The organism is Bradyrhizobium sp. SZCCHNS1050 (assembly GCF_032484785.1).
Lineage (GTDB): Bacteria > Pseudomonadota > Alphaproteobacteria > Rhizobiales > Xanthobacteraceae > Bradyrhizobium.
The window spans coordinates 1,790,016-1,905,358 of the sequence record NZ_JAUETR010000001.1; the positions used below are offsets into that span (position 1 = coordinate 1,790,016).

86 protein-coding genes and 4 pseudogenes (2 of these 90 cut by a window edge) are annotated in these 115,343 nt (G+C 61.9%); 31 read left to right on the forward strand and 59 right to left on the reverse strand.

What is annotated here, in order from left to right:
• Together QX094_RS08240 and QX094_RS08245 are read left to right on the forward strand one after the other, a co-directional pair.
• A protein-coding gene (locus QX094_RS08240) for a mannose-1-phosphate guanylyltransferase/mannose-6-phosphate isomerase (RefSeq protein WP_316187770.1) crosses the window boundary here: on the forward strand, positions 1 to 800 show its 3' portion. 613 nt of this gene lie to the left of the window's left edge; 800 of the gene's 1,413 nt are visible here — the last part of the coding sequence; the start codon falls outside the window, past its left edge; the stop codon is at positions 798 to 800.
• Positions 801 to 1,129: 329 nt separating this feature from the next.
• Positions 1,130 to 1,612 carry an A24 family peptidase gene (locus QX094_RS08245; RefSeq protein WP_316187771.1) on the forward strand — a complete coding sequence of 161 codons (483 nt, stop codon included), beginning with the start codon at positions 1,130 to 1,132 and terminating at the stop codon, positions 1,610 to 1,612.
• Positions 1,613 to 1,908: 296 nt separating this feature from the next.
• Here the strand turns inward: QX094_RS08245 and QX094_RS08250 are convergent, their stop codons facing one another.
• Together QX094_RS08250 and QX094_RS08255 are read right to left on the reverse strand one after the other, a co-directional pair.
• Complete coding sequence (locus QX094_RS08250) at positions 1,909 to 2,355, reverse strand: hypothetical protein (protein ID WP_316176303.1); 447 nt, start codon at positions 2,353 to 2,355, stop codon at positions 1,909 to 1,911.
• A gap of 519 nt (positions 2,356 to 2,874) precedes the next feature.
• Positions 2,875 to 2,997: a hypothetical protein gene (locus QX094_RS08255; protein ID WP_316187772.1), complete on the reverse strand. Its 123-nt coding sequence runs from the start codon at positions 2,995 to 2,997 to the stop codon at positions 2,875 to 2,877.
• Between the two features lie 594 nt (positions 2,998 to 3,591).
• Here QX094_RS08255 and QX094_RS08260 point away from each other — a divergent pair.
• Together QX094_RS08260 and QX094_RS08265 are read left to right on the forward strand one after the other, a co-directional pair.
• Positions 3,592 to 8,067 (forward strand): RHS repeat-associated core domain-containing protein, encoded by a 4,476-nt coding sequence (locus QX094_RS08260; RefSeq protein WP_316187773.1) that lies wholly within the window; start codon positions 3,592 to 3,594, stop codon positions 8,065 to 8,067.
• Positions 8,054 to 8,536 carry a hypothetical protein gene (locus QX094_RS08265; protein ID WP_315716353.1) on the forward strand — a complete coding sequence of 161 codons (483 nt, stop codon included), beginning with the start codon at positions 8,054 to 8,056 and terminating at the stop codon, positions 8,534 to 8,536. The genes QX094_RS08260 and QX094_RS08265 overlap by 14 nt, the downstream gene beginning before the upstream one ends.
• Before the next feature lie 100 nt (positions 8,537 to 8,636).
• Here QX094_RS08265 and QX094_RS08270 read toward each other — a convergent pair whose 3' ends face one another.
• Positions 8,637 to 8,900, reverse strand: a complete 264-nt coding sequence (locus QX094_RS08270; RefSeq protein ID WP_315716354.1) for a hypothetical protein — start codon at positions 8,898 to 8,900, stop codon at positions 8,637 to 8,639.
• A 750-nt stretch (positions 8,901 to 9,650) separates the two neighbouring features.
• Here QX094_RS08270 and QX094_RS08275 point away from each other — a divergent pair.
• Positions 9,651 to 10,043: pseudogene (locus QX094_RS08275) on the forward strand (NAD-dependent epimerase/dehydratase family protein); the annotation flags it as partial.
• Here QX094_RS08275 and QX094_RS08280 read toward each other — a convergent pair.
• From QX094_RS08280 to QX094_RS08355, 16 genes are all read right to left on the reverse strand, one after another.
• A complete protein-coding gene (locus tag QX094_RS08280; protein WP_315783586.1) occupies positions 10,040 to 10,195 on the reverse strand; it encodes a hypothetical protein in 156 nt (51 codons plus the stop codon). The pseudogene QX094_RS08275 and the gene QX094_RS08280 sit on opposite strands and share 4 nt — an antisense overlap.
• 481 nt (positions 10,196 to 10,676) lie before the next feature.
• On the reverse strand, positions 10,677 to 11,456 hold the full coding sequence (locus QX094_RS08285) for a type II secretion system protein GspK (protein ID WP_316187774.1): 780 nt from the start codon (positions 11,454 to 11,456) through the stop codon (positions 10,677 to 10,679).
• Between the two features lie 279 nt (positions 11,457 to 11,735).
• Positions 11,736 to 12,104 (reverse strand): hypothetical protein, encoded by a 369-nt coding sequence (locus tag QX094_RS08290; protein ID WP_316187775.1) that lies wholly within the window; start codon positions 12,102 to 12,104, stop codon positions 11,736 to 11,738.
• A gap of 146 nt (positions 12,105 to 12,250) precedes the next feature.
• Positions 12,251 to 12,820: a type II secretion system protein GspM gene (gene gspM / locus QX094_RS08295; protein ID WP_316187776.1), complete on the reverse strand. Its 570-nt coding sequence runs from the start codon at positions 12,818 to 12,820 to the stop codon at positions 12,251 to 12,253.
• A complete protein-coding gene (locus tag QX094_RS08300; RefSeq protein WP_316187777.1) occupies positions 12,817 to 13,833 on the reverse strand; it encodes a PilN domain-containing protein in 1,017 nt (338 codons plus the stop codon). The genes gspM and QX094_RS08300 overlap by 4 nt, the downstream gene beginning before the upstream one ends.
• A 142-nt stretch (positions 13,834 to 13,975) precedes the next feature.
• Positions 13,976 to 15,766, reverse strand: a complete 1,791-nt coding sequence (locus QX094_RS08305) for a GspE/PulE family protein (protein WP_410052898.1) — start codon at positions 15,764 to 15,766, stop codon at positions 13,976 to 13,978.
• On the reverse strand, positions 15,763 to 16,590 hold the full coding sequence (locus QX094_RS08310) for a type II secretion system protein GspK (RefSeq protein WP_316187778.1): 828 nt from the start codon (positions 16,588 to 16,590) through the stop codon (positions 15,763 to 15,765). The genes QX094_RS08305 and QX094_RS08310 overlap by 4 nt, the downstream gene beginning before the upstream one ends.
• Positions 16,591 to 16,598: 8 nt before the next feature.
• The gene (locus tag QX094_RS08315; protein WP_316187779.1) at positions 16,599 to 17,249 is read right to left on the reverse strand and encodes a prepilin-type N-terminal cleavage/methylation domain-containing protein; all 651 of its coding nucleotides are present in this window, start codon (positions 17,247 to 17,249) and stop codon (positions 16,599 to 16,601) included.
• A gap of 33 nt (positions 17,250 to 17,282) precedes the next feature.
• Entirely contained in the window at positions 17,283 to 17,711 is a 429-nt protein-coding gene (locus QX094_RS08320) for a type II secretion system protein (protein WP_316187780.1), read from the reverse strand.
• Positions 17,708 to 18,211: a type II secretion system major pseudopilin GspG gene (gene gspG, locus QX094_RS08325; RefSeq protein ID WP_172184652.1), complete on the reverse strand. Its 504-nt coding sequence runs from the start codon at positions 18,209 to 18,211 to the stop codon at positions 17,708 to 17,710. The genes QX094_RS08320 and gspG overlap by 4 nt, the downstream gene beginning before the upstream one ends.
• Before the next feature lie 15 nt (positions 18,212 to 18,226).
• On the reverse strand, positions 18,227 to 18,697 hold the full coding sequence (locus QX094_RS08330) for a GspH/FimT family pseudopilin (RefSeq protein WP_316187781.1): 471 nt from the start codon (positions 18,695 to 18,697) through the stop codon (positions 18,227 to 18,229).
• Positions 18,694 to 19,914, reverse strand: coding sequence for a type II secretion system F family protein (locus QX094_RS08335; protein WP_316187782.1), 1,221 nt, complete (start codon positions 19,912 to 19,914; stop codon positions 18,694 to 18,696). Before QX094_RS08335 ends, QX094_RS08330 begins: the two co-directional genes overlap by 4 nt.
• Entirely contained in the window at positions 19,914 to 22,163 is a 2,250-nt protein-coding gene (gene gspD, locus QX094_RS08340; protein ID WP_316187783.1) for a type II secretion system secretin GspD, read from the reverse strand. Before gspD ends, QX094_RS08335 begins: the two co-directional genes overlap by 1 nt.
• A 276-nt stretch (positions 22,164 to 22,439) precedes the next feature.
• Entirely contained in the window at positions 22,440 to 22,856 is a 417-nt protein-coding gene (locus tag QX094_RS08345) for a hypothetical protein (protein ID WP_316187784.1), read from the reverse strand.
• 34 nt (positions 22,857 to 22,890) lie between these two features.
• A complete protein-coding gene (locus tag QX094_RS08350) occupies positions 22,891 to 27,339 on the reverse strand; it encodes an RHS repeat-associated core domain-containing protein (protein WP_316187785.1) in 4,449 nt (1,482 codons plus the stop codon).
• A gap of 125 nt (positions 27,340 to 27,464) precedes the next feature.
• A complete protein-coding gene (locus QX094_RS08355) occupies positions 27,465 to 30,182 on the reverse strand; it encodes an FG-GAP-like repeat-containing protein (protein ID WP_316187786.1) in 2,718 nt (905 codons plus the stop codon).
• 478 nt (positions 30,183 to 30,660) lie between these two features.
• Here QX094_RS08355 and QX094_RS08360 point away from each other — a divergent pair, with 478 nt between their 5' ends.
• The 5 genes from QX094_RS08360 to QX094_RS08380 all read left to right on the forward strand — a co-directional run bounded on the left by QX094_RS08360 (position 30,661) and on the right by QX094_RS08380 (position 35,738).
• A complete protein-coding gene (locus QX094_RS08360; RefSeq protein WP_316187787.1) occupies positions 30,661 to 31,641 on the forward strand; it encodes a GDP-L-fucose synthase family protein in 981 nt (326 codons plus the stop codon).
• Positions 31,642 to 32,184, forward strand: a complete 543-nt coding sequence (locus QX094_RS08365) for a hypothetical protein (protein ID WP_316187788.1) — start codon at positions 31,642 to 31,644, stop codon at positions 32,182 to 32,184.
• 763 nt (positions 32,185 to 32,947) lie between these two features.
• Entirely contained in the window at positions 32,948 to 33,880 is a 933-nt protein-coding gene (locus tag QX094_RS08370) for an ABC transporter substrate-binding protein (RefSeq protein ID WP_316171847.1), read from the forward strand.
• Between the two features lie 213 nt (positions 33,881 to 34,093).
• Positions 34,094 to 34,783, forward strand: coding sequence for a GntR family transcriptional regulator (locus QX094_RS08375; protein ID WP_316188201.1), 690 nt, complete (start codon positions 34,094 to 34,096; stop codon positions 34,781 to 34,783).
• Between the two features lie 169 nt (positions 34,784 to 34,952).
• The gene (locus QX094_RS08380) at positions 34,953 to 35,738 is read left to right on the forward strand and encodes a class I SAM-dependent methyltransferase (RefSeq protein WP_316187789.1); all 786 of its coding nucleotides are present in this window, start codon (positions 34,953 to 34,955) and stop codon (positions 35,736 to 35,738) included.
• A 124-nt stretch (positions 35,739 to 35,862) separates the two neighbouring features.
• On the opposite strand, the gene QX094_RS08385 is transcribed toward QX094_RS08380, so the two are convergent.
• Complete coding sequence (locus QX094_RS08385) at positions 35,863 to 36,312, reverse strand: hypothetical protein (protein WP_316171849.1); 450 nt, start codon at positions 36,310 to 36,312, stop codon at positions 35,863 to 35,865.
• A 747-nt stretch (positions 36,313 to 37,059) separates the two neighbouring features.
• Complete coding sequence (locus QX094_RS08390) at positions 37,060 to 37,992, reverse strand: hypothetical protein (RefSeq protein ID WP_316171850.1); 933 nt, start codon at positions 37,990 to 37,992, stop codon at positions 37,060 to 37,062.
• A 406-nt stretch (positions 37,993 to 38,398) separates the two neighbouring features.
• Between QX094_RS08390 and aepX the strand changes: the two genes are divergently transcribed.
• The 5 genes from aepX to phnY all read left to right on the forward strand — a co-directional run bounded on the left by aepX (position 38,399) and on the right by phnY (position 44,066).
• Positions 38,399 to 39,277, forward strand: a complete 879-nt coding sequence (aepX, locus tag QX094_RS08395; RefSeq protein ID WP_316171877.1) for a phosphoenolpyruvate mutase — start codon at positions 38,399 to 38,401, stop codon at positions 39,275 to 39,277.
• Positions 39,278 to 39,315: 38 nt separating this feature from the next.
• Complete coding sequence (locus QX094_RS08400; protein WP_316187790.1) at positions 39,316 to 40,395, forward strand: methyltransferase; 1,080 nt, start codon at positions 39,316 to 39,318, stop codon at positions 40,393 to 40,395.
• Positions 40,396 to 40,463: 68 nt separating this feature from the next.
• The gene (gene aepY / locus QX094_RS08405; protein WP_316171852.1) at positions 40,464 to 41,606 is read left to right on the forward strand and encodes a phosphonopyruvate decarboxylase; all 1,143 of its coding nucleotides are present in this window, start codon (positions 40,464 to 40,466) and stop codon (positions 41,604 to 41,606) included.
• Positions 41,607 to 41,621: 15 nt separating this feature from the next.
• A complete protein-coding gene (locus tag QX094_RS08410) occupies positions 41,622 to 42,608 on the forward strand; it encodes a DMT family transporter (RefSeq protein WP_316187791.1) in 987 nt (328 codons plus the stop codon).
• A gap of 15 nt (positions 42,609 to 42,623) precedes the next feature.
• Positions 42,624 to 44,066: a phosphonoacetaldehyde dehydrogenase gene (gene phnY / locus QX094_RS08415; protein ID WP_316187792.1), complete on the forward strand. Its 1,443-nt coding sequence runs from the start codon at positions 42,624 to 42,626 to the stop codon at positions 44,064 to 44,066.
• A gap of 95 nt (positions 44,067 to 44,161) precedes the next feature.
• Here the strand turns inward: phnY and QX094_RS08420 are convergent, their stop codons facing one another.
• The gene (locus QX094_RS08420) at positions 44,162 to 45,148 is read right to left on the reverse strand and encodes a sugar-binding transcriptional regulator (RefSeq protein WP_315801421.1); all 987 of its coding nucleotides are present in this window, start codon (positions 45,146 to 45,148) and stop codon (positions 44,162 to 44,164) included.
• A 159-nt stretch (positions 45,149 to 45,307) separates the two neighbouring features.
• On the opposite strand from QX094_RS08420, the gene QX094_RS08425 reads away from it, so the two are divergent.
• The 8 genes and pseudogenes from QX094_RS08425 (at position 45,308) to QX094_RS08460 (ending at position 53,878) form a co-directional block, all read left to right on the forward strand.
• The gene (locus tag QX094_RS08425) at positions 45,308 to 46,516 is read left to right on the forward strand and encodes an ABC transporter substrate-binding protein (protein WP_315769764.1); all 1,209 of its coding nucleotides are present in this window, start codon (positions 45,308 to 45,310) and stop codon (positions 46,514 to 46,516) included.
• A 2-nt stretch (positions 46,517 to 46,518) separates the two neighbouring features.
• Positions 46,519 to 47,328, forward strand: a complete 810-nt coding sequence (locus QX094_RS08430; RefSeq protein ID WP_315716406.1) for an ABC transporter ATP-binding protein — start codon at positions 46,519 to 46,521, stop codon at positions 47,326 to 47,328.
• Entirely contained in the window at positions 47,321 to 48,037 is a 717-nt protein-coding gene (locus QX094_RS08435) for an ABC transporter ATP-binding protein (RefSeq protein WP_410052904.1), read from the forward strand. Before QX094_RS08430 ends, QX094_RS08435 begins: the two co-directional genes overlap by 8 nt.
• Positions 48,038 to 48,043: 6 nt before the next feature.
• A pseudogene (locus QX094_RS08440) lies at positions 48,044 to 48,898 on the forward strand (branched-chain amino acid ABC transporter permease); the annotation flags it as partial.
• A 6-nt stretch (positions 48,899 to 48,904) separates the two neighbouring features.
• Positions 48,905 to 49,957 carry a branched-chain amino acid ABC transporter permease gene (locus QX094_RS08445; protein WP_315716465.1) on the forward strand — a complete coding sequence of 351 codons (1,053 nt, stop codon included), beginning with the start codon at positions 48,905 to 48,907 and terminating at the stop codon, positions 49,955 to 49,957.
• Positions 49,954 to 51,300, forward strand: a complete 1,347-nt coding sequence (locus QX094_RS08450; protein ID WP_316187794.1) for an amidase — start codon at positions 49,954 to 49,956, stop codon at positions 51,298 to 51,300. The genes QX094_RS08445 and QX094_RS08450 overlap by 4 nt, the downstream gene beginning before the upstream one ends.
• A complete protein-coding gene (gene phnA / locus QX094_RS08455) occupies positions 51,300 to 52,577 on the forward strand; it encodes a phosphonoacetate hydrolase (protein WP_315769762.1) in 1,278 nt (425 codons plus the stop codon). Before QX094_RS08450 ends, phnA begins: the two co-directional genes overlap by 1 nt.
• A gap of 2 nt (positions 52,578 to 52,579) precedes the next feature.
• Complete coding sequence (locus tag QX094_RS08460; protein ID WP_316187795.1) at positions 52,580 to 53,878, forward strand: alkaline phosphatase family protein; 1,299 nt, start codon at positions 52,580 to 52,582, stop codon at positions 53,876 to 53,878.
• 152 nt (positions 53,879 to 54,030) lie between these two features.
• Here QX094_RS08460 and QX094_RS08465 read toward each other — a convergent pair whose 3' ends face one another.
• Both QX094_RS08465 and QX094_RS08470 read right to left on the reverse strand, forming a co-directional pair.
• The gene (locus tag QX094_RS08465) at positions 54,031 to 54,402 is read right to left on the reverse strand and encodes a nuclear transport factor 2 family protein (protein WP_315716411.1); all 372 of its coding nucleotides are present in this window, start codon (positions 54,400 to 54,402) and stop codon (positions 54,031 to 54,033) included.
• A gap of 31 nt (positions 54,403 to 54,433) precedes the next feature.
• Positions 54,434 to 55,213 carry a hypothetical protein gene (locus QX094_RS08470; protein WP_316187373.1) on the reverse strand — a complete coding sequence of 260 codons (780 nt, stop codon included), beginning with the start codon at positions 55,211 to 55,213 and terminating at the stop codon, positions 54,434 to 54,436.
• Positions 55,214 to 55,380: 167 nt separating this feature from the next.
• Between QX094_RS08470 and QX094_RS08475 the strand changes: the two genes are divergently transcribed.
• Positions 55,381 to 55,857 carry a helix-turn-helix domain-containing protein gene (locus tag QX094_RS08475; protein WP_316187372.1) on the forward strand — a complete coding sequence of 159 codons (477 nt, stop codon included), beginning with the start codon at positions 55,381 to 55,383 and terminating at the stop codon, positions 55,855 to 55,857.
• A gap of 117 nt (positions 55,858 to 55,974) precedes the next feature.
• Here QX094_RS08475 and QX094_RS08480 read toward each other — a convergent pair whose 3' ends face one another.
• The 6 genes from QX094_RS08480 to QX094_RS08505 form a co-directional block, all read right to left on the reverse strand.
• Positions 55,975 to 56,550, reverse strand: a complete 576-nt coding sequence (locus QX094_RS08480) for a DUF2285 domain-containing protein (RefSeq protein WP_315754305.1) — start codon at positions 56,548 to 56,550, stop codon at positions 55,975 to 55,977.
• A gap of 4 nt (positions 56,551 to 56,554) precedes the next feature.
• Positions 56,555 to 56,749, reverse strand: coding sequence for a transcriptional regulator domain-containing protein (locus tag QX094_RS08485; protein ID WP_316187796.1), 195 nt, complete (start codon positions 56,747 to 56,749; stop codon positions 56,555 to 56,557).
• A 1,237-nt stretch (positions 56,750 to 57,986) separates the two neighbouring features.
• Positions 57,987 to 59,366, reverse strand: coding sequence for an MmgE/PrpD family protein (locus QX094_RS08490; protein WP_316187797.1), 1,380 nt, complete (start codon positions 59,364 to 59,366; stop codon positions 57,987 to 57,989).
• Between the two features lie 215 nt (positions 59,367 to 59,581).
• Complete coding sequence (locus QX094_RS08495) at positions 59,582 to 60,544, reverse strand: DMT family transporter (RefSeq protein WP_316159739.1); 963 nt, start codon at positions 60,542 to 60,544, stop codon at positions 59,582 to 59,584.
• A 31-nt stretch (positions 60,545 to 60,575) separates the two neighbouring features.
• On the reverse strand, positions 60,576 to 61,679 hold the full coding sequence (locus tag QX094_RS08500; RefSeq protein ID WP_316172236.1) for an NAD/NADP-dependent octopine/nopaline dehydrogenase family protein: 1,104 nt from the start codon (positions 61,677 to 61,679) through the stop codon (positions 60,576 to 60,578).
• Between the two features lie 366 nt (positions 61,680 to 62,045).
• Positions 62,046 to 62,948: a sugar phosphate isomerase/epimerase gene (locus tag QX094_RS08505; RefSeq protein ID WP_316187798.1), complete on the reverse strand. Its 903-nt coding sequence runs from the start codon at positions 62,946 to 62,948 to the stop codon at positions 62,046 to 62,048.
• Positions 62,949 to 63,298: 350 nt separating this feature from the next.
• Here QX094_RS08505 and QX094_RS08510 point away from each other — a divergent pair, with 350 nt between their 5' ends.
• The gene (locus tag QX094_RS08510; protein WP_316187799.1) at positions 63,299 to 64,303 is read left to right on the forward strand and encodes a response regulator transcription factor; all 1,005 of its coding nucleotides are present in this window, start codon (positions 63,299 to 63,301) and stop codon (positions 64,301 to 64,303) included.
• Positions 64,304 to 64,407: 104 nt separating this feature from the next.
• Here the strand turns inward: QX094_RS08510 and QX094_RS08515 are convergent, their stop codons facing one another.
• From QX094_RS08515 to QX094_RS08545, 7 genes are all read right to left on the reverse strand, one after another.
• Positions 64,408 to 65,421 (reverse strand): oligopeptide/dipeptide ABC transporter ATP-binding protein, encoded by a 1,014-nt coding sequence (locus tag QX094_RS08515; protein WP_316187800.1) that lies wholly within the window; start codon positions 65,419 to 65,421, stop codon positions 64,408 to 64,410.
• A complete protein-coding gene (locus QX094_RS08520; protein WP_315716419.1) occupies positions 65,421 to 66,416 on the reverse strand; it encodes an ABC transporter ATP-binding protein in 996 nt (331 codons plus the stop codon). The genes QX094_RS08515 and QX094_RS08520 overlap by 1 nt, the downstream gene beginning before the upstream one ends.
• 5 nt (positions 66,417 to 66,421) lie before the next feature.
• Positions 66,422 to 67,291: an ABC transporter permease gene (locus QX094_RS08525; protein WP_315773510.1), complete on the reverse strand. Its 870-nt coding sequence runs from the start codon at positions 67,289 to 67,291 to the stop codon at positions 66,422 to 66,424.
• A complete protein-coding gene (locus tag QX094_RS08530) occupies positions 67,288 to 68,226 on the reverse strand; it encodes an ABC transporter permease (protein ID WP_316187801.1) in 939 nt (312 codons plus the stop codon). The genes QX094_RS08525 and QX094_RS08530 overlap by 4 nt, the downstream gene beginning before the upstream one ends.
• 76 nt (positions 68,227 to 68,302) lie before the next feature.
• Positions 68,303 to 69,700, reverse strand: coding sequence for an FAD-dependent oxidoreductase (locus QX094_RS08535; RefSeq protein WP_316187802.1), 1,398 nt, complete (start codon positions 69,698 to 69,700; stop codon positions 68,303 to 68,305).
• Entirely contained in the window at positions 69,697 to 69,990 is a 294-nt protein-coding gene (locus QX094_RS08540; protein ID WP_316187803.1) for a (2Fe-2S)-binding protein, read from the reverse strand. The genes QX094_RS08535 and QX094_RS08540 overlap by 4 nt, the downstream gene beginning before the upstream one ends.
• Entirely contained in the window at positions 69,971 to 71,089 is a 1,119-nt protein-coding gene (locus tag QX094_RS08545) for an FAD-dependent oxidoreductase (RefSeq protein WP_316187804.1), read from the reverse strand. Before QX094_RS08545 ends, QX094_RS08540 begins: the two co-directional genes overlap by 20 nt.
• A gap of 20 nt (positions 71,090 to 71,109) precedes the next feature.
• Between QX094_RS08545 and QX094_RS08550 the strand changes: the two genes are divergently transcribed.
• The gene (locus QX094_RS08550) at positions 71,110 to 72,093 is read left to right on the forward strand and encodes a LysR substrate-binding domain-containing protein (protein ID WP_315754364.1); all 984 of its coding nucleotides are present in this window, start codon (positions 71,110 to 71,112) and stop codon (positions 72,091 to 72,093) included.
• Here QX094_RS08550 and QX094_RS08555 read toward each other — a convergent pair.
• Together QX094_RS08555 and QX094_RS08560 are read right to left on the reverse strand one after the other, a co-directional pair.
• Positions 72,080 to 73,657, reverse strand: a complete 1,578-nt coding sequence (locus QX094_RS08555) for an ABC transporter substrate-binding protein (protein WP_316187805.1) — start codon at positions 73,655 to 73,657, stop codon at positions 72,080 to 72,082. The genes QX094_RS08550 and QX094_RS08555 overlap by 14 nt on opposite strands.
• A 407-nt stretch (positions 73,658 to 74,064) precedes the next feature.
• A complete protein-coding gene (locus QX094_RS08560; protein WP_316166681.1) occupies positions 74,065 to 74,871 on the reverse strand; it encodes a LuxR family transcriptional regulator in 807 nt (268 codons plus the stop codon).
• 703 nt (positions 74,872 to 75,574) lie between these two features.
• On the opposite strand from QX094_RS08560, the gene QX094_RS08565 reads away from it, so the two are divergent.
• The gene (locus QX094_RS08565; protein WP_316166679.1) at positions 75,575 to 76,291 is read left to right on the forward strand and encodes an acyl-homoserine-lactone synthase; all 717 of its coding nucleotides are present in this window, start codon (positions 75,575 to 75,577) and stop codon (positions 76,289 to 76,291) included.
• Between the two features lie 299 nt (positions 76,292 to 76,590).
• On the opposite strand, the gene QX094_RS08570 is transcribed toward QX094_RS08565, so the two are convergent.
• The 8 genes and pseudogenes from QX094_RS08570 to QX094_RS08605 all read right to left on the reverse strand — a co-directional run bounded on the left by QX094_RS08570 (position 76,591) and on the right by QX094_RS08605 (position 89,753).
• Positions 76,591 to 76,824 (reverse strand): DUF2274 domain-containing protein, encoded by a 234-nt coding sequence (locus tag QX094_RS08570; protein WP_316166678.1) that lies wholly within the window; start codon positions 76,822 to 76,824, stop codon positions 76,591 to 76,593.
• Positions 76,825 to 76,829: 5 nt separating this feature from the next.
• A pseudogene (locus tag QX094_RS08575) lies at positions 76,830 to 77,324 on the reverse strand (TrbI/VirB10 family protein); the annotation flags it as partial.
• A pseudogene (locus QX094_RS08580) lies at positions 77,299 to 77,739 on the reverse strand (ArdC-like ssDNA-binding domain-containing protein); the annotation flags it as partial. The pseudogenes QX094_RS08575 and QX094_RS08580, both read right to left, overlap by 26 nt.
• 221 nt (positions 77,740 to 77,960) lie before the next feature.
• Positions 77,961 to 80,120: an exonuclease domain-containing protein gene (locus QX094_RS08585; protein WP_316187806.1), complete on the reverse strand. Its 2,160-nt coding sequence runs from the start codon at positions 80,118 to 80,120 to the stop codon at positions 77,961 to 77,963.
• Between the two features lie 385 nt (positions 80,121 to 80,505).
• Positions 80,506 to 83,856: an autotransporter domain-containing protein gene (locus QX094_RS08590; protein ID WP_316187807.1), complete on the reverse strand. Its 3,351-nt coding sequence runs from the start codon at positions 83,854 to 83,856 to the stop codon at positions 80,506 to 80,508.
• A gap of 410 nt (positions 83,857 to 84,266) precedes the next feature.
• The gene (locus QX094_RS08595) at positions 84,267 to 85,952 is read right to left on the reverse strand and encodes a recombinase family protein (protein ID WP_316175747.1); all 1,686 of its coding nucleotides are present in this window, start codon (positions 85,950 to 85,952) and stop codon (positions 84,267 to 84,269) included.
• A gap of 380 nt (positions 85,953 to 86,332) precedes the next feature.
• Positions 86,333 to 89,383 carry a DEAD/DEAH box helicase gene (locus QX094_RS08600; RefSeq protein ID WP_316187808.1) on the reverse strand — a complete coding sequence of 1,017 codons (3,051 nt, stop codon included), beginning with the start codon at positions 89,381 to 89,383 and terminating at the stop codon, positions 86,333 to 86,335.
• 103 nt (positions 89,384 to 89,486) lie between these two features.
• On the reverse strand, positions 89,487 to 89,753 hold the full coding sequence (locus QX094_RS08605; protein ID WP_316187809.1) for a hypothetical protein: 267 nt from the start codon (positions 89,751 to 89,753) through the stop codon (positions 89,487 to 89,489).
• Between the two features lie 1,027 nt (positions 89,754 to 90,780).
• Here QX094_RS08605 and QX094_RS08610 point away from each other — a divergent pair.
• Complete coding sequence (locus QX094_RS08610) at positions 90,781 to 91,014, forward strand: helix-turn-helix domain-containing protein (protein ID WP_316165483.1); 234 nt, start codon at positions 90,781 to 90,783, stop codon at positions 91,012 to 91,014.
• Positions 91,015 to 91,177: 163 nt separating this feature from the next.
• Here the strand turns inward: QX094_RS08610 and QX094_RS08615 are convergent, their stop codons facing one another.
• Both QX094_RS08615 and QX094_RS08620 read right to left on the reverse strand, forming a co-directional pair.
• On the reverse strand, positions 91,178 to 91,378 hold the full coding sequence (locus QX094_RS08615; RefSeq protein ID WP_316175744.1) for a hypothetical protein: 201 nt from the start codon (positions 91,376 to 91,378) through the stop codon (positions 91,178 to 91,180).
• Positions 91,379 to 91,579: 201 nt separating this feature from the next.
• Entirely contained in the window at positions 91,580 to 91,774 is a 195-nt protein-coding gene (locus QX094_RS08620) for a hypothetical protein (RefSeq protein ID WP_316175743.1), read from the reverse strand.
• Between the two features lie 357 nt (positions 91,775 to 92,131).
• On the opposite strand from QX094_RS08620, the gene QX094_RS08625 reads away from it, so the two are divergent.
• The gene (locus QX094_RS08625) at positions 92,132 to 92,407 is read left to right on the forward strand and encodes a hypothetical protein (RefSeq protein ID WP_316187810.1); all 276 of its coding nucleotides are present in this window, start codon (positions 92,132 to 92,134) and stop codon (positions 92,405 to 92,407) included.
• Positions 92,408 to 93,157: 750 nt separating this feature from the next.
• On the opposite strand, the gene QX094_RS08630 is transcribed toward QX094_RS08625, so the two are convergent.
• The 3 genes from QX094_RS08630 to QX094_RS08640 all read right to left on the reverse strand — a co-directional run bounded on the left by QX094_RS08630 (position 93,158) and on the right by QX094_RS08640 (position 106,672).
• Complete coding sequence (locus tag QX094_RS08630; protein WP_316187811.1) at positions 93,158 to 102,745, reverse strand: choice-of-anchor tandem repeat GloVer-containing protein; 9,588 nt, start codon at positions 102,743 to 102,745, stop codon at positions 93,158 to 93,160.
• Between the two features lie 359 nt (positions 102,746 to 103,104).
• On the reverse strand, positions 103,105 to 104,559 hold the full coding sequence (locus QX094_RS08635) for an HlyD family type I secretion periplasmic adaptor subunit (protein WP_316187812.1): 1,455 nt from the start codon (positions 104,557 to 104,559) through the stop codon (positions 103,105 to 103,107).
• The gene (locus tag QX094_RS08640; protein ID WP_316175739.1) at positions 104,546 to 106,672 is read right to left on the reverse strand and encodes a type I secretion system permease/ATPase; all 2,127 of its coding nucleotides are present in this window, start codon (positions 106,670 to 106,672) and stop codon (positions 104,546 to 104,548) included. Before QX094_RS08640 ends, QX094_RS08635 begins: the two co-directional genes overlap by 14 nt.
• Positions 106,673 to 107,279: 607 nt before the next feature.
• On the opposite strand from QX094_RS08640, the gene QX094_RS08645 reads away from it, so the two are divergent.
• A complete protein-coding gene (locus QX094_RS08645; RefSeq protein WP_316175738.1) occupies positions 107,280 to 107,672 on the forward strand; it encodes a helix-turn-helix domain-containing protein in 393 nt (130 codons plus the stop codon).
• A gap of 492 nt (positions 107,673 to 108,164) precedes the next feature.
• Entirely contained in the window at positions 108,165 to 108,590 is a 426-nt protein-coding gene (locus QX094_RS08650) for a hypothetical protein (RefSeq protein ID WP_316187813.1), read from the forward strand.
• Positions 108,591 to 108,677: 87 nt separating this feature from the next.
• Here the strand turns inward: QX094_RS08650 and QX094_RS08655 are convergent, their stop codons facing one another.
• From QX094_RS08655 to QX094_RS08685, 7 genes are all read right to left on the reverse strand, one after another.
• A complete protein-coding gene (locus tag QX094_RS08655; protein WP_315751500.1) occupies positions 108,678 to 109,748 on the reverse strand; it encodes a hypothetical protein in 1,071 nt (356 codons plus the stop codon).
• A gap of 10 nt (positions 109,749 to 109,758) precedes the next feature.
• A complete protein-coding gene (locus tag QX094_RS08660; protein WP_315751498.1) occupies positions 109,759 to 110,916 on the reverse strand; it encodes a hypothetical protein in 1,158 nt (385 codons plus the stop codon).
• 46 nt (positions 110,917 to 110,962) lie between these two features.
• Entirely contained in the window at positions 110,963 to 111,211 is a 249-nt protein-coding gene (locus QX094_RS08665; protein ID WP_315716235.1) for a hypothetical protein, read from the reverse strand.
• Positions 111,212 to 111,302: 91 nt separating this feature from the next.
• Positions 111,303 to 112,319, reverse strand: a complete 1,017-nt coding sequence (locus QX094_RS08670) for a hypothetical protein (RefSeq protein ID WP_315751496.1) — start codon at positions 112,317 to 112,319, stop codon at positions 111,303 to 111,305.
• 100 nt (positions 112,320 to 112,419) lie between these two features.
• A complete protein-coding gene (locus QX094_RS08675) occupies positions 112,420 to 112,725 on the reverse strand; it encodes a hypothetical protein (RefSeq protein WP_315736163.1) in 306 nt (101 codons plus the stop codon).
• Between the two features lie 260 nt (positions 112,726 to 112,985).
• Positions 112,986 to 115,103 (reverse strand): S8 family serine peptidase, encoded by a 2,118-nt coding sequence (locus QX094_RS08680; protein ID WP_315716238.1) that lies wholly within the window; start codon positions 115,101 to 115,103, stop codon positions 112,986 to 112,988.
• A gap of 17 nt (positions 115,104 to 115,120) precedes the next feature.
• A protein-coding gene (locus QX094_RS08685) for a phosphatase PAP2 family protein (protein ID WP_316187814.1) crosses the window boundary here: on the reverse strand, positions 115,121 to 115,343 show its final stretch. It continues 911 nt past the right edge of the window; 223 of the gene's 1,134 nt are visible here — the last part of the coding sequence; the start codon falls outside the window, past its right edge; it ends in the stop codon at positions 115,121 to 115,123.

Below are 115,343 nucleotides of genomic sequence, written 5' to 3' on the forward strand. Positions count from 1 at the left end.
TGCTCGACGAATACCGCAAATACGATGCCGCCAGCGTGCAGACGGTGACCGACGCGGTTGCCAAGGCCGGCCGCGACCTCAGCTTCATCATCCTCGACTCCGACGCCTTCGCCGCGGCCAAGCCGATCTCGATCGACTATGCCGTGATGGAGAAGACCGAGCGGGCGGCCGTGGCCCCAGTGTCGTGCGGCTGGTCCGACGTCGGCTCCTGGCATGCGGTCTGGGAACTGTCCGACAAGGACGGGCAGGGCAATGCCGCGCGCGGCACCGCCGTGTTCGAGGATTCCCGCAACTGCAATGTGGTCACCGACAAGGCCCTGGTCGCGCTCGAGGGCGTCGATGATCTCGTCGTGGTGGCGGCGCAGGATGCCGTGCTGGTCTCGCGCCAGCGCGATGCCAACGGATTGAAGCGGCTGGTCGCCAAGCTCAAGACCGTCGCGCCCGAAGTGACCGAGGCGCACATCAAGGTGCATCGGCCCTGGGGCAGCTATCAGTCGGTCGACAATGGCGAGCGTCACCAGGTCAAGCGCATAATCGTCAAGCCCGGCCAGCGGCTGTCGCTGCAGAAACACTATCATCGCTCCGAGCACTGGATCGTGGTGCGCGGCGCGGCGCGGGTCACGGTGAACGAAACCGTTCAGACCGTGCACGAGAACGAATCGATCTACATTCCGATGGGCGCGGTGCACCGGCTGGAGAACCCGGGCAAGATCCTCTTGGAGCTGATCGAGGTCCAGACCGGGTCCTATCTCGGCGAGGACGACATCATCCGAATCGAGGACGATTACCGCCGCGAGTAGGGTGGGGTCTCGCCGCGAATCACGCGAGCCGAGCTAGGGGCGATGTTCGGCAAGCCGCTGGCCTGCCTCCTGACTTTGATGCAGAACACGACCAAAACATCGGCCAGAAGCGAAGTCGTGACTTCCCGCATTGACACTTGAAATGAGGTAATAGCTTGAGTGTTTACTCAGGGTAATAGAGCACTCGGACGCGGAGATTTTGTGGGCAATATCAATCGCCTGCTTCACGCGCGGGGCGAGAAGGTGATTTTCGCAATCAAATGTGCACTGTGGGGATTCGGATTCGACTGCATCCAGCACTATCCCCGCGCGCAGCTCATTAGTACGCGATGACCGGACTTGGGGTAGCTACGGCTTGTCTGATCTTCCTACCAGGCCTTTTGGTTTTGCTGGCTTGGATCGATTTCAAGCGCAGAACAATACCCAACGCGCTGAATGCGACGATCGCCCTAATTGGGGCGTTTCGGGCAGCTGCCCTGGGCGGATTGCCTGCCATCGTCGAAACAATTCTCCAGGCAATGATCGTCGCTGCTGCCGTCTGGCTCCTACGCTGGCTCTATTTCGTCATCCGAAGGCAGCAGGGCCTGGGACTAGGCGACGTGAAGCTACTGACTGCGTCGACTTTTTGGGTTGGTATGGTCGGCATCCCTCTCCAGTTGTTGTCCGCCTCACTATCGGCGCTCGCGGTAGTCGCCACCCTACATGCTGCTGGCTACTCCGTCACACGGAGGAGCGCGGTCCCGTTTGGACCATTTCTGGCTTTTGGGCTGCTCGTCACCCTTGCTGCGCAGGAAAGTCGATGGCTCGTTTGATTCGTATACATCTGGGCACCCGCAGGGGGGATTCTGCCAGCCCTGGGCGTCTGAACCATCAAGCTTAGAACGTCGTCAGTCTCGGGAATAGAGCTGAAGGTCGATCGTGCACCCGCCACTGGAGCAGTGGAGTGCTTGCTGCATGGCGCTTTGGTCATCCTCAGTGGCGCCGATGCGCAGCTGCCGTTCTCGGTCACAACATCGACCATTCGGTCAGCGTATCCGTCAACACTGTTGGCTACTCAACGGCTCGTATAACAATCGCACTCCGATGATGACATCCTGCCTGACACTCTTCAGGCAGCTAACAGATCGGCAGTCAAACCACAGCTGATCCTGAACCCAGGCAGGGGGTCCATACCGGCGGCTGCTTCCTCAAAGTCACCAACGCTTCCCTTATACTCGATCGAGAACATGAACCCATTGACGGACCAGACTGTTGCATCCAACGTCCCCAGGCCGTTCATCTCGATGCTTACCGTAGCCAAAGCCACCTCTCTCTTGTTGGGGAATGCGATACTCCCGTCGAAGCTCGGTCGTCCGTTTGACATCCTGTAGAAGTCCACCTCAACGCCGTTTGGCAGCCGTTGGACCTTGTTGATAGTCTGAACCTGACGATCCCACAAATATCGAATTCGATCATCCAGCCGCGCTCGCACACAATCGAGAACCTGCTTCTCAAGCCACGATAGGCGCGAATTGGCCCCAGATAGCCAGGCGAGAAAAGCTCTGATTACCTGCATGAGCAATCGCCCCCGCCACTTCCCGACTCAGCGGTTCCCACGCCGGCGCCTATGCCCTTGTAGACCTTTGGAATGCGATCCCACTGCTGCTTGAAGACGTTCGGCATAGGGTTCCGAGCCTTCCAATCTGCTAGAAATCGAGACATTTCCTCATTCGGACGTCCTGCAAAGTTTCGGTGCCACCGCGGCCCGTCGCGCCTCGCGTCCAAGCGAAGCATTAGCGTACGAGACGGTGATATCCGTCGGGAACCCTCGATAATTCTTGTCCTGAAACTGAAACATGCCACGTCTCCGATTTAGCGAGCGCCTCAGGCCGTGCAGGGAAATCCCGGGCTGACGGCATTCGATATCGACGCATATGACAACGATCTGCCGCGCCTGGGCGAACTAACCAGGGAGCTCATTGCGTCGCTGATGGACGGCACGAAGCTGATACAGAGCGTCCGGGGCATCGTATCAGAACGTCGGCCGGACCTCACTCACACGGCGATCGAGGTACGTCGGCAGGCCGGCCTGCTTTCAACCGCGTGCCTCGGCGACGGCTTGGGCCATGCGGTGAACCGATTTGACCCTGCGAACCTGCTCCCCCAAGCGATCTGCGTCCTCCTGATCCATCGACGACTCTTTGATCGACTTGATCACGAGGGCCTTGCCTCCTCAAGGGTTAGGACCCGCGAATTGAACAACTGTAGCCGCACAACCAAAAGAATCGATAGGGTCAGCCACCCCAGCACCAGAACCAGGACATAAGAGAATATGGGAGTGCCGAGAGTTCGTGGCCCGGCGATTCCAATAGGTACCACCTCTTCGATCTCCGATAGCTCCGACGATGAACTCAGAAGCCGAGCGCCCCCGCAGCCTGCGCACCACCAACTTCCCCAGCGAAATCACACCTTGCCTCGGCCTGGTCTCAATGATCCGCTCAAGCCTTTGGCCCCGCAGCCTTCCGATGCCGCCTTCGAACTCCCGCCGTCACCAACTTTCGGCGATAGCTCCTGCAATCATTCAGACCAATTCCAGCGGCTCACCCTAACGTTGTTGATAAAGCCGCACAATCGTTGAAGGTATAATGCGACTTCTATCTTATGTCCCCCGTAAATCTACGGGGAAGCAGGCGAGGGGCATGGGATGTCGTCAGCGATCGGAGCGGCGGGACAAAGAGCGATCGAGCACTCTACAATCCAATATTTCGTATCCTCTTGGATTAGAAATACTGAATCTGGCTGTACTTTTGGCTTGAAGGTTCTTGCTCCAATTTTCCAGATGTTTCTCGGGGCGGCGCGTCAGTTTCGTTGCCTGGGACGAACCTGTTTCATTCTCGCGTGCGCCGCAACCGCAGCCGATGCAAACCCGCAATTGGGATATCCGATCGTCGTCAACAATATCCCTCTGACTACCCAGTACGTCACCGAGCCAGCTGCCGCTTGTCAGCTCGCAGCTTTGTACCCGCAATATATCATCATCGGCTTCTACGATTATGACGTTCATTTGCCGTTGAAATTCAACGGCGTCGAAGTTCGCCCGAACGGCAGCCTTATATGCTATGTTGCCGACGCCACCCGAGTGGCGTACGAGATCAACATCACATCGCCCGACTGCGTCTCCGGCTACGCGCTGCAGAGAGGGGTGTGCACAAAGGATCCGAGCCGCGGCCCCCCGAACAGCCACGCACCTGCGCCGCAGAACAACCCCGATCCGTGCACAACTGATCCGAGCGTTGGCAATCCGATCTCACTCTCGGGATCTTCGAAGTCTGAGGACGCCGTCGACTTCGTGTCGGGAGGAGCGCGCCCGCTCGGGCTTGTACGCCACTATCGAAGCCGCGGAACGCCGGGACAACGGCTAGGCACGGCACGGTGGCACTTCGACTTCGAGTACGAGATACTCGTTGGCAACACCGTTGCCGTGTTCTCGCCAGACGGCATCGAATACGATTTCAACCAGCCGACGCCGGGGGTCTACGCGAGCGCCTATAGCGACTCGAAAGTATCGCTGACGAGCTTCGATAATGGCGGCACGAAGCTCTTCTCGTTCAAGGACGAGAATGATCGAACGGTCATTTTCATACAGAGCGGGAATACCTATTGGCCCCAATCGATCACGGAAAGGAACGGCGTCAGCAAGGGTATCATCGCCAACACAGCCGTACATCCCACGCGAATCGACTCCATAGGATTCGCCGATTCGAGGCATATCGATTTTCGCTACGAGACGAGCGCCTCGGGAACCCCTCTCCATGTCTCGACCGCAACATTTTACACCTATGCGCAGAGCACAGGCCCCACTGAATACTTCAAGATCGACTACGGATATACGAACGGCAACCTGACGACTGTCACGAGGTCGGAAAAGAACGACGGAGTATGGCAGCAGATCGATGTGACGACGTATCACTACGAGAACACGACCTTTCCGGACCTTCTCACCGGAGTGACTGACGCTCGAGGCGTACGTTACGCAACTTGGACATACGATCCGGATGGGCGACCGATCTCCAGCTCGCACGCGGGTGGCGCGGACCTGACCACGGTTGTTTATGACGATGCTGCCGTGACCCGTACGGTCACCAATGCTCTTGGAAAGCAGGCTACCTACTCGTTTGCAAAGCGAGAGGGAACGATGAAGTCAGCAGGAGTGGCCGGCCAGGCGACCACCAATTGCCCCGCTTCGGCCCGATCCGTCAGCTACAATACGCTTGGGCAGGTCAGTCAGGTCGCCGATGACGAGGGACGCGTCACAGCCTATACGAGGGATTCTTACGGACGCCCGACCTCGATCGTACGCGGAAGCGGCACCGCAGCGGCGACTACCACGAGTTTCGTGTACGACAACACCTTCAATGTGGTCGCGCAACAGGTCGAACCTGGCCTGACCACGACATACACCTGGAGCGCGGCCGGTCAGCTGTCGCAAGTGACCCAGACCGACACGACGTCGCAGACGGCGCCGTATTCGACCAATGGACAGACGCGGACCTGGACGTTCAACTATACCGGGACGCTGCTGTCGAGCGTTGACGGCCCCCTCCCCGGCCCAGGCGATACGGTCTCTTTCTCGTACGATGCCAACGGCTATCCTGCCTTCTACACAAACGAGATCGGACAGGTCACGATCATCAACTCGGTCAATTACCGCGGACAGCCGACGCTCGTCACCGATCCCAACGGCGTCACCACCAGCCTTACCTACGACGCGCTCGGCCGACTACTGACTGTCACCGTCGACCCATCGGGATTGGCCGCGACGATGTCGCTGACATACAATGCAGTTGGCGATGTCACCAGAGTGACGCGCGCGAACGGCGCCTATCTGTCTTATACCTATGATGATGCGCGGCGGGTGGTTCAGATCCAGGATAATACTGGCGCATCCATCTCACTGACGCGCGATGCGATGGGCAACGTCACAGCGCGGCAGATCAAGGGATCTGACGGAACCATCCAGTTGGCGCAGACGGCCGTATTCGACGAACTCGGCCGACTGTTGAAGTTCATCGGGGCTTCAAAGCAGACTTGGGTTCACGGCTACGACAAGACCAATAATCGCGTCTCGATCACCGACCCGCGCTCGAATGTCTTCGGCTGGTCATTCGATTCGCTGAACAGGTTGATCAATTCGAAAGACGAGGAGGGCAACAGCGAGACGGTCACCCTCGATGGCAGAGATGAAGTAACCAGCTATAGCGATCCCCGCTCTCTCAACACCACTTTCGTGCGGAACGGCTTCGGCGACGTAATCCAGCGAACGAGCCCCGATACGGGCACGACCACCTATGTCTACGATGCCGCCGGCCGACCGACGCAAATGACTGACGGGCGTGGCGTCGTTACCAATCTGACCTATGACGCGGCAGGGCGCGTGTTGAGCAAGCAATATCCGGCTGCTCCGGGGGAGAACGTCACATTTTCCTGGGATGGGACATCTGGCGGAAACAAGGGCGTTGGGCGCCTGACACGGATCGACGACGCCTCCGGGAGCATCGAGTGGACCTTCAATTCGCTGGGACAGGCCATTCAGGAGAAGAAGACAACAGCCGGGATCGTCTACCTCGTTGGCTATGCCTATGATCTCGACGGCAATCTGACCCGCATCACCTATCCATCCGGCCGGATCGTCAACTATTACCGCGGTGCAACGGGGCTCGTGAACACCGTGACGCAGCAGCCGGGCGCCGCAACTGCCGAAATGCTGCTCGCTAAGTGGGTGACTTACCAACCCTTCGGTCCATTGCAGTCGCTCTCGTACGGCAATGACCTAATCCTGTGGAAGACATTCACGCAGGACTACAATTTGAGCACCTTCGTGGTCGAGCAGGGATCGAATTCGGTCATCAACCGTGCCTATACCTACTGGTACGATGATTTCGACATCACCAATGTCTGGGACAACAATGTCGCCGGTCGGACCGACAACTATGTCTTCACTCCGGGTCATCGGCTGCAGAATGTCTACGGGGACTGGGGGACGCAGACCTATTGGCAGGACTCGGTCGGCAATCGGACCGGCGACGTCTTTACAAATGGCACAACCACCACGACAAGAGTTTTAGGCTATCCGTACAACAGCAATCTCTACGTCGGCACCACTGAGGGCACGAATACGCTGCGGAGCGTCACGAATGACGGAGTCGGCAATATCGTCACTGATGTCAGGGGCACTACGACCTACAACTACCGCTATAATAATCGTAATCGGCTCGATCAGCTCACAATCGGCACGACGGTGACCGCGAGCTACGTCTATGACGGGCTCGAGCGGATGGCCGTTCGGACCACCCAAAATATGACGCCATCGACTACGACCCACTATATCTATGACAGCTCTGGGCGGCTATTGGCCGAGGCAGGCGCGAACGGCACGACGCAGCGGGAATACGTCTGGCTGGATGATACACCCCTTGCGCTTTTTGCCGATCTGGACACGGCAACGCCTAAACAATGGTACGTGCATCCTGATCATCTCGATCGCCCGAGCAAGATGACCGACGCAAACCAGACCGTGGTTTGGGACGCATGGTACTGGCCTTACGGTGAGGTCCGCTCGATCACCGGAACCGCAAGCAACAACCTGCGATATCCGGGTCAGTATTTTCTCGTCGAGTCAGGGCTTCACTACAACTGGCATCGGCATTACGATGCATCGATTGGGAGATACACGCAGGCAGATCCGCTTGGGCTCGTCGCAGGGCCGAGCCTCTATGTTTACGCTGGCGGGAATCCTGTCTCTTTTACAGATCCGACGGGAGAATTCGCGTGGGGCCTCGCTTTTGCCGCAGCAGATATTGGACTTCAGCTCTACGAGAACGGCGGAAACTGGCGGTGCATTAACCTCGGAGAGGTTGGACTCAGCCTCGTCGGGGGGGGCCTCGCTGGCGCCTTGGAGAAGGGAGCGTTCCGATTTAAGGATTTTGGGAGTCATACTTGGAACGCGACACGCAAATGGATGAACAGGGAAGGCATTCAGCTGCTCGGGGAAGGGCAGGTAAGACATCATTGGCTATTGGAGCGGAACCAAGGCATAGGACGGATGGTACCGGATTGGATTAAGAACCAGCCCTGGAACACCAATCCCATCTCCGCGTCCCTCAATTCGACGCTCGCGCAGTATCCCGAGCTGGCTTGGGTGGCTGGCCCCGGATGGTCTAAGAGCCTAACGATCGGCGCAATTTTAGCGGGCACTTCACCCCGGGGAGGCGGATGTGACTGCAGATAGTGGGCCACGTACCTTGCTGTTCTTTGATGAGAGAAGAGAAACGATCCTGCCATATAGCAGCGATGCGTTCAAAGTCTCGACGGGTCCGAGAGAACGGGTCCTTGAGCGCTATCTCGGGGTAACTGTTTTGGATCGTGACGGGACAATCTGGCGGATTGATGAGATTCGCTTCGAGCATCTTTGGGGTGAAAGCCGTTGGCGAAGAATATTCAGCTTTTTGAATGGTGGGACCAGGAAGATATCGGTAACTCTGCGCCAGGCGCCTGAAGTTCGCTTTAGTGAGATGCGGCAGCGCGCCGTCAACTATATAACAAAACGTCCCGCACTCGTTGAGCAGTACTTTGACAAGACGGATCCTGAACAGGCTGTAAGTCAAGCGGCCCGGTCGTCAACGGCGTCAGAGCTCTTTGACGCCCTGGGAGCACCGGCGCCGTTAGACTGCCTCGACGCGCTCATTGCTGGGTCCTGATTCCTCGAAAAAACCAGCATGACTTCACCACTACATTGCAGTGATACGGCGGTTAACGGATGGACCGGCTCATACCAATGATGTTGATACTTGTCGATGGCTAATGACGGAAAAGGTTAGGCATGCGCTGAGACGGGTCGTTCAATTGAGAATCGTCCCAGCGCTTGAGCAGCGAGGATTCCGGACGATCCCGCTTACGGGCAGTGATGCGCGGAGCCGGGAGATTCGTTCCGCATTCCCATTTGGGAGACTGCGGCGCGAAGGCATTCAAGGATTTCAGATCGTCGAAATCCAGCTCGACAAGTGCGGCCGCCCCGCGTTTCGCCTCAACCTTGGCATCGTCCCTCGAGAGGGGATTGTCCATGCGTCAGGGCGCATTCCTGCAGAGGACGTATGGGTCCAGTATCTCGAACAATACTTCCAGGTGTATCGTCGCCCATTCTTCAGGCGCTGGTTCGATGCGCGGGGGTGGCTGGGTTCGGCGCCAACAGAGGCGGATATCGAAGCGACCGTCGATGAGGCCGTTACCTTGATGCCTGAAATCGAGGAGGTGTTCGTCAGTGGAACTTGTGGTCCGCACGTAAGATGCGTGGGAGGCTAGCCGCGACCATGGTCCAATGCCTCCATCAACGCGCCGTCCAGCGAGCCGAGCACCTTTGGCAATGCCGCAGGATCTAATCAGGACGGATCAGTGTGAGATCGCCTCGAGATTTACACAAAGTACGCGGCAGAGCGAACGCCGTCAAAGCATCGGGCGGCAAGGTTGTGCAATCCGAGACGATGGCTGGCGAACCAACAGTGGGTTATCAGATACCGGCAAAGTTGAACTAGACGCCCGCGTAAAGGTCGAGACGGCCGTCGGCAACACGACGAGACTCGTCGCCAGCTCCCCCGTTGCGCGTCTTTGGTCTTGAGCATTGCCGCGAAAAGGCCGAGCAAATCCGTAGAGCGTCAAGGATGGTCGGTGTTGAGCGACGTCCGCAGGCGCTTCGCCTCGTACGTGTCGAGCAGCGCCATCGATCTAATGTCACTGACAACGCCCGGGAGCTTCCAGCCGAGATTTACGGCGATCGCAGATCATGGGATTTAGCCGACCCCATCCATCGGCGCAAACGCGGCGCTGATCCGCCGCTTCCATGAGGCCAAGCTCGCGGATGCGCCGGAGGTCGTGGTCTGGGGCACCGGCACGCCGCGGCGCGAGTTCCTCTATGTCGACGACATGGCGGATGCCTGCGTGCACCTGATGAAGACCTATTCCGACACCGCGTTGGTCAACATCGGCACTGGCGAGGATATCACCATTGCCGACTTCGCCCGCGTGGTTGCCGCCGGGGTAGACTTCAAGGGCAGCATCAGCTTTGACCGGTCACGGCCGGATGGCACACCACGCAAGCTTCTCGACGTCTCCCGCCTGACGGAGCTTGGCTGGCGCGCGACGACTTCCCTGGAAGTGGGAGTCGGGCTCGCCTATCAGGCATTCTGCGCGAAGCGGCGACGCAGTCGTTAGTCATTGTTCGCAAGGGCGAGACCACCAAAGGCCATTCGGCGCTGGATCTCGTTGAAGCTGCCGTAAGCCTCGATCTCAGCAACGATGTCAAGACCCCGATAGTGCCGCGAATAATCCGGATTCTGGGCCCTGATGAAGTGCTCGGCTGCCATGAGAGCCTCACACTCCTCCGTCCGACGGTTGTTGTTGATAGCGGCGAGCCCCCCGTTCTGCGACAAGACGCGGCGCACCTCACGAGAAAGCGTGGCCTATCAGTGAAGTGCCTGCGCCACCGCGACTAGCTAGCCTCCCGGTTGCCAGCCGCATCTCTCGATTGCCGGTGCGGATCAAACATTTGCTGCGGCAGCAATACGTAGCACCTTGCCACCGCGCGGACTGAGCCGCCCCATGTTTCCGTGACATTGCGGGCCTCGTCTTCGTCGCTTCAACGTAAGCGTAGCTCTGCGGCCCTACTGACTGGCGCTTGACGCCTATTTGGTCCGCGGGGTACGACGCCGCGGCGTCCCGCTTTCGCACAAGGCATTGACAGCTGCGTCGAGCGTCTTCCGGTCGATAGTCGACGTCCTCGCCAAGCTCGCGGCCAGGAAGGTGTTCCACAGACACTACGTCTCTGACAGAGCGCTGGTCGCGAGCTTACGTCATCTTCCAGCTGAGAAGGAAATAGGGATGTACCGGATTGTCCGTCATTCGAATAACAGCTCGATATCGAGAAACCTGGCCTGACTTTGCGACTTCGATACAGATCATGAAGGCGCGACCGCGCAAGGATGACGTTGGTTCTTCGTTTGCGCCGATCGGAAATGGAGGCGGGCGATCGGAGGCTGTCCCTTGCGTACTGATCATCTCGGGCATCGCCGCCAGAGCTTCAGGTGTGGCACGTCGTGGGTCAACGAACTGGCTTCCGGAATACACGGTCACGGCAGGTTCGATCCGCTGGAAGAGAGCAGGCGTCATGTCCATTACGAGAAGAAGCTCGTCGACGCTCTGAAACGGACCGTTGCGCGGCCGGTGGGGACTATTCGCCGCGCGATAGTCGAACTCCTTGGCGCCATTAAGATGCTTCAATTCGCTCGCGGTTCGCCAGTCCACGATCTTGTCTGCAAGCCCACTTGCCGCATCGGCGTTTAGCCCCACCGACCGCAGCAAACTGGCAAGCAAGGCAGGGTCGGCCTGGTTGATGTCGATCTTGCCGAGCTCGTCCTGGATCACGATCCGGATCTCGGCTTCGCCAAAGTGGAGCAGGTGAACCTCGCCTACACCTGGACGCAAGAGGCGATCAGATTTTTGATCAAACAATCCCGACACGGCGTAGTCCAGCGCCCCGTCTGCAGTCGCGCTCAGAATCGCAAGTTCACAATCGTTGCGGGCGAGGCGGTACGACACCTCGCTGCCCCAGAGCAGCGACAGTGACAACGTTGTCAATAATCCTAGGATCCACAGGATCGCTATGACTGGCATTTCTGATCTCTGGGACTACCATGATCCGAAGATCGCTTGGCGGACGACGGTTTCGAGAAGACATGTAAGAGACATGGCTCATATGAGAGCATCGAGAAGCCGAGCCAAGCAGGAACGAACAATTCGCGCTCCTCCTCTACGAAAGGCTGTCTGCGGATTGGCGCTTGATCTTTCGTCTGTGCAAACAAGGCTATTCAACTCTGGTTCGAGGGGCTGCAGCGCGGCCTGTATTCTTCAATTCTTGGGGTAGAGCTGCAATTCGATCGCGCGCCCCGCCTGCTCGATCCGAACACCTGACGCGTCGATCGACGTCACCCGCCAGCCCTGAAATGTCTCGTTCTCGTTGACCCAGGAGCCTGCGCCACCTCCCACCTTGGAGAGCAGATAGGCCTTGCTCGTGCCGCTGTTGATCATGACGCCGCCGACCTGGAGGCCCTGGTCAGTGGCCACCGGGGGCGGAGCGGCCACCGGCATCGGCGGTGGCGGCGCGGGTGGGGGCGGAACGAACGGCTCGCGCGACTTCTGGAACACCGGATGGGCCAGGATCTCGGCATATGTCTGCAGCGGCTGCCGTCCAGCCACGCCCGCCATGGTCCGGGGCACCGGCGCTTCCCACGCCGCGCGGCGGGCGCCGGGCGCTTCTCCGCCTCCGACCGACGTCGCGAGCCAGGCGCCGAGCATTAGATCAAGACCCGCCAGGAGCGCCAGAACTCCGGCAAGCGGCCTCACCCGCCATCGCACAAAGCTCCTCATTGCACCGCACCGTAGATATCGAGCTGCGCCTGAAGCACTGGCTCCTCGGCCGTTCCCGGGCGCATCGCAGGCGCGCTCTTCAGCACCGCATTGGCAATGAACAAATATGGCCTTGCGCTCTCGACCGCGTGGACCGCACGCATGACGGCGGGCAACGGCCCGGACAGATCGATGCGCGCGCCGCTGTACTTGATCTGATCGACGGTCCGGCCCGGCAGCGATTGAATCGCGCGGGACTGGGCACCGGCATTGCCCATGATCATCTTCAGCTTCGTCTGCAGGTCGGCGGCGATCACGTTCTCATTCGCACCCGTCAGAAACTCCCCGTTCTGGAGCTGCGACTCGGTTTCGGAGGCAAGGCCCTCGATGGCCGATGCCTGGGCTGCGATCGCGCTCAACCGTGCCAGCAGCGCCTGCTGTTGCTGGATCCGCGCCTCCCGCTCGGCGAACATCGCCGCGATCGGCGCCACGAAGCCCCAGAACAACAGCGCAAGAAGCGCGAGGTTGACGACGATGAAAAGGCCGCGGCGTCCGAGCGCGTACCTGCGCTTCGTACATTCGCTCATGGCGCCACCTCCTTGATGGCATCGGGCACACGAATCCTGGCCTGCAATGAAAAGCGTTCCCGGTTCTCGATCGGATCCATCGCGACCGGCGACGTCAGGGCAGCGTCCACGAACAGTCTCGATCCACCGAGCGTGTTGATCAGGCTCGGCGCCGCGGCCGAGAATCCGGTCATCGTGACCGTTGCGCTCCGCGGGTTCGCTCCCTCCACGAGCCGCAATTCGGTCAGCCAGGAATGCTTCGGCAGAATGCGCGAGGCTTCATCCCAGACGTCGATCAATCCCGGCACTTCGCTGCGCTGCAGACGAAGGCGCGACAGCGCCGTCCGCCGCTCCCGCAATTGATCCACCAGGACGCGAACGCGCTCGGCGCCCTTGCGGGCCACAACGATCTCGGCATCGAGCCGGTCCAGCGTGGACTGTTGCCGGGCAAAGGTCAGGACCGCGATGCCGGACCCTAGAAGCACGGCGAGCGCGCCGAGCCCTGCGATCGCAACGGTGGAGGTCTTGCGGGCAGCCGCAGGACGCGCCAGTCGGATCGACGGCGAGGTTTGATCGTCGCCGAACACGACAAAGTCGATGTGCGCGACGGCAAGCCCGAGCTGATCTGCGGCCTGCTGCACGTGATGGCGCCGCGTCACCCATTGCCGAACCGCGATCCGACCGTCAGGCGATGTGGCGGTCAAGTGGTCGCAATAGATGTCCTCCGCCTTGAACGGCGTCCGGCGCAACAGGTCCTGCGGCACGATCGTATCGATCGCGCCCTTCGCCTCGGGTGGAAGCATGAGCTCGCGGCGGAAAACACTCTCTTCCGGCAGACGCAAGCCCAGATCCACGTCGCGCCGATCCAGACCATGACGCTGCAGGATGGATGCGATCGCCGCCGTCACCTCACCTGCATGGGTCGTTTCACCAGCCTGCACTCCTGATCGGGGATCGTTCAACTGAAGCCGGATCCCCGTGTCGTCGCGATCGACCAGAAGTCTCGGCCGGCCGGCCGGCGCCAGCGCGGCCACGAACCGTTGCGGCAGCAGATCGACCGCTTCCCTGCACCACCAGGCGGCCGCCGATTGCGCCCAGTCGCGCGGACGCGCCGTACGAACCGTGGCCAGCAACGCGCCTCTATCCTTGCTCTCATGCATCGCCCGTCCCGCCGCCCTATCCCATGCGCGTCGCGCGCAGAACTTCGTCGATCGTGGTCTCGCCGCGCCAGACCTTCCGGACTCCGGTCTCGTACATGCTCTGCATGCCCTGCTCGCGGGCGGCGCGCTCGATCGCAGTGTCCGACGCCTTCGCCAGGATCAGACTCTGACATGCCTCATCGATGACCAGCATCTCCGCGATGGTCGAACGTCCGGAGAAGCCGGCATTGCCGCAATCGGAGCAGCCTTGCGGCTGGCGAATGTCTGGCTGCCCCAACGCACGGAGTCCGGACACGGACCGCTCGAAGCTCTCCGCCCAATAGCTCGCCTGCGGATGACCATGGGAACAACGGGAACAGAGCCTGCGTACCAGACGCTGCGCAATCACGCCTTTCAGCGTCGAGGCCAGCAGATAGTTCTCGACGCCGATGTCGATCAGCCGCGTGATCGCAGACGCCGCATCGTTGGTGTGGAGCGTCGAGAGCACGAGGTGACCGGTCAGCGAGGCCTGGATGGCGATGCGCGCCGTCTCGAGATCGCGGATTTCACCGATCATGATGATATCCGGATCCTGCCGGAGCATCGAGCGCAGCGCGTGAGGAAACGTCAGCCCGATCTCCGACTGGACCTGCACCTGATTGATCCCCGGCATCTGATATTCGATCGGGTCCTCCACCGAGAAGATCTTGCGCTCGGTGCTGTTGAGCGTCTTCAGCGCCGTATACAGCGTCGTGGTCTTGCCACTGCCGGTCGGTCCGGTGACCAGGATGATGCCATTGGGCTGCCGCAGCAGCGCCTGCAGCGTCGCGATATGCTCCGCGGAGAAGCCGAGCTCGACAAAATCGAGGCTGATGCGATTGCGGTCGAGCACGCGCAGCACGACGCTTTCGCCGAAGGCCGTGGGGATCGTGGAGACGCGGAAGTCGATGTCGATGCCACGGACCGCGATCTTGATGCGCCCGTCCTGCGGCAGGCGCCGCTCCGCAATGTCGAGCTTCGACATGATCTTCACGCGGGACGTGATCGCGGCACGCAGGTCCGCCGCAAGCACCTGGACCGAGCGCAAGGCGCCGTCGATGCGATAGCGGACGAGCACCTGGTCCACATTGGGCTCGATATGGATGTCCGACGCCCTCGCCTCCACGGCACTGGTGATGATCTGGTTGACGAGACGGATGATCGGCGCCTCGCTCGCAAGATCGCGCAGCCGCTGCACGTCGGCTTCGTTGGCCTCGGCGCCGCCGGTGGCGCGGGTCTCGTCGCTACGCGACATGGCGGGATAGAGCCCCGCGCAGGCCTTGTCGAAATCGGCCGCCGTAAACAGCCGCATGTCGACCGACAGGCCCGTGAGGAAGGCAAGGGCCCGGATCGGATCGTGGTTGAACGGATCGGTCACGCCGACGGCAAGCCGGCCATCGCTGCAGCCGAGCGGCAGCACATGATTGTGACGCACGAACTCCGCTTCGACCAGTTCGGGCAACACGGGGTCGATCGGAATCTGATCCGGACGCACCAGATCGAGTGCCAGGAATTTCGCCAACGCCGCGACCAGACCGGCCTCCGACACCAGACCGAGCTTGGTCAGCACGGTGTCGAGCCTGTCTCGGGTGGTTTGCGCCGCGCGTCCGGCACGGTCGAGGCTCATACGATCGACGATGCCTTCGGCCCGCAGGAAGTCGCCGAAGCCCTGCAACAGCGCTGTCCTGCCCACGTCTTGCATGGACCGGTGCAGCTGCGCGTGCGGCTGCTCGATGTCTGCGGCGAAGGCGTCGGCCTGCTGCATCGCTGGCCCTGGGCGTCCGGTCATCGCGTCCCCCAGCTCAGAACCCAATAGGGCTGCTGCGGATTTTCCGTCAGGCGCACCGCGACCTCGCCTGCGACGACGCGTGACGCCTGGGAAAATTCGGTCCGGATCGTGAAGGCGCGGCCACGCAGCACCGTCATCGGGTTGCCTTCGGCGAGGCCAGATCTGGCACCGTCACGCGCGGCCAGCGTCGCTTCGGCACTCTGCGCGGTCATGCCGGGCAGCGCGCGCAGCACCTCGCGCGGCGCCAATTGCGGATCAACGAACTGCCGTCCCGAATGGACCGTGAGCGCCGGCGCGATCCGCGCAAAGATCACCGGAGTCATGTCCATCACCAGGAGCAGCTCATCGACGCTCTGGAACGGACCGTTGCGGGGATGATAGGCGGCGTTGCGCGACGCGTAGTCCCGGTCCTTGGCGCCGTTCAGATGCTTCAGGGACGTTACGGTTCGCCAGTCCACGATCTTGTCGGTCAGGTCAGCGGCGGCCCGCGCGTCCAGCCCTGCTGATAGCAGCAGGCTGTTCAGCATGGCCTCATCGGTCTGGTTGAGGTCGACCCGTCCGAGCTCGTCCTGAATCCTGATGCCGATCCGCGTGCCGTTGAAATCGAGTGTGTAGAGGCGGCCGTCGGCGCGCCAGCGGCGGTCCGCCCTTGCATCGAGCAGACCGTCGATGGCTGCATTGACGCCGGCCTCGACGAGCGCACCGAGAGCGGCCTGATCGACGCCGTTACGGGCAAGGCCATAGGACACGCTGCTCGACCATGACAGCGACAGCGCAATCGCCGTCAGCAGCCCGAGCCCCCAGAGAACCGACAGCACCGGCATGTCGCCCCCTATCGCCCGCGACAGCGCATCGTGAGCGCGTCGTAGACGCAGGCCACATCGGCCTGCACCCGCGGCGCGATCACGAGCTCCGGCCAGTGATGGGCATCGCCGGGACGCATCAGGACCCGCAGCCGGATCAGGCCGGGAGCCTCGCTCTGATCCTTCCAGCTTGTGGTCCAGGCCGCATTGGCGTCTCCCGTTGCTCTTGCCGCATAACTGAGCTCGATCCGATCGATGTCGGACACCAGCAGCGTCCGCTCGGTGTCCTGCTTCACCGCCAGTTCGGGCCGGGACTGCAGAACGAGATCGACCCCGTCACGCCTGCGGTCGGCGAACAGCTTGAAGCGGAAGCGGCCGGCCCCACCGGACACGGCCGGCGCGTCGCTGAGGAACTCGAGGCTCTCGGCCTGGCCGTCGATATCGATGCGCCGCTGCGCCGCGCCTTCGCCCAGCATCATCGGATAGAGATTGCCGATCAGGCGCCGCAGCACGTCCTGCGCTGCGAGCTCGCGCTGGAACGACTCCGCGCGGGCGCTGCCGCTGCGCCAAGCCTGCACGCCGAATTTGAGATTGTCGAACAGCAGAACGGCGAGCAGGCTGAACAGCGCCAGCGCAACGAGGACCTCGACCAGGGTGAAGCCTGCGTCGCGATCATCCATCCCGCTTGCTTTCGGCGAAGTCATCGGTCTGGCTCACTGCGACTTGGAGACTCTAGGCCCGAGGCGAAGCGTCGAGAGCGCATAGGAGCGCGGGTCCTGCCCTTCCAGCCAGCCGATCTCGACCGAGACCTGATACAGCTCGACCGGGCGTGCATCGCTGTTTGGCGCCGGCCGATAAGGCTGCATCGCAAGGCGCCACCGGTAGCCGTTCGCCTCGGCGCCATCGCGCGTCTCGGTGCGCAGCGGAATCGAATTGCCGACCTGAGCCATGAGCGACTGCGCCAGCGCAACGGCACCAGCCACGCGTTCGGCCATGCCCGTTCGTGACAGTCCGGTCGAGAACATGCTCATCACCAAAGCGAGGCCGACCGACAGCATGGCCAGCGCAACGAGGACCTCCACCAGCGTGAAGCCGGCGTCCCCGTCGTCCGCGTGCTTCGTCTCTGCCGTGGCGGGAGTCACGGCTGCCAGCTCGTCACATTGGCCGTGGCCGAGGTCTCGTCCTCACGTCCCTCGGGCCCGAGCGAGACGATGTCGTAGGTGCCGTGCTGTCCCGGGAATCTGTAGACATAGGGCCGTCCCCACGGATCGTTCGGGACCAGGGTGCCGCTGAGATAGGGCCCGTTCCAGGTGGTCGCGGTGGCCGGCTTCTGCACCAGCGCACCGAGCCCTTCGGCTGCGGTCGGGTAGCGGCCGTTGTCGAGGTGATAGAGGTCGAGCGCCGAGGACAGGCTGCGGATCTGGATCCGCGCCGTCTTGAGTTTGGAGTCGGAGAGATAGCTCAGCACGCGCGGGCCGACGAGACCCATGATCAGGCCGATGATGGTGATGACGACAAGCATCTCGACCAAGGTGAAGCCGGCCTCGCCATCGCGGCCTCTGCGTAAACGAAGCCGGAATTGCCCGCGCCACGCGGCCACGCGCAGCTTCACGACATCACGACATTCCATCCATCCCAGCATGATCGTCCCCTCCCCTCAACACGTCGCGGCGGTCCGCACCGTCCCTGTCAGCCATTCGACACAGAGCCTGATATGATGCCCGTTCAACTCCAGGCTCAGATCGCCGCCGGTCGACGAGCCGTCCGGAAAGAACCGGAAGCCGCCCACGGCGGCGCCCACGCGCGTCGCGGCGGCATAGGTCAGCTTCGCCTGGATGTCCGGCGCAAAGGTACGCGGCCGGACGACATCCGAGCTGAAGGCCCGGCGGTCGACGTCGATGCTCAGGGTCATCACGCGGTTCTGCACGATCGCAGCCGAGCGCGTCGCGCGCAGCGCCGACGCAATCTCGCCTGTCGCCGCATCGAGGCTCACCGTGCCGGCGCCGCGTGACAGCAGCGGGACGGCGGCGGATACCGTCAGCGCCAGGATGACGAGCACGGCAAGCATCTCGACCAGCGTAAAGCCGGCGCTCGCCTCGTCCCGTCCCAGTTCCGCCCGCGCGCTCATCGCCCCGCCAAATCATTGATACTGAGGACGGCGTTCATCACCGGCATGATCAGCGCGCCGATGATCAATGCGATGCCGACCGTCATCGCCGGCGTCAACGCCGCCATGAAGCGATCGACGCTGGTCTGCAGCTGCTTCTCCAGCATCTGCGCCACGCGCAGCAGCATGCGGTCGAGCTTGCCCGCCTCCTCGCCGACCGCGATCATCTGCAGCGCCACGGCCGGCAAGGCCACCTCGTTGCGCAGCGCGCGGTGCAACGCTGTGCCCTGCTGGATCCGCTCGATCGCCTGTTCCATGCCGGCGCGGAGATGACGGTTGTCGACGACGTCGCTCGCCGATTTCGTCGCCGCGATCAACGGCACGCCGGCCATCAGCATCGTACCGAGCGTGCGGGCGAAGCGCGCGGTGTCCTGCTGCAGAAGGAAGCCGCCGAGCAGCGGCAGCTGCAGCGCGAGCCGGTCGAGACGCCGGCGGCGGCCGGGATCGGCCATGGTGAATGCCACGATGGCGCCGAGCAGCGCGACGGCGGCAAGGCCAGCGATCACGATCTCGAGCCAATGCGCCTTCAGCGCGAGCATCAGCTGGATGGTCAGCGGCACCGGCTTGCCGCTCTGGGTGAAGATCGGCGCCATCGACGGGATCACGCCGCCAACGATGATCGCGAGCGTTGCGAGGCTCAGCACGATCAGCATCGCGGGATAGATCAGGGCCGACTGGATGCGCGCACGGATCTCCGCCCGCCGCTCCAGGAGCTCGGCAAGCTCGGTCAGCACCTGCGCCAGCCGCCCGCCGCTCTCGCCGGCGCGCACGACAGCGACATAGTCAGCCGGGAAGATGCGCGGCTGCGCCTGCATCGCCTCCGACAACGGGCGGCCATTGAGGACATCGGCGAGCAGCGCCTCGACCAGGGTGCGCAGCCGCGCTGCCGAGGCCTGCGTCTGCACGATGCGCAAGGCGTCGTCCATTGGAATGTCGGCCGCGCAGAGCGTGGCGAACTCGCGCGTGAAGGCCAAGAGGTCCGCGCGCGCCGCGCCGTTGCCGAGCGTGATCTCGCGGTTCCACCATGCCGTGCCGGCGCTATCGGCGGCCTGCATCTGGAACGGCGACAACCCCTGCGCCCACAGCGTCGCGCTCGCCGCATCCGCGGACGCAGCCTCGATCGTCCCCTCCGCGAAGGAGCCGTCGGTGCCGTAGGCGCGGTAGCGGAAGCGCGGCATCAATCGAGAATCCTGCGTCCGGTGTCCTCGACTCGCCGCCGCGCCGGCTGCCGGCGATGCGGGCCCTCGATCGCCATGAAGTGGCGGTACTCCTCGGTCACGCTGCGCGCCTCGTCGAGGCTGCGCATCACGTGCGGCCGGATCAGGATGATCAGCTCGGTCTTGCCGATGACGTTGTCGCGGCTGCCGGCGAAATTGCCGATGAACGGGATGTCGCCAATGATCGGCAGCTGGCTCCGGCCGGTCGTGCGGCCCTCCTGGATCAGCCCGCCCAGCACCAGCGCGTCATTGTCGTTCACGACCACCGATGTCCTGATCTTGCGCTGCCGGATGGTCGGCGAATCGATGTTCGACGACGTGGTCGGCGCCACGCTCGACACCTCCTGCTCGATGTCGAGCAGCACCCGCCCGCTCTCATTGATGCGCGGGATAATCGACAGGATCACGCCCGTATCCTTGTAGCTCACCGAATTGACGATCGGCGCGCCGGGCGTCAGGGTGCCGGTCGCAGACTGCGTCGTGATCGGCACCTGATCGCCGATCTGCAGCACCGCCGGCTTGTTGTCCATGACCGCCAGCGACGGCGAGGACACGATGTTGACGTTGGTGATCTGGTTCAGTGTGTCGATCGTGGCAGCGATGTTGGCCGCTGTCAGCGCGTAGGAAAAGCCGGGAAACACCGAGCTCACGGCGCCGGAGGCCGCCTCCGTCAGGGTGAATTTCGAGCTGTTCTTGCGCATGTACCATTGCACGCCGAAGCGCAGATCGTCATTTAGCGTGACCTCGGCGATGGTCGCCTCGATCAACACCTGGTTCGGCATCTGGTCGAGCCGCTCGATCGCCTGCAGCACGCGCTTGTAGTCCGCATTCGCCGCCTCGATCAGGATCGCGTTCTTGGCCTCGTCGGCGACGATGCGCAGCCGCGGCCCATCCGTATCGCCGTCGCGGCCGGAGGGCGCAGGCGCTGCCGCCGCCGGCGTGACGCTGGGGGCGGACGTGGTCGGCGCCGGGGCCCGCAATCCCCCCATGCCGCCGCTGGAGGAGCCGAGGCCGCCGGTGAACCCCGATGACGATGCCCCGGAGAACCCGCCGCCGGCCGATGCCGGCTGCGACTGCACGCTCGCCTCCTGATAGTTCGGCGCCACCGTACGCCGCCCGGCCGCCGCGGTCTGGGTGTCCGTCGGGAACATCGACTGCAGCACGTCGACCAGCTCCTGCGCGCGTCGGTTCTGCACGGCGTAGGTGAAGAGCTGCTTCTCGCTGCCTTGTGCCTGCGCGTCGAGCTTGCGAATCCAGCTCTCGGCGCGGCGCAGATAGGCAAGCTGCGGCGAGATCACCAGGATCGAGCGCAGCCGCTTGTTGGGCACGAACTGCACCATGCCGGCCATCGGCCCGTCGCCGCGGTCGGAGGCGAACACGCTTTTCAGCTCGGTGGCGATCGCGTCGGGCGCCGAGGTCTTGACCGGGATCAACGCGAACGACATGCCCTTCATGGTGTCGACGTCGAACAGCGCGATCGCCTCCATCATCGCCGCGATCTCCTGGCGATTGCCGGACAGCGTGATCAGGTTGCGCGCATCATCGACCCGCACCACCCCGCCGCGCGGCGCGATCGGCTCGACCACGCGCCGGATCTCGGAGGCCGAGACATATTTCAGCTGCACCACCTGCAGCCCGTTGCCGACCATCTCGCCGCCATCGGCCGGATCATCAGTGCGATACGCCGACGACACCGCCGTCTGGTCCGCCGCCACGATGCGATAGATGCCGCGGTTGTTGACGACAGCCGCATTGTTGGCCCGCAACGCCGCCTGGAACAGATCGATGACTGCCGCCCGCGCCACCGGCTTCGGCGTCTGGATCGTGATCCGCCCCTCGATCCCCGGATCGACCGTGTATTTGACGCCGAGAATGTCGCCGAGCACCGTCTTCGCCGCCTGCGGCGCCGGCACCCCCACGAGATTGATGGTGACGCCGTCGGTCACGTCCTCGGTGCCGCGCGACACCGCTCCCGTCGGCGGCTCGCCGACGAAGCGCCCGGTGCCCTCGACCAAGGTCGCGGGCCCGCCTTTGTTGTCATCCAGCAGCGGTGAGCCCGAGATGCTGCCCGCGCGCGCGCTCCCGGTCGCCCGCGCCCCCGCCTGCGCTGCCGACCCTGCGTCGGCAGCATTCGTGCTCCAGGCGAACGACGACGTCCCCTCCTCCATCGTCTGGCACGCCGACACCGCCAACGCGACGGGGAGCGCCATCAAGCCAATTCTGCGAACCCCGCCCCGCACGCAATCACCCCGACTTAGAGCAGCCTAGCCGCTCAGCGGCTAACCATTGCAGTTTAGGAGGTTTCGATCGCGGGAGATATCGAATGCTGAATGTACGGCCGATTCATACACAGCCCTTTGCCGAACACGCCTCCAAGGTCTTGATGCCGCTGAATTCGACCTAATTATTTGCACTATCACCGCGATCTTCTGCCTGAGGGAGTCCTGCAGGCCTAAAAAGGCGTCGAGCCACGACTTATCCAATGCTCAACGCCGACTATGTAGATTCTCTGCGTGACGCAATAGATTAGCTGCGTCATCCCGACTGGCCTCAGGTGCCACCCAGACCAACGCATCTCCCGAAAGGTTCAGGAAGTCCAAGGCTTCGTTTAGCAAGGGGCGGACACCCAGTGCTGCAACATCTCCAACGTCAAAAAACAACTCCAACGGAGAATGCGCTAGTCCATGCGCTTCGTTGTAAGCTTTGTAATCAATCAGCATGAAGACGCGCTTCGACGGAAGCTTCAGAACGATGCCTAATACTTCCCCCAGGCCATCTTCATTCCACGCTTCCACCGTTAGACAAAATCTATCCGCGATTTCGGAAATATTGTCTCGCACTTTGGCGATAGGCCAACTCTCGTTGGGAAAGCGATATCCGAAAAGCTGTTCTACACCGATCATGGGACTGGTCTCCTCGACATGCAGCCAGAATAACTCATGGCAGAGTTTGAGTGTTCTTTGTTACTGTCACAGGCAACACCGCATATCCTTTATCATTAACGAAGACTCCTGGCTGTCGGCCTGGATACCACCGCGCCCACGGAATTTGGCCAGCTTCAGGCGGGATGGGGGTCGTGAATTCAATACCCCTCGCATCCTCCGGCAACGCTCCACGAAAGGCTCGAACCTGCGCCATCGACCCCAATCGTCCCTCCTGCCCCCAGATTTCGCCGGACGCCTGCTGCATCGCAGCCACTTCCGGCGTTTGGTTAGGATACGCTTCTAGACGATGGTAGAGTAAGTTATCATCCCTTCTAGTGGTTGAATTTAGCTCCACAGACAAGCCTAAACCCATTACGATTGCATCGATTAGTAGTTGACCAGCGGCAACTCCCACCGGGGCAAGGAACGCGTTCGCGTTTCGGAACTTCTCGACTGGAGTTTGCCGCGCAGTTTCCAAACTCCTCGTGGCCAGATACTGAAATGCGCTGGTCACAGCACCATTGCCGAACTTTCCACCGCCGGCAACGGACGCCAGTCCGCCGACTGTGGCACGCGCGATGGTACCGCCAATGAGATCATTCGGCAGTACTGGCGACAGTGCCGAGCTCACCGCTGCGGATGCAGCCCCTGATCCGCAGGATCCGCCGGAAGCGACAGACGAGACGCAGCCCACGGCAGCATTGGCGCCGATTCTTCCAATCACACCGATATCCAGGCCAGGAATCTGGCTGTAGGCAAAGGTTGTGAGCCCAGCGATCACCCCGGCCTTTAATGCTTGTCCTAGATTTCCGCCAAACATTCCAGTCGTGACGGCTGCCCCCACGAACGCAGCGATCGGCGCAAACACTCCCGTAGCAACCAGAGCAGCCGTAACGGCGATCTGAACCAGCGACTGCAGATTATTAGTGATGAAATTGCCGATAGCCCTCCCGATGCCGCTAAAGAAGTGCCCGACACTGCCGAAGAAGTTCGAGAGCCAGCTGAACCCGTTCGGATCGGTGAAGGTCAACGGGTCGTTGCCGACATAGGAGTACCTGTTCCAGCCCTGCGGATTGAGCGGCTCCGTCACCGTTGGATCGGCGCTGGTGAACCGCGCCAGCAAGGGATCGTAGACACGGCCGTTCAGGTGCACGAGGCCGGCGACCGAGAGCTCCTCCTGGCCGGTGAAGCCACGCGTCGTCTGGCTGGCGGTGCTGCCGGCGACGTCGTCGGTGCCGTCGACGTTGCGGCGCTTGCCCCAGGCGTCATAGGAGAGGCGCTGCTGCAGCAGACCGTTCTCGTCGGTGAGCGCCACGATCGAACCGAGATGGTCGGTGTGGAAGTAGCGCATCGTCAGCGTGATGCCGCTGGCGGCCGTCTGGGTGACGCGCATGCCGACCTTGGCATTGCCGACCGAGAGATAGTCGGTCCATTTCTGCGTCGTCGTGCCGGGGTTCTGCACCTCGGCCATCACGCCGAAGCCGGCGATGTACAGGGTCGTGCCTTCCGGCGTCACCTGCTTGAAGCGCTGGTGCTCGGTGTCGTCGACGAAGGAGATCGTCCGCGACCCTTGCGTGATGCTCGCCGGCTTATTGTAGGACGTATAGACGATGCTGCGGCCGAGACCGGAGGTCTGGTTGCCGTTGGCGTCATAGGTGAAGGTCGCATTGATGCTGCCGCCGGCGACGCTCATGACGGCATGCGGCAGCGGCGCCCCGGCCGCCGGATAGACGTAGGTGCCGACGTCCGACTTCGAGAGGATGTTGCCGATCGCGCTGTAGGAATAGGTCTTCACCAGCGGCGTCGGGTTGAGGCTGGTCGTCGACGTCGTCAGCCGGTTCAGCCCGTCGTAATTGAAGCTTTCGCTGACACTGGTGTTGGCGTCGCTGCGCGAGGTCAGGTTGCCGAGCCGGTCGTAGCCGAAGCTCAGATTCTGCACGGCGCTGCCGGTGCCGGTGGCGACGCTGGTCAACCGCCCCGTCAGCGGATCGAAGCCGCGGGTGGTGACCAGGCCATTGCCGGCGGTCTGCTGCGTCAGATGACCGTCGGCATCCATCGCGTTCGCCGTCCAGAAGCCCTGGCTGGTGGCGTCGTCCTGCAGCTGGTTGGCAAAGCCGAGGCTGTTATAGCCGTAGCGCGCGGTGAAGCCGGAGGGATAGCTGACCTTGATCAGCCGGCTGTTGGCGTCATAGGTCGCGCCCATCGTGTAGGTGGCGCCATCGATCGTGGTCGCCACCTGCAGCGGACGGCCGAGGCTGTCATAGCTGAAGCTGCGGGCAAAGCCGTTGCCCGAGCCGGAGGTGATGCCGCTCGAGGCCAGCTTGCCGACGCCGTTGGCCGCGGTGTCATAGGCCCAGACCGAGGTCATGTCCGGCTCGACCCGCTGCACCATGCGGCCGAGCCGGTCGTAGCTCAGGCTGACCGTCTGCCCCTTGGCGTCGGTCTGGGTGACCAGCTGGCCCAGCGCGTTGTAGCTGTAGGTCCAGTCGCCGAGATCGGGATCGCTGCTAGCGGTCTTGCGTCCCCTGAGGTCATAGGTCGCGCTGACGACGTTGCCGAGCGCATCCGTGGTCTGCACCAGGTTGCCGACCGCGTCATAGGCATAGGTCATGGTCTTGCCGAGCGTGTCGGTGACCGAGACCACCTGGCCCTGGCTGTTCTTGGTGACGGTGCGCGTCTGGTTCAGCGCGTTGGTCTCGACGACGGTCAGGCCGTGATAGGCGGTCTGCGCCACGCTGCCGTCCGGCTGGGTCGACGAGACCACGCGTCCGAGCACGTCGTAGCTGAGCGTCGTGTATTGCGGCGTGCCGCCGTTCAGGAAATACGGACGGCTGGTCTGCGCGACGCGCCCGAGCGCGTCATAACTCTTGGTCGCCTGCACCGTGCTGCCGTCGAACCCCTGGGTGCGGCGGCCGATCTCGCGCTCCAGCGTGTCGAAGAACACGGTCGTGACGGGGCCGTTCACGGTGGCGCCGTCGGCGGCGTAGGGCGTCTCCTGCACGAGATAGCTCGCGCCCGATAGACAGCTCGTGCTGCCGCCGTTCACGCCGCTGCAGAACTGGTAGGCCCAGCGCGTCTGCGTGCCGTCCGAGCGCGTCTCCTGCGTCTTGCGGCCGAACTCGTCATAGCTCCAGGTCGTGGTCAGGCCGTTGGGGCCGGTGTGGCTAGTCGGCTGGCCGAAGCGGCCGTCATATTGCAGCGTCTCGCTTTGCCCCAGCGCATTGGTGTTGGAGGTCGCAAACTGCCCGCGCGCGTCATAGCTGGTCGTGCTCGAACGCGAGACGACGTCGGCGCCGCTGACGGTGACCGACTGCTTCTGCCCGAACGCATTGTAGACATAGTCGGTCTGAAGGCGGAGCGCCGGAGTATCCGGCTCGACGACGTCCTGGGTCAGCAGGCCCGAGGCGGAATCGTAGGCAAACGAGGACGACCGTGTGATGCTGGTGGCCGAGTTGATAGGGGGCGTCGAGACCGACACCGGCGTGTAAGTGATGACGACAATGCCAGGCGCACCGGCGCCGCCGACATTTCCTGCAAATGTCGATGAACCTGCACCACCGCCACCACCGCCATATGAACCGCCGGCACCGCCCGCGCCAGACACCGTCGTGTAGGCCGCACCGCCGCCGCCACCGCCACCGCCGGCGCCCACGCCGCTCCACTCGACGCCGGCGCCGCCCGCGCCGCCGGAGCCGGTCACCGAATTGGCGAGACCGCCACCGCCGCCGCCACCACCACCGCTCGATCCGGCTGCGCCTCCGCCATTCACGCCCGTCGCGCTAAGAACGCCGACCGTGCCGCCGGCGCCGCCGCCCGTTCCGGACGAGTTGTTACCGCCGGTCGCACCCGTGCCGCTCGACGGTACGTTACCGCCCGGAGCGCCCCCATTGGCCGCGCCGCCGCCGGCCGCACCAGGGCCTGCGCCCGCGCTGCTGCCACCCGCTGCACCCGCGCCGTTGCGACCGCCAGCGCCGCCGCCCCCAGCACCGGCACCAGCCGTCAGGCTCGAACGCGCGCCGCCAGCGCCGCCGTTGAAACTGGTCGTGCCGCCGATCCCACCTGTTCCGCCCGCTGCGGCCCCTGCCGTCGCAGTACCGGACGCCGCTCCGCCCTGCCCAGGATTCGCCACCAGGGTCGAGCCGTTCAATCGCGTCGCGGTGCCTGCCGTGCCGACCGATGGCGCCGTTGTGCCGCCAGCGCCGCCCGCTCCGATCACAACCGGAATCGACGCGCCGGGCGTCAGCGTCAGGTTCAGGAGCTTGCGGTACTCGCCCCCGCCTCCTCCACCTGCACCCTGCTGCCCAGCTACCGAACCGCCTCCACCGCCACCACCTCCGATCGCCTCGATCGAGTTGTCAGCGTTGTTCCAATCGTTTGGAACCACCCATGTCGCGCTGCTTGTAATCACGATCTGCGCGGCATCGGCAGCCGCGGGAAGACCGCAGCCAATCAGGAGAGACAACGCCGCGATCTTGAATCGGGCCAACCCATTCGGACGCAAGGCATGCGAAGTCACGGCATTGAACATGGTCAATTCCTCAACCAACCAAAGCAGCAAAATGTGTGAAATTTGATGAAAGCGGCCGGCTACTGCGGCCGCTGGCTCGTCACGGTCGCGCGCGTCAAACGACCGAGGTACCAATACGAGGTGTCGTTGGCGTAGACGTTGGACGTGATCTTGCTGAAGCCATCGGAGGTCGACACCACGACCTGGGTGGCGTTGCCAAACAAGTCATACTGATTCGACGTTGTCACGGTTGGCGCCGGGGACCCATCAAGATCTACGCTGCTCGACACGCTTTGCGCCAGCGACACGCGATAGGGAGCACTGGACGGCGAGATCGTCGTCGAACCACTCGCATTGATGAACTGATAAACGTTCGTCAATTGTCCAAGAGTCTGCGTACCGAGGGTACGCGTCGTCGACGCCACCATGCCTATATAGGGAAAATCCTGCCGGAAGGTTGTGGTCTCGGCGATACCAGTTTGAATGTCCCTGACGGTCACTTGGCGGAACCCGAGCATTCCTCTGCCCGTCAAATCAATCTTTGCGCCAGCATAGGTACGGCTCGAGCTGTAGGTTCCGCCGACGCCATTTGAGGAGTCAACCTGGGAGGCCACAAGAAATGGAGTCTGCAGATCCTGAATCGGGTAGCCACTGCTGGAGTCGCGGGTGTAGACGGATGAGTTCGTCAAAGGAGCGTAGCTGACAGTGATAGTCGCTCCGAGACCAGAAACGATCGTTCCGATAACGTCTCCGACTGCCGCATCGGCCAGGCACGTGTAGATGTACGTGCCAGACAGCATCGCAAACTCGACTTTTCCGTCGCCGTTGAAGTCCCCCAACTGCATCCAGTAGTCCTTCGTCGGCGGCGCCCCGAAATTCCATCCGTTCGGCATGCCAAGCGTACGATACGTGAACGAACCATCTCCACTGCTAACGAATTGATACATGTAAGGACTATTCCCGCCGATAATGGTAAAGTCGGTTCTTCCATCGGCATTGATGTCACTTGAGAACGAAGTGAAGCTCGCCCCGGGCTGGGCTCCGAAATTCCAACCGTTTGAAATTTGAATTGGAAGATAATCGAAGCTGCCATCGCCCCGGCTCTGCATCTCATAGAGTTGCGGCCCCTGAAGCATGATCAGATCCGTCCTTCCATCGCCGTTGAAATCGCCCGTGATGGGAAGAAAGCTCGTCGTGCTTGTTGATGCAAAATTCCAGCCGCTCGGCAACTGCCACGAGTTAAACGCGAATGTGCCGTCGCCATTACCGAGGAACGAATAAGCGACTTTGCCGACGGTACTAGATCCTGAGCCGGGACCGGTCACCGCCGAACCTCCGACGATCAAGAAGTCTGTCTTTCCGTCTCCGTTGAAATCACCTGAAACTGGGGTGTAGCCAGCAGTTGTCGGAACGCCAAAATCCCAGCCAGGGGTCTGGATCGCGCGTCCACTAAAAGTGCCATCACCATTGCTCAAGAACACGTAGAGGTATTGGCCGCTGATCAGCAGAAAATCCGCCCGGCCATCAGAATTGAAATCACCGGCGATCGGGATAAAATAATCGCCCGGCGTTGTCCCGAAATTCCAACCATTCGGGAATGGGAACGTCACTCCGGTGAATTGACCACTTCCGTTGCTCAGAAACACATACAGATTGGTCCCATTCAACATGGCAAAATCGCTCTTGCCGTCCCCGTTGAAATCGCCAGGAATGTTCAGATAGCCCGACGACGCACCGAAGCTCCAGCCATTTGGCGCTGCGGAATTAATCGCCTGGAACGTCCCATCCGACTTGCCGAAGAACCCATACACCGTGGAGCCGACCAGCATTATGAAATCATTCCGGCCATCGCCGTTGAAATCACTTGAGACCGGCGTAGTCAGCCTGCTCAAAGCAGCTCCCGGGCCCGCACTGCTCGGCGTATTGAAATTCTCGCCGTTCGGGAGCACGCTGACGGACCCAGAAAACGCCCCACCTCCGCCGTTCTGCCACTGGAACGTCGTGGGAGGCAGACAAGCACCAGACCCACCACAAACCTTGACCGATGAGATTTCGGACACATTGCTCGTGGGACTCTGCTGATATGAGAGCTGATAATCGGAAACCAACGTATTTCCCGAAAAGGTCCTGATGTTTGTCAGCCGCACGGCTGTCCGCACCAAAGAGCCCGCCTGGTAATGCTGAATGACATCGGGACGCGAGGCGTAGACAAATCCAACCGAATTGTATGGAGTAACGTTTTCCGCCGCGTTGCCCGTATAAGTGATCGAGCTTGGAACTGACTGCCCCGCAGCCGCATCGGTAGCATAAGCGACCGAGAAGTAATTGCCCTTCGTGTCGCTCACCTTGTTCACACCCCAAGCACGCACGCTCGGCTTGCCTTGCGCGAGCACCTGAGAATCCGCGGCACGACCGAACTCCATGATCTGACCGGCCTTCGTGCGCACCTCGAACCACGCCGGCCCACTGCCCGCCACGCCGTGTGAAACGATCTTGGAATAGGCATCGATTTCGGTACGATATTCGGCATTGTCAGCACCATAGGACCCACCCACCAGGATCAGACGCTGCCCTTCGAGGCAGAACCGATCATTGCCGTCAAAATTAACGGCACCGAGCACACCATCCTGCGCCACCGTTCGTTGGCAACGGCCGATCGACGGCAAGCCCCCCAAGGACCACCCCATACCCACCACGCCATTGCCGCCCTGACTGCTGTATTCGAGCGTTAGCGCCGGGACGACGCCGGCGGCCCCCGGAGGAACCGCGACTGGAATCGAGTAGGTCGCAGCGCCCATCTGACCAACGGAGAACTGACCAGGAAGCGACATTGTGCCGGCGCTACTTAAAGTAGAAATCGAGATACAAAAAAAAGCGGTACTCAGTCCGACGCGCGCTGCTCGCCCCATCAACGCACGCGCGCAATTTTCTCGACCGACCCGAGTCGAATTCCCAAACATCCCTGCCCCCGCAGCATCTGCACAACTCGAAACGTAGCAGATGCCATTCGAGTCTGACGATCAACCGGCATCGGAACTTATTCACAACATAAGGTGATGAGGTTCGACAAATACAACCAACTCCGGCGGTTCCACCAAACTTCTCCTGCCGCGTGCATTGAGCGGTTAACTCGGGTGCGAGAGGAATTTCGGCTGCTTTCCGTCGTTCGTTGGTTTCTGTAGAGAGGCTGTGTGACAGTTTGGCTTGAGATTCTGCGGAGGTCATTTCACACTTCCCAGGTCAAAGATGGGAATGCCGCTGCGCGCGCAGCAATTGATGCAATTGATCGTAACCGCCGATCATCTTGCCCAGATGATCGGCGTCGCCAACCCGCCATTGATGTTGATGGAGGTCGCAGGACTGACCAGAGCCATTTATGGCGAGAAGAGCGCCGTGCGGCTGGCACACCAGAACGGCTGTCGCGACCGGACTTGGGAGACGCGAGCCGGTGCGGTCGAACTGCATATCTCCAAGTTCGCACGCGCGAAGCCCCAAGTCGTGGTCCTGGCGGCCGCCAAGGTCGGCGGCATTGTCGCCAACAACACGCTGCGCGCGGAGTTCATCTACGACAACATCGCCATCGCCACCAATGTCATTCACGCTGCCCACGTGAACGGCGCCGAGAAGCTGATCTTTCTGGGCTCATCCCGCATCTATCCGAAGCTTGCTCCTCAGCCGCTGCACGAGAACGCGATGCTGACAGGGCCACTGGAGCCGACCAACGAGCCTTATGCGATCGCCAAGATCGCCGGCATCAAGATGGTCGAGGCCTATCGCAGTCAATATGGCGCCGACTTCATCACCGTCATGCCGACCAATCTCTATGGTCCGGGCGACAACTATCATCCCGAATACAGCCACGTCGTCGCGGCGCTGATCCGCCGCTTCCATGAGGCCAAGCTCGCAGATGCGCCGGAGGTCGTGGTCTGGGGCACCGGCACGCCGCGGCACGAGTTCCTCTATGTCGACGACATGGCGGATGCCTGCGTGCACCTGATGAAGACCTATTCCGACACCGCGCTGGTCAACATCGGCACTGGCAAGGATATCGTCATTGCCGACTTCGCCCGCGTGGTTGCCGCCGTAGTAGGCTTCAAGGGCAGCATCAGCTTTGACCGGTCACGGCCGGATGGCACCCCACGCAAGCTTCTCGACGTCTCCCGCCTGACGGAGCTTGGCTGGCGCGCGACGACTTCCCAGGACGTGGGAGTCGGGCTCGCCTATCAGGCATTTCTGCGCGAAGCGGCGACGCAGTAGTTGATCATCATTGGCAAGGGCGAGTCCACCAAAGGCCATTCGGCGCTGGATCTCGTCGAAGCCGCCGGAAGCCTCGATCTCAGCGACGATCTCAAGATCCCAATAGTGCCGCGAATAATCCGGATTCTGGGCCCTGATGAAGTGCTCGGCTGCCATGAGAGCCTCACACTCCTCCGTCCGACGGTTGTTGTTGATAACGGCGAGCACCCCGTTCTGCGACAAGACGCCGCGCGCTTTACGAGAAACCGCGGCCCATCAGTGAAATGCCTGCGCCACCGCGGCCAGGCCTACGGAGTTTGGCTCGATCGGCAGAGCCTCAGCGGGCGCGATTGTGACTTCGAGTCCCGCCGCACCCGCACGTGCAGCTATGTGGGGGTTGGGCTCCGCGGTCTGCACGGTCCAGTCAGACAGGGCATCAATGAGTGCACGCATCGAAATTCTGTTACTTGCGCCGACATCGAAACAGCGATGCCGGACCATTACCTGCGGCGACAGCATAGGCGACGGCAACGAGAACGTCAGGCGGATAAGTCGTTCGGCTAGCGTCGTAAAGGTCGGCGAGACCGTTAAACTTTCGCGTATGGTTCTGCATTGCGGACGAAGCTCCTCGAATTTGCCTGTGGCAGGACCAACACACGGCGCTTTCAACAACCTTGTTTCAGGCAGACTCCAGGCTTCCCCTCCGTTGGCGGTCCGCGAACATGATCTTGCAATTCAATCTATGGTTGACAATCGAGCGGCGGCCGCAAGGCTCGTGGTCGTGAATGCACCGCGGAGACCCGGCCGCTATCGACACGCCCAGCACAGAAGGCGGTAGCCTTCCAGAACTGCCCCGTCGACTGTCGCAGCGACCGCGCTGTCTGATGACACTTCCTCCGCGCTCTGCGCATTTGCGCGACATGCATATCTGACACGTGTGCTTTGCAAATCGCGAGCGTCGCCAGCTCATTCTCAGCGGGTCGAACTGATTCAGCGCAATCGCGCGGCCGACTCGCCGGCCATAATTGATACTGATCAACTACTTTCGACAATTTTTGGTCGCAGTTTATGATGATTATCGCCTCGCGTGCATTCGACTTGTGCAACCTCGGCGAGCTTTTGCCTTGCTCGTCCGGATGATCGTTCGTATGATTCGAATGTGATCGGATCGTGAGAAAAGTTCACTGCCGGCACGCATTCCTTCAACGCTCGCGAGACCCGGCCAGTGTTACAGCGACGTAGTTTTCTCGGGCTTCCGCTATTGGCGTTGTGTGGCTCGGCGAATTCGGCCTGGGCGGGCAACTCCGTCGAGACGTCCAGAGTCAGAATGACGATCGGCGGAAAGGCATTCCTACAATACGCACCGGTCACACTTGCCGAGCGCCTTGGCTTTTTCAGGGACGCGGGCCTCGACCCGGAGCTTCTTGACGTGAGCGGCGGATCCAAGGCGCTCCAGGCTCTCGTGGCAGGAAGTGCTGAACTCACCGCTGGCGCTTTCGACCACACGATTCAGATGCATGCCAAGGGACAAAAAATCGTCGGGGTTGTGCTGTTTGGCAGGCATCCGACGTTCGCATTGGCCCTGCGAAAAGAGAAGGCTGCGGACTATCGCGACCCAAGCAGCCTGAGAGGCATGAAGATCGGGGTCACGGCATTGGGATCCCAAACGCAGTTCATGGTGGAGTACATCGCTTTGCGAGCTGGTGTCTCTCCGGCCGACATTTCCTTCGTCAGTGTCGGAGGTGGCACAGGTGCCGTAGCAGCGATCCGCAACGGCGCTGTGGATGGGGTCGTCACGGGTGAGCCGGCGCTTACGGCGCTGACCGCCGCAGGTGACGTCAAACTGGTCGCGGACACTCGCACCAACGAGGGGACCATCGGCATTTTTGGCGGTCTCTATCCGTCAGGGACGATCTACGCGCGGTCAGACTTCATCGAACGCAATCCCGATACGCTCCAGGCCCTTGTTCTCGCGATGGTGCGCGCCCTGCAGTGGATTGATCGCGCGTCCGTCGACGAGATCGCCGATGCGCTCCCGGAGGACTGGGCCAAACCTGATCGAAACATCTTCCTCGCCTCCATCCGGGGCACCCGAGACATGTTTTCGCCCGATGGCCGGTTCAGCGCCGAGGGCGCGGGGATCGCATTTCAGGTGTTGTCGACCGTCGACCCGCAATTGCGTGGCGTGAAGGTCGATCTCGCGGAGACATTTACGAACAGGTTCGTCGAAAAGGCTCTCCAGACGCTAGCATCGAAATAGCATCGTGGAGAGTTCGAGCCGATGAACATGCCCGCGGCACTGTGGGATCGAGGCTAGGTGGTGGCGCCGCGAGCTCCGCAGCATTCGAACGCTTCTGCTTCGGCCGCCAAGAAAACGGCGCGGAAGACGCGTCCGACAGATAAGCCCAAGCGCCCAAAAGGACGGCCCGCGATCCTTGCAAGACGGCGGCGCGACATACCGCTTCATCATCAGGTGTTCTTGGTCCTGCAGGACGAAATTGCAGAACGCCGCTATGCACCAGGAGAAGTCTTGCCGGCGGAGGCGGATCTGGCTGTGCTCTTCGGCGTCTCGCGCGTGACGATCCGGGCAGCTTTGGACACTCTCGATGAGCTCGGACTGATCGAACGCCGCCAGGGTATCGGCACGTTCGTACGGGAGCTCTCGAAGCCGGAGCCTCTCACCGTGCCGATGATGGACCTCGCTGCTCGAAACAGGGAGATCGTGCGCACAACGCGAGCTCACGTGGTCGAGTTCGAGTTCAAGGTGGCCCCTCGTCACGTTCGCGAGCACTTTCAAGCCCAGCCAGGCGACCTTTTCCAGCGCACAGTTCGCATCCGTTACATGAATGACTGGCCAATCATGCAGGTCACGACCTACATTCCGGAAGCGATCGGACGGCAATTTGGTCCTGAAGACATGGAAGGAGGGTCGCTCTATGCGATTCTGCAGCGCTTCGGCATCACATTCACATCTGGCGAGCAGATTGTGACGGCAGCTGCAGCCGACCCCGTTGTCGCAGCACGCCTCAATGTCGCGATAGGCGCACCGCTTTTGAAGGTGGTGCGCATTCATTTCGACAGCGCCGGACGTCCGATTCAGCACTTTGAGCTGCTGGCTCCACCTGCAACCTACGAGCTTCGCATGCCATTGAAAGACTTCTAGCCTGCTGTAAGCGCGCCAAGTCCCGAGCACGGCCCGTCCAAACTGACATTTCGGTACGCGTGCGAAGGAGAAGCGCTCACGATCTCATGGGGCCGCGCCGTGGGCGGACCGGCCCACACCGGGAGGCGTCACAAGACATGAGCCTCTGCACGGCGGCCGAACGATACAGATGACGTCCGAACCAGTTTCCCCTTCATTCCCTCGCTTTCAATCGACGGTCCCTCACTACGTGGCCGGGCGACCGAATTACGCACCCGCGCTCATCCAAGTCGTGGCGGATCACCTTCGTCTGACCAAGGACCACCGATTGATGGATCTCGGCTGTGGGCCAGGGTGGCTCGGCATCGCATTTGCGCCCCTGGTCGGAAAGGTCATCGGAATAGATCCGGAGCCTGCCATGCTGGAGGCTGCTCAGGCGATCGCCAACGCGGCGGCCGTTGAGATCGAACTGATCGAAGGCAGCTCGTTCGACCTCAGCCCGAAGCTCGGCCGCTTTCGCGCCGTGGCGATTGGACGTGCCTTTCATTGGATGGATCGCGCCGATACGCTGCGAAAGCTCGACCCATTGATCGAGGAGGACGGCGCAGTCCTGCTGTTCAATGACGTACGTCCCGATGTCCCACAGAACGCCTGGTACAAGCGTTACTCGGACGTCGTCGATCGCTTCACCAACAAGAGTGTCGGTTTCGCACCCGAGCGCTTACGTCACGAATCGATCCTGCTGGAGTCGCGCTTCGGTCAGCTCACCAGAATTGGTGTCATTGAGCAGCGTCTCGTGCCTGTCGCTCGCCTGATCGACCGCGCACTATCGATGTCGACCTCCTCCCCTGAACAGCTGGGCGTTCTCGAAGGTCAGCTCGCGCAGGAATTGACGATGGAGATATCGCCATTCGCAACCGCCGGCGGCGTCGTAGAAGTCATTGAATCGCAGGTCCTCATTGCGCAGCGCCGCTGAGGCTCACAAGCTTCGCTGCCCAATCGACCTACTTGGCCGCCCCATAGGGGCGAAAGCGCCGGCACACGCCAGTCGCCACGGCCATCGCACCGCTCCATGACGAAGACGGCCCGCAGCAAAGACCTTAGGTCAGCTCTACACCGGCGACTGAACAAGCGGATTCGATCAGATGCCGCACGGTCCGGGCATCCCAGTCGAGCCTCTCGGGGACGTCCGCCCAGTAATTTGAGAGCACATGTGCAGCATGTCGCGCCTTTACCCCCAGACCGACGACCGTTCTGGCCGGAATCGCCATGATGGCGCGTTCAATCGGGTCAAGCGAGCTCAAGACCGCTTCGATGCGCTCTACACCGGGCACCACCACGGCGGAGATCTGCGATTTTGCATCCCAGGTGGCCGCAGCTGATTGCGTATCTTGCTGCTGGAGAGTTGCGAGTTCTGCGGAGAGCGCTTCAAAGCTGCGTCCGAGGGCAACGAGCACGGCGTCGGGATTGCTTTCGATGGCTTGCTCATCGAGCGTCAGACCACCTGGCTCGACGGTTGCCAAAATCCGCAGGGTTTCATCAAGAGACATCACCGAACTCCAGGCCGAAAACGGTCGGTGGAAGGTCGCCGACAGCCGATCGGTTGCAAGGGATCGACGTGCACCCAGCGGACGAAGTCCGCCTCTCCTTCTCGACGTGAGACGATATCGCCCAGTCGTATCAACATCAATACAATATCTGTTTCAGGCCGTCATCAATAGGTCCCAGACTGCCAGAGCCCCGTCACGACGCAATGCGGAGAGCTCGCATCGCGACGCAGGAAACGGCGTTGTCTTTGACGCCGGCTCATTTCACGCGACGTGCCGAGACGAAAGAGGTTGCGCTCGGCCAGCTTGGCCCACTCATGCCACGCAAGCCTGCGCTTGGCGAGCTACCGAAATTGGTGGTGCTACACCAGCGGCGGAGTCACTGGCCAGAAAGCTCGTCCGGCGTCCGCAGTGCGGCCTATTGCTGCGTGCCACTATCATCACCACCCGTCTTACGCGAGTAGCCAACGCCTGTTCGCCTCACTTGGCACAGCGCTGAACGCCTCCGTCCTATCATGGGACGGCGCAATCAAAGGCTCCGGTTGAGCAGACGGCTGCGACATGTCGCGCCTGCGTTGAGCCAAGCCATGCCGCGCCGCGTTGCTGCGGACCCAGGCACGAACTGCCAGGTTTCAAGACAATTGACGCATTGCAAGCGGGCCGCTCAACAGCCGGAAAGCTCGCAAGACCGCACTCAACCACTCGCCATCAGGGGTGCATCAATCATCCTCGTACTGCATCGCGCAGCTATCAAGGGGTTGATGCAACGTTCTCGACGAGCGACGCACCGACAAGCCGAGCTGGTCTGGAGCCAGTCGAACCGCAGGGAAGGATGAGGCGCCTGTAGTGCACCCGCAACCTGTCATTTCGGTGCGGGCGCCGGATGACGGCATCAACGTCGTCGAAGAGCGGCTTGCCTGTATGAAGCACATGGTCGTAAACGCCACGGACCCATTGGCCGTAATGATAGTCCGGCTGCTCCTCGAGCGGCAATCCCGGTGCATGCTGTTGCCAGGTTCTGCCGAAGCTTTCAAACCCCGAGCCGATGTCAGCGAAAATAAGCCGGCCGTCGACAGGCTCGATGATGACGAAGCGCTGCAGCGAGTGTAGATCGAGGAGGCCCTTCAGTTCGGTATTGTCGCGGCCCTGATCACATTCGAGCCATCGCATGAACAGGACCGCAAGCGGCTCTGCCTCTTTGGCAAGCGCAGTGATGGGCAACTCACGGCTTCTGAACACCGGCGACAGATGCAGGCGGGCTCGCGCGACCTCATCCCCGATATAGGTCATCGCCTGGCCGACCCTCGGGAACATGCGCTCGACAACTTCATCGCCCGTTTTCACAACGATGATTCGCTCCACGGCCCTATCTGCGATGAAGTATAGCGCCGAAGCGATGCTGATCCCGCAGGCGGTCCTCGGCCTGAGCCGGATCCGGGCTGATCGACTGTCGATCATGGTGACAGCGACGAATCCCAGATTGTCGACCACATAGGACGAGAAATCAAAATCTGACACCGGGCATTGCAGGAATCGCCGCAAAACCGGCGAATGAGCATCCCAAGCCCGCCCATGATCGTCCAGAAGGATGGTTGTCATCGGATCCACGCCATCTTCAATACGAACGCGGCAGCGCGCCAGCGTCTCTGGCGCCCATTGATGTATCGTCATCAGATCCGCCAAACGGCGGATCCGGATGCCGAACGAAGCAACCAGTTGAACGCATATCGGTCCGCGCCGCTACTACAAGCTTAGGTAGCGGCCGGCCATCGCCCTCCCTCCAGGCACGCGACTTTCCCGGCGGCGCAAGCGGACGCGGCAGGGCCGCGGTCCTCCCCTTGCCAGCACGAACCCGGGCCTGCTCGCCGGCAGTGCTCGCCCTCGGCGAGATCGCCTCCCTCGCCCTCCCCACCGGAACCTATGCGCTGGTGTGACTACCAGAGTTAGTAATTGATCCCGGTATCGCAAAACTGTCAACTGGTGGTTGATGACAGACCCGCACGGGGAAGGGAGACCTTGCATGCTCACGCGACCGCAATCGATTCGTCATGCTGCAGATCATCGTCCGGAACTCGCCACTCGCGCCGCAGTGCTCCGCGAGCAGATCTGCTGCAATCGAGATCTGAGCTTTCTGATGGAGGCCCATGATGGGCTCTCAAGCGCCGTCGCCGAGCGCGCCGGCTTCAGGGGCCTATGGGCATCCGGCCTGTCGATCGCCTGCTCTCTCGGCTATCGCGATGCAAGTGAGGCGTCCTGGACCCAGCTCATCGACGTCGTCGAACGCATGGTCGATTCGACTGATCTCCCCGTTCTCGTCGACGGTGACAGCGGCTTCGGCAATTTCAACAACGCGCGCATTCTGGCCCACAAGCTCCGTCAGCGGGGTGCCGCGGGTGTGGCCTTGGAAGACAAGCAGTTTCCGAAGATGAACTCGTTCGTCGGCGATCGTCATCCGCTCGCCGATGCCGGCGAATTTTCCGGGCGTCTGCGTGCCGTGAAAGATGCGGTTGGAGACGAACTCGTCCTCGTCGCCCGCATCGAGGCCTTGATCGCCGGCCATGGCATGGACGAGGCCCTTCACCGCGCTCACGCCTATGCGGACGCCGGAGCGGACGCCATTCTCATTCATTCCCGGAAGAGCACGGCGGACGAGATTTTCGCCTTCGCCAATGGTTGGCAGAACCGCCTCCCCGTCGTGATCGTCCCAACGAAATACTATCGGACCCCCGCGTCCGCCTTTCGTGCTGCCGGCATCTCGACCGTGATCTGGGCCAATCATTCGATGCGCGCCGCGACAAGCGCGATGCGCAATGTCTGCGAGCGCATCATCACCGAGCAGAGCATCGCCGGGATCGAGGCTGAGGTCGCGACCCTCGAGGATGTCTTCTCGCTGTTTCACTACGACGAGCTGGCGCGCGCCGAGGCCCGATACCTGCCCGTGAATGCCGCGCCAGGCCAGCCAGACTGACCGAACAACTCATGCCGTTCTCGTAAAGGATCAGACTCATGACCCCGACTGCACTCGCATCTCGCATCGACACACCGACCGATGTCTCACAGGTCGACCGCCCCGACATTGCCCAGGTCATCAAGTGGCGGGATAGCTCATACGCCGCCGACCTCTACATTGCAGCGGTGTCCTGGCTCGACCTGTTCACCTATCTGGACGGTCATCCCGTCTCTGAAGACGAACTGCGGGAGCATTTCTCGCTTCGTGACCGGCCGACACGTACAATGATCAGGCTCTTCGAATCCTGGGGCCTGATTGCCCGCGAGGGCGGAAAACTTCACGCCACCATCGAAGCCGTCCGATATCTCAGCAGCCGATCCGACGAGAATGTCGCCTCCTACATCGCCACAATGAAGTACAAGTCGTCGGTTCGCGAGCTGTACGACGTCCTGCGGAACGACGGCTCCGACACCTGGCATGTCGCGCGCGGCGACACGACCAGCTGGGACGATCTGATGCAGACGGATGAGTTCGCGGACCTCAACACGCGCGGCATGGAGGAGCGCGGCCGGATCTTTGCCCCGCATCTCGCTACCCTGCTCGATTGCAGCGGCGATACGTCCATGCTCGACATCGGCGGCGGCTCCGGCGTCTATTCCGCTCATCTGCTGATGCGATATCCTCGGCTATCCGCGACCATCTTCGAGCGCCCCCCGGTCGACGAGCTCGCGCGATCCTGTCTGATCGCGCGGGGCCTCTATCCCGCCCGCGTCCGTATCGTCGCTGGCGACATGTTTGTCGACCCGCTGCCACGCGATGCAAGCCTTCATCTCTATTCCCACGTTCTTCACAATTGGGGACCCGAGAAGGTCCGCCTGCTGATGCGCAAGTCCCACGACAGCCTCCAGCCCGGTGGCCGCATTGCTGTCTACAGCTGCCATCCCGACGATCGCGGCGGGCGTCCGGCCCCGACCGCCGAAGCTGAATATTCGGTGCTCCTGACCACGGGCTACGAAGGCTGCTGCTACAGCTTTGAAGACATGCGCGGGATGCTCGAACAGGCCGGCTTCGGGCAGGTCGAGTACCACAGATCGCTCTGCAATCGCAGCCTGATCGTGGCGAAGAAACTCAGTTGAGGTCACAGGACGTCGATTCATTGGGGGCGGCAGAGCCGCTCCCAATGCCCTTGTGCAGGAGCAGAGACATGTCCGTGCCGACGAGCGTTCTTCTATCGAGATTGAGTGCAGCAGGCTATACGTTCTTCTCGGGCGTTCCGTGCTCCCACTTCGCTGACCTGTTTGAGAGGGCGGCCGAAAGCAGCGCGTTGACGGACGTACCCGCGGCCAACGAGGGCAGCGCGGTGGCGCTCGCCGCTGGCGCTGCGCTGTCTGGCCAGCGAGCCGTCGTCGCGCTGCAAAACTCCGGTCTTGGTCACGTCGTCAATCCACTCACCTCGTTGTTGATGGTCAACAGGATCCCGGTCCTGTTGCTGATCTCGGTGCGAGGGCATCCCGACGAGAGCGCAGATGAGCCGCAGCACATCTTCATGGGTGCCGCGACGAAGGCGATCCTTGATCAGCTCGCCGTCGACTGGGACGAGTTCGACGGAACGACGGGCGGACTGGATCGGCTTCTCATCCGCGCCGCTGAAGCGCATCGGCAGGAGGCACCTTTTGCTGTGCTGTTGCGAAAGGGCCAGCTCACGCCGAGCTCCGCGGGAGCGGCCCCCGACGCACCGCTCGATTACCCGCTCAGCGCGGGAGAGGCGATCGAACTGATCTGCCAGCGGCTCGATCCGACCACGTCGATCGTCTCGACGACCGGATTCATCACGCGAGAGCTCTTCCGGGTCAACGATCGTCCCGAGAATTTCTACATGCAGGGCTCGCTCGGGCACTGCAGCGCATTGGCGGCAGGCCTCGCCATCGCCATGCCCAACCGTCCCGTGCTCGCACTGGATGGCGACGGCGGCGCGTTGATGCACATGGGCGTCATGTCCACGATTGGCCACACCAAACCCCAGAACCTCATCCATGTCGTGCTCGACAATGAAAGTTATGCGTCCACCGGTGGCCAGGCCTCGACGTCACGAAGCTCGTCCCTGGATCTTGTCGCATCCGCCTGCGGCTATCGCTCGTCGGTGCGTTGTGCCGAAGCCGGGCATATCCTGACAGCAATGGAGCACTGTGCGACGACGCGGGGCCCGCATTTCCTGCTTTGCAAGATCAATCGTTGCCATCCCGCAACGCTTCCGCGCGTGACCACCCGCCATACGCCTGTCGGGAACAAGCGCCGATTCCAGGACGCCATGTGGCGCTACGTTCTTGAACCTTCAGCTGCCGGCTAAAGGGGAAACGATGTGATGGTCCGCAAGACGTCTGCTTCGGCAGCCCTCTGCCTGATCTTCGTGATCCTGATCTGGGGTATGAACTGGCTCGTCATAAAGGACGCGCTGCAGATCGCGCCGCCCCTGTTCTTTACAGGACTGCGTCTTCTCGGCGGCGCGGTGGCGATCGCGGTGGCGCGCCTTGCCTTGGGGTATCAGCTCCGCATCGGCGATCGCGGACGGCTCAACCTGATTGCCGTGGGCATGCTGCAGATGGCCTGCGGGCTGGGCCTGAGCCTCGTTGGACTCCAATATTTGGACGTCGGCCGAAGTGCTCTCATTTTCTATACGATGCCGCTCTGGCTTGCGATCATTGAGTGGGTCTTGGACCGAAGGCGGCAGACCGGCTTCGAGCTTGGAGCGATCGGGAGCGGGCTTGGTGGCATCATGTTGTTGAGCGCCAATGGCCTCGGGCCAACGGCTGCGCCAATGACTTTGGACGACGCGGGAGGGGTTGCCCTGCTGCTGATTGCGGCCATCTGCTGGGCCTTGGGAACGTGGCTCGCCAACCGAGCTCACAGCGATATCGACGTCTGGAGCCGGACTACATTCCAGCTCGCAGCGGCAGGGATGGCGGTCATGATGGCCTCAGCCGTCCTCGAGCCGCATTTCGAGGTCAAGCGCCTTTCAGCTCTCGCCTTCCCGATCGCGTTCAACTGTATCGTAGCGACAGGCCTCGCATTCGTTGCCTGGTACTATGCGTTGGCTTCAATTCCGGCGCGGATCGCATCTCAGAGCCTCGTTCTCATTCCCGTCGTCGCGCTGATCTCAGCTCTCGTCCTGCAGGGGGAGGAGCTCGCGTTGCGCACGGTTCTTGCCAGCCTGCTGATCATCATGGGCGTTACGATCGTGATCTGGCAGCGCGAAGAGCAGCCTTCGCGCAACAAGCCGGCCAGAGCGCCTTTCAGCCAGATCGACGAGGCCGACAAGCCCCAAGCAAGCGTCAGCCAGCGCAGTCTTTAAGTTGAGGAGCCACGCATGCACGCTGTTGAGCCGATCTACCAGCCGATGCTCCTGGCCGGAGCATCAGCAGACGCGGATCGCGTCATTGAAGTCAGGAATCCCTTTTCCGGCGCGCTCGTCGGGACGGTACCGCAGGCAGAGCCACGTCAAATACGGGCTGCATTCGCGGCAGCCGCGGGCTTCCGCCCAAAGCTGAGCCGCCGCGAAAGGTCCGATATCCTGCTCGGCGCTGCGCGTGCGATTGCAAGAGATCAGGACCGGCTCGCACAGCTCATAACCGCCGAGACCGGTCTCTGTCTGAGGGACTCCCTGCATGAAACCAGGCGCGCCTGCGACGTCTGGTCGTTTGCCGCCCATGCGCTGATTCAAAATGATGGCGAGATCTACCCTGGAGACATCGGCGGAAACCCTCATCAGCGGCGCATTTTTTCAATGCGTACGCCGCTCGCGGGGGTCATCGCGGCCATCACCCCCTTCAATCATCCGCTGAACCTGGTCAGCCACAAGCTGGCGCCGGCAATAGCGACCAACAACCGCGTGGTGCTCAAGCCGTCGGAGCAGACGCCCCTGACGGCACTTGCGCTGGGCAGGATCCTCCGCGAACAAGGCTTGCCAGAGGGCATGCTCTCGATCGTGACCGGAACGCCGCGCGATCTTGGAGATTCCGTGTTCACCGATGAGGACGCCGAGCTCGTGACATTCACGGGGTCGGTTCGCGTCGGGCACCAGATCGCGGAACGGGCAGGTTACCGGCGGCTTGTCCTCGAACTGGGTGGGAACGATCCGTTCATCGTCCTTTCGGATGCGGACGTCGATCGGGCCGCGCATCTGGCCGTGCAGGGCGCAGTCAGACATTCCGGTCAACGCTGTACGGCCGTGAAGCGGGCGCTCGTCGTGGAGGAGCTTGCCGATCACTTCGCCGAGCGGGCCCTGCACCACATGCAGCAGCTCTCAACAGGCGACCCCAGCGACCCTTGCGTTGATCTCGGCACCGTCATCAGCGAAGACGCAGCCCAGCTGATTGCCAGACGCGTGGCCGGTGCGGTCGCGGCAGGTGCCAGGCTTCTGCTCGGCGGTGAACCTCGCGGCGCCTTTTATCCTCCCACGCTGCTCGATCATGTCTCGCCCGCTTGCGAGCTCGTTGCCGAGGAGACGTTCGGCCCGGTTCTGCCGATCATCCGATGCAACAATGATATCGACGAGATCATCAGGATTGCGAACGCCACCAAGTTCGGACTTTCCGCCGCCGTCTGCTCCAACCGCCTCGATCACATCACGAGGCTCATCGAGGGCCTCGCGGTCGGCTCCGTCAATGTGTGGGAAGTTCCCGGCTATCGCACCGAACTCACTCCGTTCGGCGGCATCAAGCAGTCCGGCCTCGGTCACAAGGAGGGCATCCTGGAGGCGATGCGCAGCTTCACGCAGGTGAAAACCTACTCCCTGCCCTGGCCGGTCTAGGGCCCTCGACCTGCTCGCCGGTTGCCACCGAGCGAGTCATCAAAGCGGTCGAGCCGCCGCGCCAGGAACGAAGCGGCTGCGCACGCAATGCGCACCTAGCCGATCAGCAGCTTCTCCGCCGCATTTTCATCAGTCACGAGAACATGACAGAGCCCGGCCAGCAGCGCGGCGCGAATGATCGCGACCTTCTGCAGTCCTCCCGCTGCCAGAACCCGGTGCTTGATCCGATGAATATGGTCCCAAGGCGGATTGATGGTCCGCCGCGACAGCGGATGATCCACTCGCTTGCCATTGCGATCGAGGTAGTGGCCGCAAATGTCTCCGACCGCGCCGGCCGCTCGCAGCGATGTCCAGGTCTTGCGCGAGATGACGTTGTATTCGAGCACCTTTGACTGCTCGGAAAGGTCGATCGCGCTCAAGAGGGCCATGTCCAGACTTGGCACCATGGCCAGCACGGAGCGAACCGGCTCGCTGTCCACGATGAGGTCTCGGAAGGCCGCGTCGTCGACGAACATGGGCGCTGTGAGATAATAACAGCGGGCTCCGAGCGCGCGAGCGATCATCGCAGCGTTGTCGTACGGATTGATCGGCGCGCTTTCCGCCAATCCGCCGCAGAGCAGGACGACCTTGGTGTTCTGCCCCTGACGCGGCCTCAGGTTCTGGGCGGCTGCGTTGATCGTCCCTCCCCAGGTAATTCCAAGCGAGCCGTCCGCGGGGAGCCGTTCAGCGACGTAGTTGGCAGCTGCCGCTCCCAGAAACGACCTGACGTCCGGGTCGGTCATAGGGGTTGGGACCACGATGGCTTGCGTCAAGCCGTATCGTGCAGCGAGCTCCGCCTCGAGTTTCGTTCTCTGCCCGGCGGGATCGGTGATCGTGATCTGTACGAAGCCGCTTTCCCGCGCGAGCCCGAGGATCCGATTGACGCGCTTCCGCGTCATGTTCAGCCGCTGCGATATCGCTTCCTGGGTCTGCCCTTCCTTGAAATAGTACCAGCATATTCTGGCAACCAGGACCCGGTCTTCCAGGATCGTATCGGCGTTGTCGGTCTCGCCGTCGCGCAGTTTCAGGTTTGAGGTGGTCACGTCACAGCCTGAGTCGGGTTTGGGTCAGGACCCATGTGTGCCCCGTCGCGGTCGCTACGACAACTGCCATCCCGAATAGCCCAATTGTACCGCATTCGTCACAAATGTGTCAGCGAACCCGGCTAAGCACCCCCTGCCAATAATGATAGGGGGCTGACCATGCGAAGCATTCTGCTGTCGGTTGCATTTCTCTCCGTCTCGATGAGTGCCGCATTGGCGGAATTCTCGGACGGCAAGGTCGTGATCGGCGTCATGGGAGATCAGAGCGGCGTGGTCGCCGACGTTGGTGGTCCTGGCTCGATCCTCGCGGCCCGGATGGCCGTTGCCGATTTCGGGAGAACCGTCGACGGCACCCCGATCGAGATCGTCACGGCAGATCATCAGAACAAGCCGGACATCGCCTCCAGCATCGCCCGCGAATGGTTTGACCGGCGCGGCGTCGATGCCATCGTCGATCTGCCGCATTCGGGCGTGGTTTTCGGATTGATCCCGCTCGCAACCGATAAGAAGCGCTCGCTTCTGATATCCGGCGCAGCCTCTACCGACATCACGGGCCGCTATTGTTCGCCCTATGTCACACACTGGACCGACGACACCTATGCGCTGGCGCGCGGCACTGCGGCGTCGCTGCTCGACCAGGGCTTGAAGACCTGGTTCTTCCTCACCGCGGATTACTCCTTTGGCCATGATCTGGAGGGAGTAGCCCAACAGGTCGTGGACGAGCGCGGCGGCAAGGTGACCGGCAGCGCTCGCCATCCGCTCGGCACCGCCGACTTCTCCACACTCCTGGTGAGGGCGCGCAGTTCCTCCGCCGAGGTGATCGCGCTTGCCAGCGCCGGCGCCGACACTATCAACGCCATCAAGCAAGCCGGCCAATTCGGGATCACGCGGTCCGGGCAAAAGCTGGCCGCGCTACACGCCTTCGTAACGGATATCAATAGTATCGGTCTGGAGACCGCGCAGAACCTGATCATCAGCACCGGCTTCTACTGGAACGACAATGATGCGACGCGCGCATTCGCCCGGCGGTTTTTTGCCGCCCATGGACGGATGCCAACGCGTGAGCAGGCCGGCGTCTATGTCAGCGTGCTGCACTATTTGAAGGCCGCACGGGCAGGGAACAGCGACGACGCCGCTTCTGTCAACGACCAGATGCGGCAGCTGCCGGTCGACCGCTTCGGCAGCGTGGCGCACATTCAGGCGAATGGACGGGTGACCTATGACATCGGCGTCTATCGCGTGAAGGCGCCTGCCGAAAGCAAGGAGCCGTGGGACTTCTACGTCCGCACAGCCACGGTTCCTGCGAGCGCGGCATTCCGTCCCGCGTCGGCATCCGGCTGCAGCTCGCAGGCGGCCAAGGCGCAATAAACATGGTCGCCAGCGCCTCGCTCCAGGCTTTCGAAGATCCGAGAGCTGTCTCTGCCCCGCTGCCGACCAATCCCGTGCTGAAGGTTCGTGCTCTGACGGTTCAGTTCAAGGACTTCGTCGCCTTGAACGAGGTGTCGCTCGACCTTCGGGAAGGCTGCATTCACGCGGTGATCGGTCCCAACGGAGCAGGCAAATCCACCCTGTTCAACGCGATCAGCGGCTTCATCAAGCCCACCCGCGGTCAGATCGAACTGTTTGGACGCGACGTCACGGCCTGGCCTGCCAATCGGCTGGCCAGGCTCGGGCTGGCCCGATCTTTCCAGATCTGCGCGGTATTTCCCGAATTGTCGGTCGAGGAGAACATGTTGGTGGCGCAGGCCCATGCCAGCCCACCACTCCGGCTGTTGCGCCGCCGCGTCAGCGGCGATCTCGCCCCTCACAACGAGACTCTGCTCGCGCGAGCTGGCCTGACCTCCGACCGACGCAGGCAGGCGCGTGAACTCTCCTATGGCCGGCGACGCCTGCTCGAAATTGCAACCACGCTCGCCCTCAAACCTCGCCTCCTGCTTCTCGACGAGCCGACGTCGGGGCTCGGCCGGGAAGACATCGGTCCAGTCGTCGAGATGATTGCCGACGCAGCGCAGGATTGCTGCGTCCTGCTGGTTGAACACAATCTCAAGGTCGTCGAACGGCTCGCGGACCACGTCACCGTCCTGGCGAACGGCGCCGTTCTGAGCGACGGATCCTATCAAGACGTTGCGCGCGACCACCGCGTCCGCGCCGCCTATCTGGGTGCAGCCGCTGATGCTTGATCCGGAACGAAGCCTTCCGCTTGCGATATCCAACCTCAAGGCCTGGTATGGCGAGGTCCAGGCGCTGTTCGGGATCGACTTCACCGTATCGGAGGGTGAGGTCGTCGTGCTGCTGGGCCGCAACGGCGCCGGCAAGAGCACCATCCTGCGCGCCATCATGGGCCTGTTGCAGCGGCAGTCGGGGCATGTGCTGGTGCAGGGGCGAGAGGTGCGTTCGCTGCGTCCATCGGAGCGCGCGCATCTTGGTCTCGGTTACTGTCCGGAAGAGCGAGGGATCTTCGCCAGCCTCACCGTGGCCGAGAACATGGCGCTATCGCCCACGCTGGGCGGCTCCGGCATGAGTGATGATGAGATCTTCGAACTGTTTCCGAATCTCAGGTCGCGGACCCGCTATCTCGGCGGGCAGCTGAGCGGCGGCGAACAACAGATGCTGGCGATCGGGCGGATCCTGCGATCCGGTGCCCGAACTCTGCTGCTGGACGAGCCGACGGAGGGGCTGGCACCCATCATCATCCGCCAGATCGAACAGGCGATCACCGCCCTCAAGCAGCGCGGCTACACCATCCTGCTGGTCGAACAGAACCTCGCTTTCGTGCTGGGCGTCGCTGACCGGGTTGTTGCAATCGAGAACGGACTGGTTGTCGACAATTGCCCGACCTGCGAGGCCGAGCGCATCGAAGCGCGCCTCTCCAAATACGTTGCCGTGTGAATCCTTATGTCAAACCTCGTTCTCTCCTATCTCACGATCGGTCTGGTCAATGGATCGTTCTATGCCCTGCTCTGCCTCGGCCTCGCATTGATCTTCGGGCTCTTGAACATCCTCAACATGGCTCACGGCGCGCTCTACATGATGGGTGCATTTGCCGCCTGGGCGGCCGTTGCGCGCCTTGGTCTTCCCTATCTCGTGGGCCTGTGTGCGGCTGCCGTTCTGGTTGGATCGACCGGGATGGTGCTGGAGCGACTCTTGTTGCGGCGGACCTACAGTCTCGATCCGCTCTATGGATTCATGCTGAGCTTCGGGCTCGCAACCGCGATCCAGGGCGGATTTCAGGTCATCTTCGGCTCTACGGGACTGCCCTTCACGACGCCCGCCTGGCTGTCGGACGTGGTCGATCTCGGCTTTGCAGTGTTCCCCGTCTACCGGCTGTGGGTCGTCATGGTCGCCTTTATTGTTTGCCTTGGGGTGTGGATCGCGATCGCACGAACCAAGGCTGGAGCGACGCTTCGGGCGGCTTCCGAGAACGCCACGATGGCCGAAGCGCTGGGCGTCCCGATTCCTGCGGTGATGACGGCAACCTTTGGGCTGGGCGCGGCTCTTGCGGGCCTCGCCGGCGCTCTTGCGGCGCCGATCTATCAGGTGAGTCCGTTGATGGGGTCCGACGTCCTGCTTGTTGTCTTCGCCATCATTGTGATCGGCGGGATGGGCTCCCTCGGAGGGACAATCCTGGCGGCCTACTGCCTGGCATTGCTCGAGAGCGCGACACTGGCGGTGTTCCCGCAAGCGGCCAATGTCATGATCTTCGCTTTCATGTGCATCGTCCTGTCGGTCCGGCCACAGGGCCTGTTCGGCATCGAGGTGCTGCGTCATCATTCCTTTGCCGGCATTCCTCCCCCGGTCACGGCCACGCCGGATGTACGCGCGGACAAGAAATACGAGCGCATCCTGATCGTCGTCATCATCGCAGCTGCACTCGCTGTCCTGCCGGCACTGCTCTACCCGATCTTCCTGGTCAAGATCTTCTGCTTTGCGATTCTAGCCGCGTCGTTCAACTTCCTGCTGGGGTTCGCCGGGGTCATGTCGTTCGGACAGGCGGCTCTCTACGGGACGGCCGCCTATGTCACCGCGCATGCGCTGAAGCACTGGGCGATGTCCCCGGAGCTGGCCATGCTGGCGGGGATCACTGCCGCTATTCTGCTCGGCATCGTCATGGGAGCGCTGGCGATCCGGCGGCGTGGCATCTATCAAGCCATGATCACGCTCGCCGTCGCCCAGATGGTCTACTTCGTGTTCGTCCAGTCGAGCTTCACGCATGGCGAGGACGGGCTGCAGGCGGTGCCGCGCGGCCTCCTGTTCGGTCTGATTGATCTGCGCAACGACCTCGCCGTCTATGCACTTGCCGTCGCAGCCTTCTGCTCCGTCCATTTCGGCATCAAGCGGCTGCTGTCGTCTCAGCTTGGGATGATGCTTGTCGCGGTCCGCGACGACGAGCGGCGCGCCCTGTCCCTTGGTCAGAATGCCCGGGGCCTCAAGCTGTTCGCCTTTGCGATCGCCGCCAGCTGTGCCGGCCTCGCCGGGTCACTGAGTGCGGTTGCCTTTCAGCTCGCGACTTTGTCCGGCGCGCACTGGCACCTCTCCGGAGAGGCTGTTCTGATGTGCCTCATCGGGGGCCTCGGCACATTGAGCGGACCCTTGGTCGGCGCCGCGGTCCTGGTCACGATGCAGCACTTTCTCGCTCCCTATGGGGCCTGGGTGCAGGTGCTCCAGGGCGTCGTCTTCGCATCATGCGTCCTGACCTTTCGTGACGGGATGATGCCTCGACACGCGTTCGCCTGGCCTTCACGGCTCCGCGGGACCAGCGCCAGCTCATTCGCACCTGCCGAGACCCTCGAGGAGACGGGCCGATCATGACCATCGCGATCCCACACAGTCGGCGTCAGCTTTGCGAGATGGATGGCGATCCTTCGCAGCTGACAGCCACGGCTGCAGCTTCGGCCATACGCGAACGACGCCTCTCCGCGGCCGCACTGCTCGAGGCCTGCCTCGCTCGCATTGCGGCACGCGACGGCGAGGTCCACGCCTTCACTCATGTCGCGGCGGACGCGGCGCGCGAGCAGGCGTTCCTCGCCGACAAGGCGCAATCGGAAGGCCGGCTCGCCGGACCGCTCCATGGCCTGCCCGTCGGCGTCAAGGATGTCTTCGATACGATCGACATGCCATCGGAATATGGCAGCAGCCTGCTGCGCGACCGTCGCCCGGCAGCGGACGCCGCGGCGGTCGCGATGCTCAGGCGATCCGGCGCCATCATCATCGGCAAGACGACGACGTCGGAGTTCGGCATGTATCATCCGAGCGCGACCCGCAATCCCAATGATCTTGGGCGCTCACCGGGTGTGTCTTCGGCCGGCTCGGCGGCAGCTGTGGTTGACCGAATGGTCCCTCTTGCACTTGGGACTCAGCACACCGCCTCGACGGTGCTGCCGGCATCGTTCTGCGGAGCGTATGCGTTCAAGCCGTCGTTCGGGTTTGCAAGCATGGAAGGCTCCAACATCCTGGTGCCGCGGCTTGCGCAGATTGGCTATCTCGCGAGATCCGTCCAGGATCTCTGCTTGTTTGCCGGCGCATTTGATCCCGTTGTCGACAGCGCCGCCGATCGGATCGGACGCCCTCCGAGGCTCGCTGTAGTGCGCGGACCAGGATTCGAGCAGGTCGCTCCGGACGCGGGCGAGGCTTTGACGGCCTTCATCGGTGCGTTGCCGGTTGCAGTCCACGAGCTGGATCTTCCGAGCGAGTTCGGCGGTGCGATCGAGGTGGCTCTTGGCCTTTTGAACGCTCATCTGGCGGCTCGCTTCGGCGATCTACCCCAGCATCTGTCTGCCAAGCTGTGTCCACCGCTGCAGGATGGAATTGCTGCAGGCATTGCGCTCAGCGCAAAACGTTACATCGAGTTGAACGCATTGGCCGATCGCTTGATCGGACTGACGTCGAAGCTGTTCGCGCAGCACGATGTGCTTGTGACCCTTTCCGCGCCGGGCGAGGCGACAAGGCTCGATGAAGGTCCCGGCTCGGGGAGTCTTGCCATGCCCTGGAGCCTGTGCGGTCTGCCTATCGTCTCACTGCCGCTGCTCTGCGGCGCGCACGGCTTGCCGATCGGTCTCCAGCTCATTGGGCGTCATGGCTCTGACCGTGAGCTGCTTCAGAGCGCCGCCTGGATTGCTCACACCTGCCGCCTGCCAACACGGGTTGATCATTGATGCGATATTCATCCGCCACCGAGCCGACAACGGGCTCCGACACGCAGATCGAAGTGAACGGACGGGTCTACAATTGGCCGCGCGTTTCCACTGTCATCATCTGCTTCGACGGCTGCGATCCCGACTATATCGCAGCGGCGAGCAGCGCGGGCATCGTCCCTGCCCTCGATCGCATGCGACGCGACGGCTTTGCGACCACGGCGCTCGCGGCCATACCGACCTTCACCAATCCAAACAACGTTTCGATCGTCACCGGGGTCGCGCCCGCGCACCACGGGGTGTCGGGCAACTTCTACATCGATGCCGCGAGCGGAGAGGAGGTGATGATGGTGGACGCATCGCCGATGCGAGCGCCGACGATCCTTTCCGCCTTCTCCCGTGCCGGAGCCAAGGTGGCCGCCGTGACGGCCAAGGACAAGCTCCGCAAGGCGCTTGGCAAGGACCTCAAGGGAATCGTGTTCTCTGCCGAGAAGGCGGATTGCTGCAGCGAAGCCGAGAATGGCATTGCAGACGTGCCCGCGCGGATCGGCCGCTCCGTCCCTCATCAGTATTCGGCGGACCTGTCCCTGTTCGTCCTGGACGCGGGTCTCAGGCTCTTGGCGGATCATCGTCCTGATCTGATCTATTTGTCGCTGTCCGACTATGTCCAGCACGCCTACGCACCGCACGAGCCGGAAGCCCTGGCGTTCATGGCCAAGGTGGATCAGAGGCTCGGCGCACTGCTCGCCGAGGGCGCGCTCGTCGGGATCGTCGCCGATCACGGTATGAGTGATATGGCGCACGCCGATGGTTCGCCCAATGTCATGTATCTCGGCGATCAGCTCGACGCAGTCTTCGGCCTCGGGCGGACGCGGGTGATCTGTCCCATCACCGACCCGTTCGTCCGCCATCACGGCGCGCTCGGCGGCTTCGTCCGGGTTCACCTCCTGGATCCAGTCCTGCGCGCCTCAGACGTCGTTTCGTTTCTCGCGGGGCTTCCGGGCGTCGGTCTCGCCTTGACCGGAGACGATGCGGCCGCCCGCTTCGAGCTGCCGCGCGACCGCGAGGGCGACGTCTGCGTGATCGCAGCAAAGGGAATCGCCCTGGGCGCCCGGGCGTGCGACCACGAGCTTTCCAACCTGGCGGGCGCAAGGCTGCGCTCGCATGGCGGTCTCGCCGAGCAGCGCGTCCCCTTCATCCTGTCTCATCGGCTTCGCGCGAGCCCGGGCGCGCCCGACGGGCGCACTTTGCGCAATTTCGATATTTTCAGTGTCGCACTCAATGAGGTGGACCTTTGACCATGAAGCGTGTTGTCATCATGATCCTCGACGGACTTCGACGGGACCTCATTTCGCCTGCGACCACGCCCCATCTCGCAGATTTCGCCGCGCGCGCCGAATGGTTCGAGGACTACCGGACCGTCTTTCCTTCGTGCACACGCGTCGTGTCGGCGAGTGTTGCAACCGGATGCACTCCGGCAAGACATGGACTGCAAGGCAATTCCGTTGCCCTGATCGAATCCGGCAGGTTGGTGCTGCGCGACGCCGGAGATCCGCAGTTTCTGCAACACAAGCGCCGAGTCACGGGATCCTCACTGCAAGTGCCGACCCTGGCGGAGCGCGTCAAGACCGTGGGTGGCCAGATCGTCTTCAGCAACGTGTCCCCCGGGGCTGCCTATGCCCATGATCCCGACGGGCATGGATTTGTCTATCACCGGGCCGGCTCGTTCGGACCTGGCCGCATTGAAGTCGCGGCCGGCGATCGATTGGACGTCACGCTGGACAGCGGCGGTGACGCCAGGATGACAGCCCGCTTCATCGACGACGTGATGGTGAAGCGTCGCCCGGCGGTCGGCATTTTGTGGCTTGGCGAACCGGACCACATTCAACACAACGCACCGCTCGGTTCTCCGGACCATCTTGCCGTGCTGGCGGAGGCGGATCGTCGGGCGGCCGAGGTGATCGCAGCCGTCGAAAGACAGCGCGACCAGGGCGAGGACATCCTCCTTCTGATCGGATCCGATCATGGTCATCAAACGGTCGAGGACATCGTCGACATCGATGCAGCGCTGATCACCGCGGGTCTCAAAGCCAATCCCATGTCCGACGAGATTCTGGCCATCTCGAACGGGACCTCGGCCTTGATCTATGTCGATTCCCAGCGCGGCCCCTCGCTGCAGAACGTGCGATCGCTTCTGGAACGCAGTGATTGGGCCGGGCAGGTCTTCGGGCCGGACGAGCTCGACCGCGTTGGACAAGCTCACACCGGCGGCCTTGCCTTTGCTGTGTCCATGCGGTCCAGCGACGTCCCCAACCGCTTCGGAATCCGCGGTTCGAGCCTCGCGGCCAAGCCTGCCCTCGGCAAGCCCGACCGACTTGGATGCGGACAGCATGGAGGACTCGGGACCTACGAGCAGGCTCCTTTCCTGATGGCATGGGGCGAAGGCTTCAGTCCGGGTCGGATCCGCAAGTCACCCGCGCGCGTCATCGACATCGCGCCGACAGTGCTGTCCCATCTCGGGCTGCCCCGCACAGGGATGGACGGCGAGGCCTTGCAGGCGGCAGCCTGCCGTTCCGAGACGCGCGCCATGACGGCCTGACGCCCGCGCTGTACACGCATTGGCCCAAACGATGTCCAACCAAGCATCTGTGGCCAATGCCTGCCGGCTGCGCCGCAGCCCCCCATCCTGTCGATGCCCCCTGGGGCGAGCAGTTGTTCACTGGTGCCGAGAGCGCGTGGCCACTGCGCTGATCAGAGCGCCGGACTGTCGAAGAACGTCCGCCGCAGGCCGATGCGGCCACCGCTGAGATGATAGACATCGGCGAATCTGGCCTTCAAGGGACGCCCATTCTTGTCCTGGCCCGCAAAGCTGCCCCAGCAGGCGATCTGTTCGCCATTGCTCAGCACCTGCTCAAGCAGGTGCTCGCCCGAGGCCACGATGCGCTCGTGGCGATAGAACTGCATGATGGCCAACTTGCCGACAAAGGGCTCATATCCTGGACGCTCATAGACGGCACCGTCGTCCAGCAGGCTGGACAAGCCTGCCCAGTCGTGAGCGTCGATACACGCGAACAGGTGCCTGACATATGCCTCGGCTTCCCGGTGACCCAGCGGTCCCTGCATGCTTTCCCCCGCCATTGAGAGCCGGCTCTGCTCACATCGCCGCTGCGCGCGGATCGGATTCCTCGCGCCAGCTTACGCCCATGGCGGCCTCCAGATCGGCCAGCATCTCCTGCACCGGCATCCAGACAAGACCACAGCGCATCGATCCGAGCGGAGATACGACCAGTTCGACGCTCGACCGCTCGATCCGGGTGTAGCCGGTGCGATCCGCCATGCCGCCGGCAATCACAGCGTCGGCCATCATGCTGATCGTGAAATCCGTATTCCAGCGCGCATGAGCATAGGCACGCGAAATCCGGGGCAGGATTCGCGCCAACCCTCTGCCGCGAAAATCGCGCCGGTACCAGCCGGCGCCGGAAAACACGACCCTCCCCGCAATCGTCGACGCCACCGGGGTCGCAATCAGACAGCCGTCGCCGCGCGCCAAGGCGGCTGCCGGATCTGCGTAGAACATACGAAGCGAGATGGCTTCCTCGAACAGCGTCGTGGCTGTCCAGTCGTAGTACCGACCCGCCTGTGTCGCGACGATCTCCCCGTCCTTGTCTTTTCCGACCATGACGAAGGTGTTCTCAGCTGTCGCGCCGCCGAGGTCGGGCTGGAAGATCGGCACCAGCGGTCGCCAGCTGTCGGAATTTGCGCTGTTGATGTCGAGCAAATCCTGTAGGCTCGCAAAATAGACGCTGATGCCGCGCTCTTGGGCGGCGGTGTCAGCGGCGAGGAAGAAGCGTCCCAGGAGGCTGATCGGACCATGATCGATCTTCAGATTGGAAGGCACGCGGCCAGATTGAGGACAGCAATCCTGCATCGACATTCCTTGCCCTTTGCTACGTCACGCACATCAAACCGTGGCTGGCGACGATTGCATTTGATCTATCCTCTGTAGTTGTAGCGCGAATGACATAATTCTGGTTGATTGTTTCAAGCTGAGATTGATGCTTCATGGACGAACATCTTGGATACGGCATGAGGTAAGCGGACGTGGCGACTTCCAAACAGCTCCCTGACGGCCGCCCCGCTGCGTCCCGAAACCAAGGCAAGCGGCTCAGGAGGTCATCCAAGAAGCCCAATCATGTCGATCAGCATGTGGGAACGCGCTTGCGCCTGCGACGGAACCTGCTCGATCTCAGCCAGGATGACCTGGCAAGACGCCTCGGCGTGACAGCTCAACTCATTCAGAAGTATGAAGCGGGCGAGACCCGGATCAGCGCATCTCGGCTGTACGAAATCGCAAACCAGCTCGCTGTTCCGATCACGTGGTTCTTTGACGAGATTGACGTCAAGGCAGGCGCCGCTGTGCCAGAGGCGGCTCATGAGCAGACGGCGGACTTCAGTGAGCTTGTGACCAAACGCGAATCTCGCCAGCTGCTCGAGCTCTATTTCGGTATATCCGACGAGCGGCTTCGCCGAAAGGTGCTGCAGATGGCTGAACTTCTCCGCTCGCGCGACGACGAGTAATGCGCTCAGGACATCGGCCAAGCCGAATGACTGAGTTTTCGCATCCCTCATGCCCAGCCAGTCCTTGTCCGGAGGGTCGACTTTCCGCGGCGGCTGCGAGACGGACCAGCGCGCCGATCATGCTGATCGCCGTTGGCTACGCAGCAGATTTCGATAGCCGCCTCGGATCAGGGTCTGACCTGTTTGAACCAGCCGGATCGTCCGGCTGCGCAGGTCGTGCGTTTTCCATCCCCGATCTTCAACTCGCTCGGACCCGAACAGAACCGTGGCGATCGCCCGATAATTCTGGCCCTCGAGGCGGCCATCCAAGGCGCGCAGCGCAAGAACGAGGCGCCGGCGCTGCTGAATGGGCCCGGTGTGAGCCGGCAGCCGTATCGGACCTCGTCTCAGCGCCGTCCAAAGCCGATAGGCCGCGCGCGTCTGCAAATCGAAATCACGGTCGAGCGGCAGTTCGACAGCCACGGCCGTCCCCTTCGCCGGAAGCCGGGCGAGCATCAGCCGGTGCGTGGCGCCGCCCAACTGCAGCACCGCGTACCAGCCGTCGGACGCCCGTCTCAGCTCGGCGCCGGGCGATCCGCGAAGGTCGAGATGAGAGAATGGCGCAAGCGAGCCTTGCGAGGTCGGAGCAACCCGAAGCACAGTCGGCAGCACTTCCGGCGCCCAGAATATGGCCTGAGCATCAAACCGGCGCATTGGGTCAGCCGCGAAAAGAAAGCCCCCATCGCTGCCGGAATTCAGGATCGGTCGGGCCGTCTTTGTCTTGTGCAAGCAGATCGCAGTAGTCTCGCCGATAGTCTGGATTACGACGTAGACATTCCCAGGCAAAGTCGGCCGCATCGGCTGTTTCGAGCTTCTTGTAAGACTCGGACGACCTCCAGTTGAACTCGCTCATTACACACTCGTCCCTGCCATTTCCACTCTCTCACCAAGGTTTGCAGAGGCTAGCAACGAGGGCTCCTGCACGTGGCTATCAATCTGCGGCGTTGACACCGATCGAGCGCAACACAGTGGATTTTGCGTATTCCAGGGACTTTCGGTTTCACTCAAATCGCGTGATTCCGGGCAGCGATGATGAGGCCCCGCTGCTGTCTGCGGCATACCAGCCTCGCCTCAGGTCCACTTTGCCAAGGATTTCAGCAGATCGACGGCGGTCGCGCGACCCTATCAAGTTTGCTTACGCTCGAAGCTCACGCGCGCTCTCAAAAGGCGCTCACACCCGTTTGAGAAGCGCTTCGTCCGCCCTTGGCAATGTCGGTCAAGCGATCTGGGCCACAGCTCAATCTGTGGGGGCGAGCTGATGTTCCAGCCATCGTGCAGCACGATCGGAGATCAGCTCCGGACGAAGTTCGGCTGCGCCGGTGCTCTTGTGAGGCGCCCCTATCGTAAGCCATTCCCCGAGCGCGCGCGCCCACCCTGCGGCAGGATCAATGGCCAAAAGAGGTGCAGCCAAGCTGCCCTGGCACAATGGGAGACGCCATACCGTTCCCTCAAGCACACATATGTCGTCGCGAACGATGACAGTCCAGTGCTCAACAAATCCGCACCATTCGAGCGCAGATGGTGGCGGTGACGTTCCTGTGCGCAAGCAGCCGAGCAGCTTTGCTGCGAACACAAGGTTCGCCTTTGACCCCCGCCAGTTCGTCCCGCAATCTGCCCGATGGGGACAGAGCAGACGGGCAGTATCCGCTCGTGCAAGGGAGGGAGCATCCGTTGCGACGCTAGGTCCGATGAAAACTGGTGTCTTGACCATGCCGGCCTTCTCGCTGCTCAAAACAAGATTTCAAACAGAGACTAAAGGTCGATCCGATTGACGTATGGCGCTTTCACGTCGACGGCGACCGTAGCGTCGTCTTCACCGCACTGAAGGATTTCCCGATATTGTGACAGGCATACAACTGCATTCAGTACCACGACCCCTAAAGGCAGTGCTGCTTTCTCGTCATTTTCATATCAGGAAGCCAAATGAGACAGCATGGTTAGGGGAGATGTCAAACCGCTGCAGAAACTGAGTGGCCGGTCCCTCCTCGCCGGCTTCGCACGCACGCTCCTGTCCAGGGGATGGGACAAAGCGATCTGCATAGACCTGTTGCCAGGAAGACTTTTTGCCGCCGTCTCATCGCTCGCTGGGCCTACTGGGCGACCTCAAGCCGCTCGACGGGCGACGCGTCATTCGAGCTGGCGAACAGCCTTGCTTCCAGCATCGATTGCAACGGCGCAACATCTCCCCTTCGCAACGCGCCGATCGCATTTGGAATCCCAGCCGCGACACGAGCATCGGCGCGACCAGCTGCAATGGCCTGGAACTTGAACCCGATGTCGTCCCAGCTCATGGGGTTCGTAGGTTCTCCCTTCGGCGCCAACACGGTCCGCTCAAAGGTGCCCGAAGCCGTGGTGATGCGAACTCGCCCGGGAACCGCAGCCGGGAACATCAGCTCAAATTCGGGATTGACGGTCATGTGGACGCGTCCAGCGATCTCGATGGCCCTTTGGTCTGTCAGCGACTCGTTGCTCAAGGGGAGCAACGCTGGTGCGCCGCTGGTCGCGGCGACACCGAGGCAGAACGGAAGGCTGTATTGCGCTCCTTCCAGCGTACGCGGCTCCACCTCGTTGCTCAGGGTCAACGACCTCCCAAAGGTCTCCACATCGATGCTGATGATGGCTTCCGGATGAATGTCATGATCGCTCAGCAACGTGATCAGCGCGTCAATCGGCGCGTGAATCCAACGGCAGCAACTATAGGGCTTGAAATAGGTGCTGTTGATGAGCCAACTCGTTCCGAGCCCGTCGAGAAGCCGCGCGCGATCGTACCGTTCTGAACTGTCCAGAATGTCGATCGGTCCGGTGAAGCCCTGCTTGGCCAGATCGGCCGCCAGGATGCCATTGGCAGCTCCCCATGGGATGCCCTCCTTGACGCTGTTGCCTCTGAACCGGGTGTATGGAGTGGCCGACTGGCTCGGTGCCGTTGTCCCAGCGATTGAGATCGCGTGTGCGATCTGGCTCCGCGACAGCCCTCTCAGCCAACCCACCGCTGCCGCAACGGCTTGACCGCTCCAGAGGCCGCTGTTCACCGTCGGGACGCTTCGCAGATCCCGGGCAGCAGAAATACGAATGCCTATCTCATATCCGATGGCAATGGCGGCAAGCGCCCGTTGCCCATCCAAGGACGGACTGCCGAGCAGTGACAATACCCCCGGAATGATCGCTGCGCCGGGGTGGCCCGAAGCGGCGCGGTGGCCATCATCCAGGTCGAGCGAGCACGCGCAGGCCGCATTGACGAAGGTTGCCCCCGCAGCGGTCGACCGCTCTCCTGAAAACCACATCGCCGCCGGTCCATGGCCCCAGGTCGCGCTCGCTATTCGGCGCACGGCCACCGCATTTGGCGTCTCATGGCCGGCTATCGCGGCGGTCATCAAATCGAGCACGCATTTCGCCGCGCTGACCCGGGCTTCTTCTGGAACTTTGCTCGCGCTGACCCATTCGGCCAACAGCTCGGCAGCGGTGTATGTCATGCGGGCCTCCAGGGATCTTCAACATGTGTGCTGATCAGACGAGGTGAGGTAGCGCAGCCGTCCGACTCATGATTGGCAAACCGAACTCTATCGAAGTGGCACGAAGCTGGCCTTTGAGCATCTTCCGCGCGAATGGCAGCAGGAAGTCAAAGTCGAATTTTGCGAGCACCTATTCGTCGGAGTTATGGGGTTGAGCCGGATCCGCGCCGATCATTTCAGTCGGTTTTGGCGCGGACCGTCGCGGTGTGGTGCCACTTGCCGGGCAGGCGAAGCTTTGACGAAACTCCGGCCAGCTGCTCGTACATCGCAATGAAGAGATTTGAAGCGATCACGACGGCAATCCCAGCCAGCTCGATCGGGACCGGCATCTCACGCCAGACGAGGAGACCGAGCAGAAAGGCAAAGACGAAGGTGGCGTATTCGAAGGGTGCAACGACGCTCGCCGGCGCCATCTGGTAGGCCTTGGTGAGCAGAATCTGGGCAGCGCCGCCCAGAACACCAATCGCGACGAGGATCGGCAAGTCAGTCACGCTCGGCCAGACTGCAGAGAACGGCAGTGTCGCTGCACTCACCAATGTGCCCGAGAGCGAAAAGTAGAAAACAATGGCCATGCTCGTCTCGGTGTCCCGCATCTTGCGGATGGAGATCAATGCAAGGGCCGTGGCCACCGCACCGGCCAGCGCGAAGAGGACTCCCGAGGAGAGCCCCCGGCCATCGGGATGGGCCATCAACAGCACGCCGCCAAATCCGAAAACGACGGCAACGAGACGATGGAGGCGAATGCTCTCCCCGAGCAAGGGAATGGCAAACAGCGTAATGAACAACGGTGCTGCGTAGCCCAGCGCCGTCGCGGTCGCGAGCGGCAGCATCCCGACCGCCGTGAAGCTGAAGAAGAGGGAGCAAAGACCGGCAACGGAGCGGCGCAGATGAGCGCCCGGCCGCTCGGTGCGAAGCAGGCGATAACCTCCGAGACGCCGGACAAGCCAGAGAATCGGCAGTAGAGCGAAGAAACTCCGAACGAAGACGATCTGTCCCACGGGGTACTCGCCGCCCAGCTTCTTGATCAAGGCGAACATGACGGCGAGCACCGCTGCCGAGAGCACCTTATAGCCGATTGCCGGCAGGTGAGATGACACCGAGCTGTCTGGCACGTCCTGCCGGCTGCTGATGATCGTCATACAAGCCTCATGGTCGAGAAGCGGCCACGATCTACGCGATACGGCGAAGCTCATCGTCCCAGGGCGCAAGCGGTGCGCTGAATGTCTCGATCACCTGGCCCTTGGAAGCCGCATCCAGTCCCAGCCTGCGCAGGTTTCGGCCGGTCTCCAGATAGTCCGTCTCGTTGACGATGGAGGCCAGATCGATGATCGATTTGATCGCGGTGGAATGGAGGCCGACCTTGACGCCGAGCTCGAACCAGGGAACCAGAACGTATGGAACGTCCTGCACAATAAACCTGTCGCGCATGTGCGTCGGCGCCATCTTGGTCGTGTTGTGTTCGACCGTCTCTCTGGCGAACTCGCCGAAACTGGCGAAGGCCCTGTCGTAGTAGCTGTTCATGATCGCCACGACAGGCTGCGGCTTGAAGCCAAATTCCCTGGCGATCGCCATTCTCTCCTTGTCGACTTCGTCGATGACGCGGGCGACCGACGTCGACATGCCTTCACGATAGAAATAGAAGTCGCCCCTTCGCGTCTCGATCCATCCGGCGTTCATCAGCGCCGGCGTCGGATGAATCACTCCGGTAATGCAGGACATGCCGATCTCGAGAACATTGCTGCGCCACTGCAGCGGCATCGGGAAGATCGCGCCAATCTCATCGCGCAACGCTTCACTGACATCGACCGGCATCGCTGCGATCGGCATGATGCTCTTGATGCCCATCACCGTCACCTTGCCATCCTGCATTCTCGAGGCGTAGGGCGCCGTGGCGGTTTCGAGGATGTACCGCGCGTTGATCTGTCTGCGCGCCATGAGAGCGAAGAAGTTGCCCGTGATCGAAATGACGACATGCTTGCTGAGGTCGAACTTTGCGAGTTCGCTCAGGACGGCCTCATGGCCATATGACGGGACCGTGATGATGATGAACTTGGAGAACCGGACGACGTCGGCCATGTCCGAGCTGACATCCGGATGGAAGCGGCCTTCGATCTTGAGGCCTGCTTCCAGATAGCCGTTGCGGTCGATTGTCTCCGCGTGCCGGCGATGCTCGGGATGCGCGTACAACAGTACGTTCGCTCCTCGACTGGCAAGATCAGCCGCGAACGCACATCCGCAATTCCCGGCACCAATGATCGAAACCGACGTCTGCATGTTGCTGCTCCATGACGCAACCTAACGTAGATTTAAGTATTCTTGGAGCAGCACGATCCGGTCAACATAATAATCCTGTAAACATACGGAAGCATCTCGCTAACGTACGCGCCTCGGACACTAATAATGGGCTGGCGATGAAACGCATAAATGCGCGCATTGACTTGCCTTTGCAGTCAATAGATCGCCTTTATCTTTGCACGACTTGTTCACGCGCGCGGAGGCGTCATCCTCGCTCGGTCAAGGGCAACCGCCAGGATCATGCTTCGTCCAAAGCGAGCTCCGGGACGCACCAATTCATGCAGAGAGGTGCGAAGTCACAGCCTGCAGGGAATTCGTCTCTCGGCGTGGCGTCGAGCTCCAAGCTCACCGCGTATGCGACAGCTGTTGCAGGTTCTCGTTCGCCTCGAGCATCCCTGGAGCAAGACTGAGATGATCTGGCCCCCCGAAGCTCCACCAGGTCGCAGCCATGGCACCATACTGGGCGAGCAATGCTGCTCGACAGTTACCAGGGGTCGATTGAAGAATAAGATCGCCCCGATAACCTGCGAGTCTCAGCTGATTGAGCGCGCCGGCGAGGTTGGTTCGCTGACGAGACGGCGAAGCGCGGTCGACGTGCAAATTCCAGTCCTTCAGGTGGACGTTCACGATCCGGCTGCCGCAAGCGGCAAGGGCCTCATGCGCATCAGCGCTCGTCGAAGCTCGACATCCAACCGTGTATGTGATGCCGAACCGATCTGCCGGGTATGGTTCGATCAGCGATGCCAAGAGCGGCGGATCAAGATCAGACTCAAGGGAGAGGACGACGCCGCAAGCCTCGAGGAGCGGCGCAAGCCGATCCAGTCCGGATCGAAGTGCCGCCGCCTCGCGGGAGCAAAGCTGTTGCCCGCCGTTCGCGAGTGGCACCACAAGGAGCTTGATGCCGATCTCAGCACACGCCTCGATCACGGCACCGAGCAGATCGAGCCTCGCCCAATGCTCACGGCCGGTGACCTTGTAGAAGGGGGATTGCATCATGAAGTCGGCGGACAGCGATGGAATGCAGATGTCGCACTCGCGACTAAGCCGCCGCATCTGATCTCGTCCGGTGGAAGACATCACAGGATTCATCAGGATCGGCTCGTCACCGATCCTCCACTCGATCAATTCGAAGCCGACTTTTTGGGCAACCGAGAATTCCTCGCGCCAGCAATCCGTGAGAAAGCCTCGTCCTCTCTTGTCAGCCGGCTCCATGAGGTCACCCTGCACAAATCCGATGCGGCTGACCATCTGCGCCTCTCCGAAAATCATATCATGGATCCTTCGACTGGACGCGCCAAAGCTTGATGACTTGCGACCGGCTGCGGCACGGAGAGCCTGCACCGCAAAGATAGGGCGACCGACCACACACTGCCACTACCAACCCTGGTAGAGGTCCGCGGTCCGGAGCGCAGTCTTCTTGTTCCGCAAGCGACGACCGCCATCTGCGGAATTGCATCACCATTCACGGATCCGTACCCGTCCTAAGGTTGCCGGCGGCAGCCGTACACGTCCAGCCCCCTATCCGGCTTGGTAGCTTCCGCGCGCGCCGGAAGCTGCTCTACTGCATCTGATGCAGCAGACACATGATGGAGATGGGAATGGTGCACAAGGCAGTCCTAGCTGGCAGCGACGAGCCTGCCGAGGAGTTCTGCAGTGTCGCAAACTCAGCTAAAAATCAGGACAAGGGCCTTGCATTCGCGACCGGCTGGAAACCGGATTCGGGGGACGACCAATCCGCGGCGGGATGCGGCCAGATGTCTGCTCCTGCCTCTACAGCCCGCGACGAAGGCCGCTCCATCTCCGTGCCTTCGAGACCACGCGTCCTGCTGGTCGGCGACAAGGGATTCACGGGCCTGCTCAAATACATTCTCGAGAGCAACGGCTTCGACTGCATGCTGACTGATACCCTGACAGATGCGATCGCCTCCGCCACCGCCGCGCGCCCCGGCTTGATCGCCCTGGACGATGTATCGTGCGGGGATCGCGTAGCCTTCGCGCTCGAACAGTTGCACCGGGACCCTGCAACGCAGAATGTCCCGACGCTGATCATGGCAAGCGTATCGCCTCACCTCGAGGAGGCGTGCGTCCATGCGGATCGGACAAGCTATATATTGAAGCCGTTTCTTCCGGACATCTTCATCGACCGGCTGCGTGGTCTTCTGCGCGAATCGACTTGTTCCAGTCCCAAAGTGCTTCGATTTGCCGACATTGTCATGGAGTCCGACGCGCATCGCGTCTCCCGAGGAGCGCGCTGCATTCGCCTCTGCCCCGTCGAATATCGGATCTTGCAACAGCTCCTCGAATGCCCCCGAAAGGTCTTTTCTCGGGAGCAGATCCTATCCAGCATTCGAGCACATACTCAGGAGAACGCCGTTCGCTCAATCGATGTTCATATCAGCCGCATTCGCAAGGCTCTCTGTGAACGGGGCGAGCCGAACTATATCCGTACGGTGCGAGGATTGGGCTATTCGCTCGACTTTGCCCCGGACGGACCTGCCACCTACCTTCCCCGACCTGAGCCGGTCAGCAACGCTGCGAATGCTGCACCGATCGGATCGGGTAAACCCCGCTCGCCGCTGATCAGGGAGCGGCTCTCGCGCTAGCCTCCAGCGAAGCTTCCGCTCGGTCGACTTCAATCCAAGGAATTGGGCGACTGGATTACGATCACGGCACACTCGCCAATGAACTTCTTTGGCGGGGCTTCAAGTCATCGCGCTCCGATGCGCAGGCTCCCCCACGCGATCTCGCTTGTTTCCGGGAAGTAGCATGCCCGGAATCGGCCGTCTCCCGACGTCTCCAACTGCGGCTTTTCGACGGAACATAGACCTTCCGCTCGCGCGCAACGCGGATGAAAGCCACAGCCCGGAGGCGGATTGGCTGCAGAAGGAACCTCTCCCACGATCTGGATCAGAGGCCGGCGGGCCCTCGGATCCGGCACTGGATAGCTGTCGCGCAGAAGCCTGGTGTAAGGATGCAACGGACGGTCAAGAACATCTGCCGTCGGCCCCTCTTCGATGATGCGCCCAAGATACATGACGGAGACTCGGTCGCAGAAATGGCGGACCACCCCGAGATCATGCGAAACGAACAAGAACGACAGGCCGCGGCGTTCGCGCAGCCCCTCCAGCAGTCGAAGAATTTGCGCCTGGACCGACACATCGAGAGCAGAAACGGCCTCGTCTGCGACGACCAGTTCGGGATCCAAGACCAGCGCCCGTGCAATGCCAATCCGTTGCCGCTGCCCGCCTGAGAACTCGTGCGGGTAGCGTTCCAGTGCTTCTCGCGGCAACCCGACCTCGAGCATGGCGGCTTCCGCCTTCTCGCGGATGTCCTTTGACGAGAGTCGCAGATGAACACGAAGGGGTTCTTCCAGAGTCTGCCGGATTGTTCGGCGCGGATTGAGCGAAGAATACGGATCCTGAAACACGATCTGCATCCGGCGCCGCAACGCGCGCAAGGTGGCCCCCTTGGCGGCGCGGACATCGATGCCGTCGAATAAGATTGATCCGCTATCGGGCTCAATGAGCCGAAGAATGGTACGCGCGACCGTTGACTTGCCACAACCGGACTCGCCCACGAGGCCAACGGAAGCCCCCTTTGGAATGCGGAAGGACACATCATCGACCGCCCGGACGCATCTGGCGCCTGAACCTCCGTGTCTCACGAAGGTCTTCGAAAGATGACGTACAACAAAGTCGCCGCTTCCCAGGGATGTCGTCATCAATGCACTCCTCCGACCGGTCTGACGGGACAGCGCACCAAATGTCCGGGATCACCTGATGATACGAGCTCTGGGTGCAGTTCGGTACAGCTGCGGTCCTTGAACGGGCAGCGGGGCGCATAGGCGCAGCCTGCTGGAACGGCAGACAGGGCCGGAACACTGCCGGGGATCGGCTCCAGACTCTCGCTGGCCCGGTCAGCTCGCGGCATGGCGCGTAGCAACGCCGCCGTATAAGGATGCATGGGCTTTGCGAACAGCGCGTCGACAGTCGCAAGCTCGACAATCTCGCCCGCATACATCACGGCAACGCGGTCGGCGATCTGCGCAACCACGCCAAGATTATGCGTGATGAACAACATCGACATTCCGTAGGCCTGTTTGAGCTCTTCGAGTTGAGTCAGCACCTGCGCCTGGATCGTCACATCGAGTGCCGTCGTCGGCTCGTCGGCCAGAAGAACCCTCGGATGGCAGGCAAGTGCCATGGCAATCATGACGCGTTGGCGCATCCCCCCCGAAAATTGATGCGGATACTCATCTAGTCGGCTCTTCGGCGATGGAATCTTGACCTCCGCCAAGAGCCGAAGCGCCTCAGCCTTGGCCTCCATGCGCGACCCTCCGCGATGAATGAGGATCGCCTCCGCGATCTGGTCTCCCACGGTCATGGTCGGATTGAGACTGGTCATCGGCTCCTGGAAGATCATCGCAATCGAATTGCCCCGGATCGTGCTCATGTCCCGCTCGGACAAGGTCACGAGATCTTGACCCTCGAACAACACCTCTCCGCCTTGGATGCGAGCACCGGCATGCGGAAGCAGCCGTAGGATGGATAGGGCCGTGACGCTCTTGCCACTGCCCGACTCGCCCACGACCGCGAGCGTCTCGTTTGGCATCAGTGATACCGAGACGTTTCGTACTGCCGGGTACCAATGGCCGCCGATTCGGAATTCGGTCCGCAGATTGCGCAGGTCGAGAGCTGGCCTAGGAAACGATGTCATGCCTGCTATTCCCCCCGCAGCTTTGGATCGATGGCGTCTCGCAGAGCGTCTCCCAGGAGATTGAGGGCGAGCACGGTCAACAGGATCGCAAGGCTCGGGAAGACCGCGAGCCACCAGGCGTCGAGGATATTGTCGAACCCTTCGCGGATCATGCTGCCCCAGGTCGGTGTCGGTGGCGGAACGCCTAGCCCGATGAAGCTCAGCGATGCTTCCGTGCGAATCGCGGAAGCCATCCATAGTGAACTCATCACCACGACATCCGAGATGAGATTGGGGAGAATATGAACCCCCATGATCCGGACGGGTCCGAACCCAAGCGCTCGGCCGGCGATCACGAAGTCCTGCTGCTTCAAGGCAATCGTTGGCGCCCGGGCAACTCGCGCAAACGGCGCGATCTCCGTGATTGCGATTGCAATGATCAGGTTCTGAAGGCTGGCGCCGAGCATCGCCGCAATCATGAGGCCGAGCAGGAGAGCTGGAAACGAGAGCATGACATCGAGCACTCCCATCACGAGCTGATCCAGCGCTCCTCCGACATAACCCGCAACGATTCCGATCGTGCAGCCGATTGTCATCGCAATCAGGATGGCGACGAAACCGACCATCAGTGAGATGCGGGCGCCATAGATCAGACGGGACAGGACATCTCGGCCGTAATTGTCCGTTCCGAACAGAAACTCCGCTGACGGCGGCTCGAGCCTGGCCACGATATTCTGCTCCAGCGGGTCATGAGGCGCGATCACCGGCGCGAGCACCGCCACGACGATGATGAGCGCGAGGAGCAGCGCACCCAGCCAGAAGAGAGGATTTCTGGAGAAGGCCAGCCACAATCGACTGGGCTGCGATACTGCAACCGATGCAACCCCGACCGTCATTTGTATTTCACCCGCGGATCGATAAGCCCATAGGTAATGTCCGTCAGCGTATTCACGACGATGACGCAGATGGCAAAGATGATCATCAGCCCCTCGAGCAGCGTATAGTCGCGAGCGTTGAGTGCCCCGAAGATCAGCTTGCCGAGGCCGGGCCGGTTGAAGATGATCTCCGTGAGCACCGAATTTCCGATCAACGTACCGAAGTAGAGGCCAACAACGGTAACCACCGGAATGAGGCCATTGCGCAGAGCGTGTCGCATGACGAGGCGGGTGGGAGTCACTCCCTTCGCGCGCGCTGTGCGGATGTAATCCTCGCCAAGGACTCCCAGCATGGATGACCGCGTGACACGCACCACATAGGCCATCAGGATCAAGCCGAGATTCAGCGCAGGCAAGGCAAGGCTTCGTAACCGTTCGATCGGATCAGTGCTATCGGACGCGAGAACGGGGAACCATCCCAGCTGGATTGCGAATACGATGAGCAACAGAATGCCTGACACAAACGCTGGGAACGATAGCCCGACCAACGAGACCAGCCGCGAGACGTAGTCGATCCAGCTGTTGCGGCCGAGCGCGGCGAGAATTCCGAGCGGCAGACCCAGGACGATTCCGATCACGATGGCCGCCAAGGTGAGTTGGATTGTGGAGGGCAACACCAGCAGGACCTCCTGCACGACGGTCCGGCCGCTGCTCAGCGATTGCCCGAGATTTCCGGTGAGCACCTCACCGAGAAAGTGAAGATATTGGACCTGGATCGGCTGATCGAGCCCGAGCCGGGCGCGCATCGCGCGAAGCGAGGCTTCGGTTGCCTGATCGCCAAGGATGACGGATGCCGCATCACCCGGAACGAGACGCACCAGCACGAAGATTGCTGTCAGCATCACCAGCAAGGTGGGGAGGGCCAGCAGCAGCCGCTTGAAGGCAAAGCTGATCATTGGATCACCCAGCACATTCGCGAACAGAAACCAGAATGTTCGGACTGAACTCTTCTCTCCAGACAGGGAAAGTGCCTCACAACACCTCCTCCTCTTGATCGAGTGTGGCCAGCTCTCCAAGCGTCACGGGCTTGAGCGGGGGCCTGACTCGATAGAAGCCGATCTCCCCCATAGGACAATCCTGGATTTCCGCGAGGATGCGGGTGACGGTATAACCGCATTGCCGCCCCTGGCAGGGGCCCATCCCTGCACGCGTGAAGGCCTTGATCTGGTTCGGGCCGGAGCCGCCGATCTGCGCCATCGCCCGGATCTCTCCTGCCGTGACCTCCTCGCAGCGGCATACGACGGTCTCATCGGACGGACTAAAAATCCTGCCGTGGGGTCTGAACATGGTGTCAAGAAAGGGCCGCAAGGCAAGTTCGCGAGCCAAACTCTTTTGAACGCGCAGCGCTTCCTTGAGCACGATCTGCTCGTCCGCATAGCCGAGCTTGACTGCCAGCCTGTGTGCTGCGAGCGCCCCACGAAATTGCGCGGCCTTCGCGCCAGCAATGCCCGCGCCGTCCCCGGCAACGAAGATACCGGCTTTGGTCGTTTCACCCCATTGATCGAGAACCGGAACGTAGCAATCCTGCTCGTCACGCCATTCAACCGCGCAGCCCAGCCCCAGCGGTGCATGGACGTTCGGCACGACACCTTCATGCACAAACAGATTATCCGCGGAAACGGTCTTCTCTTGTGCATCGGCCGTTCGATAGCTGATGGATTCGATCCGGTCCGATCCGTGCGCCACGAGGTCGATGACATGACGGACGACGGGCACACGCCGGTGTCGAAGGACGGCCGTCCACGCGAGCCCTTTGAGGAGCGCCCCACTGGCACGCAGGGCCTTCGGCAGATGCCGGAGCGCCGCCCAATGACTCCCGGCCGGTGTCGTGTCCAGATAGCCGGCGATCTGACCTCCGGCGTTGAGCAACTGAACGAGGTAGAGAAGCGGCAACGGGCCACAACCAGCGACCCAGACCGGCTTGGAGGGGATCTGCCCGGCGGTCTTCAACAGGACCTGAGCGGCACCCACCGTGAGGACTCCCGGCAGTGTCCAGCCTGGGAAGGGAGCAGGCCGCTCCTGGGCGCCGGTTGCGAGGATGATGGCGCGCGCCTCGATCGTCCTGGCCTTGCCATCATGGGTCACGAAGGCACGAAAACCAGGTTCGACCTGCCAAAGCTGTGTACGAGGCTCGTACCGCGCGCCACTGGCGCGGAATGCATCGGTCGCAGCCTTTCCGTCCTGATAAGTCCTTCCAAGGATGGCTCCCCTCGGGGTCGCCGCTTGGGTTTCGACCGAGCGCCAGATCTGCCCGCCAGGAGAACTTTGATCGTCCACAACCAGGACGTCAATTCCATAGCGGCGGGCTGTGATGGCCGCTGTCATGCCAGCAGGGCCAGCCCCTACGATGAGAAGATCGGTGGTGCTCATGACGGCAAGCACCGCTTACGCTGCTGGCGCTCAACCTTCATGCCCTCCTGAACCGGGGTCATGCAGGTCTGAACCGAGGCGATTCCATCCACCTGAGCGAGACAGTCGAAGCAGACGCCGATCATACAATAGGGAGCTCGCCCGCTCCCTTTGACCGGCGTGGGGCGTGACCAGACGACAGCCTGCCGGAGCAGCACAGCTGCCAGGCTTTCGCCCGGCTCCGCCGTGACAGGTTTGCCTTCGATATAGACCGTCACGGTCTCAACGGGCTCATGCAGCTTTCGGAACATCAAAGCGACTCTGATGAAAGATATCGAGCGAATCCGGCAACTGGCCGGCCGAGATGGCATCGGCCAAGACGGTGGAATGCAGAGCTGCAAGCGTGACGCCTGAATGGCACAACGCCACGAAGGCTCCCCGGTGCTTCTGGGACTGGGCGTAGACGGGACACCCGTCAGGGGTCATGATGCGCAACCCGGCCCACTGCCGAACCAATTTTGCCTCAGCAAGCCCCGGCACGATGCGAAGCGTCCGCCGACTGAGATCTGCCGCCGCGATCGCGGTCGCGGAGCTATCGAAACCGGTCTCCTCATGGGTAGCACCGATCATCACGGTGCCTTCCCGGGTTTGACGCAAGCCGCTCGTCGGCAGAGGCAGAAATGGTTCAAGGCGCTCGGTCACCAGGATCTGCCCGCGTTGAGGCCGCAGCGGGATTTCAAGACCCACTTGCCGCGCCAGCGCCTGAGACCCGAGACCCGCAGCGATCAGCACGCGCGGCGCACTGACGGTCTCGTTTCCGAACGTCACCGTAAAGCCCGCCTCGCTGGGCACGATCTGCCGCACCGCAGCGTTTCGGCGCAGATCTCCACCCAGACGCAGGATTCCGGCATGAAGAGCCGCAAGGAGCTGAAGCGGATTGGCATGCCCGTCCCGCTGGCCGAAGCTGGCGCCGGCCACGTCAGGCCCCAATCGAACCTTCGGAAGCAGTTTGGCCAGTTCAGCGCGATCGAGCATCCGCCAATCCGCCTCCGCTCCGCCGAGCTGATTCTGCAGCCGCTGAAGGTCCAAGCGGCGCTTCTCGAACGCGTCATCTCCGAGGCAGAACGCCAAACCGCCATTCTGTTCATACTGAAGATCCAACGCGGCCAGATCAGTGAGTTCCGACGCAAAGTCGGACCACATGTCGACGCTACGGCGTGACAGCTGCTGATAGGCGGGCATGTTCTGGCCTTTGCCCTGTAGCCAAACAAGGCCGAAATTGGCCCGCGCCGCACGATGGTCGCGATCGTCACCGTCGAGCACGAGCACTCGGCGTTGTCTTCGCGCAAGCCCATAAGCGATCGCAGCACCGACCGTGCCCGCACCGATAACTATTATCTCAGGATGCATCAGATTTCCTCTTGCCCAATATGACGACAAAAAGAGATATTTGGTCAAAGTCGAAAATCTCTGGCTGTATTCTTCAGGGTTATGGGATGGCTCGTCAGATCAATCTCAGACAGGTCGAGGCGTTCAAAGCGGTGATCGAGAGCGGCTCGATCAGCCGAGCCGCTTTGATCCTCAACATCTCCCAGCCCGCGATGAGCAAACTGATCGCGCATCTCGAAGAGGATACCGGGCTCAGCCTGTTCGATCGCGTCAAGGGCCGCCTTGCTCCGACAGAGCGCGGCATGCGGCTTTACAAGGAGATTGATCGGATTTTTTCAGGTGTCCGCCAGGTGGAGAATGCCGTCGAGGCCATCCGCCGCGAGGAGCAGGGGCAGCTTCTTGTCGGAGTCATGCCGGCTTTGTCGCGTTCGTTCATCCAGCAGGCGACGATGGGCTTCCTGCAGCAGCATCCCAACGTGTTCTGCTCGGTCAAGTCACGCAGCTCGGAATGGATCGTGGATTGGCTGGTCACACGCAAGCTCGATGTCGGCCTTGTCAGCTCGCGGATCGACAATCCCTATGTGATCGCCGAACCGCTGACCCAGCACCCGCTCGTCTGCATCATGCCGACCGATCATCCCCTCGCCATGAAGAACGTTGTGGAGCCGGATGATCTCGACAACATTCCCTTCGTGTCTTTCGACCCTGAGAGCCAGGCCGGTCAGTGCATTGCGACGATGTTCGACGCCTACAACGTCAGACCCAACACCGTGCTCGTTGCCAATGTCTCGCCGACCCTGTGCGAATTCGTGGCAGCCGGCCTCGGCGTCGCGCTGGTGCACCCTTTGATGTTCAGCGGGCTTCAGGACCGTCTGGCCATCAGACGCTTCGAGCCCGCTTTGTCCTACGACTTCCAGCTCTGTCGAATGCGCGACAGCCGCAATGCAAGTCTGGTCGACGCCTTCCTGCAGCAGGCGCGCACGACGGCCGCACGGCTCTCCCAGGAGTCGCTCAGCGCGGCATAAGCGTCGTCGCCTCGGTGATCGGCGGAGCGAGATTCATGGCTCCTTTGAGCTCATAGCCGTAGTTGACACGCTTGCTGTGCCCCCAGACCTGCTGAAGCTCAAACAGCGGAATAGAACAGACGGCGTCGTGGATCTTGCGCTGAGCCTCCTTCCACAGCTCCTGCTGCCGCTCCACACTGCCTTCCACCCGCGCCGCCTGTATGTCGGCGTCCGCAACGTCGCAATGGGAGAAGTTGGCAACCGCCGTCGGCTTTCCAATGCTCGAGCTCGAGTGATAGAACTCGGTCAGGTACGTGTCGGCGACCGGAAATCTGGCGGCGCCATAAAACACCAGAGCGCTGGCATTGCCGCGAATCTGGCTCTGATACGTGGCGTGATCGACAACGCTCATATCCAGCTTGATACCGGCCTTTGCGAGCTGGCGCTGAATAATTTCCATTGTCGGCAGGATAGCCGAGATGTTGGACACCACGACCTTGAGCGTCAGGCCATTTGGGTAGCCCGCTTCGGCCAGAAGTGCCTTGGCCTTCACCGGATCGTAAGCATAAGCCCCTGATGAACAGTCCTCTCCGATATAGCCCGGGGGCACGACCGAGCAGCCTTTCAGACTGACGCTCTTACCGACAAACTGCACGAGATCGTCGAGATTGACCGCAGCGGCGATTGCCTGTCGGACCTTCAGGTCATCGAGCGGCGGAATACTGCTGTTGATGTGGAGCGTTCGAAACTCTCCTGGACGGAAGACATCAACGACCATGTTGCCGCGCTGGCGGGTCATATCGACCCAGCGTTGCTCGCGCCGGCCTTGGATGACGTCGAGCTCTCCAGACGCAAAGGCGAGCTCGCGGGCGCTGTCGGAGGGGATCGTACGGTACATGATATTGCTGATCTGCGGCCGGCCGCGGAAATAGCCCTCGTTTGCGACCAGCTTCACATGCCGCTGCGTTTCATGCTCTGAAAACGCAAACGGACCCGTACCGACGGGGTTGGAGGCAAACTTGTCTCCGAGCTCCTCCACTGCTCTTTTGCAGACAATGTTTCCGCCGTGATAGTTGGACAAGCGGCCGAGGAAATTCGGATCTGGATACTTCAGGGTCACGCGAACGGTGGACCCGTCTACCTTGGCGATGCTCTCCACCGCGGAGAAGTCTGCAGCGAAGCTCGATCGGCTGGGGTCTGCGGCACGTGTCAGCGAGTAGACGACATCATCTGCGGAGAGGCTGCCCCAGTCGCCGTGAAACTTGACGCCCTTTCGGAGGAAGAAGGTCCAGACTCGTCCGTCTGAGGACGTTTCCCACCGCTCGGCGAGATCGGGCTCGAGATCCTTAGGGTCCGCGCTCCCTGGCTTGAATCGAACCAGGCCGTTGAACATCAGGCCGATCAGCGGCTTGTCGGTGCTGGTCGTCGCACGATGGGGGTCGAGCGTGGTAATGTCTGATCCGCCGGCCCCGATTTGCAGGGTGGTCCCCGGGGCTTCCGCTGCAGACACATCACCGGTCGCGTTCACCGTGACGGCGATGCAGAAAGCCAACATATAGACGTACTTCATAGAGACGTACTTCATCCGGTGCCTCGCCCGTTGCCCACGCATCAGGCTGGAAGAGTCCTGCATCTCTGTCAAAGTCCGAAATCAAGGAGACCTATTCTTGGGCGTTATGGGCTAACGGCGAAGCTCAACCGCGGCCCAAAAGTTCGAATACCAGGACCCAGGCGGCAGCGACTGCAGACCCGGCGAACCGTCTACCCGGAGCGCGTCGCCTCCATCCGGAACGGCCCCCATGAGAGCATGAGCATAGCTCCGTCACAGGCGGCACGCGGAACCCTGTGCCGCCACACCGCCGCGCGCATCGATGGAGGACGCGCCGTGGTTGGCTTACGGAAGCGATCGATCTCAAAGCTGGCGATTGCGCGCGACCATCGCGCCGTTTCGCCAATTGCGCGCCGCGCAGGAACGGCGCTTCGTCGTGAGTGTCAGAGCGGCAACGGTCGGGCGGCGTCGGCTTCAGTCGGTGGCGTGTCGGTCCACGCCGACACGGATGGGCCGGATAATCCGGGGATCTCAATGAGACCAAGCCTTATCGCCCTCACGACGGCGACCGTCCGGCTGTTCGTGCCAAGCTTTCTCATCGCCTTCTTGAGGTGGAAGTTGATCGTGTTTTCGCTGATCTTGAGGATGATTCCGATATCCCAGGAGGATTTGCCCTCTGCGGTCCACTTCAGGCATTCGCGTTCGCGCTGCGAGAGCCCAATCGCCTTCTTGCCCATCGCTGGCTGGGCAAGCTCGCCAAAAGCAACATGGAACTGACACGCCAAGGCGTGAAGATGCTTCATATGCCGGATCGGGTCGGCATCGTCGAAGCTGGATGCAAAGGATAGAACGGAGATGCGCCCCGATGGCCCAAACAGCGGCACGCTCACCCCGTGCTTGAGACCGGCTTCGCGGCTCTCACGAAGGACCAACCGCTCGCCATCCTGCAGCTGCTTCTGCTCGAGCAGCTGATCCCACATGAATGGACTGCTATGAAACGGGGTTCGCCTGACGACCGGATCGATCTCGTGATACTTGCGCTCGAAATAGTGCTCTCGCCAATCGAGCGGAAAGTTGAGAGCGACGGCCGGCATAGGATGCTCTGGCAGCCGTACCGTCTCTTCATAGTTCAGGGCGCCATAAGCCACTTGGCCGAACCCCTCATCGGCTGCAGAACTGACGAGAAGATCGAAGAGGTCGGACAGCGACTGCGTGCGGTTTGCACAATCGATGAAGCTGAAGAGGTCCATTGCTACCTCACGGCAGACAAAGCTGCGCAAACTTCCGCCCAGATGTGATCGTGAAAACGAATCCGTCTGAATGTCCCGATTGCCGACGGTCCGTCCTTGCCCCCTCGTCTGCCTCTATCAAGGCGAGAAGCAGGCGCTTGCTTGTCCAAACTCCAACCCAACCTGAGGTAGACCGTACCATGATACGCTCCGTCGTGCAATTGACGATCATATTCGATTGATTTTTTCAGAAGCCGCGATGTCATCAACAATGCCCTTCTCCGGAAGCGGCGGCCCTGACGATCTTGCCGACTCCGGCAATCAGATCGCGCAGCAAAGTGCCTGTTTGATGAGCGATCTTCGGCACTTGTGTCAGCATGCACGAGATTGCTGGTACAAGTTTCGATCGGATCATGCGCACCAGGGACATTCTCCCGGCACGCAGCACGCGCAAGTCAGGCCTCGCGGCCATCCCAAGCTGAACCCGTTCAAACGGGCCTGGACGAGCCTTGCAAAAGCCAAGAACTACACCCCAATACAACTCAGAATTGCGCCAGATTGTAGGTGATATTGGGGCGATGTCTGACAGTTGTCTTCCTCTGAGCAGCCGGTAGGACAGCAGCCGCTCCACAGACGCGCGAACTACTCGACTGGGTAGCTGCCTCGCTGACGCTGTGCCGATTAGTCTGCATCTTCCCGTCACGTGGCACATTGGAAGATGCTCATGCGTACCCTTTTAATCAGGTGGGAAACCGTCCATCGATATGGCGAAGCCTGGATTTCGCATCATCGGCTGCGGTACCGGATGTTCGTCGAGCGCCAGGGGTGGTCCGTGCCTCATTATCAGGGCATGGAATATGATGAGTTCGACACACCGGCAGCCACCTACATCCTGGTGGTGGACGAGCAAGATCAGGCGCTTGGAACTGCACGGCTGATTCCGACCACACGCCCCTACATGGTCAAGTCCTTGTGGCCTAACCTGGTTGAAGGCTTGCTGCCGCATTCGGACGAAATCTGGGAAGCATCGCGATTCGGCTGCGATCGTGCGCTGAGCACCGGCGGACGGCGCCGAGTGATCGGGCAGCTCATACAGGCTTGTCAGGAATTCGGCCTCGCCAACGGCATCTCGTCCTATCTTGGTGTCATGCCCAGCTGGATCTTCAAGAATGTCATCGCTGCCCATGGCTGCCCGGTGAGGCCACTGGGAGCGAAGCTGCCGTTTCCGGGGCATGACATTGGGGCAGCCTATATCGGGGTATCATCAGCCGTCCTGGAATTGGTTCGCCAGCATACGGGCGTCCCTAAAGCGCTGCATGAAAGCCCTTCTCCTGGGCCTGTCCCATCAGCACCGTCCCGGCGCTTGGCAGAGGATGCTCCATCGGAGCCCAAAGGACTGGCCTGCAGCCCAGAGTTGGAAGGGCTCGTGGAGGCTGGATGAGCGCGATCCCCGAACCTTCGACCATCTTGCCGCCGCAGGGCCCGCCAGTGAGGGCCGATCAGCGCTTGCATCAGGCTTTGGGCCTCAGCGCGATTGACCGTCTCTGAAGAAGATGCGGCATCACCGCAATCGGTGGCGATCAACGCGTCGGCTGCTTCGCTCAAGAAAGCCTGCCACGCTGGATTTGTCGCTCACAAGCTTCCCTGCTTCAGGAACGCCGAATGTATCAACTTTGAGCGCCAGGCGGTCCTGGTTTGTATGCATTGCGGAGGAAGCCAACGCGATGCGCGGCTCCGGGTCTATCTGGCCTTGATGGCTGGTGCCCGCTTCGACTTGGCAAACGCCCGATCAGTCGCCATGAAACGTGCCACCATTGCCGAGGCCAGGCGACCAAGATCATTGGCCGGCTGGTCCGAATGGCGGCCGACAGCTTCGGCATAGGCCTGCAGATCGCGAAACACGCTCGCTGACAGTTCGACCGTGATTTTGACCGGCTTCTCATCGGGAAGTTCCGAGATCTTCAGCTTCGCCATGACTGCTACCCCTGATACGGCTCGAGCACGAGGTCACGATTGACGATCACGCGGACCGGAAAGCCCGGCCTCACTGTCAGAGTCGGCTGGACGTTCATCTGTTGACCAACCAGCTGCTGACCTGTGCGGCTCATGGAGTTGCCGAAGCCCTGGCGGAGCGCCTGGATGATCGCGGCATTGTTCGTATTTTGATTGGTGCCCGCGTTGACCTCGCTGCCCATCGAGAGCAGCGTCGAGAGCAGCGCTGCGCCAACCAGCTGCCTGAAGTGGTTATCGACCTCGTCCGAGAGACCCGAATAACCGGCAGCGTCGGCGCCCTGCTGCCGTTCCAGAACGATCGACCGGCCATTGGGCATGATCAGCCTGGTCCAGACCAGGAGCACGCGCGATTGCCCGGCCGTCACCTGGCTATCGTATATCCCGATCAGCCGCGCGCCCTGCGGGACAAGCAGGAAGCGGCCTGACGGCGAATCGAACACGTTCTCGGTGACCTGAGCGGTGAACAGTAAACCGCTTCAGGAACGGAATGGCTTGCGCCTCCTCGCCGACCTCGCGGGCACGTTGCCGTTCATCCGATGGCACAAAGCGGTCGGCGTAGACGACAGAGACGCCGCGCTCGCCCTTGCGGACATGACCGCCGAGCGAGAGAGCTTGCCGGAAGGTCAACCAGCTCTGGCCCGTCAACCCGCGCTCGATGACTGCCCCCCAGAGGATGAGAACGTTGATCCCCGAGTACGGCCGACCCGTAGCCCCATTCCGTGGCAAGGCCAGCTGAGCCTTCGCCGCTTGCGTCCCCCATGGCCGAACCCAGGGCACCCGGCCAGCCTCCAGCTCACCGATGATCTTGCTCGTGATCTCCTCATAGAGGCTCGCCCGGCTCTCGCCGGCGCGCGCACCAAGTCTCCGTCCCTGCATCGCGGATCTCCGCGACGGGCGCGGCGGAACTCTCTCGCCACTTCCAACCCGTCACGGCCAAAACCCGGCCTGCACTCTTGCTCTCAACGAGCTTCACGCCCATCCAGGGCGGACGGCCCATGAATCCCTCCGGAGCTTCCGGGGAGGACATCGCCGTTTGACGTCCACCGGGATGATGAGCTGTAGGCGTGTATTGCCTCTCTGGGGACAGCGCCGCATCTTTAAGCGGCCTGTTCCTCCGCCAGCGGGCCCTCACTTTCGCGCTTCCTGTTGATCAGATTGAGCAGCTGGGCGGCAGCCTTCGCATCGCAGAGTGCGCGATGATGGCTCTCGAGTTCGATGTCATAGATCTGGCACAGATTTCCGAGCCCGTAGGACTTATGGCCGGGATATCGCCGTCGCATTCCGGCGCAGGTGCAAAGCTTTGGAAAGCGGAACTTTCGATCGAGACGGCTGAACTCGTAAGCGATAAAGCCATAGTCGAAATTGACGTTGTGTGCGACAAAGACGCCGTCACCCATGAATTTGAGAAAGCTGTCTGCAACAGATGCGAAAACCGGAGCATCGCGAACCATCTCGTTTGTGATGCCCGTGAGCCGGGTGATATTTGCAGGAATGGGACGCTGAGGATTGAGCAGGGAGTGCCACTCATCGACAACCTGATGATTGCGGATCTTGACCGCACCAATCTCGGTTATGCGGTCGCCAGAGGCCCAGCTCCCGGTCGTCTCGATATCGACAACAATGTAATCCTGCCCGGGGTCGAAGCAAAACCCGACCCTGCAGATCTCTGCCTGGAGCCCGACTGATTGCAGTTGCCGCAGGCGGGTGAGCTGGTTGCGGCGGATGACGTCACCCTCTGCCTTGATCTCCACGAATGAGACCGCGCCATCGCGAAGCAGCATCAGATCAGGGAATCCGTCGCGCATAGCGCGGAAATCCTCGCACATCGCGTGCAAGATCGCGGCAACGCCGTGAGGGCTGGCGTGATCGAGAAGTGTACGGACAGCCTCGATCTGAAAGCGATCCCAGTTGAAGATGCCATTGGGCCGCCCCCAGCGCGCAGCGAGCGCACGCAGGATCAGCGGAAGGGCATCACCCGATCGGACGGCGGCAAGCTTCACGTCCACCTGGGCCTTGAACAATCGGATGAACGTGCGATCTTTGAGACATTGCGGGACCCAGTCGAAGCCGCTGTGCAATTGACCGGATTCGAACAACTCGTCCCAGAACAGAAGGCCGAAAAGGGTGTGCCACAATGCGTTCTCGGCAAAGTACACCTGACTGCCCTGACGGCGCATGACCCCAGCGACACCGGCCTCCGGGTTGCCCCGATGTGTGTCGTCGACCGCGACGACGCGCCCCGAGCGCAGGAGTTCGGTGCAAAGCCCCGTTCGCTGACCGCCAAACTTGCGCGCATAGAAGTCGACCGCAAAAACGTGCTCTTCGTCGCTCGCCGGATCATCAATGATCCGGCGCAGAAGCGCTTCAGATTCACTTTTCGCGCCCAGACTGTAGTGAAGGCGCACAAGGCGCTCGCGGCATTCGGGGGACGAACCGACACGATAAAGTTGAAGCGCGAGCGCAGTATCGGCGCCCTTCTCGAAGAACTGGCCAAGCTTGAAGGCCGCGCGGCTTCTCAGATCCTGAGCGTAATCTGTCGGACCTGGCGGTCCGCCGAGCAGGTCGACCACTCCCTGGCGATAGATCGCCTCGGCTTCGGTCTCGAGTTGGTCGAGCAGGCTACTATAGTGAAAGCAGGCGTGGGCTTCATCGCCATCCGCAAATCGTGCACTGAACGAGGTCGCACTGTTGGTGCGCATGATGCCGAGATCGCGTAGCGCGAAGGTCTTGAGATCCCGCTCCGTCTTGCCAAAATAGAGATAGAGGAGAAATTCGATCGGCCTCGTGTTGTGAAGCGCGATGAAGCTTTTCCCACCACAATGCTGAGCAGCGACCTCAAAAGGAACATTGGCGAGAAAGTATTCGATGAGCTTGGACTTCGACCAGGATTTACGAATATCGGATCTTCCGGATGCATGCGCCGCCGTCACAAGGGTGTCTTTGGGCAAGCATGTTACGAAAGCGGCGTAATCGTCGACCTGCAGAACACGAGCATGGGCGCTGGCAAGCAGATGCAGAGCCGCGGCTTCAACATCTGCAATCTCTGGATATTTGAAGAGCGTGCGATTGAAGATCGCTCCCCGTCGATTGACCATGCGGACAAGAAGGCATTGTGCATCCCTGGGAAGACCGTCAAATTGCTCGATGAAGACATGGTGCTCCGGGGTCAGGACAGCACCGTAAGTCTTCTTCACGAAGCCGAGCATCTCCGTGAAATGATCGAGATAGTAATAGACAGGAAGGACTTGCGGCTTCATCCGGGGCGCTCTTTTCATGCCTTCTGTTGCGCAGCGTAGCGCGGTTCAGCCCTTCAAGCCTTCTGAGGTGAGGGTGGGCATTGGGCTCTCTTGACGGTGCGGCCACCCCGTTCTATTTTTGTTCTTTCCTGCCCCGATTTGTCAAGTGAGTACCCGCTTGAGCCTTCGCCGTCATCGCGCGAATGCGCGCCCCTCCTGATCGACGGACTCGTTGAGGGTCTGCGTTGGAGCGACTCAAGGCGCGGCCGATTTTCATCTCGAGGCGAGCCGAGCACGGCCCCTAGTCGAAGGATCGTGAGCTTCCGCAGAGATATGACTCTGTCCCACTCGCTCCCGATGATCTCGCCGCTCGTGATGATTCTCATCGATTCTTGCGATATCGCGGTCACCAGACATAGCGCATGGAGGCTCTACCGGAATAGGAACGTGTGGTGCTCGAGAACTCTCCATCGAGGGTGGCAGCCGCGGACCAGCCATTGCTCCAATGTCGTTCGAGACCCAGAGTGGTCAACGCAGCGTCCGGCGCCGGCTGCGCGCCGCTGACGGTAAAGCTTGCCCCCAGCAGCGATTGGAAAGTTGCAGCGACGCTGCGATCCGAATTGAAGTCATGAGCCCACGCGATACGGCCTCGCCAGTTGAGCACGCCATCCTTGTCCCCCAAGGACAAGCCGGTCCGAAGTCCTATTTCGGTCCGATAATCTGTCACCCGCTTGGCGGAATAGCTCAGGGCGAATACCGGGGCGCCGGCGACGGACTGCTCGGCGTATTGGGGCAGATCAAGCTGGGCGGCCTGCCCTGCCGCATAGGGCGTCAGACCGAAATTGCGGATCAAGGGCACCGACAGGCGATAGCCGGCTTCAACGCGTCCGGAATAGGCGTTCGCTTTGAACGACGCCTTCAACCGATCGACACCGGCTATGGTGCGATCTGTCGTTACATCCTGCCAACCGTAAGCCAAGGCTGCGCTCAGATAGGCCGGCCCTTGGACGTGTCGAACATAGGCGCCAGCCTGAAACAGATCAGATCTCCCTGTTCCGAGGGCGTTGACACTAAAACCTGTGCCGCCACCCGCGAGAGCAAATCCCGCGACCGTGGCCGGCGTCAACAAATAGTCTGCCCCGACCGCAGTGCCGTAGATGCGGCTGGTGGAGCGAGCTGATCCGGCTCCGGCGCTTCCATCCGTCGACTGCGACCCGCCAAATCCGTCAACCCAAACACTCCAGCGCGGCTCGAGCGATTCTGGCTGCCTGCTCATCGACGCAAACGCGTTCCCCGCCGGCCGGCTCGGTGTCCTGTCAGCCTCGGCATAGGCCAGCGGGGCAACTTCGCCAACGCCGTCGCGCCCGGCCTGACCGTGATCCCCGAGCAGGCTGACAAACTGCCCCATCGCATTGAACGTGGCCTGCTGCGGAGCTGACGCGAGCTCTCCCGATACTTGGGTCAGTCCCGAGGGCGAAAGTGTGCCAAACACGAGCGGAATACTGCCCGTCGTATCGAAGAACCGCGTCAGTGCGTTGGCAACATTCCGCTGGTTCGCGGACAGGCCGCCACCGTAGTTCGGCGCGCTTGCCGGAACGAAATCAAGCGATAGGTCGAGATAAGCAGCATTTGCGTCATAGCTGAGGGCGGATTTGAAACCAGCCGGGAGATTGGTATTCGCCAAGGAGGCAAACGTCCCGCTGACGCCGCCACCGGCGGTCAAGATCGTATAGCGCTTGGCGACGTAGCTGCCCGCAGCAAAGATTGCCTCGACCGTTGCCCCGCCCGCCGTCATCGTGCCGCTGATACTGGCGAAACTCGAGGCTGTCGGATTGAGCTGAATGAGATAGATCGCGCCAGATTGAAATGCGAGATTCCCCACGATCGCCATCGAACTCCCGGCTGTACCATTTCCGGGCGCGAGGACGGTGCCACTATTGATGCTGACCGTCAGGGGATCAATTGTCCCGGTGCCGGTTATCATCCCGGAATTCAGGTTGACTGCCGACGTCCCGGTGAGCGCGCCGTCCACCTGGAAAACGCCGCCGTTGATATTCGTTGCTCCGGTGTAGCTGGCCGTCCCCGCGAGGACGAACGTACCCGAGCCCGTTTTCGTGAGACCGCCGGCACCGCTGAGATCGAGGTTTGCAGTGCCGGATTGAACGACAAAGTCTGTATTGGATGCGATCACACCATTTCTGACCAACCCACCCGTCAGAAAGACACCTCCATTTTGCGTCTGAGTGGTCCCGCCAAGGTCGAGGATTCCGCCTGCGACCGTCGTTGATCCGCTAGCCGCACCGAGCGTACCGCTGCCCGAAAGCCGCAAGGTCCCCGCGTTGACAACCGTTCCCTCGGTGTAGGCGTTGGCAGCAGCCAGCACCATCGTTCCGACGCCGTCGAACACCACCGTTCCAGCAGAACCTCCATCCGAGATCGTCCCCTGGATGGTCTGCGTCGTGCCTGCCGGCGCCGCAAAATGTCCACTCCCCGTGAGCTGAATCGCATTGCCGATTGCAAAGTCGGCCGTGTTCGCGAAAGAGAGGCTCGTTCCGTTCGCCATATTGAGCGTGCCGCTGCCCAAGGCGTTGTTGTTGGCAATGACCAAGGAGCCGGCGTTCAGCTGGGTTCCTCCTGAATAGGTGTTGTTGCCGGACAAGATCAGCGCGCCACCTCCAACCTTCGTCAGACTGCCACCGGCCCCCGATATGACACCCGAAACCTCGGTGTCCGTATTCGACAGTCCGGTCGTCAAGGTTTTCGAGCCGAGAATGAAGTTGCCGGCGCCAGCAATCGATCCAACGCTTATCCCGCTGGATGTCAGCCCAGAAATGTCGACAGAGCCGCCCAGATTGGTCACGAGTTGGGCGGTGCCGCCGCTACTGGTGTCGGTAAAGCGCGTGACTCCGAAGGCGCCCGTGGTGATGACCGCGTCACCCGCCGTCGCCGAATTGGCAAACTGGAGCGTACCTAGATTGCCAGAGATACCTGACACCATGAAGCTCGGGCGATTGCCGGACTGATCGTCAATCCCCGCCCCGCTGATCACCAGCGACGCGGCGCCGCCGGAATTGCCCGTCACGTTGAATGTATAGGCCGGTGCGCCGCTCAGAAAGCTCAAACCAGCCACCTGCGTTGCCTGCCTGACGTCGATTGCGGTGACAGTGGAGGCTCCGAACCGGGCGGTGTCTGTCGCAAGGGGGACCGATCCGACAGTCCAATTCGCTGCCGTGTTCCAATCGGAATTGATGGGTGTCGCAAGCCATCCGGGCGCGACGGAAACCACTGTCCGCGTCGCCGTCGCCACATCGTTCCAGTTGAACGTTGCCGTGGGATTGGTGCTCAGCGACATCTGAATCTGTTGCTGACTGGGCGTAGACCAATTCACCCAGATCCGCTCGAAATTGAGCTGCAGCAGGACATCGTAGGTGCCAAACCCGGGAACAACGTCCGGGACGGAGAAAATCACGCGACATTCCGCCGGCGTACAGTTCGTCCCAGACAAGCTTCCCAAGGTATAGTGAGCGGTCCCCAGCACACCTCCTGCATCGATCGTGATATTTGCCCCGACCACGTTGAACGTGGACGGCGAGCCAGCTGATACCGGAATGACGAAATTGGCCGGATTGACCAGAAACTGCCCGCCGCCGCGCGAGGACGTAAAGTCGAACTGCCAAAGATCGGTCGCCAAAGCTGGAAACGCTGGACAGCAACCCAACGCGACCGCGATCGCTACGCGAGACAACACCTGACGCATGAACCACCCCAAGATACCAAATTATCTGAGGTTACCATTCGTGTCATCATGTTACCGTCTGTTTCCAACAATCCGTGGCCGCCCTCCGAGACGGATGCCCGGAGGCCAAACATAGGATGGCCGCCGAATTCCTTGCGTCGGACATGCCGGGCAACCGTCCCCGACTCAGCCTGCCCTCCAAGCCGGAAAATCGGGTGCCTCCCTGAGCATGCCGCCCTTGTTTCGTATAACCCGAATTTTATTTGCACCGTCGGGCAAATCAGTGGTTCATTGGATGCCGGCTTAACTCTGGGAGACAACGATGGCCGAACAATCACCTTCGACGTCCGACCTTGTTCACATCTCGAAATTGAACGGCGACTTTCGACGGAACTACGGGTCGCTCCTTGGAGCGTATCTCTACCTGCGTTCTATCGACGCCGTGCGTCAGCGCCCTTTCCGTTGGATGGGGATCGCTTCACTGGTCGGGTCCGCTGTCGCCGCCGTGATCGCGCGATACGGCTCTCTTTGGTGACCAGGCGAACCACTAACCGGGCAAGCTCGACTTCCGTGTTGAGGTAGGTGACGCCGTGGTCGGCACGCCCATTCTCACGGAATCTGATCATGTTGCTGTCATTCGAAGCCGTTGGCATCACGACGTAGTCGAGAATGGATTCATTGTGCTCATTCAGCCGGATCGCCACGATCCATCCGGCCGGTAGACGTCGGCAAGAAACGGTCCAGAAGGGAGAGAATCCCGGGCGCGCTCCAGCTGTCCAATAGGCGACCCGAAAAAAAATCTGCTGCCGTTCATCGACAATCAGGTGCTGCTCAGGAACACCTACGAGGGTCCAACGGCTCTTGATACTCTGGAGGGCTACGTGACATCCCTCCTTTTGCAGCTGCTGGCAAATGCGTCCCGCGAGGGCCGAGAGTGGCTCAACCCAACTCCGACGAACGTCGATGTACTCGCAGCGTCGTTGCGACTGATATCCGATCAGCCTGTAGGCATTTCGCAGAGTCCCGAAATGGTCAATAAAGGTTCGGGCTGACGGGAGGTCCACCGTTGCGTTGATGATCGTCGGCGTGAGACGGCCCTCCTTCTTCAATGTTCGCTTCAAACGGAGCAACATCTCCTCTTCGCTAACGTCAACGCGCCTCTCTTTCACGATCTTCTGGACAGCAAGAAAGACATCATCTGTAATGATGCGCTCAAAGCACCGCTCAGAGCGGACCCATAGGTTCGCGGGGTTGTTGATCCGCTCACCGCCGAGCTTTTTCGACTGCCTGTTGTAAACCAGGTTACCGATGTAGTTTTCGTTTCGCAGCATACGGCTGATCGTGGGTGCCCTCCACGCCTTCCCTCGGCACAAAACCCCTTCGCGGTTGAGTTCTCTGGCGATTGCCTTCTCAGATTTGACCTGAAGGAAGCGTGCGAAGATCCGCTTCACAACGCTGATCTCGTGTGCATCGCCAGGCCGCAGACGAATATGATCCGTCTGGAGATACTTTCGCTCTCCCCTGTCCATGATCTTCTTCGGCTCGAGGCGCTCGTTGACCAAAACACGCTCGAGGCCGTAGCTAATGGGTCCGCCAGGCAGAAAGCCGAGTCCAACGAAACGACAAATGCCCGTATGCACCTTGACCGACAGTTCGCGGCTATATTCGGCCGCCATAACCCTCTTCAGATTTTTGACGATGTTAGAGAGCATGCTGCCGTCATTGTCGAACTGCTCAGCGCAATAGCTGACTCTGATCCCCACCTGCTTGCAGATGAACTCGTAGTGTGCGGCTTCGTCGACGTCCTGGAAACGGCCCCACCGGCTGATGTCATAGACCAGTATATGGTCAAAGTCGGTCCGCCTGTTACTGACGTCTTCAATCAGCTTGGCAAGCCCCGGCCTGTTCTTGATCTTGAGACCGCTCTCGCCATGATCCGCATAGGTCTTGACGATCGAAAGCCCGTGGGCGTGGGCATAGGCCGCAATCACCGCAGCCTGATTCTGGATCGAGTAGCGCTGATAATCCGTCGACATGCGAACGTATTGCGCTGCACGTCCGTTTGGTGATTGCGGAAGGTGGGTCTCGCGGACGACGAGCGCATTGACCATCATCATGCCCCAGCAGCTTCGTCAGCATCAAACGCTCGTTTTGGCTAGCTGACAAGACCGGCTGCAGCCATGATAAGGCGCGCCGCTGGAAGGTCCATCATCGCTCTTCCGCTGTGAGCGAATAGATCCGAGCCGCGGCGCTCTCTCACAAATTGGCGCGGCCCGGGGAAACAACATGCCTTGATCATCATGCGACGACCGCAGATACAGCAAGACGAAAATGGATTGATTGGGAGCGGGATGGGTTCCGCTTGTCAGTTGTTTCCCGAACGGCCGGCTGCCGCGCAAAGGAACCAAGGAGTGCCTCGAACGATAGGGAGCGGCTTCAAAATCCAAGCACCCTCGTCGCGGCGCCGAGCATCAGAAAACTACCGAAGTGCCGCCTGCTATTCATCCAACAGATCCGAAAACTGTTCGATTTGTTGCAACACAGGCTCGCTGCTCCGCCCGGGATAGATGATCCGATTGCCATCGCGCTGCAGCAATTGGGAGCACGACCTCCGGATCCGTCCTGGCAGCAGCATGGCCGCAATTGCGTCCGGTCCCACGTCGAGACGCATGATCCCGCGTTCTCTGCAAATCATCCTGAGCTTGGCAATTGCGAAGAAGTTGCTGGCCGGCGGCGGCAGCATACCGAAGCGGCGCTGCGTTTCATCCTCCAGCTCCTCCAGCTCATCATCGGTCCGGCACCGAGAGGCGCGAGCGTAGATCTCGAGCCTGACTGCTTCGGACTGCACATAGTTCGACGGAAGAAGCTCCGCGATCGGCAGGTTCAACTCCGGAATCCAGAGAGCGGACATCCCGTCTCGATCGCCCTCAAGAGTCAGGGTCAGAAGATGGCCGTAGAGAGTTGGGCCAAACACCTGCACATGACCGGACTGACGATCCGAGAGCATGTCTCCGCCGCCGCGGAGATCGAGATCGCGTGCGCTGATCGCGAAGCCTGCGCCCGGGCGGTTCAGCTCCTCCAGAACGGACAAGCGCTTTTCCGATCGGCCGGAGCCGCCGTCCGTCAAAAAATGCGCAAATGCACGGATGCCGCCGCGCCCCACCCGGCCGCGGAGCTGATGCAATTGCGCGAGGCCAAATCTTTCCGGCCAACACACGACGATGGTGTTGGCTCGCGGGATGTCGAGACCGCTTTCCACGATGTTGGTCGCGAGCAAGACGTCCGCTTCGCCTTCAACGAAAGCCATCAGCCTCTCGTCGATCTCGTCGGCAGACAGCTTGCCGTGAAGCGAAATGATCCGCAGTTCAGGCGCCAGCGTGTGGATCCGAATAAGCATCGGGTCCAGATCCTGAATCCTCGGGCAGACCACAAAGCTCTGGCCATTGCGTTGGTGCTCGCGGACCAGGGCAGCCGCGATCGCGATGTCCGACAAGGGAGCCACTTTGGTCACGACCGGAACACGATGAACCGGAGGCGTTGCAATGACGCTGAGATCCCGCAGGCCCGTCAAGCCGGCCGCAAGCGTACGCGGAATGGGCGTCGCACTCATCCAGAGCCGGTGACCGTTCTTGTTGAGGCTCGACAGCATGGCTTTGTCAGCTGCCCCGAAATGCTGCTCTTCGTCGACGATGACGAGCCCTAGATCGGCAAATTTGACCTCCTTCGATGCCAGCGAAAGCGTCCCAACGACGACCTTGAGCTCACCGCTTTTCAGTCCCTCTCGCACCTTGCGCGCCTCGGCCGTCGACGCGACCCGCGACAGATCTCCGACCTCGATGCCGAGCGTCGCAAAGCGCTTGCGGAACGTCTCCACATGCTGTCGAGCCAACACGGTCGTGGGGACCACGATAGCGACCTGTCTTCCCGACAGGACGGTAGCTGCCGCTGCGCGCAACGCCACCTCGGTCTTGCCGAAGCCAACGTCACCGCAGACGATCCGGTCCATCGGGTGCCCCGACGCAAGGTCGTCCAGAACGTCGCGGATGGCCTTGGCCTGATCGGGCGTAGTGAAATAGGGAAACCGCGCGACGAATTTCTCATAGCTCGCAGGCCGCGGCACAAGCTTCGGTGCTGGCCGCCGCCGGCGCTGGCTCCGCTGCTTTGCGAGCTCCTTGGCGACGACATGAATCTCGGTCTCGGCAGCCGCTCTCCGCGGCCGCCATGTACTTCCATCAGCCCTATCGAGAGAAGTATCCCCGAGCTCAGCCGCGTATGGCCAGATCAGGGCCAACTCCGCAAGAGGCACGAGAACGGCATCGTTTCCGGCGAACACCAGCCGGACCATCTCACGTGCAGAGACCCCTCCGCTGCCCATCGACCGCAATCCGCCGAGCCGGGCCAATCCACGTTGCAGATGAACGACCACCGATCCAAGCTCAGGGAGATCCACGGCTTCGAAGCCAGGTGTCCAAGCCCAGTTGGTGGGTTGCGGCTGATGGGCCCTGCTGCCGAGAACGTCGGACGCGGTGATGACGACAATTGGCTTTCGCCCGGGAACGACGAAGCCGGCGTCGAAGCCGGCCAGCAAGGCGGCTTCTCGCCTGCCCCTCGCGGTTGCCTGCGCCCAATCAGCAGCGCATTCGGCTTTGACCCCGCTCATCCGCTCCATCAGGCGCAGATCCGCTTCGGCTGCGGCAGCAAACACCACACGTGCGTCACCGCGCTGGGCTTCCTCGACATAGGCGCGCAGCGCCTTCCGGGGCGCGGCTTCCTTGAAGAACTCCGGCGTAGCCCGGTATGGCGCTGTTGGCGACAGCAGAGCGATCCTTTTCGCCGCCTGGTCCCACTCGCGGCGGCTCACATAGGCTCGATCACGCTCGGCGCGAGGAGCCGCGTCCTCAATCGTGCTCAGCCAAGTGTCTGCGTGCTTGGACACCTCGGCATCTGCGACCCACTTGGCTCGCGTGCAGTACTCGAACAGGCTGGCCTTGTTCCGAGCTCGTTCCTTGAACGCCAGTCGCTCGGACATCGGATCGATCTGAAGCTCCTTGAGCTCGGAGATCACTTCCTGATTTAGCGGATTGAATGCGGCAATCCGTCCTATCCTGCCTGCAGAATGCTCGACCCTGATAGGGCCGCGCGCACCGGCCGGAAAAATCTCGAACGTGTTGCCGTGAAACAGCGCCCCGCCCGGATAGTCTGGGCTATCGTCCAGGTCGTAGCCAAGGCTCTCAAAGAGAGCCTGAAGATGCTGTTCGGAATAGGCGCCGCCGATCCTAAGCAACATGCCAACACGCGGCCAATCAGCCGTGAGGGGCAACCGTTCCATCATCGCTTCTGCCGTGGTGACGAGCAGAATCAACTTCTTCGCAGTCGCAAGGCGCCTCAACACGGAATTGCGCCTGCCGGCAATGTCACGTGACGGCTCGAGCACATCGAATGGCAGGGTGTTCAGTCGCGGATAAACGAGCACATCACAGGTCGGCTCAAGAGCCTGAATGATGGAGGCCAAACGCTCGGCCCTACGCTCATTCTCGGCGAGAAACACGAGACCGCCTCGACCGGATTCTTGCCACTGTACCATGAGGTGCAGCGCCAAGAGTCCGAGAGGCGATGCGGAGGACACGGCAAACCTCGCGACCGCTGCCTTGTTAGGCGCGCCCAATACCGTCTTGCGCGGAGCCGGCTTCTTTGGTGCGGCGGATTGCTTTGGTGAAGTCGTTTTCCGCTGCACCGAGCTGCGGGACGTACGAAGGATAGAAGGCAAAGATATCGGCTCGCGTGTTATTGGGACCACCGAGCGGAAAGCCGGCGAATCTATTGACGCTTAGCGGATTCGGACGCTCAAGGGCACCCCAGAATCTGGATTGCATTGTCGTGTCCAACTCGAAGTTGGATGTGTCACCAAGCAGCATCATCGCGTATCATGCGATGTCCACTCTCCGTGCCGAGCGTCTACAGCCAATGTCCTCAGGATCTGCAGTGCGTCAGGCGAGCAATTTCCGCTGATTGGACGCGCGCCGACAGCGATTCGATCTTGGCTCAGTGAAGATTGATAGGTTTCACAGTCTCTGCTGGCCACCAGCATGTTGAACGAGCGTCCGACACATCGCTGATCGATCAGCCGGAGCGGAGCGAGGGCAGAGAAAGGCACCCGCAGGAGGGTCAGCATAGCGGCCGCTGCGCCAGCGGCGGGACCCGGGACCGAGTGCAGTCGCGAGACCGGTTAACAAGGCACCCGCGTTTGGGGCAGTGATAGCGATGCCGCGAAGCGGCAGCCCCTAACGCGAGAGCCTCCGGCGAGCGACACCAAGACCGTCGAACGGGCTACCCGTCCTGTCCTTTTTGCTCACGCCGCAGCAAACCAGCAATGCCCCCCCACGGAGACGCCAGTTGCCGACGATGGAAGCAGGAAGGGCTCTCCTCCGCATATCTCGGAAGAGCCGTACTCGGGCTGCGCTGTCAAGCCGGCCATTGTAGTCGCACATAGGAATACCTGAAAGCCGGGCCGAAGGTTACGCCGAATATCTCCGGACCTTGAACGGGCGGTTGAATCGCAGAGCCGCTCATGTCCAAACGTGATAATTTCGAGGTGATGGATGGCGATCTATGTAGTCGGCCACGTCCGGGCGAAATTTCTGCGTGGTCAACTCGCCAGCCCCGCTTGTGCTCGAAAACCGACCTGATTCTACGCCACCGTATCCGAAGCACACACCGAAGCATTGTCGCTCTTCCAAATTCGTATGGAGGCAAATTGACTGCATTCTGCAAGACATGCGGCGCATGCGAACTCCAAGCAGGCACGAATCGTCCCCTGCCTGGGACGCGCGTACACGACAACTCACATCGGAATCGCGCAAGGCATGTCAGGAGTAGAGCATCTGCAACGTGGTCAGAACCAACTTTCCCGTTCAAACGTCAAATCCACTCGATCAAGGCACCTCAATGGACAAAGCCGATAACGATAACAAGCAGCGCCGTCTCGTCGAGTTCAAGGAAGGTTGCCGATATGGCAAATTCGGCAAAACAAAGGCTTATGAACTGATCGCGCAGGAGCGGATTAGGGCGTACAAAATGGGAGGCAAGACACTTATCGACCTCGACAGCATTGATGAATATCACGCCGTGCTGCCGCGCGTTGAATCGCGGGGCATGGTCGTGTCCTCGGAGGTGGTGTAGCTCGGTACAGCAAAGCCGTCCGCACGGTCGTTCTCGATGATCGGGACGATGATAGGCCCTCGTGCGCTCGTGGAGAAGGCCCCGATGCCGATGTCCCGCGCGCGATGATCGGCCCTGTGCCCAGCGGCTGACGGATATGGAGTCGGCGGGCTGACGGCGCGCCCTATGGCGAGAAGAGCGCTGAGTGCTGGCGCAGCGCAACAGCTACCGCGACCAGAGCTCGGAAATTGGAGCCGGCAAACTCGAGTGCCCGATCCCCAAGCTGCGCAAGGAAGGCTATTTCCAGTTTGCCGAAGGCGTCGATCCAAAGATGGATGCTGCGCACCTCCGATGGCCGCCCGCCCCAGCGCCCGCAGCGCGTCATGTCGTTCCTCTCCACACTTCCCGCAGCGTTCAGAGACTGGGCGGGATGAAACGCTGTCAGCCGGGCTCTGCGGTCAGCGTGTAGGACACGAGCCGCTTGACCCCCGCCGCGAGATCGGCCTTCAGATCCTTGATGTCCTCCAGGCCGATTTGCAGACGCAGCGTGGGCCGCCGGGCGCCGTCGTCATCGCGGTAGATCTCCCTATGCCTCGAACAGAGCCATACGGCTGTCGTGATCGAGTGTCACCACGAAGGTCCAGAGGTCGGCAGTGTCGCGCGGCATCTGCCTTGCCCAACTAGCTTGCCGATCCGCCCAGGTCCTGTCGGCCGGGATATCATCGGTCCCGCCGGCATGAGACGCCAAATCAATCTTGACCACCCTGAATGTCGACGACATGGGCATTCGCCCGATGTAGAAGATTTGCGTGGCTGGCGTATGGGTCACGGCGATGATGGCAGTTTCAGACTGTCCGCACAGACTAGGCTGCGGTCCCGAGGTGCAGTGCGCGGCGAGGTCACGGACAAGCAGGGTCCGCCACGCTCAAATACTCAGATCAACGGCTGGAACCCTTACCGCTGATGCGGCAAATTCATGAAGTAATTTGGCAGTAATTCGCGGATCTACCCTCCGAGGGACCACATGGCGCTTGACCGAAAAGACGAAATTGAAGCTCTGCTGAAGCACGAAAGCCTCGAAAAGGTCCTGGATTATTCCGCCCGCGGGAGGAGGTTCTAACTTTTACCCGCGACCGACTTGGCTGATCTCTGGGTGCTTATGATGAACCTCTGGGCTAGCGGCTCGCACGAGTTCTCGTCGCAGGACATTGACGATTGCCGATCCGAGATGATGCTGAGGCGCATTGACCCGCCGTTTGATCGTGTCAGCCAGATATGGGAGCGTATCGCGCAACGAACGCAGAACCATGTCGAGACCATTATCAATGACCCTGAGGCTTTGGCCGCTGCGGAAGCTAAATTGGAAAAGCAACTTGAGCAATTGCGCCAGCAGCTGGAGCACCCGCAGCATTGAGCTTTACACCTTGAGGCGATGAAAAGGTGACGCATCAAAGCGATGTTGGAAGTAATCGCCCACGAAGAACGATAGGTGGCTGATCAGGAGTCTATTTTCCTAACGTTGATGCATTTTGGATTGCAGGCTTGGCACGGTTGAGGCTCGGAAGCCTGCAGTCCGCAGTTAGAGAGCTCCTCGAATCGCAGAGTCCGATCTGATTAGAGAGGCCAAAGAAAGAGGAGGTGACGGAGGACGGTGATCTGTTCCGGGCAAGCTCGATCCAATCGCCCCTCCGTCGCATCCTCACAGGGCTGAGGATTTGGCTGGCCTCAATTCTGGTCGCCCTTTGGCACGCTGACGCCCGCCTTCCTAACGTCAAACAGGCTTCTCAAGCGGACAAGATAGACTACCGTTCGGTATGGAAGTTCGTCCATCCCGGGAAGCTCAGCTTCAAGAAATCACGGCGGCTGGCAAACGCGGCCATCCTGATGTAGCGCAGCGACGATGCCAATGAACGAAAATATCAAGATCACGCACCTTGTCACAATCTCACAGCCGTAAAAGCAATGCCACCCGCCAACTGATCCGCTGGTAGGCCATCGAACCCATTCTCCCTCACGATACAACCGAATCGACAGCATCGCTTGCAAAGCGAAGGCTCGATTCCGGCCAACGTTTCGGTGACCAACCGTTGATCGAAGGCGGCCTTGAACGCCGCCTTGACCGATAGAATGTCGTCCGCAAGTTCATCGTCCCTTTTTCGTACCTCTAGGAGTGCCACGCCGCAGCGATTGCTGATTGGAGGTTGCTATCGTTCGGCATGCTAGTTCCTGAGGATGCGGGATCGTATCCGGGGTTATTGGACGAATAGGTCGCCATCGCCTGTACGAGCTGAGATAGTTGGCTGTCGATCTTCAATCCGCCCGCTTCAATTTCCTGAAGCTGATCGGGACTGCTGCTTGAGAACCAGTTGTCAATGGTCGCGCTTGTGCTTGTTCCTAGAATATCGATCTGCAGATTATTGCCTGACTGCAGGAACCACAGATTCTGATCGGTGACGCTGCCCGTGAAATCGAGATTGTTAGTCGTACCCGTGCCTTGCTGGGCGTTGATTTCTATCTGACCGCTGCCCGTCGTTACGAGGTAGGTATTGTTCGTATTTCCGTAACTGTCGGTTACGCTTGCCATAATCGCGTTGTTGGCCTGTCCAGGCAACGTTACTGACGTCGAAAAACTCCCGTTTGACTGAACGATCGCCGTACCCAACGAGATTCCATTATCCGTCAGCGTGACCGTCTGGCCAGTTACGGTTGCAGTGCCTCCTGACGCGACCAAGCCCGAGATCGTCTGTGCCCCGGCATTACCCGGTTCCGGCGCACTGGTGATCGTCACCGTCGGGGCGATATTGTCGAGCGTGTCGACCACCGCCGCGCTGGTGCCGGTGCTGCCCAAGCTGTCGGTCACGGTCGCGACGATCGAGTTCGCCCCCTGGTTCGGCAGCGTCACAGTAGCCGAGAAGCTGCCGTCGGCCTGAACGATGGCCGTTCCGAGCGTCGTGCCGTTGTCCGTCAGCGTGACCGTCTGTCCCACGATTGCACCGCTGCCGGCCGTGACCGTCCCGGTGATGGTCTGGGCCGCAACGTTGCTCGCCTCGGCCGCGCTGGTGATCGTTACCGTCGGCGCGATGGCCGGATCGGTGTTGATCACCGTTGTGGTGCTGTTGACGGTGGGCACCGCCGTCGCAGACGCGACAGGGAGTTCAAACACCGTGTTGCCGGGGCTCGTTCCGAACAGGTTCCCTGCCCCATCCATCAGCAGCGCGCCGGTGGATCCGTTGGCATTGGTGCCGTTGAACGACGTCAGCACCACCGGAGTGCTGCTGTAGCCCGTCGATGTCTTGACCACCTCGTAGATCACGCCGTACCCGTTGGCTCCGCCGTGCCAGGTCGTGCCCAGCAGATCACCATGGGCATCCATGATCAGGTTGCCATAGGGGGTGGAACCGTTGGTGCCGTTGAACGAGACCAACACCGTCGGCGTGCTGCTGTAGCCGTTCGCCGTCTTCGCGATCTCGAACACCGCGCCGGCATTGTTGGCCCCTCCGGACTGGGTGGTGCCGAACAGATTGCCGGCCGCATCAAAGATGATGCTGCCACTCCCCGGCGATGCCCCGTTGGTGCCGTTGAACGAGACCAGCACCGTCGGCGTGCTGCTGTAGCCGTTCGCCGTCTTCGCGATCTCGAACACCGTGCCGACGTTGTTGGCCCCGCCATGCGTCGTCGTCCCATACAGATTGCCTGCGGCGTCCACCGACAGACTGCCGGCGGGATTGATCCCGCTGGTGCTGTCGAACGAGACCAATGTGGTCGGGGTGGAGCTATAGGTGCTGCCAGTCTTGACGAGCTCGAACACCGTCCCGCCGCCATTGGCTCCGCCAGAGTACGTCATGCCGAACAGGTTGCCCGACGCATCCATGATCAGGTTGTCCGGAGGACGGTTCCCGTTCGTGCCGTCGAACGAGGCCAACACCACCGGCGTGCTGCTGTAGCTGCTGCCGTTCTTGACGATCTCGAAGATCGTGCCCTTGCCATAAGCTCCACCCGTCTCGGTGGTGCCGAACAGATTACCCGCAGCATCCATCAGCAGACTGTTCTGCAGGCTCGAGCCGTTGGTGCCGTTGAACGACACCAACGTCACCGGCGTGCTGTTATAGCCGCTGCCGTTCTTGACGATCTCGAACACCGTGCCGGCGTTGTTGGCCCCTCCGGACTGGGTGGTGCCGAACAGGTTGCCGGCCGAGTCTGCGATCAGGTTGCCGTAGAGCGCGTTACCATTGGTGGTGCCGTTGAACGTGGCCACCGCCGTTGCCGTGCTGGCATAAACAACGTTGGTGTAGGCGCTGCTGACGTCCGACAGGGTGAACGTGGTGGTCTGGCTGCTGTTGGGCGACCCCGCCGCAGGCGTAAAGGTCAGCGCCTGCAGCTGGCTGGTGATCGTCGCGGCGCTCCCCGACAGCGTGTAGGTGTTGCCCGAGCCGCTCAGGCCTGCGCCCGACAGCGTTCCTCCCGCTCCGCTCAGCGTGATAGTCAGCGTATCGGTCGCCCCGACATTGGCATCGTCAATCGTCACACCGCTGAACGGATGGACCGCGGCTTCCGACGTGGTCGTCTGGCCCGCTGTCGTTCCGATGATCGTCGGCGCCACGCTGACGACATTGCCGAGCGTGTCGACCACCGCCGCGCTGGTGCCGGTGTTGCCATAGCTGTCGCTCACCGTCGCGACGATCGAGTTCGCCCCCTGGTTCGGCAGCACAACGCCAACCGAGAAGCTGCCGTCGGCCTGAACGATGGCCGTTCCGAGCGTCGTGCCGTTGTCCGTCACGGTGACCGTCTGACCGACCACCGCCGCCGCACCGTCCAAGCTCACGGTCCCCGTGATGGTCTGGGCCGCAACGTTGCTCGCCTCGGCCGCACTGGTGATCGTCACCGTCGGGGCGATATTGTCGAGCGTGTCGACCACCGCCGCGCTGGTGCCGGTGCTGCCCAAGCTGTCGGTCACGGTCGCGACGATCGAGTTCGCCCCCTGGTTCGGCAGCGTCACAGTAGCCGAGAAGCTGCCGTCGGCCTGAACGATGGCCGTTCCGAGCGTCGTGCCGTTGTCCGTCAGCGTGACCGTCTGTCCCACGATTGCACCGCTGCCGGCCGTGACCGTCCCGGTGATGGTCTGGGCCGCAACGTTGCTCGCCTCGGCCGCGCTGGTGATCGTTACCGTCGGCGCGATGGCCGGATCGGTGTTGATCACCGTTGTGGTGCTGTTGACGGTGGGCACCGCCGTCGCAGACGCGACAGGGAGTTCAAACACCGTGTTGCCGGGGCTCGTTCCGAACAGGTTCCCTGCCCCATCCATCAGCAGCGCGCCGGTGGATCCGTTGGCATTGGTGCCGTTGAACGACGTCAGCACCACCGGAGTGCTGCTGTAGCCCGTCGATGTCTTGACCACCTCGTAGATCACGCCGTACCCGTTGGCTCCGCCGTGCCAGGTCGTGCCCAGCAGATCACCATGGGCATCCATGATCAGGTTGCCATAGGGGGTGGAACCGTTGGTGCCGTTGAACGAGACCAACACCGTCGGCGTGCTGCTGTAGCCGTTCGCCGTCTTCGCGATCTCGAACACCGCGCCGGCATTGTTGGCCCCTCCGGACTGGGTGGTGCCGAACAGATTGCCGGCCGCATCAAAGATGATGCTGCCACTCCCCGGCGATGCCCCGTTGGTGCCGTTGAACGAGACCAGCACCGTCGGCGTGCTGCTGTAGCCGTTCGCCGTCTTCGCGATCTCGAACACCGTGCCGACGTTGTTGGCCCCGCCATGCGTCGTCGTCCCATACAGATTGCCTGCGGCGTCCACCGACAGACTGCCGGCGGGATTGATCCCGCTGGTGCTGTCGAACGAGACCAATGTGGTCGGGGTGGAGCTATAGGTGCTGCCAGTCTTGACGAGCTCGAACACCGTCCCGCCGCCATTGGCTCCGCCAGAGTACGTCATGCCGAACAGGTTGCCCGACGCATCCATGATCAGGTTGTCCGGAGGACGGTTCCCGTTCGTGCCGTCGAACGAGGCCAACACCACCGGCGTGCTGCTGTAGCTGCTGCCGTTCTTGACGATCTCGAAGATCGTGCCCTTGCCATAAGCTCCACCCGTCTCGGTGGTGCCGAACAGATTACCCGCAGCATCCATCAGCAGACTGTTCTGCAGGCTCGAGCCGTTGGTGCCGTTGAACGACACCAACGTCACCGGCGTGCTGTTATAGCCGCTGCCGTTCTTGACGATCTCGAACACCGTGCCGGCGTTGTTGGCCCCTCCGGACTGGGTGGTGCCGAACAGGTTGCCGGCCGAGTCTGCGATCAGGTTGCCGTAGAGCGCGTTACCATTGGTGGTGCCGTTGAACGTGGCCACCGCCGTTGCCGTGCTGGCATAAACAACGTTGGTGTAGGCGCTGCTGACGTCCGACAGGGTGAACGTGGTGGTCTGGCTGCTGTTGGGCGACCCCGCCGCAGGCGTAAAGGTCAGCGCCTGCAGCTGGCTGGTGATCGTCGCGGCGCTCCCCGACAGCGTGTAGGTGTTGCCCGAGCCGCTCAGGCCTGCGCCCGACAGCGTTCCTCCCGCTCCGCTCAGCGTGATAGTCAGCGTATCGGTCGCCCCGACATTGGCATCGTCAATCGTCACACCGCTGAACGGATGGACCGCGGCTTCCGACGTGGTCGTCTGGCCCGCTGTCGTTCCGATGATCGTCGGCGCCACGCTGACGACATTGCCGAGCGTGTCGACCACCGCCGCGCTGGTGCCGGTGTTGCCATAGCTGTCGCTCACCGTCGCGACGATCGAGTTCGCCCCCTGGTTCGGCAGCACAACGCCAACCGAGAAGCTGCCGTCGGCCTGAACGATGGCCGTTCCGAGCGTCGTGCCGTTGTCCGTCACGGTGACCGTCTGACCGACCACCGCCGCCGCACCGTCCAAGCTCACGGTCCCCGTGATGGTCTGGGCCGCAACGTTGCTCGCCTCGGCCGCACTGGTGATCGTCACCGTCGGGGCGATATTGTCGAGCGTGTCGACCACCGCCGCGCTGGTGCCGGTGTTGCCATAGCTGTCGCTCACCGTCGCGACGATCGAGTTCGCCCCCTGGTTCGGCAGCACAACGCCAACCGAGAAGCTGCCGTCGGCCTGAACGATGGCCGTTCCGAGCGTCGTGCCGTTGTCCGTCACGGTGACCGTCTGACCGACCACCGCCGCCGCACCGTCCAAGCTCACGGTCCCCGTGATGGTCTGGGCCGCAACGTTGCTCGCCTCGGCCGCACTGGTGATCGTCACCGTCGGGGCGATATTGTCGAGCGTGTCGACCACCGCCGCGCTGGTGCCGGTGCTGCCCAAGCTGTCGGTCACGGTCGCGACGATCGAGTTCGCCCCCTGGTTCGGCAGCGTCACAGTAGCCGAGAAGCTGCCGTCGGCCTGAACGATGGCCGTTCCGAGCGTCGTGCCGTTGTCCGTCAGCGTGACCGTCTGTCCCACGATTGCACCGCTGCCGGCCGTGACCGTCCCGGTGATGGTCTGGGCCGCAACGTTGCTCGCCTCGGCCGCGCTGGTGATCGTTACCGTCGGCGCGATGGCCGGATCGGTGTTGATCACCGTTGTGGTGCTGTTGACGGTGGGCACCGCCGTCGCAGACGCGACAGGGAGTTCAAACACCGTGTTGCCGGGGCTCGTTCCGAACAGGTTCCCTGCCCCATCCATCAGCAGCGCGCCGGTGGATCCGTTGGCATTGGTGCCGTTGAACGACGTCAGCACCACCGGAGTGCTGCTGTAGCCCGTCGATGTCTTGACCACCTCGTAGATCACGCCGTACCCGTTGGCTCCGCCGTGCCAGGTCGTGCCCAGCAGATCACCATGGGCATCCATGATCAGGTTGCCATAGGGGGTGGAACCGTTGGTGCCGTTGAACGAGACCAACACCGTCGGCGTGCTGCTGTAGCCGTTCGCCGTCTTCGCGATCTCGAACACCGCGCCGGCATTGTTGGCCCCTCCGGACTGGGTGGTGCCGAACAGATTGCCGGCCGCATCAAAGATGATGCTGCCACTCCCCGGCGATGCCCCGTTGGTGCCGTTGAACGAGACCAGCACCGTCGGCGTGCTGCTGTAGCCGTTCGCCGTCTTCGCGATCTCGAACACCGTGCCGACGTTGTTGGCCCCGCCATGCGTCGTCGTCCCATACAGATTGCCTGCGGCGTCCACCGACAGACTGCCGGCGGGATTGATCCCGCTGGTGCTGTCGAACGAGACCAATGTGGTCGGGGTGGAGCTATAGGTGCTGCCAGTCTTGACGAGCTCGAACACCGTCCCGCCGCCATTGGCTCCGCCAGAGTACGTCATGCCGAACAGGTTGCCCGACGCATCCATGATCAGGTTGTCCGGAGGACGGTTCCCGTTCGTGCCGTCGAACGAGGCCAACACCACCGGCGTGCTGCTGTAGCTGCTGCCGTTCTTGACGATCTCGAAGATCGTGCCCTTGCCATAAGCTCCACCCGTCTCGGTGGTGCCGAACAGATTACCCGCAGCATCCATCAGCAGACTGTTCTGCAGGCTCGAGCCGTTGGTGCCGTTGAACGACACCAACGTCACCGGCGTGCTGTTATAGCCGCTGCCGTTCTTGACGATCTCGAACACCGTGCCGGCGTTGTTGGCCCCTCCGGACTGGGTGGTGCCGAACAGGTTGCCGGCCGAGTCTGCGATCAGGTTGCCGTAGAGCGCGTTACCATTGGTGGTGCCGTTGAACGTGGCCACCGCCGTTGCCGTGCTGGCATAAACAACGTTGGTGTAGGCGCTGCTGACGTCCGACAGGGTGAACGTGGTGGTCTGGCTGCTGTTGGGCGACCCCGCCGCAGGCGTAAAGGTCAGCGCCTGCAGCTGGCTGGTGATCGTCGCGGCGCTCCCCGACAGCGTGTAGGTGTTGCCCGAGCCGCTCAGGCCTGCGCCCGACAGCGTTCCTCCCGCTCCGCTCAGCGTGATAGTCAGCGTATCGGTCGCCCCGACATTGGCATCGTCAATCGTCACACCGCTGAACGGATGGACCGCGGCTTCCGACGTGGTCGTCTGGCCCGCTGTCGTTCCGATGATCGTCGGCGCCACGCTGACGACATTGCCGAGCGTGTCGACCACCGCCGCGCTGGTGCCGGTGTTGCCATAGCTGTCGCTCACCGTCGCGACGATCGAGTTCGCCCCCTGGTTCGGCAGCACAACGCCAACCGAGAAGCTGCCGTCGGCCTGAACGATGGCCGTTCCGAGCGTCGTGCCGTTGTCCGTCACGGTGACCGTCTGACCGACCACCGCCGCCGCACCGTCCAAGCTCACGGTCCCCGTGATGGTCTGGGCCGCAACGTTGCTCGCCTCGGCCGCACTGGTGATCGTCACCGTCGGGGCGATATTGTCGAGCGTGTCGACCACCGCCGCGCTGGTGCCGGTGTTGCCATAGCTGTCGCTCACCGTCGCGACGATCGAGTTCGCCCCCTGGTTCGGCAGCACAACGCCAACCGAGAAGCTGCCGTCGGCCTGAACGATGGCCGTTCCGAGCGTCGTGCCGTTGTCCGTCACGGTGACCGTCTGACCGACCACCGCCGCCGCACCGTCCAAGCTCACGGTCCCCGTGATGGTCTGGGCCGCAACGTTGCTCGCCTCGGCCGCACTGGTGATCGTCACCGTCGGGGCGATATTGTCGAGCGTGTCGACCACCGCCGCGCTGGTGCCGGTGCTGCCCAAGCTGTCGGTCACGGTCGCGACGATCGAGTTCGCCCCCTGGTTCGGCAGCGTCACAGTAGCCGAGAAGCTGCCGTCGGCCTGAACGATGGCCGTTCCGAGCGTCGTGCCGTTGTCCGTCAGCGTGACCGTCTGTCCCACGATTGCACCGCTGCCGGCCGTGACCGTCCCGGTGATGGTCTGGGCCGCAACGTTGCTCGCCTCGGCCGCGCTGGTGATCGTTACCGTCGGCGCGATGGCCGGATCGGTGTTGATCACCGTTGTGGTGCTGTTGACGGTGGGCACCGCCGTCGCAGACGCGACAGGGAGTTCAAACACCGTGTTGCCGGGGCTCGTTCCGAACAGGTTCCCTGCCCCATCCATCAGCAGCGCGCCGGTGGATCCGTTGGCATTGGTGCCGTTGAACGACGTCAGCACCACCGGAGTGCTGCTGTAGCCCGTCGATGTCTTGACCACCTCGTAGATCACGCCGTACCCGTTGGCTCCGCCGTGCCAGGTCGTGCCCAGCAGATCACCATGGGCATCCATGATCAGGTTGCCATAGGGGGTGGAACCGTTGGTGCCGTTGAACGAGACCAACACCGTCGGCGTGCTGCTGTAGCCGTTCGCCGTCTTCGCGATCTCGAACACCGCGCCGGCATTGTTGGCCCCTCCGGACTGGGTGGTGCCGAACAGATTGCCGGCCGCATCAAAGATGATGCTGCCACTCCCCGGCGATGCCCCGTTGGTGCCGTTGAACGAGACCAGCACCGTCGGCGTGCTGCTGTAGCCGTTCGCCGTCTTCGCGATCTCGAACACCGTGCCGACGTTGTTGGCCCCGCCATGCGTCGTCGTCCCATACAGATTGCCTGCGGCGTCCACCGACAGACTGCCGGCGGGATTGATCCCGCTGGTGCTGTCGAACGAGACCAATGTGGTCGGGGTGGAGCTATAGGTGCTGCCAGTCTTGACGAGCTCGAACACCGTCCCGCCGCCATTGGCTCCGCCAGAGTACGTCATGCCGAACAGGTTGCCCGACGCATCCATGATCAGGTTGTCCGGAGGACGGTTCCCGTTCGTGCCGTCGAACGAGGCCAACACCACCGGCGTGCTGCTGTAGCTGCTGCCGTTCTTGACGATCTCGAAGATCGTGCCCTTGCCATAAGCTCCACCCGTCTCGGTGGTGCCGAACAGATTACCCGCAGCATCCATCAGCAGACTGTTCTGCAGGCTCGAGCCGTTGGTGCCGTTGAACGACACCAACGTCACCGGCGTGCTGTTATAGCCGCTGCCGTTCTTGACGATCTCGAACACCGTGCCGGCGTTGTTGGCCCCTCCGGACTGGGTGGTGCCGAACAGGTTGCCGGCCGAGTCTGCGATCAGGTTGCCGTAGAGCGCGTTACCATTGGTGGTGCCGTTGAACGTGGCCACCGCCGTTGCCGTGCTGGCATAAACAACGTTGGTGTAGGCGCTGCTGACGTCCGACAGGGTGAACGTGGTGGTCTGGCTGCTGTTGGGCGACCCCGCCGCAGGCGTAAAGGTCAGCGCCTGCAGCTGGCTGGTGATCGTCGCGGCGCTCCCCGACAGCGTGTAGGTGTTGCCCGAGCCGCTCAGGCCTGCGCCCGACAGCGTTCCTCCCGCTCCGCTCAGCGTGATAGTCAGCGTATCGGTCGCCCCGACATTGGCATCGTCAATCGTCACACCGCTGAACGGATGGACCGCGGCTTCCGACGTGGTCGTCTGGCCCGCTGTCGTTCCGATGATCGTCGGCGCCACGCTGACGACATTGCCGAGCGTGTCGACCACCGCCGCGCTGGTGCCGGTGTTGCCATAGCTGTCGCTCACCGTCGCGACGATCGAGTTCGCCCCCTGGTTCGGCAGCACAACGCCAACCGAGAAGCTGCCGTCGGCCTGAACGATGGCCGTTCCGAGCGTCGTGCCGTTGTCCGTCAGCGTGACCGTCTGTCCCACGATTGCACCGCTGCCGGCCGTGACCGTCCCGGTGATGGTCTGGGTGGCGTTGTTGGTGGCTAATGCAGCACTGGTGATGGTTACCGTGGGAGGAGTGTTCGCCATGATGTCTTTGCCCCTACATGCCTTTTGTTATCACTTCGGCCGCGTCAGAGATTTATCTTCGGATTTGTTAGAGCCGGGCCGACATTCGTATTCGCAATTCGAACGACCTGCCGACACACGGACCGACCAAGAATTTTCATTCGTAACAAGCCCGAACTAGGACAAGACAACTAAACTTTCCGAGCGCGCGATTTAACATATAGCGATACTGCCCTGAACTCAGCCGCGCCATCATCCTCACTAGCCTTCTTATAAACCTTATCGGCGGGCAGCAGCCTTCCTCTCAGTTACAATCGGCTACGCAACAGAAGCCTGTGCCGCAGCGCATTCGAACAGGTCTATTTCTTGAAACAAAGGCATCATCGCTCCCTCAAACTCTCCTGCTTGTACCGCAGTAGCGGCGACATCACGTATTCGACGATCCTTCTTGTTCCCGTCTTGATCTCCACCGTCACGGCCATGCCGGGCGCCAGAGCGACCATCTTGTCCTCGATTTGCATCTGCTTTTCATCCAGTGACACCCGCGCCGAGTAGATGAACTCCTGCCCGGCGGGCTCGCTGGTCTCGGCCAGAGCACCGGCGGTCTTGCCACCGTTCTGTTTGTCCGCCGGCTTCTCGCGGACGATGGAGTCTTGCGAGACGCTGATCACCTTGCCGTGGACGAGGCCGTAGCGGGTGAAGTTGAAGGTGTCGATCTTGATCTCAGCGGGCTGGCCAATATTGACGAAGCCGATGTCGCGGTTGGAGATCATGACCTCGGTCTCGAGCTGGCTACCAGCGGGCACGATAACCATCAGTTGTTGCGCCGACGTGACGACGCCGCCGACGGTATGCAGCGCGAGCTGCTGCACGGTGCCGTCGATCGGGGCGCGCAGCACCTGCTCGGCGATCTTGCGCTCGGCCTTGACGAGGTCCTGGGTGAGCTCCTCGGCCTTCTTCTCGGCATCGGCGAGATCCGACAGCACCTGGCGCTCGAATCCAGAGCGGGTCTGCGCGAGCTGCTGCTCCAGCGCCAGCCGCGCGGCCTCGATCTCGACCAGGCGCCGGGTCTGAACAACGCGCTCGCTCTGCTGGTCGATCAGGCGCGACTGTGCGTCGAGGAAGGCGATCTGGTTGCCGTACTGGATCTCCTTGGCGTTGCGGCGGATGTCGGCGGTCTCCTGCAGGAACGGCAGGGTGGCGTCGATCTTGGCGATCGCAGCCTCCACCGACTGCGCCTCGGCGCGCTTCTGCGCGATCTGCTGCTGATTGGCGGCGAGCTTCGACAGCTGCTCGGCGGCCTGCGCCTGCAGCGCGGCGCGGGTGCGTGCGAGATCGGTTGGCGCGGCGCCTTGCGGCACCTCCAGCGGCCGCAGCGCGGCGAGATCGGCAAAGCTGTCGCGGAGCACGCTCAGCCTGGCGACATCGAGCCGCGCCTGCATCAGGCCCTGCGCGACGCGGCGGCGCTCGGCCTCGGTGACGGTGCGGTCGAGCTCGACCAGCACGTCGCCGGCCCGCACCTTGTCTCCGTCCTCGACGTGGATCGCCGCGACGATGCCGGCCTCGAGCGGCTGGATCGTCTTGGTGCGGCCGGTCGGCACGATCTTGCCCTGCGCCGAGGCGATGATGTCGACATGGCCGATGATCGACCAGCCGATAGCCATCGCGATGAACAGCATGATGCTGCCTGCGACGGCGCGCCCTACGGGCGACGCCGGCGTCTCAACGATCTCCAGCGCCGCGGGCAGGAACTCGCGCGCGTCGTTGCGGCGCCGACGCCGTGCATCCAGCGAGATCGGGGCGTTGTCCTGCCTGTGCGCCTCAGCCGACGACATGGAGCCCCGCCTGGATCTGATGCAGGGTCGCATAGCGGCCTGCGCGCTTGATCAGCTCGTCATGGGTGCCGTCCTCGATCAGGCGGCCATTCTCGATGGTGATAATGCGGTCGGCGTTGCGCACCGCCGACAGACGGTGCGCGATGATGAAGACGGTGCGCCCGGCGCAGATCTTGCGCATGTTGCGCTGGATGATGTTCTCGCTCTCATAGTCGAGCGCCGAGGTCGCCTCGTCAAAGATCAGGATGCGCGGATTGGTGACCAGCGCACGCGCGATCGCGATGCGCTGGCGCTGCCCGCCGGAGAGGCTCGCGCCACGCTCGCCGACCATGGTCTCGTAGCCGTCGGGCAGGCCGAGGATGAACTCATGGGCGCCGGCGAGCTCTGCCGCCTGGATCACCCGCTCCATCGCCATGCCGGGGTCGGCGAGCGCGATGTTGTCGCGGATCGAGCGGTTGAACAGCACGTTCTCCTGCAGCACCGCGCCGATCTGCCGCCGCAGCCAGGTGACGTCGGCGACCGTCAGATCGACGCCGTCGATCAGGATGCGCCCGGCCTCCGGGACGTACAGCCGCTGGATCAGCTTGGTCAGCGTCGACTTGCCGGAGCCGGAGGGGCCGACAATGCCGACCACCTGGCCGACCGGCACCTTCAGGCTGACATCGTGCAGCGCCAGCGGACCGTCGACGCGGTAGCGAAAATGGACGTGATCGAACACCACCTCGCCGCGCACCGGCGGCAGCGCCGCGCGGCCGGGATTGAACGCCGGCTCCGGCGTGGTGTTGAGGATGTCGCCGAGCCGCGCCACCGACAGCCGCGCCTGGTGGAAATCCTGCCACAGCTGTGCCAGCCGCAGCACCGGCTGCGCCACCCGCCCGGCCAGCATGTTGAAGGCGATCAGCTCACCGACGCTCAAGCTGCCCTCGATCACCAGATGCGCCCCGAAATAGAGCGTCAGCGCGGTCACGATCTTGCTGATGAACTGCACCGACTGGCTGGCCCAATTGCCGAGCGACAGCACGTCGAAGCTGGCGCCGACGTAACCGGCAAGCTGCTCCTCCCAGCGCCGCTGCATCTGCGGCTCGATCGCCATCGCCTTCAATGTCTGGATGGCGGTGACGCTCTCGACCAGGAAGGCCTGGTTCTCGGCACCGCGGTCGAACTTGACGTCGAGGCGCTTGCGGAAGATCGGCGTCACCCCGACCGACAGCGCGATGTAGAACGGGAACGAGCCGACCACGATCCAGGTGAGGAACGGCGAATAGTAGAACATCACGCCCAGGAACACGAAGGTGAAGGCGAGGTCGATCACCAGCGTCAGTGCCGAGCTGGTGATGAAGTTCCTGATATTCTCGAGTTCGCGCACCCGCGCCACGGAATCGCCGGCCCGCCGCGCCTCGAAATAGGCAATCGGCAGCGCGATCAGATGCCTGAACAGCCGCGCGCCGAGCTCGACGTCGATGCGGTTGGTGGTGTGCGAGAACACATAGGTTCGAAGCCCGCCGAGCACGGTTTCGAAGATGGTGACGGTCACGAGGCCGAACACCAGCACGTCGAGCGTGGTGTAGCCGCGATGCGTCAGCACCTTGTCGGTGACGACCTGGAAGAACAGAGGCGTCACGAGGCCGAACAGCTGCAGGAAGAACGAGGCCAGCAGCACCTCGGCGAGCAACCGGCGATATTTCTGCATCGCCTGCAGGAACCAAGTGACGTCGAAGCGGCGCGCAAGATCCGTGAGCGGGGCGCGGCGCGCCATCAGCACCACTGTTCCCGTCCAGTTGGCCTCGAACTCGGCGCGCTTGATGCTCTGCGGCCGGTTCACGAGGGGATCCTGTATCAGCGCCGCCTCGGCCGTGACCTGCCCGAGGATGACGAACGAGCCATCGGGACGCACGACAATGGCCGGCAGCGACAACTTGGCGAGGCCATCCCAATTCTGCCTGACCGCACGCGCCTTGAGCTTCAACTGCCTGGCGCAGCGAAGCATCTCCGCCACGCCGATCGGCTCTCCCGCGAATTGGTGCGCGATCTGGGCCGGATCGATGGCCACCTGATGGAAACGCAGCAGCAATGTCAGGCAGTCAAGCCCCGTATCCCTCTGCCCCGCGTCCATTGCCCCAGCACCACTATAAGTCGCGATCGGACATTGTACCACTGGAAACGAATAGACAAGATCTGACACGCTTCGATTCTTAGAAATTTATGTCTTGTGGATACACGCGTCAGAGCGCGACCCTGCAAATATGAAAGGCTGTTGCGCTTCATTTGCGAGAAGGCAGCCGTGAAAATGCACGGCGAAACCGATATCTAAATTGGTATCGCACGGCGGCTGGCCGCGCATCTGACGACATCCGGCACGATGCCTGAGCCATTGAGAGCATTGGCCTGTAGGTCGCGGACGTGAACAGGTAAGCGGCTCGGCCAGCGCCACGATCGAGTCGAAAGATCGACGCCAGAGCGGGGCCGACTAGTTCTGCGCCGTCGGTTGCGGGAGCTGGGTTTGAACCGGCAACCTTAAGGTTATGAGTTCAAATGGTGCTTGCACACCGAAAGTTGCCAACGCTTCTGGTCCGTCGATTTGCACGCTACGGCGCGCAGCAATTAGTCTGCGACATCATAGGGTCTTTTGTTCGGCACCGTACGCGATATCGATCAACGCATCCCCGAGCAATTGAGCTACGCGCGGGAGGGGGCCTCGAAACAAATCAGTTGGCGCATCGATGGCCAAGGTCGCGCTATGGAGATACCCATTTCGCCCGGCTGGGCTTGATCCGGTTGTGACGGAGATCAGCGAAGCACATGCAGGAACCATAGTTGGCATTGATAACAAAGGACGGCGCCGGCTCGTCGAGTTCAAGGACGGTTGCCGCTATGGCAAACTCGGAAAGACTAAGGCTTATGAGCTGATCGCCCACGAGAGGATCAGGGCCTACAAGATGGGAGGCAAGACCATGATCGACCTCGACAGCGTGGATGAATATCACGCTTCGCTGCCGAGGGTCGAAACGAGCGAAAGCTGGACCGCCAGATTTACGCTGCAGAACGGCGGTCGCGCAGGTTGTCGAGACGATTCTGACCAATGCTCCATAGAGCGCACGCTTTCGTCCCAATAGGCCGCACGGCTGTAGATTCTGTGGATTTTGTTCTTGTCGCCCTTGCCGCGCCCCCCCGCCGCTCCGCCGGCGCTTTTTCCCGGGTCGCGAACGAGTTGGGCTTCCACCACATCGCCGTCGAACGCCGCCTCGTCGTTGAGCAGGTTTGACGCGCTCGAGCGGGAGGTGTGCACACTGTGGTCACCGCCGGTTACCAGTATCGGAACCAATGATGCACAGTGCTTCGTTCAAGTGTGTTCTCGGACACTGGCAGACTACCTTCATTTGCAGCGCCGGTTGCGCGCTAAGCCCAACCTGGTCGACCGCGGAGTCGCCCAGCAACGAGGTACGTGGGCTCGCTCGGCGTCGTGGGCGCGATGGACGGCGTACGCGCAACAAGCTCTGCCCTTGACTTCCCGATATTGAGTCAGGGGTCGATCTCGCAGAGAGTTCGAATCAACTTCGGGTTCGATTCCGGTCGGAGCTATTGTCGAGGCCGACACGGCGCGGGGCATGCCTGCCGTCGAGGAGCCTACAAGAATTTTTTCGCCAACGAATCCGCGCGTCAGCTTGTTGGTATTTCTGTTGGCATCGGCAGCAATCGGCAACAGAAATTACATCAAAATCAACTGCTTATGGTGGCAGGCGGTTGTCGGCCAGGGGCACCAATTGGGCGTTCGCCCGCATCCGCCGACGTTCGTTTCCCCCTCAAAATCTAAAGATAAGCCGCCGTTTGCCCTTCGCCGGCGTTCGCCCCGTCTTGCTGGTATCCTTGATGAGAGTGCGCGGGGTCATGGTATCGCGAGCTTTGGGGTGGAATCGAACCTATGCCGACGAAATCCGCCCCCCTATTTCCGGCACCTGAAGCCGGCAAGGAAAGACTACAAGCGCTCAAATGAAGGCGGGCTCTTCATGCTCGTCACCGCGACCGGATCGTAACTTTGGCGCTTCGCCTATTGCTACGACGACAAGCAGAAACCGCTCGGAAACTAACCTCCATAGGCTTCCTTCGCTGACAAGCGTGGGTCAGTCAGACGCTGGTGGAAGCCCCAACTCGGGAATCCTGTCGCGCTGCGGATCCTGGAAGTCGAACAGCATGCGGCCAGGGATCTTGCCAATCTCGAGATTTTCGATGAGGAACGCGCGAACACCGAAGTGGCCCTTGAAGTCCTGTCGCACCTTGTCCCAGTCCGAGAAGGCGCAGAACTTCTCCTTGGGAATCGTGCAGGGTTGGGTCGGTGGATTCTTCTGCGAGAAGCCGAGGGGATGCCAATCGCGGTAGAGGCCGCCGACGAGCTCCTTGGCGGCGTAGTGCCCGCAGAAGAAGGTCTGCGCCAGCTCGCAATAATGCGGGTAGAACGGCTTGAAGTTGTCGATACGGTAGGTCTGAATGCCGGTGTCGCCGAACTCCTTGAGCTCCGCGTCGTGAAGCTTGCCGGGCTTGAGAAAGCGATCCTCCGGCGCAACGCCGGCCTCGACATTGCTGACGACCTGCAACAGACCCCGCGCATTGGCCGGATAGAGATCGATCTGCAGGGGAAAGATCACGACTGATACACGGTATCCGGCGACATAGCCGATGCCGAACAGGTCGAGCGCTTCCTTGACCGTATGACCCTTCAACTCCTCGTAGTCGGCGACGAAGGAATACTTCTGCCGGGGCGGACCGAGCTGGGTCAGCGCGTCGATGCCGAGGGCGGCATCGGAGGGGCTGCGCGAGATCATGCGGATGACATAGCGCACACGTCTGTTGCTGGCGAGATCGTCGATCGCTTCATTGACCGACTTCCTGCGAATCGGATCCTGCGACACGTAGAACAGCGCGAGCGACGGACCGGCCGCGGAGAACAGGATGCCACCAACCAGGCAAAGGAAGAACGCCGCCTTGAAGAACGAGGTGACATCTTCCGGTTTTGACCTAAGCGCGATGCAGGCGAACACCGTGGTGATGAGCAGCAGGATCAGTCCGACCGCCAGCAGCGCTGCGGTCGAGGATGAGGCGAGCACGAAGCTCAGCACCTGAACGAAACCATCGATGGCCTTGTCCATATCATCTCCCTCCGTCGTGAAGCCGTAGAGCTTCCAGAACCCGGTCATGACTGCCAGCTCAGTCCTTGTCGGCGGTGCAGCGTCCGCCCGAGAAGCCAGCGAAGGCGGCGCAGGTCTTGAAATTGAGCGAGAGCTTGTACAGGTCCGTTCGCTTGGCCGTCTCCTCGTTGCGCCCCTTCTGATAAGAGAAGGCGAGCGCGACGTTCGGGTTGATGTCATACTTGATCGTGCTGTCGAGCCAGCTGCCGCTCTGCCCGGAATAGACCTCGCGCCACCAGTGATAGGTGACGGCGCCGCTCAGACCGGCGAGCGGCTCGGCCCAGGCCGGCAGCGTTGTGCCGAAATCCGCAACGCGGAACAGAAACGTCGCTTCGGGGCCGATGCGCAGCGAGCGGCCGAGACCGGAGAAGCCGATCGGTACGACACCGCCCTGGCGCTCGTCATATTGCACCTTGAGGTCGGGGCGGAAATTGGTGGTCACGAAGGTGCCCGGAATCTGCCGGTTCACGCGCAGATACATCGGCATCCATTCGAGCTTGGCCTGCCCAGTGGTTCGGTTCAGGATACCATCGCGGGTTTCGAGCCAGCTGCTGCGGACATAGTCGGCGCCACCGATCGGGTTGATGAATCCGACCTCGGCGCTGCCGCCGACGGTGATCGCATCCCGGCTGTCGTCGCTTGCCGCGGCGGAATGCGCTTCCTTGTCGACCTTCACATAGGACGCCAGGCTGGCACCGATGAAGCGCGAGTAGTCTTCGTTGAGATAGCTGTAGGCGAGACCGACCAGTCCATTGACCTGCCAGATCGTGTCGGCGGCCGTGTTGTTGCGCGCCCAGGACAATTCCGCACCCGTCGCCTTCTCATTGGACTGCGGCTTGCCGAACATGTCCACATCGGCGAAGTCCTTGCGCACGAACCAGATGAAGTCGCTGACCGGCTGGGGCCCGGGTGCCGTCTTCACCGCCAGCGCTGCGGCTGCGGCCGACGCCTGCTGCGGGTGCGGCGTGGCGGCGACGGGCCACTGCTGCCCGCAGCCTTGTTTCAGGCGCTTGTGCGCATAGTCGCGCACGATCGCCGTCCAGTCCGGCTCGGCCGCGGGGGCGCTCTTGTAGCACGCGAAGATGTCGTCAGCAGCTGCCGTCTCGGCTGCGGCCTGCGCCGCAAGGATGCCGCCCGCGACGGCGACGGTGAGACTGGCGAGGCTCATGCGCTTCATCGGTACCTTCCTTCATGTGGTGGACTGGATCCCGCCGGTGCCCGCCTCAGTTTCCGGCGGCGCGGACCTTCTGGTAGATCAGCGTCACGATATCCTTCACCAGTTCGCAGCCGGCGAACTCACTCGGCGTGTAGCTGGCGCGGCGCCAACCCCGCAGATGCCGGCCGATGTCGTAGATGTCGTAGGCATCCAGGCCGAGATCGCCGGCGAGCGAGGTCGCCTCGGTCGCCGAGGGCCACTGGCGATGGAAATAGTCGAGGACGTATTGCTCCACTCTGTCGCGCGTCGTCGTCATGGATTGCTCCGGGATTGAGGAATTGGGACCGCGCGCCGGCGGACGAAACCTGCAGGACGCGGCCTGCAGGTTTCATCTGCCGCTCGCCGCATCACTTGCCGAACAGAGGACCGACGGACGGAAGGATGACCGCCGTGACCGTTCCCTTCGCGCCGTCCGCAGACGTATTGCCGAAGCCGAGGTTTGCAGGCGACGGGAAATTGCCTGGCGACCCTCCGCCTGTGCCCTTGCACCAGCCATTGGCCGGCGCGCCCTGGCCTCCGGGGCCCGGATTGCCCGGGCTGCCGCCCCGACCTGGGAGTCCGGCCCTCCCGCCGACATTGTTGATCCGCGAATAGCTCAGGACTTCGTAGGCAGGTCTGGTCGTGACGAAGATGAGATCGGCGCCTTGTCCCCCAGCGCCGGCGTCACCGCCGCGTCCGCCGGGACCGGCGGCGCCTCCCGTCCCGCCGGGGCCGCCACCCTCCTTGCAGTCGAACAGGCTCGTGGCCCCTTCCTTGCCGTTTCCGGCCCGGCCGCCGTTGCCGCCTTTCCCCCCGGTCCCACCATCGCCGCCGTCAATGCCGCGGAAGAGAAGGACGAGGTTGAGAAGACCAGCCGGGATCGGCCCTTTCGGATCGGAGAGCTCTCCGGCGACCAGATAGACGTCGGGCAGTTGCCGGGTCTGTCCGGCAACGGCAGGCCCGCCAGGGCCGCCGGGGTAACCGGGATTGCCAGTCCGGTTGGTCTCGCCGGGATTGTCGGCGCCATTGGGACCTGCGGGGCCGTCACTGCCGACGGCGGCCACGGCCTGCGGATCGCGCTGGATGATGCTGTAGGTGTCCGGGTTGGCGAACTTGATGCGTTGCGCGGCCACCACGATGTAGGGATAGTTCAATCCGGTCAGCGTCAGCTTTGCCCCCGCCGCGAAGGAAATCTCGTCTGCCTTGATGATCTGCTGCGCGAATTTCTCCTCGCCGCTGATCGGAATCAGCGTCTGCGTCAGCGGAGCCGCCTTGATCGCGGCCGCGATGTCGGGCGGCAGTGAGCCTGTCGGAATCTGCTGTTGCGCCAGAGCGACGCTGGGCAACAGCATGGCGGAGCAGGCCATCAGTCGAAGACTCTTCATCTGCAATCTCCTCAGGTCATCATGATTGTTTGAATCAGCGGCCCGCTTTCGAGACGCCGCGCCTGGACGGCGAGCTGCCATCCAGGTCGCCGAACAGCGCCTAGCGAGATCCCGGAATCGGGAAGCGGACGTTTCCCTCGGCGCTGTTCCGGGTCACGTTGCCGCCGAGCGAGACATCGCGGTTGACGTTGAGCCGCGGCTCGTTGGTGGAAGGATCACGGCTGATGTTCGGATAGTTGGTCGGAGGCGGGGCTGGAGCGTGGAAGTTCTGCAACCGCTCGCTGTCGGTCTGTTGATGCGGCTGATAGGTCGGCACCAGGTCCTTGAGGTTCTGACCGGAGGCCTGGGACATCAGCAAGGGCGAGATGATCAAGCCCATCACGATACGGATATTGGATCTGCGCATTGAATCCTCCTGTGTCTCGTTTGCACGGGAGGAACTATGCCGAGGCGGTGTGAGACGATCGTCAGGACATCGCAAGAGCATCGTCAAAAATGCATCGGAACGACGCCATCTGCACTCACGCACTTGCGCTATCGCGCGCGTCGGCAAGGGCGCAGCGCAAGAGGCATCGGATCCGGGCTGGGAGTCGAGGCGCGCGCCTGTGCTGGCTCACTGTCTGCCAGCATGCTGCAATTGCGCGGCGGCGAACCAGGGAGTCGGGCTCAGCGCAAGTTTGGGCTGCGCGGATAGGTCCGCGGCGGCAGGCCGGGGTGGCCGCTCGCACGCAGGATGAAACTGCCGATACGGGCATGGTCACACGGCGAAGCGGCCACCGCGTCCTGCTTGATCGGCTCGAGCACGGCGGCGCCCGGCGGCGGGACGTCGGAGCTGGCCACGGGACCGTCGGTCACCGCAAGCGACGCAAGCACCGGGCCCGGTTGCAGCGATGCGAGATAATCTGCGAGCCGACGCACGAGTTGCGGCGCTGCCACGCTGGTGCCGCGCATCGCCACCACCGAACCGCTCCGGGTACCGGCCGCGAGCACGCCCCAATGCGCGGGCCCCTGGTCGGCGATGGCAGCACAATCGGGCTCGGCGCGCCCCGGCGTCGGACCGCTCGCCGTATAATCCGTCGGCTGGCCCGCGGCATCGACGGCTCCGACCACGAGCGCGCCCGCACCGGTCGCGAGCGCCGACAGTGTGTCCTCGCGAGTCATGGGGCAGCCGCTGCTGTCCGGATCGCTGTAGCTGCCATCCAGCGCCGCACGCTGATAGCCCCCTGCATGATCGAAATAGGACTGACGTCCATGCTGCACGTAGCCCAGCGGGGTATCGTCGCGCTGGATGTAGAGATGTGCGGTCAGCGGCGCCTCCGATCCGTTGGTGACGGAAAGCCGCCAGCGTCCGGCCGGCGCTGGATGCCTCACGCTCCAGCGCGCGGTGGTCGGATTGACCGACAGATGAAAGCGGACGCGGTCGGGCTGGCCGGCCACCTTGGCCAGGTGGCCATTGATGGCGGCGATCGGCTTGCCGTCATCCTCCAGCACCTGCACATCGCCATCACCGAATCCATCGATCATGCGCGGCACATCGCCGGGCGGCGTCAGGCTGACGCCGACGCGCGGCCATTGCTGCGCGATCGCTTCGCCGTCGAGCCAGATCTCGAGATGATTGGACGTACCGTCATCCGGCAGCATGATCCAATCGATCTGATCGGAGGCGCCGGGCTGCACAACCATCCGGCCCGTCGTCCGCTCGCGATAGCTGTTGCCGGCCGGCAGCACCAGATAGGTCGGGCCGCCGCGTTGGTTGCGACGCTCGATCATCCGCGACAGAGCCTGCTCGATCTCGTGGCTGCCGTTCTTGGGGCCGGCCGCGATGCCATAGCTGAAATTGATGACGAGCGGCAGCTTCGGGTTGATCCGGTCGGCCCACAGCATGATCTGGCGCGCCCCCTGCAGCACGTAGCTCGCCATGGTAACGCCGGTCGTATCGCCGGACACCGGCGACGGCAGCTGCACCGCCAACAGAGGCCGCTTGCTGGCGATATCTTCCGCGGTCGGATCGTAGCCGCCGGAGAGATCGAGAATGTGTGTGCCGTGCGAGACGCGTTGCGCCAGCGGCTTGCGTTGCTCATTGCCGAAATCGGTCATGCCGAACGCGCGATAGATGTCGGCCTCGCTCGCATTCGCCGCAAACAGCACGTCGAGCTCCTCGCCGGTGAGCCGCTGCCCGGCGGCGACGCCGAAATCCTTGGTCCGGCGCTCGACATCCTGTAGCCAGATCGCCCGGATGCGCGATCTGCCGCCCCTGCTGCGAAAACGGCGGTTGGCAAAGGCGATGCCGTCATCGATGACGCCGATAGCGACCTGCCGCGTCAAATCCGTCAACGGCTTGCCGAGATCGGTCGGCGCGGCGATGACAGAGTCGAAGCGCAGGCCTGGAATCGGCGGGCCGACATGGATCGCGGTGAAGAGACCGTTGGCGGCAGTGCGATTGGCGATGTCTTCGGGCCGGTAGATGAAGAACTGCACATCGCGCGGATCGTCCGGCGGCGGGACGCGACCGATGCGGATGTCGTCGATCAGCTTCGTCAGCAGATCGAATTCGTCGGCCGACATGCGGATGGTCAGCGCGTCAGCAGGCTCGTCCGGCTCGTGGCCGGCGGCCACGATGGCGGCCAACTGGCCGAGATGGGCCACATAGCTGCCGTTGGCCTCCGGCAGCAGTTGGATCTGCACGCTGCACCAGTCCAGCCTCTTGCCGAGTGGCCTGTTGCGCAACTCCCAGTCCAGATAGGGATTGGCTCGTTCGGCCCGATCTCCTCGCCAGTCTCTCATGCGCCTGTCCTTTCGTGTCAGCCGACGATCAGGCGGCACTCGGCGAGCGCCTGCGTCCAGAGATGCTGCAAGATCGGCGAGGCTGGAACGGTCGATGGCGTGCCGGCCTCGATGATCGCGCCGCCGCCACCCTGCTCGCTGGCGACGTTCGCAGCGGCCGATCGCCTGTAGGACATCGCCAGCACATCGTCGTAGCGGAAATCGTCGTTGAACCCCCGCCCGTCGAACTTGCGCATCGTG

Bases quoted from the DNA above. Each gene is read 5' to 3' on its own strand.
- QX094_RS08245 (WP_316187771.1), top strand. From the start codon at position 1,130: ATGACCGGACTTGGGGTAGCTACGGCTTGTCTGATCTTCCTACCAGGC.
- QX094_RS08250 (WP_316176303.1), bottom strand. From the start codon at position 2,355: ATGCAGGTAATCAGAGCTTTTCTCGCCTGGCTATCTGGGGCCAATTCG.
- QX094_RS08270 (WP_315716354.1), bottom strand. From the start codon at position 8,900: ATGGACAATCCCCTCTCGAGGGACGATGCCAAGGTTGAGGCGAAACGC.
- QX094_RS08280 (WP_315783586.1), bottom strand. From the start codon at position 10,195: ATGGCAGCCGAGCACTTCATCAGGGCCCAGAATCCGGATTATTCGCGG.
- gspM (WP_316187776.1), bottom strand. From the start codon at position 12,820: ATGAGCGAATGTACGAAGCGCAGGTACGCGCTCGGACGCCGCGGCCTT.
- QX094_RS08305 (WP_410052898.1), bottom strand. From the start codon at position 15,766: ATGACCGGACGCCCAGGGCCAGCGATGCAGCAGGCCGACGCCTTCGCC.
- QX094_RS08310 (WP_316187778.1), bottom strand. From the start codon at position 16,590: ATGCCGGTGCTGTCGGTTCTCTGGGGGCTCGGGCTGCTGACGGCGATT.
- QX094_RS08315 (WP_316187779.1), bottom strand. From the start codon at position 17,249: ATGGATGATCGCGACGCAGGCTTCACCCTGGTCGAGGTCCTCGTTGCG.
- gspG (WP_172184652.1), bottom strand. From the start codon at position 18,211: ATGCTGGGATGGATGGAATGTCGTGATGTCGTGAAGCTGCGCGTGGCC.
- QX094_RS08330 (WP_316187781.1), bottom strand. From the start codon at position 18,697: ATGAGCGCGCGGGCGGAACTGGGACGGGACGAGGCGAGCGCCGGCTTT.
- QX094_RS08335 (WP_316187782.1), bottom strand. From the start codon at position 19,914: ATGCCGCGCTTCCGCTACCGCGCCTACGGCACCGACGGCTCCTTCGCG.
- gspD (WP_316187783.1), bottom strand. From the start codon at position 22,163: ATGGCGCTCCCCGTCGCGTTGGCGGTGTCGGCGTGCCAGACGATGGAG.
- QX094_RS08345 (WP_316187784.1), bottom strand. From the start codon at position 22,856: ATGATCGGTGTAGAACAGCTTTTCGGATATCGCTTTCCCAACGAGAGT.
- QX094_RS08355 (WP_316187786.1), bottom strand. From the start codon at position 30,182: ATGGGCGCTGCGACCTACTCGATTCCAGTCGCGGTTCCTCCGGGGGCC.
- QX094_RS08360 (WP_316187787.1), top strand. From the start codon at position 30,661: ATGCAATTGATCGTAACCGCCGATCATCTTGCCCAGATGATCGGCGTC.
- QX094_RS08370 (WP_316171847.1), top strand. From the start codon at position 32,948: ATGACGATCGGCGGAAAGGCATTCCTACAATACGCACCGGTCACACTT.
- QX094_RS08380 (WP_316187789.1), top strand. From the start codon at position 34,953: ATGACGTCCGAACCAGTTTCCCCTTCATTCCCTCGCTTTCAATCGACG.
- QX094_RS08385 (WP_316171849.1), bottom strand. From the start codon at position 36,312: ATGTCTCTTGATGAAACCCTGCGGATTTTGGCAACCGTCGAGCCAGGT.
- QX094_RS08400 (WP_316187790.1), top strand. From the start codon at position 39,316: ATGACCCCGACTGCACTCGCATCTCGCATCGACACACCGACCGATGTC.
- aepY (WP_316171852.1), top strand. From the start codon at position 40,464: ATGTCCGTGCCGACGAGCGTTCTTCTATCGAGATTGAGTGCAGCAGGC.
- QX094_RS08410 (WP_316187791.1), top strand. From the start codon at position 41,622: ATGGTCCGCAAGACGTCTGCTTCGGCAGCCCTCTGCCTGATCTTCGTG.
- phnY (WP_316187792.1), top strand. From the start codon at position 42,624: ATGCACGCTGTTGAGCCGATCTACCAGCCGATGCTCCTGGCCGGAGCA.
- QX094_RS08425 (WP_315769764.1), top strand. From the start codon at position 45,308: ATGCGAAGCATTCTGCTGTCGGTTGCATTTCTCTCCGTCTCGATGAGT.
- QX094_RS08430 (WP_315716406.1), top strand. From the start codon at position 46,519: ATGGTCGCCAGCGCCTCGCTCCAGGCTTTCGAAGATCCGAGAGCTGTC.
- QX094_RS08435 (WP_410052904.1), top strand. From the start codon at position 47,321: ATGCTTGATCCGGAACGAAGCCTTCCGCTTGCGATATCCAACCTCAAG.
- QX094_RS08450 (WP_316187794.1), top strand. From the start codon at position 49,954: ATGACCATCGCGATCCCACACAGTCGGCGTCAGCTTTGCGAGATGGAT.
- phnA (WP_315769762.1), top strand. From the start codon at position 51,300: ATGCGATATTCATCCGCCACCGAGCCGACAACGGGCTCCGACACGCAG.
- QX094_RS08460 (WP_316187795.1), top strand. From the start codon at position 52,580: ATGAAGCGTGTTGTCATCATGATCCTCGACGGACTTCGACGGGACCTC.
- QX094_RS08465 (WP_315716411.1), bottom strand. From the start codon at position 54,402: ATGCAGGGACCGCTGGGTCACCGGGAAGCCGAGGCATATGTCAGGCAC.
- QX094_RS08470 (WP_316187373.1), bottom strand. From the start codon at position 55,213: ATGTCGATGCAGGATTGCTGTCCTCAATCTGGCCGCGTGCCTTCCAAT.
- QX094_RS08480 (WP_315754305.1), bottom strand. From the start codon at position 56,550: ATGCGCCGGTTTGATGCTCAGGCCATATTCTGGGCGCCGGAAGTGCTG.
- QX094_RS08485 (WP_316187796.1), bottom strand. From the start codon at position 56,749: ATGAGCGAGTTCAACTGGAGGTCGTCCGAGTCTTACAAGAAGCTCGAA.
- QX094_RS08490 (WP_316187797.1), bottom strand. From the start codon at position 59,366: ATGACATACACCGCTGCCGAGCTGTTGGCCGAATGGGTCAGCGCGAGC.
- QX094_RS08495 (WP_316159739.1), bottom strand. From the start codon at position 60,544: ATGACGATCATCAGCAGCCGGCAGGACGTGCCAGACAGCTCGGTGTCA.
- QX094_RS08500 (WP_316172236.1), bottom strand. From the start codon at position 61,679: ATGCAGACGTCGGTTTCGATCATTGGTGCCGGGAATTGCGGATGTGCG.
- QX094_RS08505 (WP_316187798.1), bottom strand. From the start codon at position 62,948: ATGGTCAGCCGCATCGGATTTGTGCAGGGTGACCTCATGGAGCCGGCT.
- QX094_RS08510 (WP_316187799.1), top strand. From the start codon at position 63,299: ATGGTGCACAAGGCAGTCCTAGCTGGCAGCGACGAGCCTGCCGAGGAG.
- QX094_RS08515 (WP_316187800.1), bottom strand. From the start codon at position 65,421: ATGACGACATCCCTGGGAAGCGGCGACTTTGTTGTACGTCATCTTTCG.
- QX094_RS08520 (WP_315716419.1), bottom strand. From the start codon at position 66,416: ATGACATCGTTTCCTAGGCCAGCTCTCGACCTGCGCAATCTGCGGACC.
- QX094_RS08525 (WP_315773510.1), bottom strand. From the start codon at position 67,291: ATGACGGTCGGGGTTGCATCGGTTGCAGTATCGCAGCCCAGTCGATTG.
- QX094_RS08530 (WP_316187801.1), bottom strand. From the start codon at position 68,226: ATGATCAGCTTTGCCTTCAAGCGGCTGCTGCTGGCCCTCCCCACCTTG.
- QX094_RS08535 (WP_316187802.1), bottom strand. From the start codon at position 69,700: ATGAGCACCACCGATCTTCTCATCGTAGGGGCTGGCCCTGCTGGCATG.
- QX094_RS08540 (WP_316187803.1), bottom strand. From the start codon at position 69,990: ATGTTCCGAAAGCTGCATGAGCCCGTTGAGACCGTGACGGTCTATATC.
- QX094_RS08545 (WP_316187804.1), bottom strand. From the start codon at position 71,089: ATGCATCCTGAGATAATAGTTATCGGTGCGGGCACGGTCGGTGCTGCG.
- QX094_RS08550 (WP_315754364.1), top strand. From the start codon at position 71,110: ATGACGACAAAAAGAGATATTTGGTCAAAGTCGAAAATCTCTGGCTGT.
- QX094_RS08555 (WP_316187805.1), bottom strand. From the start codon at position 73,657: ATGAAGTACGTCTCTATGAAGTACGTCTATATGTTGGCTTTCTGCATC.
- QX094_RS08560 (WP_316166681.1), bottom strand. From the start codon at position 74,871: ATGGACCTCTTCAGCTTCATCGATTGTGCAAACCGCACGCAGTCGCTG.
- QX094_RS08565 (WP_316166679.1), top strand. From the start codon at position 75,575: ATGCGTACCCTTTTAATCAGGTGGGAAACCGTCCATCGATATGGCGAA.
- QX094_RS08570 (WP_316166678.1), bottom strand. From the start codon at position 76,824: ATGGCGAAGCTGAAGATCTCGGAACTTCCCGATGAGAAGCCGGTCAAA.
- QX094_RS08585 (WP_316187806.1), bottom strand. From the start codon at position 80,120: ATGAAGCCGCAAGTCCTTCCTGTCTATTACTATCTCGATCATTTCACG.
- QX094_RS08590 (WP_316187807.1), bottom strand. From the start codon at position 83,856: ATGCGTCAGGTGTTGTCTCGCGTAGCGATCGCGGTCGCGTTGGGTTGC.
- QX094_RS08595 (WP_316175747.1), bottom strand. From the start codon at position 85,952: ATGATGATGGTCAATGCGCTCGTCGTCCGCGAGACCCACCTTCCGCAA.
- QX094_RS08605 (WP_316187809.1), bottom strand. From the start codon at position 89,753: ATGATGCTGCTTGGTGACACATCCAACTTCGAGTTGGACACGACAATG.
- QX094_RS08610 (WP_316165483.1), top strand. From the start codon at position 90,781: ATGGACAAAGCCGATAACGATAACAAGCAGCGCCGTCTCGTCGAGTTC.
- QX094_RS08615 (WP_316175744.1), bottom strand. From the start codon at position 91,378: ATGACGCGCTGCGGGCGCTGGGGCGGGCGGCCATCGGAGGTGCGCAGC.
- QX094_RS08620 (WP_316175743.1), bottom strand. From the start codon at position 91,774: ATGTCGTCGACATTCAGGGTGGTCAAGATTGATTTGGCGTCTCATGCC.
- QX094_RS08630 (WP_316187811.1), bottom strand. From the start codon at position 102,745: ATGGCGAACACTCCTCCCACGGTAACCATCACCAGTGCTGCATTAGCC.
- QX094_RS08635 (WP_316187812.1), bottom strand. From the start codon at position 104,559: ATGTCGTCGGCTGAGGCGCACAGGCAGGACAACGCCCCGATCTCGCTG.
- QX094_RS08640 (WP_316175739.1), bottom strand. From the start codon at position 106,672: ATGGACGCGGGGCAGAGGGATACGGGGCTTGACTGCCTGACATTGCTG.
- QX094_RS08645 (WP_316175738.1), top strand. From the start codon at position 107,280: ATGGCCAAGGTCGCGCTATGGAGATACCCATTTCGCCCGGCTGGGCTT.
- QX094_RS08650 (WP_316187813.1), top strand. From the start codon at position 108,165: ATGCCTGCCGTCGAGGAGCCTACAAGAATTTTTTCGCCAACGAATCCG.
- QX094_RS08655 (WP_315751500.1), bottom strand. From the start codon at position 109,748: ATGACCGGGTTCTGGAAGCTCTACGGCTTCACGACGGAGGGAGATGAT.
- QX094_RS08660 (WP_315751498.1), bottom strand. From the start codon at position 110,916: ATGAAGCGCATGAGCCTCGCCAGTCTCACCGTCGCCGTCGCGGGCGGC.
- QX094_RS08665 (WP_315716235.1), bottom strand. From the start codon at position 111,211: ATGACGACGACGCGCGACAGAGTGGAGCAATACGTCCTCGACTATTTC.
- QX094_RS08670 (WP_315751496.1), bottom strand. From the start codon at position 112,319: ATGAAGAGTCTTCGACTGATGGCCTGCTCCGCCATGCTGTTGCCCAGC.
- QX094_RS08675 (WP_315736163.1), bottom strand. From the start codon at position 112,725: ATGCGCAGATCCAATATCCGTATCGTGATGGGCTTGATCATCTCGCCC.
- QX094_RS08680 (WP_315716238.1), bottom strand. From the start codon at position 115,103: ATGAGAGACTGGCGAGGAGATCGGGCCGAACGAGCCAATCCCTATCTG.